This is a genomic window from Bifidobacterium sp. LH_558, assembly GCF_056356295.1.
Genome location: NZ_JBKETZ010000004.1, coordinates 1 through 115,343 on the forward strand (window position 1 = coordinate 1; position 115,343 = coordinate 115,343).

Annotated in this window: 81 protein-coding genes (1 of these 81 running past the window's edge); 50 read left to right on the plus strand and 31 right to left on the minus strand. The window is 58.2% G+C overall.

All coding sequences use genetic code 11. The annotated features are described in order from the left end of the window. The first annotated feature begins 314 nt into the window (after window positions 1–314). Window positions 315–1,895, plus strand: coding sequence for a sugar transferase (locus AC1AV0_RS06320; protein ID WP_476572240.1), 1,581 nt, complete (start codon window positions 315–317; stop codon window positions 1,893–1,895). A gap of 229 nt (window positions 1,896–2,124) precedes the next feature. On the opposite strand, the gene AC1AV0_RS06325 is transcribed toward AC1AV0_RS06320, so the two are convergent. Next, window positions 2,125–3,267, minus strand: a complete 1,143-nt coding sequence (locus AC1AV0_RS06325; RefSeq protein WP_476572242.1) for an ATP-binding protein — start codon at window positions 3,265–3,267, stop codon at window positions 2,125–2,127. 579 nt (window positions 3,268–3,846) lie between these two features. On the opposite strand from AC1AV0_RS06325, the gene AC1AV0_RS06330 reads away from it, so the two are divergent. After that, window positions 3,847–5,205, plus strand: coding sequence for an ATP-binding protein (locus AC1AV0_RS06330; RefSeq protein ID WP_476572245.1), 1,359 nt, complete (start codon window positions 3,847–3,849; stop codon window positions 5,203–5,205). A gap of 656 nt (window positions 5,206–5,861) precedes the next feature. Further along, entirely contained in the window at window positions 5,862–7,148 is a 1,287-nt protein-coding gene (locus AC1AV0_RS06335; protein WP_476572247.1) for an amidohydrolase family protein, read from the plus strand. 66 nt (window positions 7,149–7,214) lie between these two features. Here the strand turns inward: AC1AV0_RS06335 and AC1AV0_RS06340 are convergent, their stop codons facing one another. The 12 genes from AC1AV0_RS06340 to pssD all read right to left on the minus strand — a co-directional run bounded on the left by AC1AV0_RS06340 (window position 7,215) and on the right by pssD (window position 19,765). Further along, on the minus strand, window positions 7,215–8,198 hold the full coding sequence (locus AC1AV0_RS06340) for a glycosyltransferase family 2 protein (protein ID WP_476572249.1): 984 nt from the start codon (window positions 8,196–8,198) through the stop codon (window positions 7,215–7,217). A gap of 30 nt (window positions 8,199–8,228) precedes the next feature. Next, window positions 8,229–9,179 (minus strand): glycosyltransferase family 2 protein, encoded by a 951-nt coding sequence (locus tag AC1AV0_RS06345; RefSeq protein WP_476572251.1) that lies wholly within the window; start codon window positions 9,177–9,179, stop codon window positions 8,229–8,231. Between the two features lie 231 nt (window positions 9,180–9,410). Continuing rightward, entirely contained in the window at window positions 9,411–10,139 is a 729-nt protein-coding gene (locus AC1AV0_RS06350; protein WP_476572253.1) for a capsular polysaccharide synthesis protein, read from the minus strand. Between the two features lie 10 nt (window positions 10,140–10,149). Next, entirely contained in the window at window positions 10,150–11,583 is a 1,434-nt protein-coding gene (locus AC1AV0_RS06355; protein ID WP_476572255.1) for an oligosaccharide flippase family protein, read from the minus strand. Next, window positions 11,570–12,865 carry a hypothetical protein gene (locus tag AC1AV0_RS06360; protein WP_476572257.1) on the minus strand — a complete coding sequence of 432 codons (1,296 nt, stop codon included), beginning with the start codon at window positions 12,863–12,865 and terminating at the stop codon, window positions 11,570–11,572. The genes AC1AV0_RS06355 and AC1AV0_RS06360 overlap by 14 nt, the downstream gene beginning before the upstream one ends. A 4-nt stretch (window positions 12,866–12,869) precedes the next feature. Then, window positions 12,870–13,982, minus strand: coding sequence for a glycosyltransferase (locus tag AC1AV0_RS06365; RefSeq protein WP_476572259.1), 1,113 nt, complete (start codon window positions 13,980–13,982; stop codon window positions 12,870–12,872). Next, window positions 13,979–14,923: a glycosyltransferase gene (locus AC1AV0_RS06370; protein ID WP_476572262.1), complete on the minus strand. Its 945-nt coding sequence runs from the start codon at window positions 14,921–14,923 to the stop codon at window positions 13,979–13,981. The genes AC1AV0_RS06365 and AC1AV0_RS06370 overlap by 4 nt, the downstream gene beginning before the upstream one ends. A 36-nt stretch (window positions 14,924–14,959) precedes the next feature. Next, window positions 14,960–15,820 (minus strand): SDR family NAD(P)-dependent oxidoreductase, encoded by an 861-nt coding sequence (locus AC1AV0_RS06375; RefSeq protein WP_476572265.1) that lies wholly within the window; start codon window positions 15,818–15,820, stop codon window positions 14,960–14,962. Between the two features lie 5 nt (window positions 15,821–15,825). Further along, complete coding sequence (gene menD / locus AC1AV0_RS06380) at window positions 15,826–17,601, minus strand: 2-succinyl-5-enolpyruvyl-6-hydroxy-3-cyclohexene-1-carboxylic-acid synthase (protein WP_476572270.1); 1,776 nt, start codon at window positions 17,599–17,601, stop codon at window positions 15,826–15,828. Between the two features lies 1 nt (window position 17,602). Next, the gene (locus AC1AV0_RS06385; protein ID WP_476572273.1) at window positions 17,603–18,760 is read right to left on the minus strand and encodes a polysaccharide pyruvyl transferase family protein; all 1,158 of its coding nucleotides are present in this window, start codon (window positions 18,758–18,760) and stop codon (window positions 17,603–17,605) included. 27 nt (window positions 18,761–18,787) lie between these two features. Next, window positions 18,788–19,303 carry a glycosyltransferase gene (locus tag AC1AV0_RS06390; RefSeq protein ID WP_476572275.1) on the minus strand — a complete coding sequence of 172 codons (516 nt, stop codon included), beginning with the start codon at window positions 19,301–19,303 and terminating at the stop codon, window positions 18,788–18,790. Window positions 19,304–19,315: 12 nt separating this feature from the next. Further along, on the minus strand, window positions 19,316–19,765 hold the full coding sequence (gene pssD / locus AC1AV0_RS06395) for a PssD/Cps14F family polysaccharide biosynthesis glycosyltransferase (protein WP_476572277.1): 450 nt from the start codon (window positions 19,763–19,765) through the stop codon (window positions 19,316–19,318). A gap of 326 nt (window positions 19,766–20,091) precedes the next feature. On the opposite strand from pssD, the gene AC1AV0_RS06400 reads away from it, so the two are divergent. The 11 genes from AC1AV0_RS06400 to AC1AV0_RS06450 all read left to right on the plus strand — a co-directional run bounded on the left by AC1AV0_RS06400 (window position 20,092) and on the right by AC1AV0_RS06450 (window position 33,720). Further along, window positions 20,092–21,228: a glycosyltransferase family 4 protein gene (locus tag AC1AV0_RS06400; protein WP_476572279.1), complete on the plus strand. Its 1,137-nt coding sequence runs from the start codon at window positions 20,092–20,094 to the stop codon at window positions 21,226–21,228. Window positions 21,229–21,231: 3 nt separating this feature from the next. Then, complete coding sequence (locus tag AC1AV0_RS06405) at window positions 21,232–22,617, plus strand: glycosyltransferase (protein ID WP_476572281.1); 1,386 nt, start codon at window positions 21,232–21,234, stop codon at window positions 22,615–22,617. Further along, window positions 22,614–23,795, plus strand: coding sequence for a hypothetical protein (locus AC1AV0_RS06410; RefSeq protein ID WP_476572283.1), 1,182 nt, complete (start codon window positions 22,614–22,616; stop codon window positions 23,793–23,795). Before AC1AV0_RS06405 ends, AC1AV0_RS06410 begins: the two co-directional genes overlap by 4 nt. A 300-nt stretch (window positions 23,796–24,095) precedes the next feature. Further along, window positions 24,096–25,163: a glycosyltransferase family 2 protein gene (locus tag AC1AV0_RS06415; RefSeq protein ID WP_476572285.1), complete on the plus strand. Its 1,068-nt coding sequence runs from the start codon at window positions 24,096–24,098 to the stop codon at window positions 25,161–25,163. Between the two features lie 130 nt (window positions 25,164–25,293). Next, window positions 25,294–26,169: a glycosyltransferase family A protein gene (locus AC1AV0_RS06420; RefSeq protein WP_476572287.1), complete on the plus strand. Its 876-nt coding sequence runs from the start codon at window positions 25,294–25,296 to the stop codon at window positions 26,167–26,169. Window positions 26,170–26,311: 142 nt separating this feature from the next. Then, window positions 26,312–27,160, plus strand: a complete 849-nt coding sequence (locus AC1AV0_RS06425; RefSeq protein WP_476572289.1) for a beta-1,6-N-acetylglucosaminyltransferase — start codon at window positions 26,312–26,314, stop codon at window positions 27,158–27,160. Between the two features lie 110 nt (window positions 27,161–27,270). Further along, window positions 27,271–28,365: a polysaccharide pyruvyl transferase family protein gene (locus tag AC1AV0_RS06430; RefSeq protein ID WP_476572291.1), complete on the plus strand. Its 1,095-nt coding sequence runs from the start codon at window positions 27,271–27,273 to the stop codon at window positions 28,363–28,365. A gap of 3 nt (window positions 28,366–28,368) precedes the next feature. Beyond that, the gene (locus tag AC1AV0_RS06435) at window positions 28,369–29,886 is read left to right on the plus strand and encodes a lipopolysaccharide biosynthesis protein (RefSeq protein ID WP_476572293.1); all 1,518 of its coding nucleotides are present in this window, start codon (window positions 28,369–28,371) and stop codon (window positions 29,884–29,886) included. A gap of 13 nt (window positions 29,887–29,899) precedes the next feature. Beyond that, window positions 29,900–31,651, plus strand: coding sequence for a thiamine pyrophosphate-binding protein (locus AC1AV0_RS06440; protein ID WP_476572295.1), 1,752 nt, complete (start codon window positions 29,900–29,902; stop codon window positions 31,649–31,651). Window positions 31,652–31,687: 36 nt separating this feature from the next. Further along, window positions 31,688–32,743 (plus strand): NAD-dependent epimerase/dehydratase family protein, encoded by a 1,056-nt coding sequence (locus tag AC1AV0_RS06445; protein WP_476572297.1) that lies wholly within the window; start codon window positions 31,688–31,690, stop codon window positions 32,741–32,743. A 35-nt stretch (window positions 32,744–32,778) separates the two neighbouring features. After that, on the plus strand, window positions 32,779–33,720 hold the full coding sequence (locus AC1AV0_RS06450) for a capsular polysaccharide synthesis protein (protein WP_476572299.1): 942 nt from the start codon (window positions 32,779–32,781) through the stop codon (window positions 33,718–33,720). A 268-nt stretch (window positions 33,721–33,988) separates the two neighbouring features. Here the strand turns inward: AC1AV0_RS06450 and AC1AV0_RS06455 are convergent, their stop codons facing one another. Both AC1AV0_RS06455 and AC1AV0_RS06460 read right to left on the minus strand, forming a co-directional pair. Further along, window positions 33,989–34,810: a hypothetical protein gene (locus tag AC1AV0_RS06455; protein WP_476572301.1), complete on the minus strand. Its 822-nt coding sequence runs from the start codon at window positions 34,808–34,810 to the stop codon at window positions 33,989–33,991. An 88-nt stretch (window positions 34,811–34,898) separates the two neighbouring features. Beyond that, window positions 34,899–36,305, minus strand: coding sequence for a hypothetical protein (locus tag AC1AV0_RS06460; protein WP_476572303.1), 1,407 nt, complete (start codon window positions 36,303–36,305; stop codon window positions 34,899–34,901). Between the two features lie 462 nt (window positions 36,306–36,767). Between AC1AV0_RS06460 and AC1AV0_RS06465 the strand changes: the two genes are divergently transcribed. Both AC1AV0_RS06465 and AC1AV0_RS06470 read left to right on the plus strand, forming a co-directional pair. Then, complete coding sequence (locus AC1AV0_RS06465; protein WP_476572305.1) at window positions 36,768–38,207, plus strand: AAA family ATPase; 1,440 nt, start codon at window positions 36,768–36,770, stop codon at window positions 38,205–38,207. A 5-nt stretch (window positions 38,208–38,212) separates the two neighbouring features. After that, on the plus strand, window positions 38,213–38,911 hold the full coding sequence (locus AC1AV0_RS06470; RefSeq protein WP_476572306.1) for a hypothetical protein: 699 nt from the start codon (window positions 38,213–38,215) through the stop codon (window positions 38,909–38,911). 124 nt (window positions 38,912–39,035) lie between these two features. On the opposite strand, the gene AC1AV0_RS06475 is transcribed toward AC1AV0_RS06470, so the two are convergent. Then, window positions 39,036–40,145: an AAA family ATPase gene (locus AC1AV0_RS06475; protein WP_476572308.1), complete on the minus strand. Its 1,110-nt coding sequence runs from the start codon at window positions 40,143–40,145 to the stop codon at window positions 39,036–39,038. A gap of 461 nt (window positions 40,146–40,606) precedes the next feature. Between AC1AV0_RS06475 and AC1AV0_RS06480 the strand changes: the two genes are divergently transcribed. Together AC1AV0_RS06480 and AC1AV0_RS06485 are read left to right on the plus strand one after the other, a co-directional pair. Then, window positions 40,607–42,040, plus strand: coding sequence for a tyrosine-protein kinase domain-containing protein (locus AC1AV0_RS06480; RefSeq protein ID WP_476572583.1), 1,434 nt, complete (start codon window positions 40,607–40,609; stop codon window positions 42,038–42,040). Between the two features lie 44 nt (window positions 42,041–42,084). Next, window positions 42,085–42,348 (plus strand): hypothetical protein, encoded by a 264-nt coding sequence (locus tag AC1AV0_RS06485; RefSeq protein WP_476572310.1) that lies wholly within the window; start codon window positions 42,085–42,087, stop codon window positions 42,346–42,348. Window positions 42,349–42,353: 5 nt separating this feature from the next. Here the strand turns inward: AC1AV0_RS06485 and AC1AV0_RS06490 are convergent, their stop codons facing one another. After that, window positions 42,354–42,923 carry an arsenate reductase/protein-tyrosine-phosphatase family protein gene (locus AC1AV0_RS06490; RefSeq protein ID WP_476572311.1) on the minus strand — a complete coding sequence of 190 codons (570 nt, stop codon included), beginning with the start codon at window positions 42,921–42,923 and terminating at the stop codon, window positions 42,354–42,356. A 222-nt stretch (window positions 42,924–43,145) separates the two neighbouring features. On the opposite strand from AC1AV0_RS06490, the gene AC1AV0_RS06495 reads away from it, so the two are divergent. Further along, window positions 43,146–45,122 carry a DUF4012 domain-containing protein gene (locus tag AC1AV0_RS06495; RefSeq protein WP_476572315.1) on the plus strand — a complete coding sequence of 659 codons (1,977 nt, stop codon included), beginning with the start codon at window positions 43,146–43,148 and terminating at the stop codon, window positions 45,120–45,122. Between the two features lie 116 nt (window positions 45,123–45,238). Here the strand turns inward: AC1AV0_RS06495 and AC1AV0_RS06500 are convergent, their stop codons facing one another. The 5 genes from AC1AV0_RS06500 to trxA all read right to left on the minus strand — a co-directional run bounded on the left by AC1AV0_RS06500 (window position 45,239) and on the right by trxA (window position 48,448). Continuing rightward, window positions 45,239–45,769, minus strand: coding sequence for a hypothetical protein (locus AC1AV0_RS06500; protein ID WP_476572317.1), 531 nt, complete (start codon window positions 45,767–45,769; stop codon window positions 45,239–45,241). Window positions 45,770–46,100: 331 nt separating this feature from the next. Next, a complete protein-coding gene (locus AC1AV0_RS06505) occupies window positions 46,101–46,331 on the minus strand; it encodes a helix-turn-helix transcriptional regulator (RefSeq protein ID WP_476572319.1) in 231 nt (76 codons plus the stop codon). Further along, the gene (locus AC1AV0_RS06510; protein WP_476572321.1) at window positions 46,321–46,743 is read right to left on the minus strand and encodes a hypothetical protein; all 423 of its coding nucleotides are present in this window, start codon (window positions 46,741–46,743) and stop codon (window positions 46,321–46,323) included. The genes AC1AV0_RS06505 and AC1AV0_RS06510 overlap by 11 nt, the downstream gene beginning before the upstream one ends. Window positions 46,744–46,920: 177 nt before the next feature. Further along, window positions 46,921–47,931 (minus strand): aggregation-promoting factor C-terminal-like domain-containing protein, encoded by a 1,011-nt coding sequence (locus AC1AV0_RS06515; protein WP_476572323.1) that lies wholly within the window; start codon window positions 47,929–47,931, stop codon window positions 46,921–46,923. Between the two features lie 160 nt (window positions 47,932–48,091). Then, window positions 48,092–48,448, minus strand: coding sequence for a thioredoxin (gene trxA / locus AC1AV0_RS06520; protein ID WP_476572325.1), 357 nt, complete (start codon window positions 48,446–48,448; stop codon window positions 48,092–48,094). Window positions 48,449–48,562: 114 nt separating this feature from the next. Here trxA and AC1AV0_RS06525 point away from each other — a divergent pair, with 114 nt between their 5' ends. The 6 genes from AC1AV0_RS06525 (at window position 48,563) to AC1AV0_RS06550 (ending at window position 55,759) form a co-directional block, all read left to right on the plus strand. Beyond that, window positions 48,563–49,198: an NUDIX hydrolase family protein gene (locus tag AC1AV0_RS06525; RefSeq protein ID WP_476572327.1), complete on the plus strand. Its 636-nt coding sequence runs from the start codon at window positions 48,563–48,565 to the stop codon at window positions 49,196–49,198. Between the two features lie 16 nt (window positions 49,199–49,214). Beyond that, complete coding sequence (locus tag AC1AV0_RS06530; protein WP_476572330.1) at window positions 49,215–50,057, plus strand: alpha/beta fold hydrolase; 843 nt, start codon at window positions 49,215–49,217, stop codon at window positions 50,055–50,057. A gap of 30 nt (window positions 50,058–50,087) precedes the next feature. Beyond that, window positions 50,088–51,308, plus strand: a complete 1,221-nt coding sequence (gene nudC, locus AC1AV0_RS06535; protein ID WP_476572333.1) for an NAD(+) diphosphatase — start codon at window positions 50,088–50,090, stop codon at window positions 51,306–51,308. 109 nt (window positions 51,309–51,417) lie between these two features. After that, window positions 51,418–51,825: a glycine cleavage system protein GcvH gene (gene gcvH, locus AC1AV0_RS06540; protein WP_476572335.1), complete on the plus strand. Its 408-nt coding sequence runs from the start codon at window positions 51,418–51,420 to the stop codon at window positions 51,823–51,825. A gap of 45 nt (window positions 51,826–51,870) precedes the next feature. Then, window positions 51,871–53,094, plus strand: coding sequence for an App1 family protein (locus tag AC1AV0_RS06545; RefSeq protein ID WP_476572337.1), 1,224 nt, complete (start codon window positions 51,871–51,873; stop codon window positions 53,092–53,094). Window positions 53,095–53,182: 88 nt separating this feature from the next. Then, window positions 53,183–55,759, plus strand: coding sequence for a S9 family peptidase (locus tag AC1AV0_RS06550; protein WP_476572339.1), 2,577 nt, complete (start codon window positions 53,183–53,185; stop codon window positions 55,757–55,759). A gap of 36 nt (window positions 55,760–55,795) precedes the next feature. Here the strand turns inward: AC1AV0_RS06550 and AC1AV0_RS06555 are convergent, their stop codons facing one another. After that, the gene (locus AC1AV0_RS06555; protein ID WP_476572341.1) at window positions 55,796–58,147 is read right to left on the minus strand and encodes a beta-L-arabinopyranosidase; all 2,352 of its coding nucleotides are present in this window, start codon (window positions 58,145–58,147) and stop codon (window positions 55,796–55,798) included. A 211-nt stretch (window positions 58,148–58,358) separates the two neighbouring features. Between AC1AV0_RS06555 and AC1AV0_RS06560 the strand changes: the two genes are divergently transcribed. From AC1AV0_RS06560 to AC1AV0_RS06580, 5 genes are all read left to right on the plus strand, one after another. Then, window positions 58,359–59,393, plus strand: a complete 1,035-nt coding sequence (locus AC1AV0_RS06560; RefSeq protein WP_476572343.1) for a 3-isopropylmalate dehydrogenase — start codon at window positions 58,359–58,361, stop codon at window positions 59,391–59,393. 196 nt (window positions 59,394–59,589) lie between these two features. Continuing rightward, window positions 59,590–60,768, plus strand: coding sequence for a lipoate--protein ligase family protein (locus AC1AV0_RS06565; protein WP_476572345.1), 1,179 nt, complete (start codon window positions 59,590–59,592; stop codon window positions 60,766–60,768). 148 nt (window positions 60,769–60,916) lie between these two features. Continuing rightward, on the plus strand, window positions 60,917–61,636 hold the full coding sequence (locus tag AC1AV0_RS06570) for a Crp/Fnr family transcriptional regulator (RefSeq protein WP_476572347.1): 720 nt from the start codon (window positions 60,917–60,919) through the stop codon (window positions 61,634–61,636). Between the two features lie 153 nt (window positions 61,637–61,789). Next, window positions 61,790–64,069, plus strand: coding sequence for a transglycosylase domain-containing protein (locus AC1AV0_RS06575; RefSeq protein WP_476572349.1), 2,280 nt, complete (start codon window positions 61,790–61,792; stop codon window positions 64,067–64,069). A gap of 470 nt (window positions 64,070–64,539) precedes the next feature. After that, window positions 64,540–65,640, plus strand: a complete 1,101-nt coding sequence (locus AC1AV0_RS06580; protein ID WP_476572585.1) for an NADH:flavin oxidoreductase/NADH oxidase — start codon at window positions 64,540–64,542, stop codon at window positions 65,638–65,640. Between the two features lie 10 nt (window positions 65,641–65,650). On the opposite strand, the gene AC1AV0_RS06585 is transcribed toward AC1AV0_RS06580, so the two are convergent. After that, window positions 65,651–66,799, minus strand: coding sequence for a quinone-dependent dihydroorotate dehydrogenase (locus AC1AV0_RS06585; protein WP_476572351.1), 1,149 nt, complete (start codon window positions 66,797–66,799; stop codon window positions 65,651–65,653). A gap of 228 nt (window positions 66,800–67,027) precedes the next feature. Here AC1AV0_RS06585 and AC1AV0_RS06590 point away from each other — a divergent pair, with 228 nt between their 5' ends. From AC1AV0_RS06590 to galK, 3 genes are read left to right on the plus strand one after another with little or no spacing between them, the layout of a single operon-like run. Beyond that, window positions 67,028–67,831: a DeoR/GlpR family DNA-binding transcription regulator gene (locus AC1AV0_RS06590; RefSeq protein ID WP_072723585.1), complete on the plus strand. Its 804-nt coding sequence runs from the start codon at window positions 67,028–67,030 to the stop codon at window positions 67,829–67,831. 3 nt (window positions 67,832–67,834) lie between these two features. Next, window positions 67,835–69,085, plus strand: coding sequence for a galactose-1-phosphate uridylyltransferase (gene galT / locus AC1AV0_RS06595; protein ID WP_476572354.1), 1,251 nt, complete (start codon window positions 67,835–67,837; stop codon window positions 69,083–69,085). Window positions 69,086–69,102: 17 nt separating this feature from the next. After that, the gene (gene galK / locus AC1AV0_RS06600; protein WP_476572356.1) at window positions 69,103–70,353 is read left to right on the plus strand and encodes a galactokinase; all 1,251 of its coding nucleotides are present in this window, start codon (window positions 69,103–69,105) and stop codon (window positions 70,351–70,353) included. A gap of 226 nt (window positions 70,354–70,579) precedes the next feature. Here galK and AC1AV0_RS06605 read toward each other — a convergent pair whose 3' ends face one another. After that, window positions 70,580–71,203 carry a TetR/AcrR family transcriptional regulator gene (locus tag AC1AV0_RS06605; protein WP_476572358.1) on the minus strand — a complete coding sequence of 208 codons (624 nt, stop codon included), beginning with the start codon at window positions 71,201–71,203 and terminating at the stop codon, window positions 70,580–70,582. Window positions 71,204–71,527: 324 nt separating this feature from the next. Here AC1AV0_RS06605 and AC1AV0_RS06610 point away from each other — a divergent pair, with 324 nt between their 5' ends. The 11 genes from AC1AV0_RS06610 (at window position 71,528) to AC1AV0_RS06660 (ending at window position 84,423) form a co-directional block, all read left to right on the plus strand. Continuing rightward, window positions 71,528–72,781, plus strand: coding sequence for an MFS transporter (locus AC1AV0_RS06610; protein WP_476572360.1), 1,254 nt, complete (start codon window positions 71,528–71,530; stop codon window positions 72,779–72,781). Window positions 72,782–72,856: 75 nt separating this feature from the next. Continuing rightward, window positions 72,857–74,548, plus strand: a complete 1,692-nt coding sequence (locus AC1AV0_RS06615; RefSeq protein ID WP_476572362.1) for a CocE/NonD family hydrolase — start codon at window positions 72,857–72,859, stop codon at window positions 74,546–74,548. 21 nt (window positions 74,549–74,569) lie between these two features. Further along, window positions 74,570–75,523 carry an alpha/beta hydrolase gene (locus AC1AV0_RS06620; RefSeq protein WP_476572365.1) on the plus strand — a complete coding sequence of 318 codons (954 nt, stop codon included), beginning with the start codon at window positions 74,570–74,572 and terminating at the stop codon, window positions 75,521–75,523. A 255-nt stretch (window positions 75,524–75,778) separates the two neighbouring features. Then, a complete protein-coding gene (locus tag AC1AV0_RS06625; protein WP_476572367.1) occupies window positions 75,779–76,747 on the plus strand; it encodes a hypothetical protein in 969 nt (322 codons plus the stop codon). A 15-nt stretch (window positions 76,748–76,762) separates the two neighbouring features. After that, window positions 76,763–77,608 carry a PfkB family carbohydrate kinase gene (locus AC1AV0_RS06630; protein WP_476572369.1) on the plus strand — a complete coding sequence of 282 codons (846 nt, stop codon included), beginning with the start codon at window positions 76,763–76,765 and terminating at the stop codon, window positions 77,606–77,608. A 101-nt stretch (window positions 77,609–77,709) separates the two neighbouring features. Beyond that, window positions 77,710–78,420, plus strand: a complete 711-nt coding sequence (locus tag AC1AV0_RS06635) for a GntR family transcriptional regulator (protein ID WP_476572372.1) — start codon at window positions 77,710–77,712, stop codon at window positions 78,418–78,420. A gap of 93 nt (window positions 78,421–78,513) precedes the next feature. Next, on the plus strand, window positions 78,514–80,004 hold the full coding sequence (locus AC1AV0_RS06640) for an amidohydrolase family protein (protein ID WP_476572374.1): 1,491 nt from the start codon (window positions 78,514–78,516) through the stop codon (window positions 80,002–80,004). Between the two features lie 37 nt (window positions 80,005–80,041). Beyond that, a complete protein-coding gene (locus tag AC1AV0_RS06645) occupies window positions 80,042–81,484 on the plus strand; it encodes a YfcC family protein (RefSeq protein WP_476572376.1) in 1,443 nt (480 codons plus the stop codon). 327 nt (window positions 81,485–81,811) lie between these two features. Then, window positions 81,812–82,579, plus strand: a complete 768-nt coding sequence (locus tag AC1AV0_RS06650) for a potassium channel family protein (RefSeq protein ID WP_476572379.1) — start codon at window positions 81,812–81,814, stop codon at window positions 82,577–82,579. Window positions 82,580–82,679: 100 nt separating this feature from the next. Then, entirely contained in the window at window positions 82,680–82,952 is a 273-nt protein-coding gene (locus AC1AV0_RS06655; RefSeq protein ID WP_476572381.1) for an ACT domain-containing protein, read from the plus strand. A 106-nt stretch (window positions 82,953–83,058) separates the two neighbouring features. Then, window positions 83,059–84,423, plus strand: a complete 1,365-nt coding sequence (locus AC1AV0_RS06660; RefSeq protein ID WP_476572383.1) for a DUF711 family protein — start codon at window positions 83,059–83,061, stop codon at window positions 84,421–84,423. Window positions 84,424–84,692: 269 nt separating this feature from the next. Here AC1AV0_RS06660 and AC1AV0_RS06665 read toward each other — a convergent pair whose 3' ends face one another. Continuing rightward, entirely contained in the window at window positions 84,693–85,337 is a 645-nt protein-coding gene (locus tag AC1AV0_RS06665) for a tRNA (cytidine(34)-2'-O)-methyltransferase (RefSeq protein ID WP_072723600.1), read from the minus strand. Window positions 85,338–85,567: 230 nt separating this feature from the next. Here AC1AV0_RS06665 and AC1AV0_RS06670 point away from each other — a divergent pair, with 230 nt between their 5' ends. The 4 genes from AC1AV0_RS06670 (at window position 85,568) to AC1AV0_RS06685 (ending at window position 95,375) form a co-directional block, all read left to right on the plus strand. Further along, the gene (locus tag AC1AV0_RS06670; protein ID WP_476572386.1) at window positions 85,568–86,527 is read left to right on the plus strand and encodes an HhH-GPD family protein; all 960 of its coding nucleotides are present in this window, start codon (window positions 85,568–85,570) and stop codon (window positions 86,525–86,527) included. Window positions 86,528–86,765: 238 nt separating this feature from the next. Next, the gene (locus AC1AV0_RS06675) at window positions 86,766–87,494 is read left to right on the plus strand and encodes a hypothetical protein (RefSeq protein WP_476572587.1); all 729 of its coding nucleotides are present in this window, start codon (window positions 86,766–86,768) and stop codon (window positions 87,492–87,494) included. 245 nt (window positions 87,495–87,739) lie between these two features. Beyond that, window positions 87,740–91,270, plus strand: coding sequence for a DNA-directed RNA polymerase subunit beta (gene rpoB, locus AC1AV0_RS06680; protein WP_476572589.1), 3,531 nt, complete (start codon window positions 87,740–87,742; stop codon window positions 91,268–91,270). Between the two features lie 52 nt (window positions 91,271–91,322). Continuing rightward, window positions 91,323–95,375, plus strand: coding sequence for a DNA-directed RNA polymerase subunit beta' (locus AC1AV0_RS06685; protein WP_476572388.1), 4,053 nt, complete (start codon window positions 91,323–91,325; stop codon window positions 95,373–95,375). Here the strand turns inward: AC1AV0_RS06685 and AC1AV0_RS06690 are convergent. From AC1AV0_RS06690 to AC1AV0_RS06710, 5 genes are all read right to left on the minus strand, one after another. Then, on the minus strand, window positions 95,336–97,801 hold the full coding sequence (locus tag AC1AV0_RS06690; RefSeq protein WP_476572390.1) for a transglutaminase-like domain-containing protein: 2,466 nt from the start codon (window positions 97,799–97,801) through the stop codon (window positions 95,336–95,338). The genes AC1AV0_RS06685 and AC1AV0_RS06690 overlap by 40 nt on opposite strands. 191 nt (window positions 97,802–97,992) lie before the next feature. After that, window positions 97,993–99,330: a DUF58 domain-containing protein gene (locus AC1AV0_RS06695; protein WP_476572393.1), complete on the minus strand. Its 1,338-nt coding sequence runs from the start codon at window positions 99,328–99,330 to the stop codon at window positions 97,993–97,995. Then, window positions 99,327–100,664: an AAA family ATPase gene (locus AC1AV0_RS06700; RefSeq protein WP_476572395.1), complete on the minus strand. Its 1,338-nt coding sequence runs from the start codon at window positions 100,662–100,664 to the stop codon at window positions 99,327–99,329. The genes AC1AV0_RS06695 and AC1AV0_RS06700 overlap by 4 nt, the downstream gene beginning before the upstream one ends. Continuing rightward, window positions 100,622–106,603 carry an Ig-like domain-containing protein gene (locus AC1AV0_RS06705; RefSeq protein WP_476572396.1) on the minus strand — a complete coding sequence of 1,994 codons (5,982 nt, stop codon included), beginning with the start codon at window positions 106,601–106,603 and terminating at the stop codon, window positions 100,622–100,624. The genes AC1AV0_RS06700 and AC1AV0_RS06705 overlap by 43 nt, the downstream gene beginning before the upstream one ends. Next, window positions 106,600–107,979 carry a serine/threonine-protein kinase gene (locus AC1AV0_RS06710; RefSeq protein ID WP_476572398.1) on the minus strand — a complete coding sequence of 460 codons (1,380 nt, stop codon included), beginning with the start codon at window positions 107,977–107,979 and terminating at the stop codon, window positions 106,600–106,602. The genes AC1AV0_RS06705 and AC1AV0_RS06710 overlap by 4 nt, the downstream gene beginning before the upstream one ends. Before the next feature lie 196 nt (window positions 107,980–108,175). Between AC1AV0_RS06710 and AC1AV0_RS06715 the strand changes: the two genes are divergently transcribed. Both AC1AV0_RS06715 and AC1AV0_RS06720 read left to right on the plus strand, forming a co-directional pair. After that, window positions 108,176–112,324, plus strand: coding sequence for a PD-(D/E)XK nuclease family protein (locus AC1AV0_RS06715; protein WP_476572590.1), 4,149 nt, complete (start codon window positions 108,176–108,178; stop codon window positions 112,322–112,324). Beyond that, on the plus strand, window positions 112,321–115,343 hold the 5' portion of the coding sequence (locus AC1AV0_RS06720) for an ATP-dependent DNA helicase (RefSeq protein ID WP_476572400.1). It continues 979 nt past the right edge of the window; the window shows 3,023 of its 4,002 coding nt (coding positions 1–3,023); its start codon is at window positions 112,321–112,323; its stop codon lies off the right edge, out of view. The genes AC1AV0_RS06715 and AC1AV0_RS06720 overlap by 4 nt, the downstream gene beginning before the upstream one ends.

Genomic DNA, 115,343 nt, shown 5'->3' on the forward strand with positions numbered 1-115,343 from the left:
CATAAGGCAAGCATCCCCGCGAACGACGCGGGCCGCGCGGGATTTCGCGCTCATTATTTATGACGAACGGAATCCAATTTCGCGCTCAAACATTACGACGAACGTCGATCAGTGCGCAGGGGTACCCCCGTCGCGTATACTGTATAGCCGGCGGGACGTTCCCCACACGGGCGCGTCTTAGGTGTTTGAAGATGCCTTGAAAAGGGTTGCTTGAGAGGCGCTCCGGAATCGCATCTTGAAAGGAAACATGCGAGCGGTACTTGAGCGCGAACGCACGGGTGGGTGCGGAGATGAAGTGGAGGGACAGAAGGGCCATGGGTGTGAATGCTGGACGGGTGCGGACGTCTGCGGGCGGCCGCGCCGATTCTCCCCGTTTGGTTGAGCAATTGAATGATATTCGCCAGCAGCAGTTGTCCCATGTCTTGTATTGGCGTTTCTATGTGAATCTGGCGCTTTTGCTGGTCGATGCGGCCATGTTCATCATCGCCGGTGCCACCGCGCTGCTCGTGTTGGAGCACTCCTACTTCCTGGTGTCCAATCGGTTCGGCTTCCGCATGGGCATGACCTCGTATCTGTGCATCGCCGCGGTGCTGTATGTGTTCTGCCTGCGGCGAGCGGGCATCTATCACCGCCATGTGATGGGCGACGGCTACCAGATCAACACGCTGCTGTTCAAGGGGGCGGCGGAGTGTTGGGTGCTGCTGTGCGCTCTGAATTTCGTGTTGGGATTGAGTCTGCGGCTGAACGCATTGACCGGCATGATCGTCGCCGCATGGCTGTTGACCGCGCTCTGCCGCGCCGCCTCCCGTGTGTTCATCACCCGCGAGCGGCGCAAGCGCGAATATGCGTATGGCACCGTGGTGGTCGGCTCCCCTGAGGGCATCGGTCGTACGCTGAAATTCCTGGCCCGCCGCCAGCAGCTGAATTATCGTCCCTTGGCCGTGTGCCCGATTCGTTTCGACGAGGCGAAAGGTGTGGTCGAGCCTGAAACGAATCTCGAGTCGTTGAATGACGAGATGACGGCCAACTGGGGTTCCGCGCTCCCGGTGCTGGAATACGATGACCATCATCTGGCCGAGCGCGTGGTGGACATGCAGGCGCAAACGGTGATGATCTCCGACGTGTTCAAGCGTTATTCCGACAACTACAACATCTTCTCCGTGCGTATGGAATCGCTTGGCCTCGAGGTGGCGATGGTGGCTTCCGCCGCCGATACCAGCGGCCATGAGATCACGATTCGTTCAATCCAAGGCACCACGATCATCACGCAGCGCCTAGCCCAGTATTCGCCCGCGCATCGCATCATCAAGCGCACGTTCGACCTGGTGGTGAGCTCGTTGGCGATCGTCTGCTCGCTGATCGTCACCATACCTGTGGCGATCGCCATCAAGCTGACGGACGGCGGCCCTGTGTTCTACACGCAGACGCGCATCGGTCTGCGCGGCAAACCGTTCCAGATGATCAAGTTCCGTTCCATGGTGATTAACGCGGACGAGCTGAAGGCGAAGCTCGCCGAGGAGACCGGCCAGGAGAATCGTTTCATTTTCAAGATGAAGGACGATCCGCGCATCACCAAGGTGGGCAAATTCATCCGTCGTTTCTCGATCGACGAGCTGCCGCAGTTCCTCAATGCGTTCAAGGGCGATATGTCTGTGGTGGGGCCGCGCCCGCCGCTGCCCGAGGAATACGCCCGCTACAACCGCCTGTACGCCACCCGTATGCTCGTCAAGCCGGGTATCACCGGCCCGTGGCAGGTCTCCGGCCGATCCGACCTTTCCGCTGAGGAAAGCGAGTCGCTGGATGTGAGTTATGTGCAGAACTGGAGCGTGCTGGGCGACATCGTGCTCATGCTGCGCACGGTCGGCGCCGTTCTGAGGCATAAAGGCGCGTACTAAAAGGCAGACCGCAGCCGCTTCCAGTGTGATCGCCCGCGCCCAGTTTCGTAAAACGTTGCGTTTCACGTCCTAAAAAGGCTGTAAAACGTTACGAAAAACGTTGCAGAAAACGTTACGAAAAACGTTGCATGTGGTGTTTCAATGTTCATCAAGTCTCGCCCGAGGCTGACTACGATGATTCACTCGGTTGGTCTCAGCGCCCTGCGGTAGCCGGTGTCGAGACCAACCATCATGCCTGCGCGGAGCGTCGCAGAACCAGTGTGGCCGCATGCTGTTGCACCCACTCCCTGAGGTATGGGATGGTGAAATCGACATAGCCGTATGAGGTTGGGTATATGATGCCGGCCTGGATGAGCCGTTCGCGGTAGCGCCCGGCATACTGCAAGTCCCGGCCCATGCGCTTGGCTACGTCGCCGGTGCGTGAAGGCCCGTCGTCCTGCGCCATGGCAAGCAGATACGTGCGATCAACGTCGGACAGGTCCTCGACGGCGGGCTCATGCACGGTGCCGCCAAGACGGATGCGTGCGGATTCGATGCCGGAGCGAGCTGCTGCGAGATCGATATGATTGTCTTTGGCACGACGCCAGATGTTGTATCCGACCAGTTGGATCATGAACGGGTATCCATAGGTGGCGGCGGTTGCCGCGTCGAGTGCGTCCTGATCGATGGTGTAATCATGGGCACTTAGGATGCTGGCGAGGGAGTTTCTCACCAAATCAAGCGGAATATCTGTGAGATTGACCGGTGTGGCTCGCCGTAGGAACGTCGTGACTTCGTCATGCAGGAGAAACGAACTCATCCCCGGTAGTCCTGCAAAGGCGACGGCAATATTTCGGTCCTCGCGAATGAGATGCTGCACCGCTGTGGCCAACGAGCGTAACGCCTGTGGGTCGGCTCCTTGCGTTTCGTCCAGTGTGATGAGCAGACCTCGGTCGGGATGATGCTTAGCGATGCGTTCCAGACATTCGGTGAGGGTCCGTCGAATGGTCAATGGTAGGGTGGCCCTGTTAAATTCGACGCTGCCTAGATCAATACTGCCGATACCATCGACGCCGAGGCTTGGCAGGTCAATTGATTTAACAGTCTTGCGCTGTTGCGCCTCATCGAGGGCGAAGATAATCTGATTGACAAAACCTGGGGTGGCGGTCTCGTCAAGTACCTGCCAATTGTGAATGCGTGCTCGTTCACCTAGGGCATTGAGCAAAACGGTTTTGCCTGAGCCTCGGCTGCCGGTGATGCGCAACAGGCGGCTGGGGGAGCCGGGCCCGGAGATGAGCGATTCTTCGAATTCGTCAAGAACCTCTTCTCGTCCAAGCAGTTCCGGTGGATTCGCTCCTGCTGAGGGTCGGAACGGATTGATGGTGACGGACATTCCGTTGACCTCCTTTCTGGCTCGGATTGATTCAGTGCCTTGTGGTCATCTGTCGCTGCGAAGGGCATGAGTTTGTTGCCGTTGGCGCGTATGCTTTTTGCCTAATTCATATCTTTGTTTATCTTTTCATATCTTTGTTTATCTTTTCATATCTTTGTTTAAGTTTTTCTATCTTTTCATATCCCTGGCGCTACCCGATTACTGCCCTGCTTTCGCATCTCTACGGAAAGAGGTGTTTTTTGTGTTTTCCTATTCAAAGCGCGATATCGAAGGCAATCCAGATAGCGCCGGAAGGTTTGCGCACTTAGGTCATTGCCTGTCCGTGGCGCGATGGTCAGTTCGCTGTCTGTAGGCTGTCGTTGAGTCGGGACTTCTTCCTCTCGAAGGCTCAAATCAGAAAGTACGCAGGAGGCGGGGTGTCGACCGCAGTTGCTTCTAGTGTGATTGCTCACGTCCAGTTTTGTAAAACGTTGCGTTTCACGCCCTAAGAAAGCCGTAAAACGTTGCAGAAAACGTTACGAAAAACGTTGCATGTGATATGCTTCAAAGAAGGTATTTCGTTGCATAAGGAGGTGGAACATGTTGAATCGCAAGGCGTGGAAGCGTTTGGAGGATTGGAAACAAGCCGGTGCACGCAAGGCTCTGATGATTACTGGCGCGCGTCAAATCGGTAAAACCACGTTGGTCCGCATGTTCGCCGAGCAGCGGTACGAACGGTTCGCGGAGCTTAACTTTCTCGAAGGCGGCAACGACGCATCCTCTATATTCGACGGTGCCTTGGATGCCGATACCATCATCGCCAATCTCACCGCATATCTGAAGACGCCTCTGAAGCCGGGGCATACGCTGATACTGCTTGATGAGATTCAAGAATGCCCGCAGGCTCGCACCGCCATCAAATTCCTCGTCGAGGATGGCAGGTTCGACTATGTGGAGACGGGGTCATTGCTTGGCGTGAGAGCCAAACAAGTCCCGTCATATCCAGTGGGTTTTGAAGAGCAGATGCGCATGTATCCGTTGGATTTCGAGGAATTCTGTCTGGCCAACGGTGTGCAGCAATCCACCATCGATATGCTGCATGATTGTTTTGAGAACAAGAGGCCGGTTAGCGCTGCCGTGCATGACACGATGATGCGGCTGTTCCAAACCTATGTTGTTGTAGGGGGCATGCCGGAGGTGGTGCAGCGCTATGTGGACACGCATGATATTGCGCAGGTGATTGATCTACAGTCCGACCTGCTGGCGCTGTACCGTCTCGACATCGCCAAATACGCCGACTCCAAAGACAAAGCGAAGGCTCGTGAGATTTTTGATGCGATCCCTTCTCAGCTGGATGACAAGAACCGACGTTTTGTGCTTGCGGATTTGAGCAAAACCGCTCGTCAAAATCGTTATGCCAGCAGTTTTCTCTGGCTTGCGGATGCGGGTGTGGCTTTGCCTTGTTATAACGTCAATGCGCCGGTTCCGCCCTTGGAGAGCAGCGGCAACCACAGTCTGTTCAAGCTGTTCTTGAACGATACGGGGTTGTTGTGTGCGGATTCCATGGGCAACATCCAATACGATCTGCTTCAAGGGCGGCTGGAGGTCAATATGGGCTCGGTCGCGGAGAATGTGGTGGCGCAGGAGCTTCGCGCGCATGGATTCGACCTGCACTATTTCAATACCAATCGCCTGGGGGAAGTGGATTTCGTGGTGCAGGATGGCGCAACGGTAATTCCCATTGAGGTGAAATCGGGCAATGATTGGAAGAGGCATAAGGCGTTGGATAACATGCTGGCGGTTCCTGATTGGCGTTTGAGCGATGCCTATGTGCTCTGCAAGGGCAACATCGAACAGGATGGCGCGATCACGTATGTGCCGCTGTATATGAGTATGTTCATCAAGCCTCGCCCGAGGCCGACCACGATGATTCACTCGGTTGATCTCAGCGCCTTGTAGTAGCCGGTGCCGAAATCAACCGCCATACTTGGGTGGATTGTCGCAAGACCAGTGTGGCCGCATGCTGTTGCGGTAGTGCGCAAGCCTTCGGGCTCTGCCCGGTCTGATCGCTATCCCTACTTTCTTTCGTGCCCTCACGGACAAAGGCGATATTTTCGTGTATGGACAAGCCTCCTTTGACTTGTATTTTCGTGTATGGACAGGCCACTTTTGACTTGTATTTTCGTGTATGAACTGGTCTCTTTTAACTTGTATTTTCGTGTATGACCGACGTGTAGTCAGCTTGTATTTTCGTGTTTTTCTATTCAAAGCGCGATGTCGAAGACCGTCCAGATAACGCCCGAAGGTTTGTCGCTTGGGTCATCGCACGTCCGTAGCGCGATGATCGGTTCGCTGCCTTTGGGTTATCGTCGAGTCGGGACATGTCCTCTCTCGAAGGCTCAAATCAGAAAGCACGCAGAAAACCGGGCGTTATCGTGATTCCGCTCTCGTGAGCTTGCAGTCGTGCTGAATCTGTTGCTGCCCGAGCCCGGGCGGCAGGATGAGGCGGGGGAGTCGGATATGGTTGCTACTGCCGGTGTGAAGACGTTTTCATCGGCGGCGCCGGGCAGTGTGCCCATGCCTGTGGCTGGCGCCCTTGCTAAGGAGGCCTTGTGATGTTTGCCTATAAAGGTGATGTTCTGCGCACGCCCACTCCGGATCGCTTCGAAGTGTTCGAAGACGGGTACGTACTGGTCGATGACGAGGGCAAGGTCATCGATGTCGTCGGCTCCCTGCCGAAAGCGTATGCCGATGCCAATCCCACAATCGTGGACCGCAGCGGCTGCCTGATCATCCCCGGTTTCAACGACCTGCACGTCCACGCGCCGCAGTATCCGCTTGCCGGCCTTGGCTACGACTATGAGCTGCTTCCTTGGCTGGAGCGGTACACGTTCCCCGCCGAATCCAAGTACGCGGATTTGACGGTGGCCGACCACTGGTATCGCAGATTCATCAACGCGATGTGGCGTGCAGGTACATTGCGTTTCAGCGCTTTCGCCACGCTTCATAACGAATCCACGCTGCGGCTGATGGAGCTCTGCCAACAGTCCGGTTTGAAGCCTGTGGTCGGCAAGGTGAATATGGACCGCAACGCTCCCGACTGCCTTGTCGAAAGCACGCAGGCGAGTCTCGCCGGCACTGAGGAGCTGATCAGAAAATCGCGTGAGCTCACGCCGGATGTGGGTTTCATCGTCACACCGCGTTTCGTCCCCTCCACCACGGAGTCGCTGATGGAGGGACTGGGGGAGCTGGTGGAGCGGTATCGTCTGCCGGTGCAGTCCCACTTGGATGAGAACCGTGGCGAGATTGCGTGGGTGAGTGAGCTTCATCCGGATATTCCGTCGTATGCCGAGGTGTATGAGCGGTACGGTCTAATGCCGCAGGACCGCACGATTATGGCGCATTGCGTATGGCTGACGGACCGTGAACGCGATATGCTGCGGGAACGTGGGGTGTGGCTTGCGCATTGCGCGCAGTCCAATCTGGATCTGTCCAGCGGAATTATGCCGGTGCGCCGCAATCTGGACGCGGGGTTGAAGGTGTGCGTGGCGAGTGACGTGGCCGGCGGTCACGAGCCGGATATGAACCGGCATATCGTCATGTCGATCGAAGCGTCCAAAGCGAAGACCTTCGAGACCGGCTATGAGCGGGACAGGCCGTTGCGTTTGCCTGAAGCGTTCCATATGGCGACCAAGGTTCCGGGCTCGTTCTTCGGCAAGGTCGGATCGTTCGAACCTGGGTATGAGTTCGACGCGCTGGTGGTGCGCGAGGATGAGAGTCCGTTGGATCTCTCACCCCAGGAGCGTTTGGAACGCTTTATCTACGCCGGCGGTGATCGCGACATCAAGGAGCGCTACGTCAGTGGTTGCCTGATTCCTCAGCCGTTTGAGGATGAGCGATAGGGGTTGTGGGCGTTTTCTTGGAGATTGGATTCCTTGTTCAATCTCCAAGAAAACATCCGCTTCCCTTTATCGCAGTCGTTCAAGAGTGGTGTAGCAGCGGAGTAGCGCACGGAACAACGGTGCGCAACGCAAGAGCATGAGCGATTCGATTTTCTTGCGAAGAGGAAGATATCTCAAAAAAATCGAGGAATGCGAATAGCAGCTTGATTGTGCCATCTGAACATACGGCTCAAGTCGGGCAAGGTCATAGCTCCCTCGGATATATGCCTCGTACACATGGACCAAGTCAAACATCAGCTCTGAAAAAGCGATACAGGCTAAATGATCGTCATAGTGCCTTGCGATGAAATCAAATCGTTCTTGCGCTGCCAATATTTCGTCATAGAATCGTTTCTCATCTTTTCTGCTTTGAACGGACTGCTCGCGCCGACACCATGTATACATTTCTTGCGCTGTGAAAACGACGCGATTCGCTTTGGCGAAACATCGATAACTCGTGGCTGCGTCCTCGACAACGCGCCCTTCGGGAAACCTCAGGCCTTGGAATATCTCACTTCTGTATAAACGCGCCCAGACATTGGAGGACGTTCCTTCATTCTTCAGCAACAGTTCCATGGCTTGATAATTGTTAAGAACCGCCATATCCGGTCCGTTCTTAAAACAATGCGCGTCAGGGTGAGTACTTACAGTGGCATCGCAACAGACGATATCTGCATTGTTGATTAATGCGAGGCGGACAAGTTCGTTAATTGCCTCAGGGCTGTACTTGTCATCACTGTCGCAGAAGACGATATAGTCGCCGGCAGCCTTGTCAAGACCGAGGTTTCTTGCTGAGCTTGCACCACCGTTGTCTTTATGGAAGACTTTGATTCGAGGGTCTTTGTTCTGCCAGCTACTTGCCACAGATAAAGTATCGTCTGTGGACCCGTCGTCGACCAGGATAATTTCCATTTCACGGTATGACTGATTCATGAAACTCTGAAGCGGGATATGGAGGTAAGCCGCAGAGTTGTGCATGGGCACGATAATACTTACCAGAGGATTTGACATATTGGTTCTCTTCGCTTGTTTTAGTCTAAATCAGCGTAATGAATCAAGTCCGCGCAAGCTGTAGCGAAGAGCTCGCAGCCTGAAAGCAGGATTCTTGGCGTGCAATAAACAGCTTTTCCATGTGCTGTCACAGGCAGTTTTCATGGTCATGAATTCTTCGGCGAATTCGTTGCGCACGGCTGTTTCGGCGGTCAAATACTTCTGCATCATACCGGTATATGAGATGAATTCGAATACATCAAGAGGATACTCAAAGCCTTCGTCTTTAGTCCATTCGCGTACATATTGAACCTGCTTGAGTATCTCTAGATCCCTTGCCCTGAAACCCTGCCCGTGTTGGGTCAACGAATCTTGTCGAATGCGGTAATAATAGATTGGTTTGTCGGTGAAAGCCACGCCTCGTTTCGCGTTGTACAAAGCGCGATAGCTGAATACGCCATCGTCTCCGCATGACATGTCTTCTGGGTCCCAAACGTCCTTGAGCACTTCCTTGCGAAATAATTTACCCCACGGATATCCATATAGCGTGTGGAGGTTCAAGTGCTCTGTTACCGCTTGGTTGTGTGAATATCGCCCTTTGGAGAAGCGAAAACGTTTTTGCTGGATATTGCCGTCGCAATCAGTCCAATAGCCGCAATACGCAATATCGGTTTGCGAGTCCATGAGGAGAGTCAGGCTGTCCTGCAGTGCGCAAGGTGCTAGGTAATCATCGCTGTCCGCCAGCATAAGATAATCGCCTTGAGCTTCTCGTAGTCCGCGGTTACGAGCTTTGGCCACGCCCATGTTGGTGGGTTGTTCTAAGACATGAATCCTTTGATCTTCTTGGGCATAGCGCTGGCAGATCTCTATAGATGAATCAGTGGGTTTATCCGTAACTAGAAGTAACTCAAAATCAGAATATGTCTGGTTGGTTACACTCAATATGAACTGATCAAGATAAGAAGAGACATTATAGACAGGTGCAATAATAGAAATTGTCATTATTACCTCAGTTCATATGATTTTATTACAGTTGAATATTTCTTAAGAAGATATTTATTAACTAATTTGTCGCGTTGATATTCGCAAAATAAAGAAAAAGGTGTTGTGTGGCGATGTGATAAAAAAATAAATATGTTAAGCACTGGTATTCTAATTCCCCATTTCCTTACTCGTGTAATTTTAAAGTTGTTCTTTAAAGCAGAAAAAAATTTACTACAGTAATGAAATAAACTATTCAATTCCCTGTTCCTTTAGTAGATGTCCGTACAATGTAAGATTTCCGTGAATATATACAGGAAAATCCTGCTTGTAAGTCAACTTAAAACATCCGTCATTTCTTTCGAGCTTTTCTCGAGTGTCTGAGTTTAAAATCGATGCCATTCGTCGCTCAAAAAAATCTGCAGGAAATGTCATTCTCGGACATTTGTCAAATGCTTCATGAATGGATTTATTGGTGTTGTAACCCAGATACATAATGTTATCGGTGATTAGATATGCAATTAAATCATCCTCATGCATCCAGTAATCAATCCAAAAATCAGTCAACAGTCCAAAAAGCGAAAAGTTGCGCTGCCCCCCAATGAGTGACATAAGCCATCGATTAGTTATACGCTTTGATTCTGGTGCTTCCCTTGCAAACGTGAACAGCTCTTTCTCAAACCAATCTTGTTGCAAAGGTTTGTTGAAGTACATGGATGCGTCACTCCATATACCACCATGGTTACGAAGTAGCGAAAACCTCAACAGATCGGAATAGTGGGCTGCAGGGATAATGCCTTTGCGGTATTTATCGACAATCTTCCCCGGCCAATCGATGTAATCGTCCAAGTTTTTGTCAGTTATGGAAATAACCTGTGCCGAACATGCATCTGCTGCATGCAATAGGCTTGAATGGCACATTTGTATTATCTTTGGGGCTTTGTCGAAGCCTTGCCACCAGGCCGTATAAACGTTGTTCACTATCGACTCCTCATTTTGTCAGGCCAGCGATTACCCGCAATAACAGATGTCGTTTGGTTGCGACTTCGTAAATTGATACGGAAGAAACAAATGTCAAAATTCCAATACAGATTTCCGCCAGCACCTGGATTCCAGCGGCAAATGAAAACATGGAAGCAAACAGTCTGACGGTTAGCAGCATAAATGCGCCACAACACAGGTATGGCAATGTTCCCACCAGTGGTCTGATGATCGGCACCTCACCACGAATAAATAATGTCTGAGCGATGCTCATCACCGCCTCGGCACAAATGGTGGAAGTGACTGCGCCCATAGCTCCGAATCTTGGTACTAGGAGAACGCAGAATACCGTTAGTGAACCAAGTCCGATTAGGAAAGCGACCATGTACTGGTTATCCTTGCCAGTGGGCAATAGATACTGGTTGCGAATCACTTCGCCCACGGTCCAGAACGGAATGCTAATAGCGAAGCCAGTCATCAGTGGTGAGCAGGCGTCGAAGCCTTGTCCCCAGAACCAGGGTGCGAATTCCGGTGCGACAGCAGAGATGCCGAATGCGACGGCGTAGGACATGGCCATACATACTGTGAACGATTCGACGAACCTGCTCCGCACTTGCTGGTGTTTGCCTTCCGCATGTAATCTGGCAATGTTGGGACACATCACTGTTCCAAGTGAGGAAATGATGGTTTTAGGCAGTGTCGCTTTGGATGATAATTCCATGTATCCAACATCGGATTTGCTGAACAGTGAGCCGACCATGAGCTTGCCGATATTGTTGTAAACACCTTCCGCCACCACAGGCACCATCAGTTTAAACATGCCTCGATAATGTCTCAGGCAGTCCGAAACAGATGGTCTGACGAAGGAAACATAGCGTCGGCCATACCATAGAGCAATAGAACGTGCGACTAGGCTGGAGCAACACATGAATGCAACGTACAGCATGAGATCCGATGGGTGGCGGATAAAGAGCACAATTAGTATGAACGTGACAATTTTTACCGTTGTGTCCCGAGTCACTAGTGGTCTCATATTCTCCATGCCGACAAAGAGAAAAGCGTTATCAATCATGTTTCCAACGATTGATAGGCCTTGTATCACAAAAATCCATGGATGATTTCCATATAGCAAAGGTATGAGCGCGAAATATACTGTTGCTACAAGGATTCCATTTATTAAATGTGCGGTAAATATATCGGAAAATGTTTGGTTCAACAGGTTCTGATCCGATTTTGCTTTCGCGATTTCACGCATTCCATACCGATATGAGCCTAACTCAGCAACCATGACGAACAGAGCGACAATCGCATAACTGTATGAATAAACGCCTAAGCTATCTGCTCCCAGTCGGCGGGAAAGTAGGGGTGAAGTCACAAGAGGTAGCAGTAGCTCTAAAATCTTATATGCTGAGGCATAGAAAAAATTTTTCTTAATACTTGCCAATGTTCCTAACCTCTGAATTAAGCGTGTGACTATTTGTTTGTTGCCGTAGGCTTCGCGCTTGGGGATATGAGGAAAGCAGCAAGCAGTTTATCCACATCCATAGAGGTGCAATATCTAAATCTGGTACTGCAATGAACATACAAGCAAAAGCGCATAACACGGAAAGTCGAAGAGCAAAATTGACTATTCCGATTTTTGTTGCACCTCGACGAATAAATAATGGAATGCATATCGCTGCAATTAGTATAATCACAGCTGCCATGCCGACAATTCCTTGTTCTGCCAATACCGTCAAATGAAAAGAACTTGCACGTGATTGTTTATACCCAACGCCAAAGAATGGGGATGATTCAAACATGCGTAACGCAGCTGCGTTCCAACTGTTTCTCGCGTTAGCCGATCCGGATGTTCCTTTATTGAAGATTACTTCACCGAGGATGTCGCTGAAAAACCTGAACATGATGAGAGAAGTGATTGCGCCAATTGCAATTAGGGATACTTTCCGGTTTGTTCCTGGTGCGACAAGCACAAACAGCACGCCAATGATAGCCAATGATCCATACGCTGTTGATGAAAAAGTTAGAAGAATCTCTAGCAATATAACCGAAATCAACAGGTTTTTATGTCGAAAAGAACGCTGAGTGCAGAGGAAGAAATAGAATGCTCCAACGATGAAACAAGCATAATACGATGGTTCTTGATATGTTGATAGAATTCTGAAATAACCTGTCCGATAGTAATAAGTCACATCGCCATGGTCGTTATAAAGCAGCTCATTAACCAAGGTCAGATGGGGGACCAAACCTGACGTAATTGCTAATTGCAGTACTCCGACCGCAAGAAGGAATACTGTGATGTAGAGGACCATTTTGAAAACGAATTGGTTGTCCACAAGACTAGATACTGAGCTCATGGCCCACGCACATGCTATATAGGTGCAAAGCTGTAAGATACGCAGTTTGTAGGATAACGGCTGGTCTGCTACGGCATCTTCGTTGGTGTACAAGGAAAGGAAAACAGCAAGCAATACCACTATGGTGCCGATGCGGATGGTTCTCATCGCACGCCTAGGGCGCCATCTACCAAGTCGTAGGATGAGAACTCGTATTACGAACATGGCTGAGGTGATGATTTGCGGGCCGATACCGGTTCCAGCTAATGCAATGACGTTATTGCACTGAAAAACCGATCCCAGAATCGTCATAACTATCAAGGGCCGTATGTCTTTCAAGCAGAAGGCAAAGACGGCAATTGAAAGCCATATCATGCCGAATATTGTCATCGCTTTATAACTCCTGCCCGTTGTTGCCGTTTTCGGTCAACTGATACGCTTCCTCAAGAATTCGTCTGGTCTTTGAGATGTCGTATTCGCTGAAAGCATGTGCTTGAATACATCTCTCTGTTTGCGTCTTCAAAAGCTCGTCTACTTTGTTTGCCCATTCCAATGCGGATTGTGCCGGATCTTCGAATTGGCAATTCTCGGAGCACTTCACAGCCTCAGGAGCTTTCGAAGAAATCAACGCAGGCAAACCAGTAGCCTGAGCCTCGATAATGACCGTGCCGAAGCCTTCCCACAATGAAGGGAACACGAAGCAGTCCATAGCTTGCAGCCAACGTGGTATATCGTTGCGTATTCCGAGGAAGAAAACGCAACTGCTTAGCCCAAGGTTCTTCGCCTTGGCCTGGATGGCAGCGCGTTTCGCTCCAATGCCAATGAAGACAAGCGCGGCATCACGATTATGCTGGCTGCGATAGGTTTGAAATACATCCAGCACGAACGTCTGATTCTTCTGATTGTTGAAGTTGCCGATATGCCCCATCAACATTGTGTGATCTTGAATGCCCAGCTGGCTGCGGCATTCCGCTCGGGCTGCCTGATCGAATCGGTACAGGTTGAGATTTAACGCATTTGGCAGCACAGTGAAACCGTTTTGGCCGAACAGCCATTCCCCAGCCTGCTGCGAGCAGGCAAAGGCTTTAGTGTACGATGCTCGGAACAGCGGACCAAGGACCTTATGCAACTGCATGTGACCACTAAGCGAATTGTGACAATGGGCAATACGTATGGGAATCCGGCACATTGCACCGCATAAGAGTTCCAATGCCATTGTGGCGCTATTGCCGTGAACATGAAGCACATCGTAGACATTTCGGCGCATCAGGCGTCGGAGCTTGAACAGGTATGCTGTAGTCGCTGTTTTACGGTCTGGGAATTCGATCAGATTACAACCGATATCTCGGAATTGTTGCAGCATATTCTCGTCACGAACCCCAGTTATAACGATGTCTACACCAGTTTGAGGGAAGTCACTGATGACTTCCCTCAAGTAACTCAGCATATGTGTGGTGATACCACCAACGCCCATGCCAGCAGTGTTGATGATAAGAATTCGTGTCATACTGTTACCTCGCGAAGCGCCGGTTCTGGAGCGGACCACGCCTCAACTGGAGCTTTTAGCCCATCACGAGTTCCTCTGACGATGGCGCGGATTACTTGCCATTTATGCTGAGCACGGAGGATAGAAGGCAACGTGATATTGACTAAGAATCCAAGGTAGCCTTTGCAGTTGTAGCTGTCATAGCCAACGCTGCGATATCGTCGCAGTTTTCTGTTCGTGTATATGATATTGCGGTGCGTGTAGTACATCCGCATCGGGCTGACCTGTTTGCGATATGAGAACTTTGCTAAATTTGGCACATGCAGTAACCAGCTTGCCGTCAGCCAGAAATGCTGCTGTCTAGGTGATTTAGGTTCGATCACGCCAAATTCCTGATCAAGCACCCAATCATTAAGTCGAATCATCTGGTATCCGGCGGAATCCAGGCGAGCGCAAAACTCATTATCGACTAAATCGATGAATAGCCATTCGTCGAAGCCGCCGACTGACTGCCATGCGGCTATGGAAGTGCAGCTTGCCGAGGTGATCGCTCGTGTGACCTCTGTTTCGTCTTGCGTCTGATCGGCTTTCATGAAAGGGCGACGCCTATCCACAAATTGTGGGCATACCAAGGCAAGATGATTGTCGCCAGAGTCGATTCTTTTAGAAAAAGCTGCAACTAGGCCGTCTGGTATCAGCGAATCTTGATCCATGGTAAGCACCCAATCATGTCCGTCATTGAGGGCATGCCGCATCAATTCGTTTAAGGCTCGTCCCATCCCTACATTGCGGTGTTCCGTCATATACACTGCGTTCATGGGCAGTTCGACCTGAACAGGTTCGACGGAGTTGTCGAATATGTACAGCACAGGTACTTGTGCTGCGGTTAGTGCCAAGCACTTGCTAGTGCGCTCAAGATTGCTCGGGTTGTAAAGCACAACCCCTGCTACGATATCAGCCATATTGGTTACTTCTCTCGCTTTTTTGCCGAGCCCTGATTACTCAACGGCATCCCAGAAAGCTCTGAGATGATTCCCGCCATTGGTATGGATGACTTCACCGGAGATACATTGCGAAGCATCACTCAGCAGGAAACACGCAACTTCTGCCACCTCACTCGGTAGGAATACTCTGCCGGAGGCGCACTTGCGGCTCAAATTCCCATCGGAAACATCCGCGTATTCTTTCGTCATATCGGTAGCAGTCACACCTGGAGCGATGGCATTTACGCGAATACCTTGCTGATATACCCGGCGGCTCAGTGCTCTAGTCAGAGTGTTAATCGCAGCCTTAGTCATGCCGTAAGGAATGTCGTAGCATTGATCAGCGGATTCGGAAGAGATAAACAATAGCTGACCGTCGTTATCTTTGTGTGTCAGTTTGTATTCGAGGAAGGCTTGGGCTAAGAAATAAGCTGCTCTGAGGTTTGTATTGAACTGCTTGTCAAAACCGTCAATCGTGACATTGGAAAAAACGTTCTCGTGCAAAGACACACCGGCGTTGCTGACAAAACAATCGATTTGCCCTCCAAGCTCGCGGCTGCATTGCTCAATGAATCGCTTAGCATCAGTTACATCTGTCACGTCGAATACGGTGTACGAGCACTGTGAGCCGAGAGCTTTTGCGGACTGACGTAGTTTATCCTCGTTCCGTCCAGTGATGTGCACTCTAGCGCCCTCTGCGATAAACTTGCGAGCCATAGCCAGTCCGAGACCTGTTCCCCCGCCTGTAATGACGATGGTCTTCCCCGCAAGAGTTGATCCATAGGATATTTGTGCGATGTTGACGGTGACATTGGCTTCCGGCTGAGAAGCCAGTATGAATTTCGCCGCCTTTCGAATCAGCTGCTTCATCCCCATGTGAATCATCCAATCCCGAACGAGCGTGCGATTTTCTGAGCCTGCTCTTGTCCTATGGTTCGTTTGATGAGTTCTTTGCTATTTCTAATGAGTTCGGACTTGGCATCCCGAGGTCGGTTTAGATCAAAGAAGTCATAGATAACTTCGGAGTCATGGCGCATTTCGGTAAATACTTCAAGGAACACCGGACGTTCCGAATCGGTCCGCATGAATTCAGGAAGAACCTGGCGCAGCGACTCCTTATCATGCGCGGCAAGGTATACGAAGTTATTTGATCGAACCCAACCTTCAGCCTTGGTGTGGTGTCGTGCAGTGGTATGCAGATCGCTGGCTTCGTCCTTCCACATGTGATTGAAATAGAATTCCGATCCGCCCTCATTGTTAATCAACAGAATATGAACGTTTTTGCCAATATGGCGCAGCCTCGTAGCGTTCATATCGTAGAAAAAGGCTAAATCGCCTATCACCAAATAACTTTGCTTATCGGGTGAGGCTGCCGCCTGCCCGAGGAACGACGATAGGCATCCGTCGATTCCATGCGTGCCGATGTTTGCATAGACCTTGATGTCAGGATTTAGCTTAAAGAAGTTTGTGATGCGGATGCTGTCATTAATGCTTAGATGCAGTAATGATCCGCTGGGAATTTGCGTGACGACCTGCTCCACAGCGTAGGCGTGAGAGTAAGGGAAAACAGGCGGCTCAATAGTGTCGAGATATGCTCGCCATTGATTGTAGTAGTGTCGGTCGTTACCTGTTGTTCCACTGGTTACGTTAACGCATTGCTCAAAGAAATGCTCCGGCGTGCATTCAAAAATAGTGGTCAGACTCTTATACATATCGACCACGCGGCCGTCTTCTTGAATAGACCAGTGCTCAAACTGTCCAGCGAATTTGCGTAGCTGCTCCTTAATCCCAGACATTACGTTGCCTCCAAGGGAAATCACGATGTCCGGCAACAGCTCAGCGTCTTTCTTCTTTGTGGTGAAACGCGCGTCCATGCATACCGATGTATTGATACTTCCTTCGATATCCAGATTGGACATATGTTCAACTGCTATAGCGGCATTGAACCGCTCGAAGAATGCTTGTAGAGATTCACGCAGGCATTCCGATGGAACACTCTGTTGTCCGCATATGACTAGGATGCGCTTCGCTTGCTGTAGGCGTTGGATGTAAGGATCCCAGCTTGTCTGGCAGTCAGTTGCCTCGATTCGCTCGATCTTAGTTACTTCAGGCAACTTTTTCACATTGAAAGAGTTGTTATAAGACTTCATCGGAACATTAACGTGGACCGGACCTTTTCCGTGATGGTCCAGTTCCAAGAAAGCCTCATTCACCAGACGCTGACAGAAAATCTCATCGTCGTGATCATGGATGATGGGTAGATTTACCGACTTGCGCACATGACGATCAAACATGCCGACTTGGTCAATCATCTGATCTTCCCATTGTCCCAGCATTGCCGGATCACGGTCACTGGTCATCACAACCAGCGGCACGCCCTGGTAAAAGGCTTCAGCGACAGGTGGCCAATAGTTGCATGTCGCTGTTGAAGAAGTGCAAGAGATGACCACGGGCTCATTGAGCTCTTGGGCAAGTCCGAGCGCGAAATATCCAGCACTGCGTTCATCAACAACGGAATAACAGGTGAAAAAAGGGTCTTTCTCTATGGAATGTACAAACGGCACGTTTCTGCTGCCTGCAGACAGCACACAATGGCGGATTCCCCATTTTTTCATCAACGCAATAATGATTTGATAGGACTTCAGCTCCGTGTACATATTATTTTCCCTCTTTTGCGTTGAATGCTTCAGCATGACTTTTTTCACTCTCGCAGGCATCAGCTGGAATGCACGAACTGAGATACTCGAACGTGCGTTGACGCTGATCGGAGATGATGGCATCTGTAGCATCGAAGTTGGTAGGCTGCTCCAACAGCTGCTTGACGTTTGCGACGTCGTAGGTTGCACGCGAGGCCAAGTTGAGACGTCCCAACAAATCGGTCAGCTTTTCTTCGTTTCCGTAGCTGGTTCCCACGCTTTTGCGCACTAAGGTCGCGAATGGGCGATGCGTGATGACGGAGAAGATCGTGCCGTGGAACGTATCGGTGATGACGGCCTCTGCGTTCTTGAAATATGCCAGTACTTCGAATGGCGAACAGTCGATGAAACGGTCGGCGCAAGGTTGAGCTCCACCGATCGCATAGACTTTCAAGCCGCGTTGTTTTGCATACTCCGCAATCCATCGTCCTTCCGGCTCTGTGATGCGGTTGGAATAGGCATAGAGAATCAGATACTTCTCGTCGGTACGCAGAGCTGGGATACGGTCACACTTGCCCATGTAGTCGTAAGCCAATACTGGGTCGAGATGATATTCAGGCGTCGAGCCGGTCAGGGCATCCACGATTGCACCGGAATTGGCATCGCGTACGGACACGGCATCAATTGCGCGCAGGTAGCTGGCAATTTCGTCGGTTTTGCCGTATCGCTCCAACTTCTCCAATGTGGTGTTACCGAAAGACGCTGCGTAAGTGATAACACGCTTCGCTTGGCTGTTTGCACCGAATAGCTCTGGTGAGAATCCGACATTCGTGTTCTTCTGGATGCAGTTGAACACCTCGTCGCTGCCGATGACCAAACAGTCGAGTTGCGGATTGTAATTCGGCTGTTCGGGCACTCCAAGCAAAGGCATGTAGCGTTGCGCAAAGTTTTTCTTATGCCGAATGAACGCAAGCTTCTGCGATAGCGGCGCCTTCCCGCCTAAAGCGGCCAAGCCCTTCTTCACCACACGTGCCAGACGTCCGTCGCTTTCCGAAGCGTCTCGAATCACTGGCGAGCATACGTGGTAATCCACGAACTGCACGTCATGACCGAGTTCTTCCAGCATTGTCCGTAACGCGTACGCTTGCAGAAACGAACCGTAATTTGCGATTCTCTGCATTGACATAATTCCTATATTCGCCACAGGTTAGGCCTCCTTTGTGGGGATCAGATCCGTGACCAGAGATTCAAAATGCTGACAGAATTCGTTGTTGTGGGAGAGTCGTTCAGCTGACATGCCTGCCACCAGTCGGTCATAGTTTTGGATGGCGTTGGCGAGTTCGTTCTTGTCGCTGGCGATGATGATGTTGTCGAAGCGTTCGGCAACATCATGCGCAAAATCGACCTGATGGTCGTTGACGTGCTCGCCGTATTCCACTCGACGGGGTACGACAATCGGGATTTTGCCGATCTGCAACGGTGCAAGGAAGCTGGACGGGCCTCCATGGGTGATGACAATCCTTGCGTCGTGGAAGCGCTGCTGCATTTCCTGATACGGCAGCAGCTTCGACCACTCGCTGTGCTGGGGAGTGTAGGTGCTGAAACCGGTCTGGATAAATACCGGCTCATCCGACGCGATAACACCGTCACCTTTTAGCTCGTCTACGGCCTGAACCAGACGGTCAAAGGGTTGCTCATGAGTGCCAACTGTTACGAATATCATCTATCCCAACCTTCAGAAGATGCTGCCCAGACAAACCGATTTGGGATACACTCGCCTCATCTCTTCCCACTGCACCACGAAGCGATCCGTGACCGGGCTGACCAGTCGACCGGTCATCGTGGGCTTGTCGATGCGATCGAAGACCTCGACGTAGATAGTTTTCGCGCCAAAAAGTTTGCCAAGCCAGAAAAACGGGACGGCGACTGCAGCACCGGACGAAACGATAAGGTCAGGCTTTTCTTTGCGAAGCACCCGCCAAGCGACTCCGATATTGCGAATCAGGTTCTTCAAATTGCGGTTCGTCGGGTAATAGCAAGAGTAGACCTGCTCATCCTGCAGGAGGCTACGCGCGTCCTCCTTATTGAAGGTGACCCAGAAACGATCCTTGCTCTGCCAGAACGGCTTAAGCATGTAAAGATGCGTCAGATGACCGCCGCTGGAACCTACCAGGCACACCTTCACCGACTCAACTCATTTCCGGCGTGAAAGGAGTTAACGACATAGCGGCCGTTATCGGACGAAGAGAACTGTCTGGAGTATGCAAGACATCGGAGATGACGCCTTTTTGCTCGTTGATGACAATCATTACGTGTCTTGTGAAGACTTTCAAATCATCGAAGAGGGTATATCGACGCCGTACCCCCTTATGTCTATAGTTACCTGTAGTTTGTTGGAATGATTGGGATAATCATGGCTGAGGAAGGGTGGATTGTGAGCAGCTTGATACTGACCGATAACGGCCGTTATGTTACCGTGACATCGCCAGCCGCGTCTTCCTCGGAGATTCGATGAAGATCGCGTTCATTGGGCACAAGCGCATTCCTTCCCGCGAGGGCGGCATCGAGATTGTGGTGGATGAGCTGTCCACGCGTATGGCCGCGCGCGGTGAGCAAGTGGTTGCATACAACCGAAGAGGACATAATGTTGCCGGCGCACAGTACGACAATTCAGCCAATCGCGATGATGCTCCTTACGTATATAAAGGAGTGAAGGTCGTACCCGTCACCACCATTGATGCCAAAGGACTAGCCGCGCTGACTTCATCGTTCTTTGCCACCCTGAAGGCGATCAAAGCCCGCCCGGATGTGATTCACTATCATGCCGAGGGGCCCTGTGTGCCGTTGCGCCTGGCTCATTGGGCAGGCATCCGCACCGTGGCCACGATCCATGGTCTTGACTGGCAACGTGCCAAGTGGGGCAGGTTCGCGTCCTCCTATCTGAAGTTGGGTGAACGCACCGCCGCGAAGTACGCGGACGAAGTCATCGTGCTGAGCCGCAACGTACAGCGATATTTTAAGGATACGTATGGTCGTGATGTGCGATTCATCCCCAACGGCATCGAACGCCATCAGCCCGTACCAGCGAAGGAGATCTCCGAGCGCTATGGCTTGGGTAAAGACGACTACGTGTTGTTCCTAGGCCGCATTGTTCCGGAGAAGGGCGTGCACTACTTGGTCGAAGCGTTCAAACAACTCGACACCGACAAGAAGCTGGTCATCGCCGGGGGATCCTCGGATTCCGCCGACTACTATGAGCAGGTCAAAGCCGTAGCGGCCAAGGATCCTCGCATCGTTCTCACCGGTTTCATCGAAGGACGGATGCTGGAGGAGCTGTACAGCAACGCGTACCTCTATGTATTACCCAGCGATCTTGAAGGAATGCCGATGAGCTTGTTGGAGGCCATGAGCTACGGCAACGCATGCCTCACCTCGGATATCCCCGAATGCGTCGAAGTGGTGGATGGCCATGCGGTTACGTTCCGCCACGGCGATGTCGACGACTTGCGCGACCAGCTGGCAGCCCTGTTTGCGGATCCCGCCCGCATAAACGAGCTGAAGGCCAAAGCCGCGGATTACATCACCGACAAGTACGACTGGAGCCAAGTGGTGGAACAGACGCTCGCCTTGTATCGAGGTGAGGCGTAGCCGATGCGGATTCTTCTAGTAAATAAGTATTTCTACCGTAAAGGCGGAGCCGAGACATATTTCTTCGCATTGGCTGAAGGACTGCAAGCGCTTGGTCATGAAGTCGCGTTCTTCTCCATGCAGCATCCGAATAACGAGGCCAACTATTGGAGCAAGTACTTCGTTTCCGAAAAAGATTACGTGGGCAAGATTTCCGCGTTCCGACAGATTGAGGAAGCTACGACCCTTATCTATTCCTTTGAGGCCAGGCGGAAGTTTGAAGCGCTGTTGGAAGAATTCAAACCGGACGTGATTCATCTAAACAACGTGCACCGCCAGCTGACGTTGTCGATCCTGGACGCCCCGTATTTGAAACGACATCATGTGCCTGTGGTCTACACCGCGCACGATTACATCTTGCTCTGCCCCGCCTACACGATGGTGAACGGGCACGGCGAGGTGTGCGACTTGTGCTTGGATCGTCGGTTTAAGCATGCCTTGGACAATACCTGTGTCAAGGAGTCCAAAGCGAAAAGCGCTCTGGCCATGATGGAGGCCGAATTCCTCAAATGGCACAAGAGCTACGACAAGATTGATTTGATTATTGCCCCCTCCGAGTTCATGAAACGTAAACTCGAAGAAGGCGGGTACGCCGGCCGTGTCGTTGCCATGCAGAACTTCCTGACCACCAGTCAGATGGAAATGGCCCAGAAGGTGGCCAACACCCACAAGTTCGAGGACGAAGCAGCCGGACAACACCCCTACTTCCTGTTCTTCGGACGCCTCAGCAAGGGAAAAGGCATCCTCACACTCGTGCAGGCCTTCCTCAAAGCCGCAGGATTGCAGCCCGTTCCAGCGTCTTCTTCGTCATCTCGAGCGGAGCGAAGTGAAGTCGAGGGATCCCATCCCGTGCTCCCCTCCAACTGGAACCTGCACATCGTCGGCGACGGCTCCGAACGCCAGACCATCGAACAGATGATCAACTCCGCAGGTCCCGAAGCCCAATCCCGCATCAAACTCCTGGGCTATAAAACCGGCGAGGACCTCCAATACGAGGTCGGCAACGCCCGATTTTCCGTGCTTTGCTCAGAATGGCGTGAGAATATGCCTTATTCCGGGCTTGAGTCGTTGGCTGCCCAAACACCGGTAATCGGAGCGGATATCGGCGGAATCCCCGAGCTCGTGGAAGAAGACCGTACTGGATTTTCCTTCAAATCCGGCAGTGCCGACGATCTTGCCAGCAAAATTCACCAAAGCACACGCATCAACAAGACAAGATATAAAGCTATCCAGTGGCATTGCAATGAATATATTGATGAACACTGCCAGCAACAAATATATGTGGAGGCTTTAGAGAGACTCTATGCCGATACTCGAAGCAGAAGCTTAGAAAAGGACATTTTGTCATGACCCGACGAGGCAAACTTCATTCATTGGCTTTTTTTGGCACTGCCAACATCTTTGCGCAGTTAACCATCGTTTTCTTTGTCATTACTTTCGCGCTAAAGGCTTTCACAGACGGTATATTCGTCACCTTGAACATGAAGGGCGCCATTACTGATTCTAAATATCTCACTATGGGCGGAGTTATTTTCTTTGGAATCTGCTACATGGCAAGCCAGAAATCCTACATGACGTTTTGGCGGGAAACAAAACAGTTGCTGTTTGTATTTCTGACTTTTTTGATGTTGACTTGTGCGCTCATTCTTTACCGTGGAGAATTTGCAACATGGCAAATTCGAGACTTGCTGAATCTATTGACTCCAATCCTATTTGCCTATGTGTCATTGAATGTGATGAACTTCTCTCAGCTCCTGTCTGGGATGAAGGTAACACTTATCATGTCTTTCATCGGATATCTCATTCAACTTGCTCTTCGCGGTGTTTCATGGGCAGATGTGTGGCAGAGCAGCTTTACAGAGTCCACATCTCCTCTAGAATCGAATGATTTCGCGGCCCTTGCAATCGCACTGTGCTTCTTCTTCTGTTTCTATCGTTCATCACAGTTCTATACGATTCTTTCAGTTGTATTCGCTGTGGCAACGTTCAAACGTCTAGCAATCATCTTCGCTATCATCGCTTTTTTGTTACCAACGATTTGTAACATGAATAAGAAACTGCCGAAGTCCAGTGGTTTCGTTTTTAAATTACTTTTCTTTGCCCTAGCTATGACGTACTTTTATCTCTTAACAACAGCTGCGTCTACAATTGTGGTGTTCGGCAAAAATTTGAATGAGCTCACTATGGGACGAGCAAATTTTCTTCAAACACTTCTATCTAATGGATATCAATCATTCGGGTACGGCTCCGTCGAGGCGACACGTGGAGCAAGTATTGAGATGTGTCTTGTACGCATATCCTTGGAGCTATCCCCGTTGGCGACCTTTCTGTTTATCAATAACTACTGGAATCTGACTCGTAACAATAGATACTGCGCTTTGATAATGACATTTCATCTATTGAATCTCACCACTGCCGATTCCATCAGTTCAATGTTCGGTTGGGCAGTGACATACATCACGATTGGACTAATTAATATGGGACACCGGCAGGAGGAACATTTTGTTCGGATCGCTCGAAACGCATAATTCGATGAAAACCTTCGCTCTCAAACTCTTATAACCACCATAAACATAGAGAAGAAACTATGAGAATCTTCATCATCGCTTGCAGTGAAAGCAAATATGTTCCTGATGTCATTAATTCAAATCGTCTTCTAAAGATATGTTTCCGAGTTTATCACCGTCTCTTTGTCACAAAAACAACGAAACTGATCACTCTCGCATTACAGCAGAATCGAAATCTCAGTATGAAAAACGACAATAGCGGGCGATTGCTTCCTATCGCTTAATCTTAGCGACGATCTGTGATTCTTACGGAGGAAATATATGGCAACAAATCCTTTGGTGAGCATTATTATTCCGGTATATAACACCGAGGAATCCTACTTATGTGATTGTCTATCACCGTTCATAAAACACAGAGAACCTCGTATCGAGATTATTATTGTCGATGATGGATCTCGAACTGAGACCAATACTGTGCTACATAAGCTTACAGAAAAAAGTCCGAATACAATCCACATCATTCGACGTGACAATGGTGGACAAAACGCGGCACGCAATACCGGCATCGAAATGGCAGCCGGTGAATATATTGAGTTTCTTGACAGCGATGACTACATCGATTGGGACTCCCAGTTGAAAGTACTCGATGCTATTGAACAGGAGAAACCAGATATATTAGGCATCAATGTCATTCGCGTAACTTCCAATGGTACTGCAATAGGTAGATGGGAACTCACCGACAATGGACTTCCATTGCATTACATTGACAAGGCTGTATTGTTGTGTAATTGCTCTGCCCTTTGGCAACAGCTCATACGACGTGACTTGTTTTCAAAATCGTCAGCGCGCTTATCTCAAGGCATTTATATAGGGGAAGATCTCGCATCAATTGCGCCACTGATTATGCTTGTAGATCGGGTGGCAACAATGGGTGTGCCACTCTACTACTGCAGAATGCGATCAACAAGTATCACGCATGAAATAAAACCCGAAAGACTGATGGATATCGTCAAGGCGTTTCAATCAATACTGACATGGATGCAAAACAATGACGCAATGGCATATAGGCCCTATATCGAATATCTAGCCATCAAACACATACAATTTGCAGGAGTGGCTCGAGCAGTCGAATGGGAAGGGCCTTCAGCACCTTCTGCGCCATTACTCATTATGGAGATGAACAATATGTTCCCCAATTGGAGAAAGAACCAGATATTTCAAAATGACGCACGGATGCGCAAGATTAACTATCGCCTAGTTCTTTCTGGACATTATGCCTTATATGACTTTCTAAGACGAGCCAAACATCACAAGCAAAAACTATTTAGTAAAACAAAAACAGTGATCACTTCACGCTTATCGAAACCATCATCAACTCTAGATGATTGAAATAACAAAATATTCTTGCAGTCATAAAACATTTAAACTATATAGATATACTCTACAAAATAACATCTGTAATATATATCACATATATCAAAGAATTTGAGGAAAAATGTGCAGACCTATTGTATCTATTGTGACCGCAACGCACAACAGATCAGATTTACTGAAACGTCTTTACTCCTCCCTCTGCGAGCAAAGTAATAAAACTTTTGAGTGGATTGTGGTTAATGACGACAGTTCCGACAATACAATTGAAGTATTAAATTCATTTGATGATAGCATTTTCCCAATAATCAAAAGAACAATGTCACATGGAGGAAAGCATCGTGCTGTCAATAAAGGAGTTCAATATGCAAAGGGCTTTCTAACACTTATTGTTGATGATGATGACTGGCTCTTACCAAACGCTATTGAAATAATTCTTGAGTATCACCAAAAGTACAAAGATACAAAAAAAATCTGCGGATACTCATTTCTTCGACAATATCCAGATGGAGTTATTAATACAAACGAATTTTCTAAAGATGTAGTTATAACTTCTTATGTTCAAGCTCGAATTAATTCAAAGATAAGGAATGCTATCGGAGATCGAGCTGAAGTCTATTTCACTGATATCTTAAAAGACAACCCTTTCCCAGAATTCGACGGGGAGTACTTTTATTCTGAAGATGGATTATGGGTAAGGCTATCAGAAAAATATGACATGGTGCATATTCGTAAGCCAATATATTCAGGAGACTACCTCCAAGACGGGCTTACAAATAATGGAAGGAAAAGCAAACTTTCATCTCCTCAGGGGATGATAGACCGCACGAATGCTTTCCTCTCTTCTTCAGAGCATATTCGTCTATATGCAGTTCTTAAAATGACAATTCTTTGGCTAACCTATAATTTCTATCTAGAGAAAAAGGCTTTACCGTTAATTTTATCTTCAAAAAAGAAAACTCTGACTCTTTTTTGTATTCCTTTTGCAAAAATTCTTTTAAAAAAATGGAAAAGCGTATCTTAATGCGGCTCTAATACATTCCAGGTCTGCAGTTTTCTTATATTCTATAAATAAATCATTTAATCGCATTAACAATCATTTTAGTCTATACTGACGTCTACATCTTGATATAAAATTTTAAACTATGAAACATGCTTTTTGCATTATGGCTCACAATAACTGGAAACAGCTCTCCACATTAATCTCTTTATTGGATGATGAGCGAAATTCAATCATTCTTCATATTGACGCTAATGCTAGAAGTTTTAATTCATCGGCAATACAACTTCCGAAGAAGGCATCGATTCGAATGATTCCGCGCAGTCGTATCAGGTGGGGAAGTAGATCTCAGATTGACTGCGAAATCAGTTTACTTAAGGAAGCGCTATTAACTGAGAGTGACTATTACCATTTACTTTCTGGCGCAGATTTACCATTGCATAGTATGGATTATATAGATCTTTTTTTCTCGCAGCATTCCGGTTATGAATTTATACATTTCACAGAATGTAATGAGAGCATCACTCCTGAAACTCGTGAAAGAATTTCTTTTTACCATCCTTTTCAAAGCATACTAGGAAAACACAACTATGCTGCTGAAAAAATCCTTACATACATTCAGCGAAAGTGTAACATAGATCGTATAGGTGAGAATTTACCACTCGGCAAAGGGGCAAACTGGTGTAGCATTACAAAACCTTTTGTTGAATATTTAATTCTCCAGTGGTCTTCTTACACAAATCTATTTAATAGTTCCTCTTGTGGTGATGAAATTTTTCTACAAACAATTTTTATTAATTCACCATTTATAAAGAATCTCTTTCATCCTGAATCTGATGATGACTACAGTTCCATCATGCGTCTGATCGATTGGGAAAGAGGCACACCATATACATTTAGAAATACAGATTATATCGATTTGATACAATCACCTATGCTATTCGCAAGGAAATTCAATGAAGATGTCGATTCCCTTATCATTGAACAAATCGCTGAACATGTTCGTTCCGAGTGATGAACTCTGGATTAAGCAGATACCAATTTATACGAAATATATGCATAGGATAAAGCAAAATGGGAGCCTGCGGGCCTAAAATTATAAGGTGATAGAAAGGGTTGTCGTCGATGTCGAAGAATCAACAGAACTGGATAGGTATCATCACGCTCAATGATGATGACAATTATGGAAATCGGTTACAGAATTATGCGCTCACCCAACTTCTTGGAGGTCCTTCAATATGCACCACGATAAAATTTGATGTCAACAGATTGTCTTTATTGGAATACTACTTGCGTCCAATATTGGAATTTCTAAGGAAACTTATTTCAGAAAAGAAAAATGTGCTGAGATATCTTCAGCGACTGCGCCAAAATAAATTATTTACTAAAAGATTTGTTCCTAATGATGTGTTTGCCCTTACTGCTCGAAAAGGGCTTCGACGCAGAGAAGATATTAATCTGAGAAAAATAGTGTTAGGCTCTGATCAGGTTTGGAATTATCAATGGTTGACAAAGACCGATCTTGCCCTGCGGCTTGGTTCGTTTGTCACGGCTGATGTTCCGATCATTAGTTACGCCGCGAGTATCGGTGTCTCGGAGGTCGATGCCGATATCGAACCGATTTTTCAGAAGTATCTGCCTCGTCTGAGGGCGATTTCGGTGCGTGAGGATCGTGCCAGGGAGCTGGTCGGGGAGATGACGGGTCTCGAGGCGGTGGTGGTGTTGGATCCGACGTTGATGCTCGCTGCCGATAGCTGGCGTTCCATCACCCGCGGTTTTGTGCCCGATGATGATCGATACGTGCTCACGTACTTCCTGGGGAAGCCAAGCGCGGCGCAGGAGTACTCCATTCAGGAGTGCGCAAGGGCGTATGGGTGCAGGATACGGCGTATGCTTGACCCACGCGATCCGGAGACGTATGTGGCGGGTCCGCAGGATTTCGTGGAGCTGTTCTCCAAAGCGGAGTATGTGTTCACTGATTCCTACCACGCTTGCTGTTTCTCGATTCTGTTCCATAAGCAATTTACTGTATTCAATCGAGATGGCATGAAGGGCAGCATGAATTCGCGTATGGAGACCCTGTTCCGGCTGTTTGAACTTGACGCCACCATGATGGACGCTGGCCTTGCCCCAGAGATTGACTACGCGAACATCGACCGGCTGTTAGAACGCCATCGTACCGAGTCCTGGGCGTGGCTCGACAAGGCCATGGAGGCGTAGGCGATGGCTAGCCAGCGTAGGATCGGCGCGGTGATGGGGTATGGGAACATCGTCGTCAAGAATCTCGTCAACCTGTTGTACACGCCGTTGCTGCTCCATTTCGTGGGGCAGGGCGATTACGGCGTGTTCCAGATGTCGAATTCGTTCGTCTTCTCGCTGACCCTGCTGAGTTTCGGTTTCTCGGAAGCGTACGTGCGTTTCTATTCCCAGCGCAAAGCTCATGGCGGCGAGGAGGACATCCGCCGGCTCAACGGCATGTACCTGGTCCTGTATTCGGTGATCGTCGTGGTCTGTCTGCTGCTCGGTTCCCTGTTCGTGGCGAACGTGCAGAACCTGTTCTCCAGGGGGCTGACCCCGGACGAGATGGTTTTGGCGAAATCATTGATGTCCGTCATGGTGGTCAACGTCGCCGTCACGTTGTTCTCCACGGTGTTCGACGCGTTCCTGCTGGTGCACGAGCGGTTCTTCTTCCAACAGTCTCGCCAGATGCTCGCCACGGTCCTCACCCCGGTCCTCGCCGTGGTCCTGCTGAACCTCGGGATGGGGGCGGTCGGGGTCGCGTGCGCGCAGCTGGCCACGAATGTCGTGCTGCTCGCGCTCAACATCCGTTTCGCGGTGGGCAAGCTCGGCATGCGGTTCTCGCTGCGCCATCTCGATTTCGCGCTGCTCAGGGGATTGGCCGCGTTCAGTTTCTGGATCCTCCTCAACCAGGTGTGCGAGCTCGTCAACCAGCAGGTCCCGAACTTCCTGTTGGGGGCGTTGGCCAGCTCCGCCATGGTGGCGGTGTATTCGATCTCCGTCCAGATACGGTCGGTGTTCTATTCCCTGTCCGGGGTGATGTCGAACGTGTTCGTCCCCAAAATCAACCGCATGGTGGCCGCGACGGACGACAACCATGAGCTCACCCTTCTGATGACCCGCGTCGGACGCTACCAGATGATGTTGTTCTGCTTCGTCTACGGCGGGTTCGCGGTCGTCGGACGATACTTCGTCCACATATGGGCGGGGCCGCAGAACGACGCCGCGTACTATCTGGCGCTGGCCATGACGCTGCCCCTGGCCGTCCCCCTCACCCAGAACACGGGCATCGAGATCCAACGCGCGAAGAACCGCCACCAGGCCCGCAGCGTCGCGTACGTCTGCACCGCGGCCCTCAACGTCGCCCTCACCCTGGCGTTGATACCGCGGCTCGGCTATTGGGCGCCGGCGGTCGGCTACATCACCAGCGTGGTGCTGGGAACCGGTCTGTTCATGAACTGGTACTACCAGCGCCGCATCGGACTGGACATGGTCCACTTCTGGAAAAGCAACCTCCCCGTCGTCCTGTACACGGCGGCCGTGGTCCTCGTTTGCATGGTTGGAACGCGGTTTATCGCGGTGGACGGGATCGCGACGTTCCTCATGTGGGGCGTGTGCTATTCGCTGCTGTTCCTCGCCGCCACATGGCCGTTGGGGCTGCGCCGCGAGGAACGGGCAGCGATCATCCGAAGAATCCGCCATACGGCTCCCAATTCTCTCTAAACGAAAGGAAACGATGATGACATCCACCGGATACACGGACGAGGCGAACGTGCAGATCCTCGTGGCGCTCATGAAGCACCACGGGGTGCGCAGGATTGTGGCGAGCCCGGGAACGACGAACATCACGTTCGTCGCCTGCCTGCAGCGCGACCCGTATTTCACGGTCTTCTCCTCCGTGGACGAACGTTCCGCGGCCTACATGGCGTGCGGCATGGCCGCGGAAACTGGCGAGCCCGTCGCGTTGACCTGCACGGGCGCGACCGCGTCGCGCAACTACATGCCGGGACTGACCGAGGCGTACTACCGCAAGCTTCCCGTGCTGGCCGTGACCAGCTCCCAGCACCTCGGCCGCGCCGGCAACATGTCCCCGCAGATGCTCGACCGCACCAGCGAGCCGAACGACGTCTGCAGGACCAGTGTGCAATGCCCGTCCGTGCACAGCAACGACGACCGTTGGCTGTGCGAGGCCAACCTGAACCGCGCGCTGCTCGAGCTCACCCGCGACGGCGGCGGCCCCGTGCACGTCAACCTCGTGACCACGTACAGCGACAATTTCAGCGTCGCGCAACTGCCTGCGGTCCACTACGTCGACCGCGTCGAACACGGCGACGAACTTCCGACATTGGAGGGCAAGCGCACAGCCGTGTACGTGGGAGCCCACACGGTATGGAGCGAACGGCTCACCAGGGCGGTCGACGGTTTCTGCCGCGAACACGGAGCCGTGGTGATCGGCGACCATACCTCGAACTACACCGGCGATTATTGGGCCGAGGCCGTCTTGCTGCTCAACCAGACCAATTACATGCCCGCCTGCCGGATGGTGGACGTCATGATCCACATCGGCGAGATCTCCGGAGCCTACGCGAGCCCGAACGCCAAGGAGGTCTGGCGGGTCAGCCCGGACGGCAAACCCTGCGACGCGTTCAACAAACTGCGGTACGTCTTCGACATGGGGGAAGCCGAGTTCTTCGAGGCCTACGCGCCGCAGGCGGGCGGACCGGAGGCTCCCGCGAACCGTCTGCTCGACGAGTGGCGTTCCGAGGACGCGAAGCTCAGGTCGAAGATCCCCACCCTGCCGTTCTCCAACATCTGGTGCGCGCAACGGGCCGCGTCGAAGCTGCCGGCCGGATCCGTGCTGCATCTGGCGATCCTGAATTCGCTGCGCAGCTGGAACTTCTTCCCGGTGGACCCGTCCATCCGCTGCTATGCGAACACCGGAGGTTTCGGCATCGACGGCTGCATGTCCTCGCTCATCGGAGCCTCCCTCGCCTCGCCGGGCAAGCTTTTCTTCGGCGTGATCGGCGACCTCGCGTGCTTCTACGACCTGAACTCGCTCGGCAACCACCACGTCGGCGGGAACGTGCGCATCATGGTCATCAACAACGGCGTCGGCACAGAGTTCAAGAACTACAACCACAAGGCCGCCAGATTCGGACAGGAGGCCGACGCGTACATGGCGGCGCGTGGCCATTACGGCGACCGTTCCCACGAACTGCTCAAGCACTACGCGCAGGACCTCGGATTCGAATACCTCAGCGCGAGCAGCAAAAAGGAATACCACGACAACATCGACCGGTTCACCACCGCGGAGCGAACGGACAAGCCCATGCTCTTCGAGGTGTTCACCGACAGCCAGAACGAAAGCGACGCCCTGCGCATCATGTCCACGTTGGAGACCAACGCCGCGGGAATGGTCAAAGAGGCCGTCCGCGGCGTGCTCGGCGACAAGGGAATCAACACCATCAAGAAGATCCTCGGACGATAGACGACGGAAGAAAGAAGAACAGAAAGGAGAGCCTCCATGCGCGTACTGATCCTGGGCGGCACCGGCGCGATGGGCGTGCACGTCAGCGAACTCCTCACACGGATGGGACACCAGGTGACCGTGACCAGCCGCAGGCAACGGGCCTCGAACGACCCGAACCTCACGTACCGGACCGGCAACGCCAAGGACAAATCCTTTCTCAACGGTCTGCTCTCGACGCGTTGGGACGCGATCATCGACTTCATGATCTGGTCCACGCCCGAGTTCCGGGAACGGGCCGCCTCGTTCCTCAACGCCACCGGACAATACGTGTTCGTGTCCTCCTACCGCGTGTACGCCGACTCACCGGTGATCCGCGAGAACTCCCCACGCCTCCTCGATACGATCGACGACCCGGACTATCTGGCGACCGACGAATACGCGCTGGCCAAGGCCCGCTGCGAGGACATGCTGCTCGAAAGCGGCAGAACCAACTGGACCATCGTCCGTCCCGCCGTCACCTACGACGGGAGCGGACGATTCCAACTCGCCGTCCACGAATCCGACGCCTGGCTATGGCGCGCTCAACGTCGCATCCCGGTGCCCCTGCCCGACGAGATCCTCCGGAAACAAGCCACCATGACCTGGGGCGGCGACGTCGCCCGCATGATCGCCCTCCTCATCGGCAACGACCAGGCGATGGGCGAGGCGTTCACCGTCTCGACCGCGGAACACCAGACATGGCGGACGGTGGCCGACATCTACGCGCGAATCGTGCCGCTCGTGGTGAAGGACTGCCCGATGGCCGAATTCGAACAAGCGCACGGAGCGAAATACCAGATCCGCTACGACAGGATGTACGACCGGATCATAGACAACAGCAAAATCCTCACCGCCACCGGCCTGACACAGGAACAACTGACCGACACCCGAACCGGACTGCAGACGCAACTACACGCCTACCTGAACTCCCCCGACAGCCCCGCGCTTCCCGAAAGCCCTGGCCGCAACGGACGATTCGACCGACTCACCGGAGGCACCCCCTCACTGAAACACATCACCAAAACAGGAGCCAAACCCACCCTGAAATACCTCATCAGACGATTCCTCTAATCAACCCGCGTCAAAAGAAAGTTGATAAATACTTCATGAAGAAATACATCAATTATTTACATCACTTCGGCCCCACAATTACTTTCTTGCGTTTTCTATCTAAAAAAATACCAGCGTGCGGAAAATGGTATTCAAGGAAAGTTGAGGCTTTCTTGACGACACGTATTGCACCGTATGTGCAATACGATAAAGCGAATTCAACGGAAAACTCCACGATTCCTTCGGACGCCCCCATATGGATTATGTGGTGGCAAGGATTGGAGGAAGCTCCTGAAATTGTAAAGAAATGCTATCAATCCGTTCTTGACCACGCGGGAAATCGTCCTGTCCATTTATTAACAGAGAAGAATTTTGCCGATTTCGCTCCAAGATCTAAATCTTTTTTACGATATGTAGAAACCGGCGAAATCACGTTAACACATTTTTCTGATTTTCTACGTTTTGAATTATTGTATTTACACGGCGGCATTTGGCTTGACGCTACTCTATTTATGTCCGACAGTATCGACTCGATGTTAGAAGGAAAACGACTCTTTTCCATACGTCAAGGAATTCAGACATTCCGCGGAGGAGTATGGGATTCCCAATGGTCTCTTTTCTGGACGGCGTATTGCTGGGGCGGATGCGCAGGCGAACCCTTGTTCAAATGGATTATCGATATGTTTGATGAATATCATCGCAGAGTAGACATAATGATCGATTATCTCCTTGTTGACCGAGTCATCAACCTCGCGTACACAACCATAACCGATGCGCACAATGCCATTGAAGACATCCCCGACAACAACGGAGACGCTCTGTACATGCAGTCGATGCTGAACAAGCCCACAGCTGATTTCCGTCCATCAGATTCCACTTCTCTATATAAGTTGTCTTGGAAAGAGAAATACCAGCCAATATCAGACTCCGGCAAACCGACACTATATGCACTCCTAATGAAAGAACCATCTAGCCTGTACCACTCATCTCAAATCTAGCGAAATTGCTATGTCCTATCGCAGATAGGGCCGTGGACGTCGTCTCCGAGAGGATGTTCACGGCCCTATCTCGCACTAATCCCATCATGGTCCAATAAATGCCTTCTTGGAGATTGGATGGGAAATTAGAATTGTTCAGCCTGCAAGAAGGATAACGTCTGGATTCCTGCGCGCTTTCCGATTCGGTCTTGATGAGGAAGAGCGAGCCACAAGTGCACATCCTTTTGGATACTGCCGACACTTGCCAACAATTTAATTGTGACTGTAACTATGCGTTACGGCTTTTTTGGAGCGACAGAAGGAAACCGCAGACAACAAGGCTCATGGCCAGGATGGCGATTAGGAGATACGTGGTGTTGGCGATGTTGACGCCGGTGGCGGGCAGCGGCGTTGATGAGTCTTTTGGGGTGGTGGTGTTTTGTGTTGAAGTGGGGTCTGCGGAGGTTGGGGAATCCTGAGGATTTGTGGACGTCGCGGGATTCGATGGAGTTGGATTTGTGGGAGCAGTCGGCTCCGTTGGAATTGCTGGCTCGGTCGGTTCAGCGGGCTCGGTCGGATTTGTGGGGTCTACCGGATTTGGTGGCTCTACGGGGTTTGTGGGTTCAGATGGCTCGATGGGCTCAACGGGTTTGACCGGCTCGGCTGGTTCGGTCGGTTCGGTCGGTTCCGTCGGAGGTGGGGGAGTGGGCTGCCCGGCGTCGCCTCCGGGCGTGCATACGGAATCAGGTAATGCTGCGGTTGTTGTGCCGAGTTCAGCTATCGCAGATAGACTATCTCCCGCATACATGGTGATGGTGTAGGTGGTCCCGCATTCGGGAGTGAACGGTATGTCGAACGATGCTGTGGCGTCGATGCCGTCGCCGTATGGGCCCCATATTGCGTCGTCAATCATGGTCCAGATGTGCGGGAATCCACTTTCGATAAGCTCGTCAGGAATCGTGGCGGTAACGGATATCGCGGATTCGTTCACCGTTACGGCGAATGTCTCGTTGGGGGATTCGTTCGCTTGCGCGGGAACTGTGGCGACGCAACAGGCGAATACGGCTACGGTCGCGATCAATACGCGGGAAATACAGTGACGGATGTTCATGAGGGGCTCTGCTTTCGGATGACGCTGCGATGGTTTATGGAGGTGACGTCGTTGTCGTAACCATTCACACCATCATATCCAGGAAATCCTAAAGAATCGAACCGGTTGAAGGCCTGTCGCTTTCCCTATCGCATGCAGCGCCCCACACCAGCAATGGAATGGCGGCGAACGCATATCCCTCGAACTGAACGTATAGATACGCGACCAGCAGCAGCCAGCACACCGTCTGCTTGTTCCACGCATGGTGCCGTGTGATATGCCGGAGAACCAATGCCATGAGGCCGCACAAGCCAGCCAGACCGAATTCGGTGAGGAAGCTCGTGTAACCGCTCATGGTGAACATGGTGTCCGCGGTTTTCGCGGCATACCAATTAGCAGGGGCGGAGGAATTCATACCCCACGTGTCTAGTAATCCCACCGCACGGTTGGCGCCGGCATACGTGGCCTCGATGATGTTGCCCGCGCCATACCCACAAATCAGCGTCCACGGATGCTCCGTCAGTCCGCACAGCGGTCCCAGGCTCTGCCAGATGCGCGCGAAGAACGAGCCGTCACCCTCCGCGCCGTGATCGAGAATCGAACTCAAACGCGAATTGGCGAACACGCCAGCCACGGCGAACACGGCTGTTCCAGCCAGCGCGAGCAATCCTCGATGCCTGTGCGCGGCATCATGCCAGCGGACCTGCGCCACAATCACCACCACCATGGCGATCACCGTGTCCAGGATGATGCGCGTGCCCGCGCCCATCAGCATGCTGCCCGCGGCGAACACCACAATCAGATCGCGCAGACGCTTCGCCAACGCCGCATCACGAGGGCGGGTCAGCCAAAACAACGGCAGCAATATGCCGAACAGGTGCATGCCAATATAACTTGGCTCCGCAAACAGGAATTGCGGGCGGTCGCCGCCCCAAGGCGAATCCGCCGGCAGATAGTCGCGGGCCATCAACTGCTCGAAATAATCTACCACCGTGCTCACCTGCAGGCGCAGTGCCACCCATTGCAGCACGCCCACGGCGAACGCGAACCAATACGCGGCAAGAACCACGCGCACCATCCTGCGCCACGGCAAGCCCTTGCAGGTAACGGCGATATGCACAGCGGCCAGTGTGGCCACCGCGCCCAGCACGCCGGTCAGACTCATCACCATGGCCTTGCCGTGGAAGCCGAACGCCAGCCAACCCGGGATAGAAAGCGCGGCCAACGCCACCGGCATCATCATGAACGCGGCATTACGGCGGAACGTTTCGCGCAGATACTGCCAATTGCACAAGCAATACGCCGCGAACAGCCACGGGCTGATCGGAGTCCAAAACGGTTGATAGAAGCCGACGACCGTACCATCGACGGGCAGAAGCGCCAGCGCGACGAAGAACAGGATGTCGCTGTGGGTGGCGACAGGGTGAGGGGCGACGTGAGCGTGAGCGCGGTCGAGATGTGGTGTGGCGGCGCTGTCTGCGGCGGTAGTGGCGGTGGCGGAAGGTTGTGTGGTCACAAAACTCCTTGGCTCCGGATGAGTAGGGAAGCATATGGTTGCGCGCCCAAGCGTTCCTCTTCCCCCGTGGGCATCGCTTTCGTGGCGGTTGCGGCAGGTGCGCGAACGCATAACCCTGCCCCCTAAACAATACACCGGCGAACACACTGGCCGAACGTTAACGCTCGGCCAGTGTGTTCGCGTTTTACCGTGCTGGCGTGAAACCTCTGACGAGAGTGGCATAGAGCGGCCTCGCCCCCGGACGTCAAAAATTCCACGTTTGGAATAGGCGAAAATGACAAAAATTCCGTGTTTCAAACATGCTGAAATGTCAAAAATTCCAAGTTTTGGGAGTTGAGATCTTTTGGCTGTGGGTTTTATTGAGAGTGTGGATTGTTGTAAAAAGCGTTAGATTTTTACGAATTTGAAAATGTTTTATCTTGATTTCGTATAGAATGAAGTGGATATGGTGAAAGGAGTGCCATGATTCGTCTTCAGTCAATCACGCTGAATGGTTTCAAGAATGTTGGGCATGGCGAAATCGCGTTGTCGGCGTGGAAAAAGGGTGGTCTTGCTCCAGACGCCGATATCGTAGGCATTTATGGGCAGAATGGTTCCGGCAAAACCTCTGTGATCCAAGCGCTCGGCATAGTGAAACGTCTATGGAGTGGAAAAGGCATTCAGAAGGTCGCTGCAGACTGTGTATCGAAGGAAAGCGGTGAGGCTGAAATCATTGTCGAAGGCGTTCTCTTCGATGATGAAACGCAAGTTGCTGATATGCAGTTCATCTACACGGTGGCATTCTGTGATGGCGGCAAAGGGGCGATGCTGCTCGGCGAGGAGCTCGCATACAAGGATCTCTCCCAAAAAGACCCCATGCGTACCGTACTGTCGTATTCTTTGCGCGATGATACCTTGTGGGGGTATGAGCTGAAGCCGAAGCAGCTCTGGAAAGACGTTCTGTCGTTGGACGGCAATGCGAAAACCGGATTGGCTGTGGCTCAGCGTTTGGCGGTCGAAAAAAACAGTTCGTTGATGTTCTCAGAAGACTTCATGTCTTTAATGAAACAACTTAGCGATAAAGCCGGCTCAAAAGCGTCGGGTGCGGATGTCTCTGCAAGTGTGTTAGGCACCGTCTCCACGGTTTTATCGTTGGCGCAGCTCATTTTGGATATAGCGTTATTTGCTTTGACTGATCTGGCTGTCGTCGGCGTTTCGCAATACGCGGTTTCCATGTTGAACCGACTGCATATCGTGACGCATGAGGGCGAATGGGGCGGATTGGCGGACGCGTCGTTTATCGTAAATCTGGCCGAACCGGCCACCTTAAGCGAGAAGCAGCTTGGCGATCTGCGCAACACGGTCGAGAAAATGACCCCGGTGCTTTCCGCGCTTGTTCCTGGCCTCTCGTTGGGCGTCGTCCAACTTGGAAGCATGTTGGGCGAGGACGGGACGCCGGTCGAACGGGTCGAAATCACCTGCACTCGCGGCGAGACGACCGTGCCGCTGCGGTGTGAATCCGAAGGCATCAAGAAACTGGTTTCGATCCTCACCCTGCTCATTGATGTGTATTCCAAGCCTGGCGCATGCGTCGCCATCGACGAATTGGATTCCGGCGTATTTGAATTCCTTCTGGGGGAGATTCTGCAGGTGCTCCAAAATCACGGTCGAGGTCAGCTGATCTTCACCGCGCATAATCTGCGCCCCCTGGAGACTTTGAACAAGGGGTCGCTGGTGTTCACCACCACCAATCCGGAGCGGCGCTATATCAAATTCCGCGGCAGCCGAGAGAAAAGCAACCTACGTAGCCAATACCTGCGCGCGATCAACCTCGGCGGGCAGTCGGAAACCGTGTATGAGCCGACCAACATATTCGACATCGACAGCGCGTTCTACGATTCCGGCTTCCCCGAAGGCGAGTGATCTTCATGGCGAAACCGGCAACCAAGAAAGTCATTCTGTTCATAGTGGAAGGTCCCACGGAGGAAACCGCGCTCGGAAGTGTGTTCCAGCGACTATTCAACGACAACCTTGTAAAGTTCGATGTTGTGCATGGTGATGTGACGGTCATGCAAACCACTAAAGAGCCCCGCGAGCGGGTGCGTGAGTTGATTCTTGGCGAGCTGAAACGCGACCGTGGCTACCGGTGGAAAGACATCGCACAGATCGTGCAAATCTGCGACACGGACGGAGCCTTTATTCCGGATAACCTCGTGCTTGCGGGTGATTCGGACGCGATTGAATATCGTGAGGATTGCATTCTCACAAGCAAAACGGAAAGCATATGTTTGCGCAATCGCAGAAAGAGCGAAGCACTGCGCAAGCTATCGAGCCTTACATGCTTGACGTACCAACAGCATATGGTGCCGTATCAGATTTACTACTTCTCTCGGAACATGGAGCACGCCCTGCACAACCAATCCGGCACCCTCTCCAACTCGGAGAAGGTGAGGCTCGCCCAATCGTTCCGCAGACGGTTTGCCAACGATCTGCCCCACTTCAAGGCTTTTATGCGAAGTTCGGATGTCGCGGTGCCTGGCGATTACCAAAACACGTGGAACGCTCTGCGAGAAGGTGTCTCATCGCTACACAGGGGTTCGAACCTGCACTTGGCTATTCCCGAATAACGGTTTATGGGCTCTCGGACATGGACGATTCGGCATAAACTGCCGATTCCTCCACGTTGGGGAGTTGTTCGGCGTGGATGACTGCACAGCAACTGACGGTCCATCCGCCTTGAGAGACGTTGATTCAGGATAATGTGGACTGCGTCTTAAGGTATTCGCGCAGGTACGGGATGGCGAAGTCCACTTTGCCGCGTTCCGGTACGTTGATGATTTTCTCCTCGATCAGTTTGGCGCGGTACTGGTTGGCGTAATCCATGGTTTCATTCATGCGATTGGCCACCTCCGCGGTGGATGAGGGGCCGTCGTCCTCGGCCATGGCCTTGAGATAGTCGACGGCTCGTTCGGGGAGATTATCGATTACGGGCGCACATACCCCTTCCCCGAGTCGGGCTCTTGCCTGGGCGATGCCTTCTCGCGCGTCTTGCACAGTGATTTCGTTGGTGGTGTTCGTCTGGCGGCGTCGGCCCGCCCTCCACATGTGGTATCCGACGAGTTGGATCATGTACGGATATCCCTCCGTGGCCTGCGTGGCCTCATCCAACGCGGCGTCGTCGATGGCGACGTTTCTGCTGCGAATGGTGTGGGCGAACGATTCGCGTACGTCATCCAGAGGGACATCCCCGAGCTTTTTCAAGGACGCACGGCGCAGAAACGTGACCACCTTGGCGTTGAGCAGATCGGAGATGACCTGGGGTAGTCCGGCGAACACGAACGCGACGTTCGCATTCTCCCGGAACATATGTTGCGCGGCCGTCGCGATGGCGGTGATGTCGGAGGGATCGGCGTCTTGGATCTCGTCAATGGTGACCAGCAGTCCTCTGTTCTTGCCCAGTGTTTTCAGTCTGGCGTTCATGGCGTCGCGCAGCGTGGAGGGTCGCAATGCCGGTGCTATCGACACTTCACCAAGGCTTGCCCCCATGAGGGAGGGCTTGATTGTGGCGCCGGCGAAGATGCCGGGGTCCGGAGCGATCTGCGTGATTAGTCGGTCGCACAGTCCTTCGCTGGCCGTTTCGTCGACGACGTGCCAGTGCCTTTGCTCGGCAATCGTGCGCAGCTCGATCAGCATCACTGTTTTGCCGCTGCCGCGTGGTCCTGAAACCAGCATCAGCCGATCGGGTGCTCCGGGGCCGTCATCCAATCCCTCGGAGAAATCCTCGCATATCATGTCGCGGCCGATGAGCACGGGCGGCATGACGCCTGCCGTGGGTTTGAAAGGGTTGGCGGGGAACGTCATACGAGATCCTTTCGAGATGTGGATTCGAATCATTATAGAATAAATAGAATGAAATAGAAAATCTTTAGAAAATTTCTAGAGAATTATGGTGGTGTCGCTAAACGGTGTTATTTCATGGTTTTTGAGCGATATGCGGTGATTTATAGAATAAATAGAATGAATAGAAGAAGTTGAGAGCGGTATCTGTGTGCTTTGCTCCTTTCCCTGGTGTCTTAGAAGCTGGGATCCTTCGACTGCGCGCTGCGCGCTTCGCTCAGGATGACGGAGGGGAGGATTGTCGCGGTGTGTTCGGTGCGGGCGAGGAGGGGATGGGCGGTGTTTTGTGAAGAGATGCGGAAGAGGGGTGTGAACGAGACTGGCCGTACCCCCTAGCTGATAGTCTGTCAACCGTATTTTTGTCACATAGACGAACAGTAGGGGTTATGGTTCAAGAAGAGATGAAAGCGTCTGAGGAACAGGGTGTGACGCTTGCCGATTTGATGATGATGATCCGCAAACACGTCATTATGGTCATCGTGGTGTTTGTGGTGGTTGTGGCCGCGGTCGCCGCGTACACGTTCACCACGCCGAAGAAGTATTCCGCCACCGCCGAGCTGCTGGCCATGTCTGGCCAAGGTGCGGTCGGCGAGGCCAACGGCAACAGCGCGTCCCAGTACAGCGCGATCAGCTCGTACCTCAATTCGCAGATCGTGATCTATCCGCAGTTGGCGAAAACCGAAACCGTGCTGGACAGCGTCATCGACGACCTCAACCTTGATATGACGGTTGACGAGGTCGCGGCGCTTATCACGGTGAGCAATCCCTCGGACACGCTGATGGTAGACATCACGGCCGAAACCCCGGAACCCGAATTGTCCCAGCAGCTGGCGGATGCCGTGGCGGACAGCCTGAGCAAGCAGGTCTCCACCTCGATGGAAACCATGGACGAAGAGCGCAACCCCGTGCTGCTGTCGGTGGTGCAGCGCGCCCAGGTGCCGGAATCGGCGAGCTCTCCCAACGTCAAGCTGTATCTCGCCGCCGGTGTGGTGGCCGGTCTGATTCTGGGCGTGTGCTGCGCGATCGTGCGTGAGATGCTCAACACCAAGGTGGAAGAGCCCTCTGAAGTGCGTGCCGTCGTTGGCGCCTCCTCGCTCGGCACCGTGCCGCAAGACGAGCTGCTGGAAGGCAGCCGCCCGATGGTGGTCTCCCGTCCGGGCGGACCGCTCGCCGAGGAATTCCGCCGCATCCACACCAACCTGTCGTTCCTCTCCACCGACCGCGTGGACGAACATGGCCAGGTGCTGGTGTTCATCTCGTCGACGCCGTCCGAAGGCAAAACCACCGTCGCTGTCAACGTGGCCGCCGCATTGGCGGAGGACGGCGCAAAAGTGCTGCTCATCGACGCCGATCTGCGCCACCCCTCGGTGGCCAACCGCCTTGATATCGAAGGTCATGTGGGCCTCGCTCACGTGCTCTCCGGCCAGATGATGCCTAAAGACGTGGTGCAGAGCTACTGGAAGCCGAACTTCCATGTGCTCGCCGCCGGCAAGCGTCCGGCCAACCCCAGCATTCTGCTCAACTCCGAAACCATGGCCAAGCTGGTTTCGCAGGCGCGCACGCAGTATGACTACGTGATCATCGACACCGCTCCGCTGAGCGTTTCCAGCGACGGCGCCATGTTCGGCCGTTGGACCAACGGCGTGGTTCTGGTGACCGGCAAGAGCGTGTGCGAGAAGAAGGATCTGGCCGAAGCCTGCGTGACGCTCGAATCGGCCAACGTGCCGGTGCTTGGCTTCGTGTTCAACCTCGCGGACCCGAAGAAGAACAGCGGAGACTACTACTATTACTACGACGAGGACGGCGGCAACTCGCGCGGCAAAAGCGGGGCCCATCGCCGCAAGCGGGAGAATCAGTAGTCCCAAACGCAAAATCAACAATTCGATTCGGATGGCGTGAACGTATGAATACAATGCCGTGCGAACAATCCCAGTCGAGTGGCGACGTCGTCACCACCGACTGGGATATTCCCGTGATTGATTTCTCACAGGTGTCCGCGCCCGAGGACGGGCCGGATGGGGCACCTGCGAAGGGCGAAGACGCCCAGGATGCCCAGAGCGCCGAACGTGTGGCGCGCGGAACTCTACGCAAACGGCATATGGCCATCGTCGTTGCGGTCGCATGCGTGGTTATTGTGTGCTTGGCGGTTGCGGTATTGGTGCTCTGAACCGGTCATGCGGTCTCGTGTGAGTCCGCATAATGCTTGCGCATGCTGGTGAAGATTGTGCGCAGTGCGGCGTTGGTCTGCTCGGCGGCGAGCCGGAACTTGTCGAAGGACTGGCGGTGAGGATCAGCGATATTCTGGGCGGTCGGCAGCATCGGGCGAATCAATGTGGAGGCGCGGATTACTGATTGCAGACGTTCCTGGATGGTCATGCCTTCGACCAGATTATTCTTGGCGCAGTATTCGCACATATTCGCGAAATCCGTGATTAGGAATGTATAACGGTTGGCGTTCGGCGCCAATGTGACGATGTCGGCGCGCTGCTGCTTCTCGAAGCACAGAATCAGATCCGCGGATTCGGCCATCTGCCGGGTCAGCCTGCGGGAGCGGAAGTCGCTGGTGTCGATACCCACCGCGTTCATTAGATATTCGCTGGAGGGGTCGATGGGATGCGAGTCAAGTCCATGCGTGCCCGCGCTGGAGACCTGCATCGAGGTGCGCTCCAAGTAATGGCTGGTCAGCAGCTCGCCTATGGGAGACCGGCAGATATTGCCCGTGCAGACGAACATGATATGCATGAAATCCCCCTCATTGAATCGAACGACGACTGCGTCTCTGTCAGCACTATACCTCAAGAGTTTTTGTGAATGGTCTTTGGGTGTTTTGCAAGGGGGAGGCGAATATCAAGGATTCGGGGGCTGGGAACGGTATTGTGAAGTGGGGATAACCGGGATAATGACGCAAAGCACACGCCGCCGCCCCACGAGTGCGGAATTGCAGGCGTGGAAGGAGACGAATCCATGACGTTCAATAACGATGGTTACAATCTGTTCGACGGGTTGGCGGACGCCCCGATGGCGAGGATGGAGCCGCCGACGCCGCCATCGCCTCCCACATCGTCTGCGTCATCTGACCAATCTGCATCATCTGGGTCATCCGGGTCTTCCGGGTCTTCCGGGGCATCTCACCGCTCCGCAGACGATGAGCCGCTTAAGGAACACCTGTCGCGCCGCGCCGCCCAGCGTCGGCAGCGTAAACGCAAGCGCAAGCGCAACCGTCGTATCCTGATCGCCGTGGCCGCGGTGCTGGGTGTGCTGATCGCTCTCGGAGTGTGGTTCGGTGTGTCCGCGCTGAAGGCGAAGAGCGAGGTCGAACAGGCGGTGGGAGTTGTCTCGCAGATTCAAACCAGCGTGAGCGAAGGCGATATGGATCAGGCCGTCAGCGGACTGAACGATTTGGGCGAGCATATCGACGCGGCCTACCGGCAGACCAACAGCCCGATTTGGGTGCTTGCCTCCTGGATGCCGTATGTGGGTTCGGATATCGGCGCGGTAAGATCCGTGGTGGGCGCGCTGGAAACGGTGTCCACCGACGCGCTGCCGTCGCTCTCCGCTGCGTTGGACGGTTTTTCGTTGGATTCCATCAGCGTGCAGAACGGGCAGATACAGATCGGAGACCTGGCCAGTAGGGCTGAAGACCTGACGGCGGCCAGTGCGGTGATTAGCCAGGCCAACGACGAGTTGCAGGCAGTGGACGGATTGCGGATCGAGCAGCTGGCAAGCGCGGTGGATAACGCGCAAACCAAGTTCGATACGGTGTCGTCGCTGCTCGACACCGTATCGCGCGCGGCACAGCTGCTGCCGAAGATGCTGGGCATTGAGGACGGGCAGACGCGCAACTACCTGCTGATTTCGCAGAACAACGCCGAATTGCGCGCCACAGGCGGCATTCCCGGCTCATGGGGTGTGGTCACCGTGAGCAACGGCGTGATTTCCGTTTCGGAGTTCGACTCGGCACATCGGGTGTCAGAAACGCCGGTGGTGGAGCTGACGGCCGAAGAGAAGGTGCTGTATGGCGAACATCTTGCCGAATATCAGCAGGATATTAATTTCACGCCTGATTTCCCGCGTTCCGCGTATATCGGCACGGTGATGTGGAAACTGCTGAAGAACCAAGACGTTGACGGCGTGATCAGTGTGGACCCGGTGGCCTTGCAGCGTATGTTGGCGGTCACTGGGGGCATGACCCTGTCGGACGGCACGGTTTTAGATGGGCAGAACACTGTGCAGACCCTGTTGCGCGACAGCTATATGCGCTTCGATACGCAGTCGACGCAGGACGCGTTCTTCGCAATGGCGGCCCAAGAGGTGTTCGAGCATGTCACGCATACGTCGGGCAACAATACCGCGCTGATCAAGGCGCTCAGCGGTGCCGTCACCGATGGGCATATCCTGCTCTGGTCGGCCCATGAAGACGAACAGGAGATTCTCTCCGGCACCACCATCGCGGGCGAGCTGGAGACGGATGATGAAACTGATGCAGTTGCGGGCTTGTATTTCAATGATGGAACGATGGGCAAGATGGACTGGTATCTCCAGCGTGAGACCTCATTGGAATACGAGACGACATATCCTAATGGAGCAAAGCAGTATGTGCTGCATGTCAAACTGACCAACACCGCTGATCCGACCACTGCGGCGTCGATACCCGAGTTAGTGCGAGGGTATGACCGTGATGGCAACGCTCGTTCGGGAGAGATCGCTACCTCTGTGTATGCCTTTGCTCCGGTCAAGGGACGTTTGGTGAGTTGGGACTTTACAGGCAGCGGCGTGACCGAAGAGGGATTTCAGAACATCGGTGTGTTCGAAGGATTGACTTATGGTGCTGTGGACATCACGCTGCAACCGGGGGAGAGCTGCGAACTCACCATACGTTTGGCGACATCGGTGAACGCGGAAGGTGAAATGACGCTGCGAGAGACACCGACGCTGGAATGATTCGCTGAACGATGTTGAAAACCCTCCTGGTAGGAGGAGGGCGCGCGAAGAGATACGAAAAGGTCCTCGAGAATAATCTCGAGGACCTTTTTAAGAATTCCCTACTGAAGATGAATTCAGCGGGTGGCCTTCTTGCGCACGGCGAACAGAGCCATGCCGGCGGCGGCCATCAGGACCACAGCCACGGCGTACGGAGCCACAGCGGCACCGGTGTTGGCGGTGGTGTTGGTGTTGGTGTTAGCACCATTGCCGTTGGTGGTGTCGCCAGCGCCGGTGGACGGAACGGTGGCGGTGGCGGTGGCGACGACGTTGCCGGCGCTGTTCTTCATCGTCGCGGTGACGGCGGAGCCGGCCGGAGCGTTGGACTTGAACTTGTAGGTGGCGTGCAGGATGCCGGACTCAGGGGCCACCATGCTGTTGGACTGCTTGATGGCGGCGAGGGTGACGGACTCGACGTAGGTGTCCTCGTACTCAACGTAGTAGGACTCGCCCGGGGTCAGGTTGGCGAACTCGAACGACGCGGTGGTGCCGGTAACGGTCGTAGCGGAACCGTAGGCATTCTCGTCGGCCATGGCGGTGCTGGTGGCGAGGCCGAAACCGAAAACAGCGGCGATGGTGGCGAGGAGAGCCACGATCTTCTTCTTCATAGTTAGTTATCCTTTACCTCTCAGTTGTGGGCCGAAGCCCTTGCTGAGACTTGACTTGTGGAGTTCAGAGTATCCCCCATGCTCCGTGTACAGTGCTTCACTATACACCCCCGTAAGACACTGAAAACCTGAGGGAAATGGCGAAAAGCCGCCGCTGTGTGACAAGTTCGTCACTTGATGTGAGGGCATTCGCACACCCCCGAATGGAGGGCACGCGTCAAGTCCGCGAAATGTCAACAATGTTGACGAAATGTGACGAAGATTACGAAAAACATCCATCGACCCGTGCTTCGGCGTGTCGTTTTGAGGCGTCAGGCGTAACTCGCGCCGATCAGGCGGCTTTTCCCGACGCCGCTGGAGCGTCGTCCTCGTCGGCGAAACTGAACAGCTCTTCCACCGTGGTATCGAACACCTTCGCGATATCCATGGCCAGTCGCAGCGACGGGCAGTACAGGCCCTGCTCCAAACGCCCGATGGTCTCGCGGCGCACATTGACCAGATCCGCCAGATCGGACTGCTTCATATCCCGCTCAAGACGGTGCAGTTTCAGGCTAGTCCTCATCGTCTTCCCCCTTGGCCCACTGGTGCTCCAGCCACAGGTAACGCGCGTCGGAGAGCGCCAACACGGCCATGGCGAGCATGGGCAGTGTCATCGGTCGAATCTGGTGCATCCCCGGCTGCAGCAGCGCCAGCATGGTGTAGATGAAGCCCAACAGAATCAGCACGGCGATCATCGTGGTCAACGCGAACTGCATGGCATCGCTCTGATGCTTGTCGGAAAGCTCGTCGCGGCGCGGATCCTGCCGATTGAGCACCAGAATCACCAACACCTCGCCAGCGATCCACAGCACGGCGACGACGGCCGTGGCGATCACCCCCACAAGATTGTTCTGGAACAGCAGCAGCGAGGCGCAGCACACCGCTCCCACTATTTCGACGACCATGCGCAATGAGATATATCGATTGAAGGTCATCGTGAAGTCGCTCCTCTTCCATATCCACGGTACCGACGAACCGCCATTGAACCCATGCGGCCGCCTGGTGAAAATCCTATTGAAGAATCTAGCACCCTTGGCGAGATTTCGAGGGGATAGGACGAGGGAATACAGTAAAGCCCCGCACTCGGCGGGGCTTTACGGCAAGTTTCGCGATCAGTACCAGTGGTTGGCGAGCCAGAAGTTGTACGCGCCGGCAAGCGAGCCGTAGCGGCCGTTGCAGTAGCTGACGAACCACTTGAACTGCGTCTGGTAGTTGGTCTGCCAGTCCGCGCCGGCGGAGGCCATCTTGCTGCCCGGGAGCGCCTGGGCCAGGCCGTATGCGCCGGAGCTGGCGTTGGTGGCGGTCGGATTCCAGCCGGACTCGCGGGTGATGATGTACACGGCGGCGGAGAAGTCGCTTTCGCTGTATCCGTTGGAGATCAGGTAGTCATGCGCCCACTGCTGCATTTCGCTGGCCGGCACGGTGGTGCCGAGGCTGGCGCTCGAGCTGCTGGAGCTGGACGACGTGCTGCCGGTGCCGACCAGAATCACGCGGTCGACCGGCTCCTTCTTGACGTAGGAGGCGAACACATTGGAGGAGACGACCGTGTCTCCTGCCCGCGTGACCAGGCTGGTGGTCTCCATCACGCCCTCCTCGCCTTCGGATTCCACTTCCTCCACGCCCTTGGCGAGCTCGTCGGTCTCCTTATAGACGGTGTTGAACGCGATGGCGGTCTCCGAGGTTTCCAGTTCCGCGCCCACGCGCTCGATGGTGATGACGGTGGATTCGTCGACCTCGTCGGTCAGGGCGGGGGAGACGGTGTCGCCCGATTCAAGTGTGATATTGCCCGCGTCGAGCACGGACTTGACGTCGGTGAAGGCGTCCTTTTCGCCGAGGACGATGCGGGATTCGCCGTTGATCTTCACGGTCACGAAGGTGGTGTTCTTATCGGCACCCTTGAGGGATTCGCGCGACGTGCCACGGGAGACGGTGATGCCGGCCGTGTCGGTGGCGGAGAACTCGGTGATGGTCTGCGAGGCGACGAGCTCGTTGTGATAGAAAGCGTTCGTCACCACGCCGGCGGTGGCAAGCATTCCCACTGCGGCGAAGGATGCCGCGATCTTCATCCACTGGCGCTTGCTCAGGGACTTCAAGGTGGGGACGTTCTTGCGATGGCTGGCCATTACGCTCCTTGTTCGGCGGATGATGGTGTGCAGGCACACTTCTTCCAGTGTAAAACAGTGTGTGCATAATGTGAAATCCCGCCCACCCAAAAAGGGCAGACGGGAAGGGGACGTCATCCTGAGCGGAGGCGAAGCCGGAGTCGAAGGATCTCAGCCCGCTTTACTCGGCATCGGCCGCGTCGGCGGCCTGCGTCATATCAAGCGCCTTGGCCTGCTCGATCAGGTCGTCAAGCGCCTCGGCGGGCAGCGCGCCCGCCTGCTGGAAAATGATCTGCCCCTGCTTGGCGACCATCAGCGTGGGCACGGCCTGCACGCCGGCGGCCTGCGCAAGCTCCTGGTTGGCGTCGATATCGACCTTCGCGAAGAACACATCCGGATTCTTCTCGCTCGCGGCCTCGAACACCGGGCCAAACGCGCGGCACGGGCCGCACCAGGTGGCCCAGAAATCCACGAACACGATCTCATTGCCGTTGACGGTTTTCTCGAACTCAGCGGTGCTGATGGCATGAGTGGCCATAATCTGCTCCTTACCTCGGGTGTCGCCTTCAGCTTCCCATCACCACTCAACATTTACGCGGTCTTTACGCCGGGAGAATAGGCGAACGCGCGAACGCGCGCGATAATGGGAACCATGCCAGTCCTGAATGATGAGGTGCCCAGCGAGGGCGACTTCGACGCCGGCCGCCGCCGCGGCGAATTCGATTCAATCACGCCCGAGGATTTCATCCGCGGATCAGGCGGTTCAGGGCGCGGCAACCCGCCCGGATGGCTCGGCCGCGACGACATCGACCGCGCCCGGCGGCAACTGCCCATCGCCTACGTGGAAATCGTGCCGGTGCGCACCGACGACCTCGGCCGCATCAGCCAGGTCGGATCGCTGCTATGCGTATCGGACGACGGGAACATCGAACGCACACTGATCACCGGGCGAGTGCTGTTCCACGAAAGCCTGCGCGAGGCGATCGCGCGCAACGTGGCCAAAGACCTGGGCAGCATCGCCCTGCCGCTGCTGCCGGCGAACCTGCAGCCATTCACCGTGGCGGAATTCTTCCCCACACCGGGCCTGAGTGAATGCTACGATCCACGCCAGCACGCGATCGCCCTATGCTATGTGGTGCCCATCGCCGGCGACTGCAAACCGCAGGACGAGACGCTCGACGTGGAATGGGTCGACCCGCACAGCGACACGATGGAAACCTTCCTTGCGCAAATGGTCAACGGGCACGACCGAATCGTGCGCCAAGCGTTGGCCTGGGCGGGAATCTGACGGTAATTGGAGGAATATGCGCATCGCAAACCATATCTACCGCGGCGGTGAGGGACTGCCGCTCATCCTGCTGAACGCGTACCCGGTGGACCACCGCATGTGGGACGAATGCGCGGCCGAAATCGCGCGCATCGCCGACGCCGAAGGTCTGCCCTCATTCCCGATCTGGGCACCCGACATGCCCGGCTCGGGCGAATCCGGCGTGCCCACGGCGGAGGAATCCGGCCCGCAGGAGCCCAACGGATCCTATCCGCAAGCCCTGAACCGCGCGGGCGAGGCCTACGTGCGGCTGATGCGCGAAGGTGGATACGAGAAAGCCATCTGGGTGGGGCTGTCGATGGGCGGATACATGGCCACGAACCTGTACCGCATCCACCCCGAAGCGGTGGCCGGACTCGCGCTGTGCGACACCATGGCCGCGTCGGACGGCGTCGGCGGCGAAGGACGCCTCGCCACGGCCGACGCATGCGAACAAAGCGATTCGCTGGAGCCGGTGATGCATTTCGCGCAGCCTCAGCCGGGGGATTCCAGTGTGAAGCGCTCGCCGGCGTTCGTGGAGAAGATGACCGCGTGGATTGAGAGCCAGACGCCGGCCGGAGCCGCATGGCGGCAGCGCATGACCTACGGGCGTGCGGATTTGAGCGATGTGCCGGCGACGATCGACGTGCCGGTGGCCGTGGTGTCCGGCACGCTCGACCCCACCAGTAATCCGAGCGTGATGAAGCCGCTCGCCGAACGCATCGGCAGCAACGCCGTGTTCACGCAGATCGAGGATTGCGGCCATTTCAGCGCCGTCGAACATCCCGACGTGGTGGCCCGCGCCCTAGTAGACCTCGTCAAGCGCGTGCGGATGGCTTAACTTCGGTACAACGGAAAGAAGCGAACTTCTATGTTTTCTCCACTGGCACTTACTCAGGCGTTGCCGTTCCTGCCGCTTGCGCAGGGCGACATCGACTATCAGACCGAACGTCGCGGTGAGCCCGGACTGGTCGCCGCGCTGCTCGCCGACGCCTCGACCAAAGTGATCCTGACCCGCAACGGGCGGGTCGCCGTGCCGCGCGGCCAAGGCGAACTCGTGGACCGTGAAACCGTCAGCATGCGGCTGGCCACCCTGCCCGGCGCATACGTGCTCGCGGAACTCGACCGCTATCCGCAGGCCGTGGCCATGTTCCTTGGCGCCTACGGCGGCGTGCGGGACGAACACGTGCTGGCCGTCGACATCACCCGCGTGCCCGAAGCGGGCGCTGCTGTGGCTCCCGCCCGCGTGACCGTGGCCGGAGTCGAGGATTCCGGAACCGTCGACGGACAACTGGGAGCGGCCGGTGCGACCAGCGCGACCGGAACATCCGCCGCTGGGACTGCGGACGCGGCATTGCGGGCGGTGCCCGACGCGGCCGGACTCGGTGCGGACGACGCCTTCGACGAATCCGTGGGCGGCGCGCAGGAGGCGAACATCCCCAAGCCGACGCTGCTGCAGCAGGCCGTCACCAGATTCGACTGGGTCGACCTGCGCGGCTTCGCCCCGCACGCCACCGCACGGGAGGCGGGGCAGGCGACCAGCGCCATCACCCTGAGCATCTGGCACAGCCGTCAGCGGCATTGCCCCACCTGCGGGGCTCCAGTCGAAACGGCGATGAGCGGCTGGGCGCAGCGGTGCACGAACCAGGCGGACGGCAACCGCGTGCTGTTCCCCCGCGTCGAACCGGCGGTGATCACCGCGGTGGTCGACGGGCAGGACCGATTGCTGCTGCAGCACAACGCCGCATGGAAGGACGCGCGACTGTATTCGGTGTCCGCGGGATTCGTGGAGGCCGGCGAGAACCTGGAGCATGCCTGCCGGCGCGAAACCATGGAGGAAGTGGGCATCCGGCTGGGCGAGGTGCGGTATTTGGGATCGCAGCCGTGGCCGTACCCGGCCTCGCTGATGGTGGCGTTCAAAGCGCATGCGATCAACACCGACGTGCGGCCGGACGGTACCGAAACGATGAACGCGCGGTGGGTGACGCGCGACGAATACACCGCCGAACTGATTTCGGGGCGGATGGTCGCGCCGGGCAAGGCCACCATCGCCCGCTACATGATCGAGGAGTGGCTCGGACGCGAACTGTGAGATGCCTCGACTTCGGCTTCGCCTCCGCTCGGCATGACGAAAAAGAAGGACGTCATCCTGAGCGGAGTCGAAGGATCTCTCGACAGGGCGAGCTGATAGGCTGGGGAGCATGAGTGAACACAACGAAGAACAGCCGCTGAACCTCGACATCCCCAGCCATCTGGAATACTCCGACGATCACGTGTGGGTGGACCTCGCGGACGGCGAGCTCGCCACCGTGGGCATCACCGAATACGCCGCCGAACAATTCGGCGAACTCGTGTTTGTGGACCTGCCCGAGCCGGGCGGCCATGTGGACGCCGGCGACGAAATCGTCGAACTCGAATCCTCCAAAGCTGTGCAGCCGCTGATCAGCCCCATCTCCGGCACCGTCCGTTACGTCAACCGCGACGTGGCCGACGACCCCTCCGTGATCAACGGCGACCCCTACGGCGAAGGCTGGATTCTCAAAATCGAACTCGATGACGATGAGCCCGAACTGCTGAACGCCGAGCAATACGCGAAAGTGGTCCGCTGAGACAAGCCACACGCCGATTCAGGCGCATGGCTTATATTGGGGAACATGAATAGTCCACGCAAGGAAGCAGCTTCATCCGCCACGGCGGCCGACGAAATGGCCACCGTGCCCATTCCTGCGCGCACCACGGTCACCAACTTCGACACGGCCTCCAGAAGGGAACGCATCGAGGGCAAGCCGCCGCTGGTGCAACTCACCCGCCGCGCGATCATCGGCGGATTTGGCGTCTGGTCGCGCTTGTCGACCGCGGTGGTCCGCAAGCTCGGATGGTATCCGCGCATCGAACCCTACGTGGGCTATGGCACCGACAAATACTCGCGCCTCATCTGCCGCACTGTCTACGGGCCGGAGCACTCGCGGGAGGGCGTGCTCAAGCGCGGCATCCGCGGCATGCTGGCCATCGCCGCGCCCCACACGCATGTGCGCATCAGCATCGACGGCGTGCCGTTGAACACCGTGCAGATCGGCGCGTCCGAAGTGCACGACAAGCCGGACCGCAAGCAGACGACCAGTTCGGAATACGCGGTCTCCGACACGGCCGGCTACCTTGACCTGCTGGCCGAACACGAGCTGCCGGTCGGCGTGCATCGCGTCTCCTACCGCACCAGCCGACGTAAGCCGGTGGGCGCGCACCTGTACACGATCCCCTCCAGTGCGAAAGTCGGCATCATCTCCGACGTGGACGACACGATCATGATCACGCAGGCGCCTGTGTTCTGGAAGGCCGCGTGGAATCTGCTGTTCCTGAATCCGAAGAAAAAAGCGCCCGTGCCGGGCATGAACGTGCTGTTCAACAAGCTCGCGGACCTGTTCCCGGACGCGCCGTTCTTCTACCTGTCGACCTCGCCGTGGAATGTGGAGAGCTCCATCCGGCATTTCGTCAAGGACCACGGCTATCCGCCGGGGCCGCTGCTGCTGCGCGACCTGGATCCGCGGCCCAAAACCTTCGTGCCGTCGGGCGTGCAGCACAAGCTGGAATTCGCCGAACAGCTCATGGCCGACTTCCCCGACATGAAGTTCATTCTCGTGGGCGACGACGGGCAGAAGGACCCCACCACGTACGCGACGATCGCCAAGCGGTATCCGGGGCGTGTGCTCGCCATCGCGATCCGCCAGCTTTCGCCCAAGGAGTCGCTCGGATTCGCGCCGATGACCGGCATCACCACCACGCAGCCCATGCCGGTGACCGACGTGCCGGTGTTCACGGGAACCACGGGCTCGAACCTGCTGAAAACCATGCTGCCGTATCTGAAAACGCATATGGTCTGATTCCCTCTGGTTTTCAGCCTGAACCAGTTGATGGAATTCGCCATGCGCGGCGCGCGGAAAATGCGGGGGAACCCATATAATCGCGCGTATGAGTGACGAGACGGTGGTGGCGATGGCCTTTGACGAAACGTGTGTGCGGCCGCCTGTGGCGCGGCGCGCGCCTGAGGCGCGTGAATTCCACGGCGACGTGTTCAACGACGACTACGCGTGGATGCGCCACAAGGATGCGCCCGAAGTGCGCGAATACGTGGACGCGCAGAACCGGTACTGCGAGGCGCGCATGGCGCATCTGGCCGGATTGCGCGGCACGCTGTTCGAGGAATTGAAGTCGCATGTCGAGGAGACCGACATGTCCGTGCCCACGCGCGTGAACGACTACTGGTATTTCACGCGCACGCAGGAGGGGCGGCAGTACGGCATCCAATGCCGCATGCCGATTCGCGGCGCGGACGACTGGGATCCGCCGCAGGTGGACCCCAAGGGCGAACCCGGGTCGATGCCCGGCGAGCAGATCGTGTTCGACACCAATCTCGAGGCTCAAGGCCATGACTTCTTCCGCTTGGGCGGTATGGATTTGAGCCGCGATGGCCGCTGGCTGCTGTACGGCGTGGATGTGACCGGCGACGAACGCTACGATTTTCGCATCCGTGATTTGGCGGCCGCGGTGGGGGAAAGCGGCGAAAATGGCGACGGAGGCGAAGGCAGTGATGGCAACGACGGAGCCGAAGAAAGCGCCGCGCATGTGGAACTACCGGAGGTGTTCGCCGGCATCGGCGGAGCCTGCCTGACGCCCGACGGACGATACGTGTTCTGGGTGGAACTCGACGACGCATGGCGGCCGTGCGCGGTGTGGCGGCATAAGGTCGGCACACCGGTCGAGAGCGACGTGTGTGTGTACCGCGAGGCCGATGAACGGTTCTGGGCCGGCGTGGGCATCAGCTTCGACGAACGCAACGTGGTGATCGGCACCGGTTCGAAAACCACCACCGAAGTGCTGATGCTGCCCGTCGATACGCCGGAAGGCGAATTCCGCGCGTTTATTCCGCGCGAAACCGACGTGGAATACGACGTGAGCTTCGCCTGCTTCGAAGGGGCGGGCGAGAACGGTTCGGACATTCCGCTGGCCGTGGTCTATCACAATGCGAAGAATCCGAATTTCGAAATCGACGTGATCGACATGCGCGAACACGAGCCGCCCTACCGTTTGGGCGAGGGCGTGTGCGTGGCGGCCGGCTCGCCATACGGCTGCGAACGTGGCGACGACGTGGAGCCGGGCGTTTCGGCGCGGCCGATCGCCACACCGTATTTCAATCCCGCGAACCCGCCCATCCTGCAAGGCATGCACGGCCTGGGCATCGAGGGAATCGCGATCCACCAGCATTTCGTCACCCTGAGCTATCGGGCCGACGGACTGCCGCGCGTGGCGATGATGACCAAGCAAGACGCCGCCGAGGATTTTCTGGCCGGCCGTGCGTGGCGGTTCCGCGAGCTCACGCCGCCCGCATTGGAAAACGACTGGGATGTGGACGAGCACGACGATTCCGTGTTCGCTGAGGTGTACGGAACGCAAGTCGAACCGCTGATCGCCGACGACACCGCCGGTCCGCACCGCAGGCCGGCCGTGCAGAGTGCCGAGCTTGACAGCCTCTCCGCGTTCGACGGCGCTTCGGCCGACGAGATGCCGGGCGAAACCCGACGCCTGTATTCGATCGGCGCGGGCGGCAACCCCTCATACGAGGCGCCGCGCATGCGCTATTCCTTCTCCAGCTACACGCGCCCCGGCGAACTGCGCGAAATCGACCCGGTCACCGGGCGGGACGTGCTGCTCAAACGCGCGCAGGTGCTGGGCGACTTCGACGCGCGCGACTATATGGAACGCCGCGTGTGGATCACCGCGCGCGACGGCGAACGCGTGCCCGTGTCGTTGGTGTGGCGTCGCGACCTGCCCGTGCAGGACGCGCCCATGTTCATCACCAGCTATGGCGCGTACGAAATCAGCTCGGATCCGGGCTTCTCGGTGTCTCGTCTGAGCATGCTCGACCGCGGCGTGCTGTACGCCGTGCCGCATATCCGCGGCGGCGGCGAGATGGGCCGCGCCTGGTACGAGCAGGGGCGACGGATGAACAAACGGCATTCCTTCGAGGATTTCGTCGACGCGACCATCGCCCTGCAGGACGCGCGGCTGGCGGATAAGCGCCGGACCGTGGCGAACGGCGGGTCTGCGGGCGGCCTGCTGATGGGCGCGGTCGCGAACCTCGCACCCGACCGTTTCGCCGGTATCGAAGCGGACGTGCCGTTTGTGGATGCGCTGACCTCGATCCTCGATCCGTCGCTGCCGCTGACCGTAACCGAATGGGACGAGTGGGGCGACCCGCTGCACGACCCCGAGGTGTACCGGTATATGAAGTCGTACACGCCGTACGAGAACCTTCCCGAAGGCGGCGCGTTCCCGAAGATCTTCATCACCACGTCGATGAACGATACGCGCGTGCTCGTGGTGGAGCCGCTCAAATGGCTGGCCGCCATGCATGAGCGCGGATTCGACGCCGTGGCGAAAATCGAGGTGGAGGCCGGGCATGGCGGCATCTCCGGGCGCTACAAGCAGTGGGAGGAAGTCTCCTACGAAAACGCGTGGTGCCTGAGTGTGATGGGCATCACGCGCTAAGGATGCCCATCACGCCCGGTCCGCACTATGCTCGCACTATCGGGTGATCCGGAAGATACGCGCCGACGGGACGTCGGTGGTGCCGGCGGTAAGCGTGACCATGCCGTCATCTCCACGGGTGACGGACCATGGTTTCGCGCCTGGCGCATGCTCGGGAGCGGAGGGATTGGGGAATACCTGCTCCAATTTGGCGTGGGCCGGCAGCGCGAAGGAACATGACGCGTCACCGGACCGCCGCCACACCGTCAGATAGCCGTCATCCTCCGAATCCGCAGCGGGGCGAAGGCCTGAGACCAGCCAATCGTCATTGAAATCAGGCAACCCCGCGGGCCACCACGGAACCAGGGATTGCTGCGACTTCAACACCGTGCGGTGCAACGCGATGGCGTCCCGCACCAGGGCGAGGCGGGTATCGTCCATGCGGTTGAGGAATCCGGCGAGATACAGGCGGCCAAGTATGCCGGCGGCCAACGTGAGAATCGCCGTCTCATCATCCATCTCCTGCTGGGCGTAACCCCAGTTGCCCTGCTGCTCGGGCAGAATCGTCAGACCGGCGCCCGCGGCGATCGCCGCGTACACCAGAGGATCGCACTGGTCGGATGTCGACTGCATGTCGAGACGGGACAGCTGGGCGTAATCGGCGCGCATGGCACCGGATGCGCAGTTCTCGATCATCACCTCGGGATGGCGTCGGCGAAGATCATCCAACCAATCCAGATAGGCGCGGCAGTGGTCCAGCAATCCACCTCCCGCGGATGTGGCGTTCTGCTCGGTGCCGACGCCCGGTATGGTGTTGTAATCGAATTTGAAGAACACCACGCCGAATTCGTCGATCAGCCGTTCCACGGTCCGCGTCACGTGATCGCGGGCGGCGGGGGAGCGGAAGTCGAGCAGATAGCGCCCGGAATCGCTCACTCGCACCCCATGACGCATGAAGAACGCCTCATCAGGAAGAGTTCGTGCCAGCGGCGAGCCGATGCCGACCACCTCCGGCTCGAGCCACAGACCCAAGCCCATGCCGTGCGCGCGAATCGTTTCGGCCAGACCGGCCAAGCCCATGTCGCCGAAGCGGTTGTTTGACGCCTGCCATTCGCCCACCATATTCCACCAGCCACCGTCGCTGCTGTCGTACCAGCCGGCGTCGATGCAGAACACGTCGGCACCGACCTTCGCCGCGCCGTCGATAAGCGGCAGCTCTTTGTCGAGACGGGGATCGCCGAACAAGGTGTTCATGTAATCGTTATAGACGACCGTATGCTGCATGTGCGCGAATTCGTCTGGCCTTCCGAGCTCAATTGCCTTCGCGCGGCGCAGCGCCCTTCTTTGGAAGGTCATCTCGGCGTTGGCCTGCTGCCAGTCTCCGGCCGCTATGGCGAACGATACCGGCACCGTCTCGAAGGGATGTTCCGGGTCGATGGTGGCCCACCACTGGTGGTCGCGGTATTCGGGGCCGAATGCGGCCACGCGAAGTCCGGGGAAGTTCTCGCCGATCTCCCACTCCCAGGCGCCGTTGTGCTCGATTTGCCACATCACGGAGCATGACGGACTTTGATCGGGCCTCGCGAGTTCGAGAATGCCGTCCGGCTGCGATGTTCCGGTGCTCCATGTGGAGGTGGAACGCCGTGCGAACACGGAGCTTGAGACGCCGGGGTTGATGGCGAAGCTGCGGTCGCGCAGGGTGGTGTTACGCAAAGGCGCGGCGTGCCAGTCGTTTTCCACGGCCCAAGCGGAGTCTCCCCACAATATGGTCGCGTGCTCAGCGTCGCTGTCGTTGGCGTCCGTCGGCAAGGTGAGATTGCATGAGGACACCGCTTCCACGATGAACGGAGCGTCGGCCGAGAGGCGGGTGTAGGTTCGTGCCGCGGAGATGCCGGGATAGGCTTCGAACACCGAGGTCACGGTGAGGGTCGGTGCGCATTGCGCCGGGGATGGGGCGTGATCGGTGCGCTTTGTGGGTTCGTCGTCGAACGTTCTCCCGTGCGCTTGCAGCGCGTCAAAGGATGCCGTTTGTGTGATCTCCAGCCGGTATGGGGTCATATCGTCCTGCTGCTGCGGCTGTTGCGGCGTCGCCGCGCAGGCGTGGGCGAAGCGCAGCTGCCGTCCGGCCAAGGTTTCGGCCAGATCCAGACGGTTGTCGTTGGAGCCGGTGATGGGGGCTGAGATCTCCACGATCGGTTTGGCGTCGCGTTGCGCGATTCCATCCGGCGACGTCGGCGGCATGCCTTGGCCCGACATGCCGATCATGCTGACGGGGCGATCGGCCGCCGCCTCGAAGGTTAGCGAGATAACGCCGTTGCCCCAGATGAAACGGCCTTGGGCATCCGGAACGATGTGATGGACATCGGATGAGGGGGATGGGGAGACAGGAGGTGTTGAGAACGCAGGCAAGGTCTTCTCCTTACTTTGGGGTGATGTTATCGAATGGTAGTCGATTGGCGTGCGAGTGGTGAGATGGGATAACGGGAATGCCGGGATTCTGCCGCCGATGTACGAATAGCGTCGATTCGATCGGATGCCGGTGCGAGACGCGGTGGGATGCCTGTCCATTAGACGGAATGCGGCGAGCTTGGATAAGGCGCGCGAGTGTAGGTTATCCTGCATGGCAAAGACATACAAGATCGCCGTGATCCCCGGCGACGGCATTGGCAAGGAAGTCACCCCGTGGGCCCAGCAGGCGCTGGAAAAGGCCGCACAGGGCGAGGCTGAGTTCACCTACGAGCATTTCGATCTTGGCGCGGAACGCTATCTGCGTGACGGCGCGATCCTTCCCGAAGACGAGGAGGAGCGCATCAAGGCCAACGACGCGATTCTGCTGGGCGCGGTCGGCGACCCGCGCATCAAGGCCGGCATTCTGGAGCGCGGCCTGCTGCTCAAGCTGCGCTTCGACCTGGACCAGTTCGTGAACCTGCGCCCCTCCAAGCTGTATAAGGGCGTCACCTCGCCGCTCGCCAACCCGGGCGATATCGACTTCGTGGTGGTGCGTGAGGGCACCGAAGGCCTGTACTGTGGCGCGGGCGGAGCGGTCCGCCGCGACACCCCCAACGAGGTGGCCACCGAGGTGTCCATCAACACGGCATACGGCGTGGAGCGCGTGGTGCGCTACGCCTTCCAGCTGGCCATGAAGCGTAAGAAGCATGTGACCCTCGTGCACAAGAAGAACGTGCTCGTCAACGCGGGCGACATGTGGCAGCGCCTGGTCGAGAAGGTCGCCGCCGAATATCCGGAAGTCACGCACGACTACCAGCACATCGACGCGGCCACGATCTTCCTCGTCTCCGATCCGAGCCGTTTCGACGTGATCCTCACCGACAACCTCTTCGGCGACATTCTCACCGATGAGGCCGGTGCCGTGGTGGGCGGCGTGGGCTACTCCGCCTCCGGCTGCATCAACGCGACCAACGAGTTCCCGTCCATGTTTGAGCCGATTCACGGATCCGCGCCCGACATCGCCGGCCAGAACAAGGCCAACCCGACCGCCGCGATTCTCTCCGCCGCGATGCTGCTGCGCCACCTCGGATTCGACGAGGCCGCCGCGAAGATCGACGCAGCCGTGGAAGCGGATATCGAGGAGCTGGGCTCCACGCAGCGTTCCACCGACGAGGTGGGCCGCGACATCCTCGCCCGCATCGCGTAGCGACAAACTGAATGTTAAGCGCTGGGCGTTTGAACGTTGAACGTTGGCATTGGGGCGTAAGACGTTGAGCATCAGAAGTTGAACGCCGGATGCGACCAAAGAACGGCCGCCATCCCAAGAATCGGGATGGCGGCCGTTCTCGTTGCTATGCTGGTGTGCCATGGTTGGTACGACATCTGAACTCGGTGGGGAAACAATGCGCACGCGGCGAGGAGAGTGCAAAACCCTCGGCGGCAAACTCGTCGCCGTCAGTGTTGCCGTTGATGATGCGGGGCGTGTAGCGGACTGCCATATCGACGGCGATTTCTTTATCGAAGGAACGAATGAGGCAAGCGACGCGTTATTGCGCGGCATCGAACAGGCGTTGCTCTCCGGCGAGTCAGTGTCCGAGGCGGTCGCGCGCCACAGCGAGGCTCGACTTGTGGGCACCGACGCCCAAGCCATCGAAACCGCATTCGCCCGCGCGACGAACCACTTGGAATGTGGCGAGGGAACCGATAATGCCCACGCCGCGGGCGTTCATGTCGAGAGTGGACATGAAGTGAATGCGAGCGGCGCGGAAGCGGACGATGCGCGGGCACGATGGGAGGCATTGACGCGTGAACTCGTGGTGACGCATGACCATCCGCGCTCGCCAGCGGAACAGATGGCGCTCGACGAACAGTGGGCGCGCGAGGTCGCGGCCGGCGCAAGGCCTGCGACGTTGCGGTTCTGGGAATGGGCCGAGCCTTGTGTGGTGATCGGCCGATTCCAATCCGAGGGCAACGAGGTCAACCTCGATGTGGCGCGGGACTTGGGGTTCTCGGTGGTGCGGCGCTGCACTGGCGGCGGCGCCATGTTCATCGAACCGGGCAACACCATCACCTATTCGCTGTATGCTCCTTTGTGGTTCGTCGAAGGAATCGACATCGAGGAATCCTATCGTCTCTGCGACCGTTGGCTGGTTGAGGCCTTGCACAAATTGGGCGTCGACGTGCGGTTCAGCGGCTTGAACGACATCGCCTCGCAGACGGGCAAAATCGGCGGTGCCGCGCAGAGGCGTTTCCCGCAGCCGCGCATGGGCGGCGATGTTTTCAAGAAGGCGGAAACCCCGCACAGGGATACCGCCGCCGGCACGGGCAGGAAGCTCAGCGATATGGGGTCGAATGCTGTGGGCGCGGTGCTGCATCATGTGACGCTCTCCTACGATATCGACGCGCAAAAGATGGCCCGCGTGCTCAACACCAGTCGCGAGAAGATGCGCGACAAGGCCGTGAAATCGGCCGTGAAACGGGTCGACCCGCTCAAACGCCAGACCGGATTCACCCGCGAGGAGCTCGTGAATTACCTCATTAGCGAGTTTGGTGTGTCCGGCTTCGAAGCCGGCCTCATGTAAAACGATTGATTCTCGAGTTTGGTGTGGATTTTTGAGGCTTTGCCGGCAAACGGACACACCAAACTTAAAATCGTCCTTCGCAGAGGCCTCGCGATACAATGGGCGGACGGTCTACGCTGACTGAATCACTATGAACAAGGACGGTGCAATGAGCATGGAGAAGCCAAACGCGACTCCTGAGGAGGAGAATCTGCTGCTGCATACCGCATTGTTCAAGCAGGTTTCTCCCGAAGAAGCCGAAGAACTGATTCCACACCTGAAAACCGCCGTGTACGACAAAGGCGGTTACATTTTCTTCGAAGGCGACACCGACCACCGCATGTATTTGCTGGAGGAAGGCCGTGTGAAGCTGATCCGCCAAGCGAACGACGAGCGCATTCAGCTGCTGTCCATTCACGCGCCCGGCGAGGTGTTGGGGGAGATTCCGGTGTTCGACCCCAGCGGCGGCCCGCGCACCGCCTCCGCGATCGCGATGAACTTTGGCACGCGCGTCGCCTATCTGGAACGTGAGGCGCTGTTCGCTTGGCTGGATGAGCATCCGCGTGTGGCGGTGGATATGTTGCAGGTGCTGGCCGGACGCATGCGTTCCAACAATGAGCGCATCTGCGATCTGGTGTTCATGGATGTGCCGGCGCGATTGGCGAAGACGCTGCTCAACCTCGCCTCGCGTTTCGGTGAGCCGGTCGAGGCGGGTCTTAAGGTGCCGCACGATCTGACCCAGGAGGAGATGGCGCAGCTGGTCGGCTCGTCGCGCGAGACGGTGAACAAGGCGTTGATGGATTTCGCCAACCGCGGTTGGATCGCCCGCGACGGACGTTCGATCATCATCTACCAGCCCGGTATGCTGATTCGCCGTTCCCGACGATAGTCGGTCGGCGATGCCCCTTTTGGGATCATAGGCATCGTGCTCTTTGGTGATATTTCAGGGTTTTTCCCAGTGTTTTTTAGGAGAGTGCGGTTCTTGTGACGATTCGTCACGATAGTGAATACGGGGCGGACTTGGTAGAGCGCCACCTTTAGAATGAGCAGCATGCCCAAAGAGAAGTCTGTAACAGTTCATCGTGCGCTCGTACTCATGCTGACCTACGTCGTGCTCGCCGTGTCCGGCGGCGTGGTGGCCAGTTTGCTGTTCATGCCTGCCGTGTTCGGCGCCAACACCGTGGCCAAGGCCGTCGTGCCGTCGCTGCAGGTGGAGGGCGTGGACTTCGACGTGACCAGCTTGCCGCAGAAGTCGGTGATGTACGCGAGCGACGGCACCACCGAAATCGCGCAGTTCTACAGCCAGAACCGCATCGTCGTGCCGCTGAAGGACATCTCCAAGCCGATGCAGCAGGCCATGGTGGCGCGTGAGGACCGCCGCTTCTGGCAGCATTCCGGCGTGGATGTGCAGGGCGTGCTGCGCGCGTTCGTGCAGACCTATCTGATTAGAGGCGACCAGCAGGGCGGCTCGTCGCTCACCCAGCAGTACGTCAAGAACGTGCTGCTTATGCAGGCGATCGAAGATAATGATCCGATCGCGCAGTACCATGCTTCGGAAAGTACCGTCGCGCGTAAGATCCGCGAGATGCTTATCGCCGTGCAGATGGAGAAGACCTACTCCAAGGCGGAGATTCTGCAGGGCTATCTCAACATCGCCCAGTTCGGCGTGAACCTGTACGGCGTGGAGACCGCCGCGGAACGCTACTTCAATACGACGGCCGCCGAACTCAATGTCGTGCAGGCCGCCACCATCGCGTCCATCACCCAGAACCCGAGCAGCTACGATCCCTCGATCGAGGAGAACCAGGCCGAATGCGAGACGCAGCGCAACATCGTGCTGTCTCTGATGCTGCAGGAGGGCTACATCTCGCAGGAGGAGTACGACGAGGCGGTGAACACCCCGCTGGTCGACACGCTTAACATCCAAGAGGTGAAGGTGGGCTGCCAGGATGCCGGCGACTACGCCTTCTTCTGCGATTATGTGGTGCACAAAATCGAGAACTCCGAGGAATTCGGCGAAACCGCCGAGGAACGCGAGAAGCTGCTCAACGAGGGCGGCCTGACGATCGTGACCACGCTGGACGTCGACGCGAACAGCCTGCTGATGGAAGAGGCTCGCAACACGATTCCCGCGGATGACGCCAGTGGCATGGAAATCGTCATGGCTTCGGTCAAACCCGGCACCGGAGAAGTATTGGGCTTCGGCATCAACAAAACATACGACGCCACATCGGAGGCCGCGTCGGATCCGACCAAAACCTCCATCAACTATGCGGTGGATATGGTCGACGGCGGTGGAACGGGCTTCCCGATCGGATCCTCGTGGAAGCCGGTCAATCTGATCGCATGGATGGAGGCAGGGCGCTCGATCAACGAGAACCTGCAGACCACCACACGATACGCGCAATCGGAATTCGACTGCGACGGCTATAGCGGAGGCCCGACGATATGGTCGGTGCAGAACGCGTTGGGCTCCGGAACCACGAATCCGGAAAGTCCATTCCTGGGTCTGGTGCGCTCGCACAACACCACACAGGCTTCGATGGGCGCGATCATCGGCCTGTGCGCTGTGGCCAACACCGCCACCGAGCTGGGCTACCACGACGCCTACACGGGGGCGACGCTGCAGGAGAGCACCTCGTTCACGCCGTCGATGCTTATCGGAACGGTGAACGTCTCGCCGCTGACCATGGCCAGCATCTTCGCCGTGTACGCCTCCAACGGCGTGCAGTGCAACCCGATCGCCTTGACCAAGGTGACCGACAAGAACGGCAACGACATCGACGTGCCCTCCGCCAACTGCCATCAGGCGGTCGATCCGGAGATCATCCAGACGCTGGCATACACCCTCAACCAGGGCGTGATCAGATCGGATGGCGCGGGCGGCTCGGCCCAGTTGGACAACGGGCGCAAAACCTTCGCGAAAACCGGTACGAACGGCAACACCTACGTGACGACGGGCGGCTTCATCCCCAACGAGATCGCCACCTTCGTACTCGTCGGCGACGCGCAGGGCTCGACCGCGATCGAGAACATCACCATCAACGGCGCGTACAACTCGTACTGGGACGGCTCCACCATCGCGGCCCCCGCATGGCGCCGATTCATGAACGCCTATGCGGAACGCAAGCAGTTGGCCATCGACAACGACTACGGACAACCGTCGTCGAAGTACACGGCGACCAGCAGCACGGTGACCTCCATCCAGGGCACCACGCTGTCCAGTACGACCAACCGCAGCAACAGCAGCAATAGCAACAGCAACAGCAACAATTCGACGACCAACTCGACCGGCGGCAACACCAGCCAGCAGAACAACTGACGCCGACGGTTCCGCCTGAATTGGGCATGTATTCGACGGGCGTTCACCGACAGCGGTGAACGCCCGTCTACAATATGTGGGTAGGGCGTCAGTGTTGAGTCGACGCCATCGAAATGGAGGGCGCGATGACGCAGAACGACCAGCTTCACGAGAATTTCGATTTCCGGGGATTCGACGTGCCTGAACTCGAGGCGGTGACACTGGCCGCTCAGGAGGCGGGCGCGAAGGCCGCGAAACATGCGAAGGCTGCGAAGTCCTCGAAGGCTGCGAAGGCTGCAAACGGTGGGGAAGGCGCCCAGAGCGGGAAGAACGGAAAGAATGGAAAGGCTAAGAAGGGGATCAAAGTGAAGAAGACGAAAGCGAAGTCGGTGAAATCGGCGGATCTGGACGCGAAGGACGCAAAAGTCGCGAAAACCGCGAAGCATGCGAAGGCTTCGCAGTCTGAAACGCGAGACGGTGCGCAAGACGGGCTGCGGGGGAGCGCCGCGGGCGTCAAACTATTCGAGCCGCTGACCCTGCGCGGCGTGACCATGCGCAACCGCGTGTGGCTGCCGCCGATGGACATGTATTCGGCGTTCGCGCGCGACGGCAAGCCCACGCCGTTCCACTATCAGCATTACGTTTCCCGCGCGATGGGCGGATTCGGCATGATCATTGTCGAAACGACCGCCGTCGCGCCCGAAGGCCGTATCTCCCCATGTGATGTGGGCCTGTGGGAGGACGGGCAGATCGAGGCGTGGCGTTGGATCGTCGACGGCATCAAGGCCGCGGGCGCGGTGCCCGCCATCCAGCTCAACCACGCCGGACGCAAAGCCTCCACCGGCTGTTTCGCCGTGGGGTACGACGGCGAAAGCGTACCCTTCGAGGCGGGCGGATGGCCTACTGTCGCGCCTTCGCCCATCCCGTTCGGCTCGTTGGCCAAGCTGCGCGCGTTGGGTGTGGATGAGATTCACGGCATCGTGTCTGCGTTCGCCTATGCGGCTGGACGTGCGGTGGCCGCCGGCTTCCAGGCGATTGAACTGCATGCCGCGCACGGCTATCTGATCTCGCAGTTCCTCGATCCGCTGTGCAACGAGCGCGACGACGAATACGGCGGCGACCTGAACGGTCGCGCGCGCTTCTTGCTGGAGATCGTGGATGCGGTGCGCGCCACGATTCCGCAGGACATCCCGCTGCTGGTGCGCATCTCCGCCACCGATTGGGCGGCCGGCGGCTGGGATCTGGACCAGACGATCGCGGTGAGCACCATGCTTAAGGAGCACGGCGTGGACTTGGTCGATGTCTCCACCGGCGGCATCATCGACGGTGTGACGATTCCCGTGAAGCCGAACTATCAGGTGCCGTTCTCCGCGCAGGTGCGCGCGAAGGCCGACGTTCCGGTGACCGCGGTGGGACTGATCACCAAGGCGAAGCAGGCGGAGAAGATTCTGCGCGCCGGCGACGCGGACGCCATTGAAATCGGCCGCGCCGCGCTGCGCGACCCCTACTGGCCGTTGCGCGCCGCCGACAAGCTCGGCGTGCGCGCCTCCGACATGCCGTACCCGCCGCAATACCTGCGCGGCGCATACTGACCCTCAGGACCTACAGGTCTGCGCCGACGGCTTCGCTGACGTGCTCGAAGCCGTCGCGCTTGAGCAGCTCGGCCAGGCCGCGCTTGAGCACGGTGATCTGCTGCGGGCCGCGGTACATCAGCGCGCTGATGAACATCACCAGGTCCGCGCCCGCGCGAATCTTGGCATAGGCCTGTTCGGGGGTGAAGACGCCGCCGATGCCGGCGATGGCGAAACGGTCGCCGTACTCGCGGCGCACCTGGCTGATCAGCTCGTTGCTGGCGCGGTAGGTGGGGCCGCCGGACAGTCCGCCCTCCCAATCGTGGGGGATGGCGAGGCCGGTGCGGTCCTTCTGCAGATTCGCGATGGACAGACCCTGCACATTATGTTCGGCGAGCACGTCGAGCAGTTCCTTGAGCTCGGGCCATGGCTTGTTGAGCGGAAGCTTGACCAGCGTGGGCTGCGGGCGGTCGATCTGGTCGAGCGCGGCGAACAGCTGGTCGAGGTTCTCGGGGCTTGCGGTGAAGGGTTCGCCCGCCTTGGTGTTGGGACAGGAGACGTTGACCTCGACCATGGCGGTGCGGCCCGCGGCGCGGCGCATGGAGATGCAGTAGTCCTCGATGCCTTCGGCGAGGTCGCCGGTGAGCGCGTCGTTGGTGCGGGCGATGGAGACGGAGATCTGCATGGAGTTCGCCTTGGTCCACGCCTGTTCGGCGCGTTCGATCACCGTGTCGGAGCCGATGTTGGCGAGTCCGACATGCACCATCATCGAATCGTATTCGGGCAGGCGGTGGAACCACGGCTTGGCGTTGCCGGGGCAGACGCGAGAGGTGGTGGAGCCGACCGTCTCGAAGCCGAAACCGGCGTTGTCGAGCAGCACCGGCATCTCGCAGTTCTTGTCGAGGCCGGCGGACAGGCCGAAGGGGTTGGCGAAGTCCACGCCCATCACCGTGGTCTCGAGCACGGGATCGGTGTAGTTGAGCATCTGGCGCTCGAGCCACATCAGCGGGATGATGTTTTTGGTCAGGCGGCAGAAGGCGATCATGCGGTCGTGCGCCTCATCCGGCGGCACGTTGAACACGAAGTTCGGTTTGATGATGTGCTTGTAGCCGAAGGTGAACAGGTCGGTGGTGGCTTTATTGACGGCGTCGTGCCAAAAGCTTTCGGAAACGTAACTCATGGGGTCCATTGTGTCACGATTGGCGTCGTTTGACCATGATGATTTGCAACGATTTAGCCATAGGGGGTGTTTGCTCTCGGCAGGATTGGCTTGTTCTCAAGGTTTGCTGATTTAAGGTGGCTAAATCGTTGCAAGTGGGATAGTGGGATGTGCGAAAGGTGACGCAAATTCTATAAGAAACGCTCATCTGGGTTTGAAATATGAGCTTTTATGTGCGATAATGTTCGTATGATTTCGTCACAGCGTCAGCACCTCATTTTGAGCAGGCTGCGCACGCGTGGTGCCGTGCGCATTACGGCGTTGTCGAAGGAGTTGGGTGTGTCAGCGATGACCATCCGCCGCGACATCGCCGAACTTTCCGACAAAGGCCTGCTTAAGCGCGTCCACGGCGGTGCCGTGACCACCAGCACCCTGCTGAGCGAGCCGTTGTTCTCGGTCAAGTCGCAGATGGACATCGGTCTGAAAGACGCCATCGCCCAAGAGGCCGTGAAATATGTGGCCCCCGGCGACGTGATCGCCATCGGCGGCGGCACCACGGCCTACGTATTCGCCCAGCACCTGCTCGAATCACAGCAGGCCAGCGGCATCACCATCCTCACCAACTCGATTCCCGTGGCCGAGCTGGTGCAGGCGCTCGAATCGAAGGATGTCGAGGTGATCGTCACCGGAGGCGTGATCACGCGCTCCAACTCGCTGGTGGGTCCCATCGCCGACAAGGTGGTCGCGTCCCTGCGCGTCAACACCGTGTTCCTCGGCACGCATTCGGTTTCCATCCCGCGCGGCTTCCTGATGCCGAACTCGCTGGAAGCCGCCACGGACATGGCGATGATGGACATCGCCGACCGCACGATCATCCTGACCGACCATACGAAGTGGAGCTGCACCTCGCTATCGCTGTTCGCGCGCTTCGATCAGGTGGACACGGTGATCACCGACGACGGACTCGACCCCGATTCCGCCGCCAAAACCAAGGATTTGGTGAAAGAACTCGTTCTGGCCCATCAGAGCGAACCCGAAGAGGAAAGTGAGTGACCAATGGCGCAATTCGCGAACTACACCCCAGGGGCGTATGCGAAGGAGCATATCCGCATCACACCGACGACACTGGCCGACGGACGTGACTTTTTCTATCTGGACGACGATCCCGCATACGTCTCCGGCGAGAAGACCCGCGAACTGAACGATCCGCGCGAGCTGGCGTACCGGTTCTCCAACCAGCTGAATGCGGCGGGTGAGGAAGTGCCCTACGCGGCCCCTGAAATGCGCCGCGACCCGCTGACCGGCGACTGGATCCCGATGGCGACCGCTCGTATGAACCGCCCCATCACCGCCGGCCCTGGCGCCACCGCCACCGGCAATCCGCTGGCCGCGCGCAAGCCCGGCGATCCGTACCAGGACGGCGAAGTGCCCGACACCGACTACAACGTCGTGGTGTTCGAGAACCGCTTCCCCTCCATGTGCAAGGTGCCCGGCCGCTCCGAAGCCGTGGAATACGTCAACGGCAGCCCGCTGTGGGAGAAGAAGCTCGCCGCCGGCCGCTGCGAGGTCATCTGCTTCGATCCGAACGAAACCGGTCTGCCCGCCGACCTGCCTGTGAGCCGTCTGCGCACCGTCGTGGAGGCGTGGGCCTTCCGCACCGCCGAAATCTCCAAGATGGACGGCATCGAACAGATCTTCCCGTTCGAAAACCACGGCCAGGAGATCGGCGTCTCGCTCGCCCACCCGCACGGCCAGGTGTACTGCTACCCGTTCATCGCCCCCAAGATGGAAACCGAGCTCAAGCACACCGAAGCCTACTTTGAGAAGACCGGCGGCAACCTGCTTAAAGACATTATGAACGCCGAAATTGAGGCGGAGGAGCGCATCGTGATGCGCAACCACTCGTGGATCGCCTACGTGCCGGCCGCCGCCCGCTGGCCCCTCGAGGTGCATGTGGCCCCCGTGCGCGACGTGCTCACGCTCGACGAGCTCAACGATCAGGAACGCTGGGATCTGGCGCAGATGTACTCCACGCTGCTCAAGCGCGGCAACGCGTTCTTCGACACGGGCGACGGACTGGGCATGGACCTGCCGTACATCGCCGCATGGCACCAGGCGCCGGTTCGCGACGCGCGCCGCGAGCATTACCGCCTGAACCTGCAGTTCTTCTCGTTCCGCCGCGCCGCCAACAAGATCAAGTATCTCGCCGGATCCGAATCCGGCATGGCCGCCTGGATCTCCGACACCACCCCCGAACTCATCGCCCAGCGTTTCCACGAGTTGGGTGCCATCGACATCGCCGACTGAACCCACAAGGAAACATCATGACTGCTGTTGAATTCATTGCGCCGCTTTCGCATGACGAAGGCGTGAAAATCGCCACCGACCTGTTCGTGCAGACCTACGGCAAGCAGCCCGCCGGCGTGTGGGCCGCGCCGGGCCGTGTGAACCTAATCGGCGAGCACACCGACTACAACGCGGGCCTGTGCCTGCCGATCGCGTTGCCGCACCGCACCTTCATCGCCCTCGCGCCGCGCGAGGACACCATGGTGCACGTCGTCTCCGACGTGAAGCCTGACCAGGTCGCCGAGGCCGATCTCGACGGACTTTCCGCCGGCGAGGTCGAAGGCTGGGCCGCCTACCCGGTGGGTGTGGCGTGGGCGCTGCGCGAGGCCGGATTCGATACGGTGCAGGGCTTCGACGCGGCCTTCGCCTCCTGCGTGCCGCTGGGCTCCGGCCTGAGCTCGTCCGCCGCCATGACCTGCTCCACCGCGCTGGCCCTGGATGAGGTATACGGCCTGGGCTACGGCTCGTCCGACGCGGGCCGTGTGACCCTGATCAACGCCGCCATCAAGTCGGAGAACGAGATGGCCGGCGCCTCCACCGGCGGCCTCGACCAGTCCGCCTCCATGCGATGCACGCCGGGTCACGCGCTGCTGCTCGACTGCCGTCCGGAGCTGACCGCGCTGGAGAACGTCTCCCAGCAGGTCTTCGATCTGGACGCACATGGATTGGAGCTGCTCGTGGTCGACACTCAGGCGCCGCACCAGCTCAACGACGGCCAGTACGCGCAGCGCCGCGCCACTTGCGAGGAGGCCGCGCGCATCCTCGGCGTGGCCAACCTGCGCGTCACCGCCGACGGCATCGCCAAGGCCGACGACCAGTTCCAGGCGCTTAAGGAGACTCTGGACGCGCTGGACGATGAGACCATGAAGAAGCGCGTGCGTCACGTGGTCACCGAAATCGAGCGTGTGCATTCCTTCGTGCGCGCCTTCGCACAGGGCGACATCGAAGCGTCCGGACGCCTGTTCAACGCCTCGCACGATTCGCTCGCAGCGGATTACGAGGTGACGGTGCCCGAACTCGACATCGCCGTGGACGTGGCCCGGGCTAACGGCGCGTACGGTGCGCGCATGACCGGCGGCGGCTTCGGCGGCTCCATCATCGCGCTCGTGGATAAGGGCCGCTCGCAGGAAGTCGCGCAGAAGATCGCCGACGAATTCGAACGCCAAGGCTTCCACGCACCGCGTGCACTTGCTGCAGTGGCTGCGGCGAGTGCGTCTCGCGAAGCGTGACGCATGCGGCGCAAGGACAGTCCAGTGGACTGTCCGGCCACTGCGGCCTGAGGGCGGACGGTAGTTCGCCCGAGGGTAGGTTTGGGCCGGCCGTAGGCCGTCCTTAATTGCCGCGTATGCAGCGCCGAGTGTGTGACGCCGTATGGCCTTAAAAGAGGGCTTCTTCTTTCGAGAATGATCTGGAAAGAAGAAGCCCTTATGTTTTTGAGTGCGGCTCAGAATGGGCTTAGCGGTAGCCTTCCCAATGGGGGAGTGGGAACAGGATGTTCTCGTATTGCGCCCAAGTGTCGAGCAGATCGATATTGGGTTCTCCGAGCCAGCGGGATTGCAGTCCCTCCATCGCCGATCCCACCGCCATGGAGAGCAGCGCTATCGATTGCGGCGTGGAGAACTCAGGAGGCAGCTTCCAGGGGAGGTTCCCGACCTCTTCGCGCAGTCGTTCGCCTCGTTTGGCGAAGTAGTCATGGGCCGGATGTTTGGGATCCAGCGCTTCGGCGCGCAGCACGATGTAGAGCTGCGTGAGCATGGGGTTGCGTAGGCTCTCCTGCGCGATGATGCGATACCATTCCGGCATGAGCGCCGGGGATTGTTCCAGCTCTTCTTTGGACAGCGCGAGCTTGGCATCCAGATATTGTTTTCCTGTATTGCCTTCGCCGTGCTCATCGTATTCCTCGAGGATGAGTGAGAGCAGTCCGTTCTTGTTTTTGACATATTTGAGGATTCCCGCCTGGCTGAGACCGGCGCGGTCCGCGACCTCTTGAATGGTCATGCCGTAGAAGCCACGTTCCGATAAGACCTCCATCGCTGCCTGTGCGATGTCTTTGATTCGTTGAGAGCTTTGTTTGCGCATGGTGATTCTCCTCGTGTGCCTCTGTCTTCATCAATATAGTCGCTGCGCATGGTCACGAATGACGGCGGTTGAGGGTGGATGCCCTGCGTGGCCGCGACACGCGTTGACAAGATCGTCGCTTGGTATTATCGTATCTCTCGAGGTAAGTAAGTATTTACTTACTAATGAAAAAACGCCAGCGGGACTGACTGTATGGATGCAGTCAATCGCCGATGGCCGCAATGCGACACCGGGCGAAGTCGTTCGGTGGCTCCGGGGCGGGCAAGCTCGCCAGCCCGGCTCACACCCAATGCGGAGAATCCGCAAATGAACATGGAGGTTCATATGTCGTCACAACAGAAGACCAACTGGCGCCCTTGGCTGGTATTCGCCGGGTGCTGCGTGTTGTCGCTCGTTGGTTTTGGCTTGATCGTCAACACTGCGGGTCTGTATTACACCCCGCTATGCGAGGAGCTGGGCATCTCCCGGGCGCAGATCGCGCTGGCCTCGTCGATTATGGCCATCGCCGCCATGCCTACGATGCTGTTGGCCGGTGGCATCATGAAGCGAATCGACTCGCGTGTATTGATCTCCGGCTGCATCATCGTGGTCTCGCTGCTGTTTTTCCTCCAGTCCTTTTTCACGCAACTGTGGCAGTTCTACGTGTCATTCGCGCTGATGGGCATCGCATATGTCATTCCGATCTCCTTGGCTCCCAGTGTGTTGCTCACCAACTGGTTCGAGGACAAACTCGGTTTGGCGATGGGTGTGGCCCTGGGTATCAGCGGCATCGGCGGTATGGTCTTCAACCCCATCGTCTCCGCGTGGATTACCAATCTTGGTTGGCGTTCGTCGTACCGCATCACCGCTTTGGTGTTGGCGGTGTGCATCCTCCCCTTTGCGATTCTTGCATTCAAATTCCGTCCCGATGCGAGCAAAAACGAATATGCCTATGGTCATGTGGCCAGCGCCGAGGAACAGCAAGGCGTGCAGACCGAGCTGACCGGTATGAGCATCAAGGAAGCGTTCAAGACCAAATCGTTTGCGCTGCTGGTTGTGGTATCCGTGCTTCTGCAGGTGGTGGCCGCCATGGTGCAGCATGTGTCCGGTCATGAGGTGGCGCAAGGGCTGACGTTGGAGCAGGGTTCGCTGGTGGTGTCCGGCATCATGCTCGGCGCTGCGGTTGGCAAAGCGACGATCGGCATGCTGCTCGATCGCATGAAAACGGAGGTTGTGATTCTTCTCTACGCTGCGATCGGTCTCATCGGTTGGGGCTTGATGGCGGTGTCCGGAGCCGTGACACCCGCCACCATCGCCGGATTCCTCGCGGGACTCGGCCAGGGTGTGGTGTTGGTCGCTTTGCCGTGGATGATTCGCCAGTTCTTTGGACAGAAGGATTACGCCACGATTCTGAGCGTGGTCTCCGTGTTCGGCTCCGTGGCGTCGGCCATCGCCGGCACCGCGCATGGTGCCGTGTACGACCTGACGGGCAGCTATCTGCCGTCGCTGGTGGGCAACGTCGCGTTCTACGTGATTGCGGCAGTCGCGGCAATCATGGCCTTTAAGCTGCGCCCCGGTAAGGACGCGCGCACCCGATGAGAGCGCTGGAGCGGGTCGTCGCTTCGCTGGGCCCCCGCTCCCAGTCGATGAAGATACCGTCACAAGGAGCCGAAAATGAGCGATGCTGATGAATTCCTGAACAACTATCTGGCGAACATCCGCCGTCAATATGAAAACTCCGCCTATGCCCCCGTATACGAGACCGTACGCAAACGCACCGAATCCGTGCCATGCCGCGATGGTGTGATGCTGACGACCGACATCTATACGCCCGCGGAACCGGGGCCGTACCCCACAATCGTGGTACGGTGCCCATATCCCCAGCAGGTGCCGCTGTGGGAGCTGCATGGCGAGGAGCTGGCGAAACGAGGCTATGCGATGGTGTGCGAATGGTGCCGCGGCACCCACACCTCCGGTGGTGAATGGGAGCCGAACGTCAACGAACGCAACGATGGCGCGGACCTGCTCGCATGGCTCGAAGAGCAGGACTGGGTCGATGTGGTCGGTCTGTGGGGTACTTCGTACCTGTCTCTGACATGTTGGGTCGTGGCCGACATCACCACGCCCAAGGTGGCGTCGATTTGCGCGAACCACTACGGCACCGACCGTTTCGCCTCCGCGTATCAGAAGGGGGCGTTCCGCTGCGACGTGCTGACCGCGTGGGCCATGCAAAATGCCGGGCATCCGGTGGATGCCGACTATCTCCAATCAGCGCTCCACCGCCCTCAGCTGCGTGTGGATGAGGACATGTGGGGAGGGCGATTGGATTGGTATCGCGATTGGATTAGTCATCCCGAGGGGGACGATCCCTACTGGGATGAAGGATTCTGGGGATTGCTCAAGCGTATTCCCGCAAACGTTACGGTGCCCATGTTCATTCAAGAAGGATGGTTCGACCATCATCTCGGCAGCGCGCTCACCGGCTACCAGAGCCTCAACCCGCGCGTCAAGGAACACTCTTGGCTGCGTATCGGGTGCTGGAACCACTACTTCATCAATCCCATAGAGGGGCTGGAACCGCGCAACCTCGACGCCACCGAAGTGCCGGCCGCGCTGGAATGGTTCAATCTGACGCTCAAGAATCGTCTGGTTCCGGAGCGGAAAGTGGAATACTACGAAATCGGCGACGACTCGTGGCATACCGTGGATCAGTGGCCGCTCAGCGATGATGCCACCAGTGAAATCCGGTTGTACCTGGCTTCCGGCTGCGACGAGGGCGGATTGGTTGCCGAACCGCCAGCGAAGGATGCTGCGACCTATGATTACGATCCCAACGATCCGGTGCGCACCAGAGGTGGAGAGGCGCTGCTGACCACGATGAACGAAATCGGGGCGCGCATCCAGCCGCAGCCGGGGTATCGTGACGACGTGGTGAGTTTTGTGTCGCGTCCACTCGACGAGGATCTGCATATCCAAGGATCGATTCGAGTGGAACTGTACGTGTCAAGCTCCGCCGAGGACACCGCGTTCACAGCCAAGCTGATGTGCGTGGATCCCAACGGTACGACGCGCAACTATCGCAGCTCCATCACCACCCTCGCCTTGGATGCTGCTGACTCGCCTGCCTACACGCCTGGTGAGGTGCGGCGGGTGAGTGTCGACATGTGGGATATCTGCTGGAAGGTGCCCGCTGGCTCGAGCATTCGGTGCGACATCTCATCGTCCGACTTCCCCCAGTACTCTGTGCATACGAACACCGCAGGCTTGTGGAGCGCGCAACGTGAGGCGGTAACGGCGCGTCAAACCATCCATATGGGGGCGGATACCCCGTCGGCGGTCGTGCTGCCAATCAAAACCACCAAGTAAATATTGAGAAAGTAGCGAGAAATGGTCGATCAGGAAGTATTGAATCTGTTCGCGAGCAACGTCGCCGCCATGACGAAAGGCGATGCTCCTCATCTGGCGGTACAGGTGCTGCCGGATGGCGTGGAACGAATCAAAGATCTCCCCTATATGCCGGAGCGGGAAGGTGAAGTCTCCGACGAAACGAGGGGTGCCCACCTGCTGGACATCTACAAGCCCGCGGATGCGCCGGCTGACGTTCCGCTGCCGGTGATTGTGGACTTCCATGGCGGCGGCTTGTACTACGGCAACAAGGAGAACAACGAATGCCGTGACATGCTGCTGGCGGCGCGGGGATTTGCCGTAGTGAACGCTAACTATAGGCTGGTTCCATCGGTGAGCTTTCCCTCGCAGCTGAAGGATGCGATGGCGGTGCTTGACTGGATCGCGGCGCATGGGGCCGAATATGGGCTTGATGTGAACCGGGTGAGCGTTACGGGTGACTCGGCCGGCGGGGCGCTGGCACTGTACCTGTGCGCGGCCAACGCCTCCGCGCAGTTGGCGGGGGCTCTGGGCGTGGCGCCTTCCCCCATCACGGTGCGCGCGCTCGCGGTCACCTCGGGCATGTTCCGCCTATCCGGCGGAGTGCACGCCACTGCGCTGTCCTACTATGGGCAGGGTTATTTCCAGACACCCGGCGACCATGTGATGATGACCCCCTATCTGAACCTGGACAAGCTGGTGGTGGATGCGGGCGAGGGACTGCCTCCGGTGTACATGGTCACCAGTGTCGAGGATTTCATCGCCGATAACAGCTACGAGCTGGCGCGTATTCTCCATAGCCGGCACCGCAACCATGCGATGAAGGTGTGGGCGCGAGGCGACGGACGGGCTCTCGGACATGTGTTCAATATCGTCCAGGCGGGCGATCCGGATGCGAGCGAGGCGCATGAGGCCATCGCGGACATCGCGGATTTCTGCAAGGCATATTGTGCGTAGTTCCGTGATTTAGGAGAGTTTGCTGACCCTCCGTCACGTCTCAGCACGTCACGCGAAGCGTGACGAAATCTAGGTCTTCTTGGTCTAAGCCCCTTCCGGTTGGGAGGGGCTTTCTTTGATTGTGATATTGCATTTCTTGTGCACCGGCATACGTCGCATTTCGTATTGAGACACGCCGATTATGTTAAGTCGTTATATGACGTTATATTATTTATATGACGTTATGTTACGTCATATAAAACGAAGGAGTTTAAAATGAATGCAGCTGAAATCGCCAAGCAGATCGTAGAGCGCAATGGTGGCACGGTAAGCGACATTTTCTTCGTCGCTTGCGGCGGATCTCTTGTCGATATGTACGTTTCCGATTATTTCGTACGCACCGAATCCAAGCATGTGGGCTCGGCTTGGATGACCGCCAATGAATTCGTCCATGCGACTCCGGCCAAACTTTCCAAGACGTCTGTGGTGGTGTTGTGCTCTCACAGCGGGAGCACTCCGGAAACCGTCAAAGCTGGTGAAGTGGCTCAGAAAGCCGGTGCGCAGACTGTTGGCCTGACTTACAATGCCGAAGCCGATCTGCTGAAGGTTTCTGATTACAAGGTGCTGTATGAATGGGGTGATGAGCAGTGCGTGGACAACAATCCGATGGCCATCATCCTGGACCTAACCATCAGCATTATCAATGAGATCGAGGGCTATGAGCATTACGATGGTTTCCGCAAGGGTATGGAAACCATTAACACCATCGTGGCCAATGCGGAGCGACAGGTTGAACCGCGAGCCAAAGTGTTCGCGGAAAAGTATCAGGATGAGCCGTTGTTCTATGTGCTTGCCTCTGGCGCGTCCTATGGTCACGCATACGGCTTCTCCATTTGCTCGCTGATGGAGATGCAATGGCAGGATGCTGCCCCCATCCATTCCGGCGAATTCTTCCATGGTCCCTTCGAAGTGACTGATGCGCAAACGCCGTTCATCCTGATCAAGGGACTTGGGCGCACTCGCGAACTGGACGAACGCGCCCAGACTTTCCTTGCGAAGTATGCCTCCAAAGTCGAAATTGTTGATGCCAAGGAACTTGGTCTTGACATGATTGATAATCCGGTTTCCGAATATTTCAACCCGGTTCTGTTCTACAGCGTGCTGTGCAAGTATCGCTACGCGCTGTCCGTCGTGCATAATCATGATCTTGATGTGCGACGCTATATGGGCAAGGTCGAGTACTAAGTTAGGTGTGGCATTATGAATAACAGTATTTCTCTCGACAAGAAGGTCTTGGGCCTAGGAGATCAGGTTGTTGATCAGTATGTCAACCTTAATGTCATGTATCCTGGCGGTAACGCGCTGAATTTTGCGGCGTTCGCTCGGCAGCTGGGCTATTCCTCAGCCTTTATGGGTGTGTTTGGTTCCGATCGTAACGCGCAGCATGTCAAAGACAGCATCGACCACATGCAAATCGATCGCAGCCGTTGCCAAGAGCATGAAGGCGCCAACGGTTGCGCCAAGGTCAATATCGTGGATGGTGACCGCGTCTTCATTGGTAGCAATGAGGGTGGTGTGGCTGGTGAGTGCCCGATTGCTTTGCAGCCGGGAGACCTTGAATACATTGGTGGTTTTGACTTGATCCATATGGGAATCTGGGGACATGCTAATCATGTTCTCCCTGCGGTGAGCAAGCTTGGTGTGCCTATTTCCTACGATTTCTCCGACGAATTCGAACCTGAGAACATTGATCAGGCTCTGGGATATGTACAGTACGGTTTCTTCTCTTTGAGCGGCATGATGACGGGGCAAATCAAAGTGCTGTTGCGTGCGCTGTTCCGTGAGGGGACGACCAAGCTGCTTTCCGCTACTCGCGGTGCCGAATCAACGATTATGTATGATGGCGAGCGCTTCTATGAACTTGAACCGAAATTCATCGAAGCGGTCGACACCATGGCGGCGGGAGACGCATTCCTTACCGCATTCCTGTTATCCCATGTGCTGGAGAACAAGAGTGTCGAGGAGAGCATGCGAGACGGACAATCTTTTGCGGGCCAAGCGGTTCAGCTCAAAGGATCATTCGGGTTCGAGACTCCCATCGAATAACGGACAGGTGCCGTGGAACGGCATATACGCGAATTGCTGTTGCCGATGGTTACAATACAAGCATATTGTCCATCTAACGGCAAGGAAGCGAGGCTGTCCAAATGCTGCAAGAAGATGCCAGTGTGCCTATGTATATGCAGATCAAGGCATCACTGCAGATGGATATCTCATCAGGCGTATATGCCGTTGACGACAAGATTCCTACAGAAACCGAGTTGTGCAATCGATATGGTGTCTCCCGCATCACTGTGCGTAGAGCCGTGGCTGAGCTGGTTGAGGAGGGTTACCTCATCAAACGGCAGGGAAAGGGCACTTTTGTACGATTGCATCGCATTGATCGCAAAATCGAATATGTCATGGGTTTTACCGACAGCGTGGAGCGTGCGGGAGGAGTCGCCTCAAGCGAAGTGCTGGTGAGACAAATCACGCAAGCGTCGGATGACGTAGCTCGGCGACTTGGAATTCCATCTCACTCTGATGTGTTGTACATCAAGCGAGTGCGTAAAGCTGATGGCATTCCGGTGATGATGGAGAACAATTATTTTGATCCCGCTAGGTTTGAATTCCTTATGGAGGAAGATCTCAGCGGATCGCTATACCACATGCTCACTGCGCGCGGTATTCGTCCGGTTAACCCGAAGACGACGCTGCTTAGCATGAAGCTCGCCGATTTTGAATTGGCGCGTGAAATGCGTGTTGCTGTCGGTACCCCGTTCTTCGCCATCGACACATTGATTTGCGATCAGGATGATCGGCCGGTCCATGTTGGACGTCAATACTGCCTTGGAGAGGCATACACTTTCAGTCTGTAGTGGTTTGATTGCCTGATTGGCAGGCATCGGCTGCCGGGGACGATGCCTCATCCTGGGACACAGAACACTAGTGTCAAAGGACAATCAGCAATCATGAGAACTATAATCAGGTCCCGTCATATCTTTGACGGGACGGGAACTCAGCCATTTCTTGGATATCTGGAGATTCGCGGCCCATTCATCACCCGTGTTGAACACGGCTGGGACTACAACATCGGTGAGCATGACAGACTTGTCAAATACGACGATCAGTTCGTCATGCCCGGTTTGCATGACAACCATGTGTTCTTCTCCGGATGGATGGCGGCTCATGCCGGACTTGATCTGAGCCAGACAAGTACACCGCAAGAAGCACTTGACCTAATTGGTGCATGGTTACAGAACCATCCGGGGGAATCCGTGTATGCCCATGGCTGGAGCCATGCTGCGTGGGGTGACGCTCCCGGCCGGGATTTATTGGACCATGCGACCGGAATCCCATCTCATGTCCCAGTTGTCGCCATCGATGCCGATCGCACGCGATATTGGATGAACACCGCGGCTGTGGAACGATACGGGTTTGTCGAAGATCAGCTATCCGCTGAGTCGCGTGTGCGTCTTATCCACGAAATGACTCATAATGCCTCTTTGGTGCGTACCATGTGGAGACGTTTTGAAGAACTGTTACTTTCGCGCGGCGTGGTTTCCATCAAAGACATCGTGTTTGACAATTGCGACGTGCACGAGGCGATTAGTGAACGTCTCTTGGATACAAGCATGGTGATTGAAGCGGTGCGAGGACCCTTCGACAAACCGCTGATTGGCCGTTACCTCAAACGTTCGTTTGGGCCACGAGTGCGCTTCGGCGGCGTGAAAATCATGGTGGATGGCGTGGTCGCGGACAAGACTGGCGATATCAATGGTCGATATGTAGGCTCAAGTGTTACCCCGACCATCGATTACGATGCGATTGAGTCGGATGTGGCCTATTTGTCTGAGCGAGGGGTATCGTGCTGTCTTACCGCCGAAGGCGATCGCGCCATCGAGCGTTGCGCTGCGTTGCTGGCTCGGCATGCCAGTCCCAAAGTGCATCATTCAATCAGCGACATGGAGATGGTGTCCGATTGTGCTGCCCGCATCATGGGCGATGCTGGAATCACCGCTGAACCATATCCGCAGATTTTGGGACTTAACCCTTCATATGACGAGGCGTACATGCCCAATGTGATTGAGGGGGAGAGCGGTGCTTCGTTCTTCCAATACACCAATTTGGTTCGCCATCGAGTCAACGTGACCTGCGGTACCGATTGTCCGCTGTTCGTCACTAGTTTGCCGGAATCGATATTGCGTGCGTCGAATCGGGCCTTCGATGATTCAGGTCGTCGTTGGTTCCCTGAATATGCGATGCCCAAAACCGTGCTTTTGGAAGCTTGGACTCACACTGGAGGTCCTGTCGAACAGGATCAAAGGCGTCAGCTCAAACGTGGTAATCCCGCCACCTACGTTGTGTTCGATCGTGATCTGATCGCGGCGGATGACAACGAACTAAAGCAGGCCCATGTGGTTGAAACCGTCATTGACGGCCGTACCGCGTACTCGGCTTGAGCACCATTCCTTTTTTAATCTCAATGAGGAGAACATTATGACTATTCTTGATCGTATAAAGAAGATTGGCTTCCCTCACAGCTATGCATTGCTGTTCGCGCTGATCATCGTCTGCGCCGTGCTCACCTGGGTGGTGCCCAGTGGGCAATTCGAGACCACAGCCGAAATGGTTAATGGTTCCGAGCGCACGGTTATCGTACCTGGCACATTCCAAGAAATCGCGAAAACATCCGGGGACGGTGATTTGCGGCAAGGGCTGACCGCGGTGCTGGAAGCGCCGGGCAACGGCATCGCCGCGGCGGTTGACGTGATTGCCTTCGTGCTGATTCTCGGCGGTGCGTTCGGCATCATACTCAAAACCGGTGCAATAGACCGTGGGCTTAAGGCGCTTGCTGACTTCCTTGGAGCCAAGGGCATTCTGGTTATTCCGTTGATGATGATTCTCATCTCCGCCGGTGGCTCCACCTATGGTATGAGCGAAGAGCTTATTCCCTTGTTCATCATCTTCATCACGTTCATGCTGACCATGGGCTTCGACTCGATGACCGCCGTACTGACGCTTTTTGTAGCCAGTCAGATTGGATACATCGCCTCCACCATCAACCCATTTAATGTGCTGATCGCGCAGGGGGTGGCTGACGTGCACGGCAATCCGCTGCTGTGGCTGCGTCTTGTCTATTGGGTGATTCTCACCGGAATTGGCATAGCGTTTGTAATGCGTTATGCGCTTAAGGTGCGCAGAAATCCTGAATCTTCCGTCGTGTACGATACAGATCTGAAGCTGAAGGCCCGGCTGCTCGGAGAGGTTTCCCAAGGCGGCTCTTCTTCTGAGGGAACTGAACGGTTCTCCCTTCGGGACAAGATCATCATTGCGTTGTTTATCATCGGATTGGGCGTAATGGTATGGGGCATCGTCACCCAGGGTTGGTATATGACGGAAATTGGTGCGCTGTTCCTGGCAATTGGCCTGGTTATCGGATTCGTGGCGCGTTTTTCCATTAACGAGATGTGCGAAGCCTTCGTATCCGGTTGCGCTGACTTCGTTTATGCTGCGTTTATCATCGGTCTAGCCCGTGCCATTCTGGTCATTCTGGAAAATGGCATGATCATTGACACCGTTCTCAACGCCTTGGCAGGGCTGTTGGGAGACCTGCCAAAGGCATTGTTCACCACCATTTTGCTGGTCGTGCAGTCGCTGCTCACCCTGTTCGTACCGTCGTCGTCCGGCTCTGCAGCTCTGACGATGCCGGTGATGGGACCGCTCGCCGATTTGGTGAATGTCAATCGTGACGTGATTGTACTGAGCAACCAGTTCGGCAATGGATTGATGAACATCATCAACCCGACGGGAGGCGTTCTGCTCGCCGGTCTGTCCGTGGCGGGAATCAGCTTTGGCAAGTGGCTGAAAGTTGGTCTGAAAATCTTCGCCATCCTGTTTGTGGTGTGCGCGGTGCTGCTGTGGATAGCCACGCTTGTGTAAACGATTGATGAGTGATGAGCATCGGAGCGGACGTGATTCCAAGTGGATTGCGTCCGCTCCGGCGTTGTTGGCGAGGGTAATCATACGAAGCAGTGTTGTCCCTAACTGTATTTCCATTGACGGCGCGAGGAGAGCTTCGCATAAATCGCTGAATTTGATTGTTATTGTCGTGCTGAGTGAAACTGAGGCCTTATGCGCGAATTGGAATTCCTTGACGTGCTTCGCTACTCAGAATGGCGGTCAGAGTGTACCGTAAAACGTTGGCCTAGGGCAGTGACCGCATATGAACGCATTGGCATAGTACAACACGCTAGTACAGTGGAGAGCATGAGGTTTGTGCAATGGGTCCGGAAAGTGCCGAAGATTCTGCATGATATGCCGATGGCGCAGTGGGACAAGGGCAACCGGTGGGCGTTGCTCGGCTCGGCGGTCGTGTTTCTCGCGCTGTATGCGATCGAAGTGATCTGCCAGCCGCCCGCGGCGATAGCGTTGACCATCGAAATCCTGCTCGACATGCTGTGGGTGTTCTACGCGGTGGATTACGCGCTGACCATGTATGTGGCCGAACACAGCTGGAAGTGGATGAGCAAGCATATTCTCGGTCTGCTGATTCTGGTCGCACCGCTGATTCCCGGCCTGCGTTTCGTGCGCGTGGTGGCGGCGCTGTACGCGCTGCACCGCGGCTCGCTCACCTGGGTGCGCGGCCATATCAACATCTACATCGCCTGTGCGGGCGCGCTGCTGCTCTCCACCGGCGCGCTGCTCGTGCTCGAGGCGGAGCGCGGCGTGCCCGGCGCGTCGATCGACAACTATACGGACGCGCTGTGGTGGGCGTTCGTCTCCGTGACCACCATCGGATACGGCGAATACTATCCGGTGACGGCGGAAGGCAAACTCATCACGGTGGCGGTGGTGATCGCCGGCGTCGCCCTGATCGGTGTGATCACCGGTGCCTGCGCGGCCTGGGTGATTAAGGAGATCAGCTTGAACGGCGACAAAACCGCGCCCGTCACCACCGCGCAGGCTGACAAAATCGAACGCAAACTCGAGATGCTGTCCGACCGCGTGGTCGAGCTGCACAAGCGGATGCGATGATGGTCTTGTTCCGCATGCCGATGTGAGATGCCGCGCCGCGGCGGCGACCCCGACCCCTATACTGAATGCGTCCACACATAATTCGATAAGGGAACCCACCATGAACAAGGCAATCATCACCGTGGTCGGCCAAGACACGGTCGGCATCATCGCGCGCGTCTGCACCTACCTGTCCGAGCGCAAGATCAACGTGCTCGACATCTCGCAGACCATCATCGACGGCTTCTTCAACATGATGATGATTGTCGACGTGACCGAAGCCGACGAGGAATTCGGCGCCATCGTCGACGAGCTCGACCAGCTGGGCGAGCAGATCGGCGTGCGCATCCGTTGCCAGCGCGAAGAGATCTTCACGAAGATGCACCGTATCTGATCGATCGTCATCGTCATGCGTAAGAGTGAGATTCTTCGATTCGCTTCGCTCACTCAGAATGACGATTAAGTAAACGCCCAGAATGACAGGGATATAAGGAAACACCATGCTGAATATCATGGAGGTCCACGAGACCAACCAGATGATCGAGCAGGAGAAGCTCGACGTGCGCACCATCACCATGGGCATCAGCCTGCTCGACTGCGCGGCCAACACCGTGGACGAGGTGTGCGACAACATCTACCGCAAAATCACCACCTACGCGCGCGACCTCGTCTCCACCGGACAGGCCATCGAACGCGACTACGGCATTCCGATCGTGAACAAGCGCATCACCGTCACCCCCATCTCGCTGGTCGGCGCGAGCTCGTGCAAGACCTCCGAGGACTTCGTGAAGATTGCGCACGCGCTTGACCGCGCGGCCAAAGAGGTCGGCGTCGATCTGATCGGCGGCTACTCCGCGCTCGTCTCCAAGTCGATGACCCCGGCCGAGGAGCTGCTGATCCGCTCGCTGCCGCAGGCGCTGAGCGAAACCGATATCGTCTGCTCGTCCGTGAACGTCGGATCCACCAAAACCGGCATCGACATGAACGCGGTGGAACTGCTTGGCCATATCGTCAAAGACATCGCCAAGCGCACCGCCGACAACGATTCCTACGGCTGCGTGAAGTTCGTGGCCTTCTGCAACGTGCCCGACGACAACCCGTTCATGGCCGGCGGCTTCCATGGCGTGACCGAAGGCGACGCCGTGATCAACGTCGGCGTCTCCGGCCCCGGCGTGGTCTCCCGCGCGCTCGACGCGGCCAAGGGCAAGGATTTCGAATTCCTGTGCGAGACGATCAAGCGCACCGCGTTCAAGATCACGCGCGTGGGACAGCTGGTCGCGCAGGAGGCGTCGCGTCGCCTTGGCATTCCGTTCGGCATCATCGACCTTTCGCTCGCGCCGACTCCGGCCGTGGGCGACTCGGTGGGCGAGGTGCTTGAGAAGATCGGTCTGGAGCAGGTCGGCGCGCCCGGCACCACCGCGGCGCTCGCCATGCTCAACGACCAGGTCAAGAAGGGCGGCATTATGGCGTCCTCGTATGTCGGCGGCTTGTCTGGCGCGTTCATTCCGGTCTCCGAAGACAAGAACATGATCGACGCGGCCGGCGCCGGATGCCTCACGCTTGAGAAGCTGGAGGCCATGACCTGCGTGTGCTCGGTCGGTCTCGATATGATCGCGATTCCGGGCGACACCACCGCTTCGACCATCTCCGGCATCATCGCCGACGAGGCGGCCATCGGCATGGTGAACCAGAAGACCACCGCCGTGCGCATCATTCCGGTCGAAGGCAAGGGTGTGGGCGAGATGGCGAACTTCGGCGGCCTGATGGGCTATGCGCCGATCATGCCGGTGAACCAGACGAGCTGCGAGGCCTTCGTGACCCGTGGCGGCCGCATCCCCGCCCCGATCCACAGCTTCAAGAACTGACACGTCATTCGTCATCCCGAGCGGAAGGCGTTTGATATGTCCTTCGTCATCCCGAGCGAAGCCCGTAGGGCGCAGTCGAGGGATCTCTAACCTTGCGAGATCCCTCGACTGCGCTCGGGATGACGAAGAAAAGGAAGCCATTGCGAGTTTGGTGTGTCCGAACCCGCCACTAGGCAGTGTGTCTAAAAACAAAAACCGCGGAATTCCGCGGTTTTTGTTTTTGGTCTTCGGCTAATCCGGCGATCCGGACACACCAAACTCGATTTCGACTACTTTCCGCCCGCAAAATTCAGCTGACGCCATGCCTCGTAGATGGCGATCGAGGCGCAATTCGTGAGATTCAGGGAACGCAGGCTCGGCCGCATGGGCAGACGCACCTGTTCGGCCACATGCGGACCAGCCATGATATCCATCGGATCGGGAATATCTCCCGGCTCCGGGCCGAACAGCAGAATATCGGTTGGGCGGTATTCCACTTCGGTGTACAGCTTGGTGGCATGGGCGGTGAACGCGATGATGCGCGAATTCGGCATCGACTCGACCAGATTGTCGAAATTCGGATGCAACACCACATGCGCCATATCGTGATAGTCGAGACCGGCCCGGCGCAGTTTGGTGTCACGCAGATTGAATCCCAACGGCTCCACCAGATGCAGAATCGTTCCGGTCACCGCGCACAGGCGGATCGCGGAACCGGTATTGCCGGGGATGCGCGGCGAGTAGTAGCACAGATGCGGCGTCACGGTTTCGGTCGCCGCGGCCTTCTCTGCCGTCAGCATCGCATCGACCACGGAGATCGGATTGCCGTGCGCGTCGGTCACCAGCTCGTCCGGACCGTAATTCGATTTGCGGTAGCCGTATTCGAACATCTTGCCGACTTGGGATTCCTCGGGGCGTTTCATATCGTTCGTCATAGCTGCTAAGAATATGAATGATGAACGACACTGCGTATGGGATTTCTCGACTACGGGCTGTGCCCTCCGCTCGAAATGACGAGGAGGGGTGGGCTGTGCCCTCCGCTCGAAATGACGAGGAGACGCGAGTTGCGTCTTCTGTTCGGAATGATGAAGAGGAGCGGTCTGCTGTTTCTGTCCAAGATGGCGAGGGCGGGCAGGTTGCGACCGTTGCCCGGAATGACGAGGAGATGCCGACAGCCGTAGCCACCGCGCCGCGAGTGGCGAAGCGACTGGCGGCATGGTGGGAGACGAATGCGCGCGACCTGCCATGGCGGTTCGGGCGCGCGACGCCGTGGGGCGTGCTTGTCTCCGAAGTGATGAGCCAGCAGACGCAGATGAGCCGTGTCGTGCCATACTGGCAAGCGTGGATGGAGCAATGGCCGGACGCGAGCGCGCTCGCCGGCGCGTCGACGGCCGAGGTCATCACCATGTGGGGCAGGCTGGGATATCCGCGCCGCGCGTTGCGGTTGCAGGAGTGTGCGCAAGTGGTGTCCGAACGCTACGGCGACGAACTGCCGCAAACCTATGAGCAGCTGGTCGCGCTGCCCGGCATCGGCGACTATACGGCCAGCGCGGTGATGAGTTTCGCATTCGGCAAGCGAATCGCGGTGATCGACACGAATATCCGTCGTGTGCTTAGCCGCGTGTTCCTCGGCAAGGAGTCGATGGGCGGGGCTGCCAGCGCCGAAGAGCGCGCGCTCGCCAATACCGTGCTTCCTCAAGACGTTCCCGCTTCGGTGACGTGGAATCAGGCAGTGATGGAATTGGGCGCGGTGGTGTGCGTGGCGAAGAAGCCGCTGTGCGAGCGTTGCCCGATTTCGGGGGAGTGTCTATTCTTCAAGGCCGGTCTGCCGGGACTGGGGGAGAAGCGCACGCGTCCGCGGCAGCGTTTCCAAGGCACCGATCGTCAGGTGCGCGGCATTGTGTTGAATGCGTTGCGAGGCCTGCCTGCGCTGCAAACGCCGTCGCAGTCGCGGATGACGACCGCCGTCTCGAAAATCCATGACGCCATGCCACCCTCACTGCCACGTGAACAGGTGGAATCGCTGTGGAAGGACCATGTGCAGCTTGACTCCTGCATCGCCTCACTGGACGAAGACGGCCTGATCGAAATCCTCCCCGACGGCTCGCTGCGTTTGCCGCAGTAGCGAAGGCGAGTTGTGAAAAGAACATAGGGATGCCGTGTCTCGGATGAGGATGCGGCGAGGAGGGCATACACTCGTGGGTATGCCTCAGACCAGAAATCCACGTTCCGCGGGGAACGGCCGTGCCAGCAGTGCCGGCCGCGCCTCGGATACCCGTCGTGGGGTCGGGGCTGGATCGAAGAGGTCCTCGAACGCCGGTGCCTCGTCCAAACGAGCCGCTTTGACCGGGCAGTCGCGTCGGATGGGAACGCCGCAAGGGGCCGCCGCGCGCGCTTCCTCGAATACCGCGGCAAAGAAGTCGGGCATCGCGGCTCGGCTGGGATTGGGCGGAAAATCAACGAAGAAGCCGCGCAAGCCGCTCAGCGCGAAGGCTCGAAAGAAGAGGGCGATGTATCGCCGTCGCCGCATCGTGGTCGCGGTGGCATTGACGTTGGTGATCGCGGTGGTGGTGTTCTGCTGTTACAGCCTGACCCGCGGCGTGAACGCCATAGGAACTCTTATCGACCATGACAATATCTACGCGATTTCGCGCGATGCGGTGCCTGAAGTCAAGAAATCCAGCGGTACCAAGGATTGCACGGAGCAGAACGTGAGCCTGCAGCTCACCGTGCAGTCGCAATCCGTCGCGGTTGGCGGCACATTGGATTTCTCCGCATCGATTGTGCATGAAGGGTCGGGCAGCTGCCTGGTCGACGGTTCGGATTCCAACCGCGTGCTCACCATCACCTCCGGCGAGGAGACCATCTGGAAGTCGGATGTGTGCGTGGCCGACCCGCGCATGCTGCTGATGGCCAAGGGCGACAAGGATATTCAAACGATTACGTGGAATACGAACGCGAACGCCACGCTCACCGAATGCACGGATGAGGCGGATTGGCCCAAGGTGAACGCCGGCACCTATGTGGCGCGGCTCAGCCTCAAAGACGTTCCCGAAGTGACCAGCGACCAAGTCGTATTCACCGTGCAGTGATGCCGTCGTGCGACGGGCGGGAATGTCCGCGTATACAGGTAGTCTTGTGACTTTGCATGAGGTGTGTCATATTGCGGGCATGCCGACCAGGGTGATAAACCCCACCAACGACGATGAGCGCCCGCACAGGCATATGGTGGCCGTGCCGGCGTCTCTCCCCGGGAAAACGACGGAATTCCGCCGAAAGACTAGCGAGCGATAAGGAACGTCCATTGGCTGCCACTGAAGCTACGACGAACACCACCATGTACGCGCGCGCCGATAGCCGCGAAATCGAACTGCATAAGGCTTCGGACCGTGTGAACTTCGGTTCCATCAAGGAACCCATCGATGTGCCCTACCTGCTGGGCGTGCAGACCGACAGCTTTGATTGGCTGATCGGCGCCGACCGCTGGAAGAAGCGCGTCGAGGAAGACATCGAAAACGGCACCAACACCGTGCCGCACATCTCCGGCCTCGACGAGGTCTTCCAGGAGATCTCCCCAATCGAGAACTTCGCCCAGACCATGAGCCTGACGTTCTCCGACCCGTACTTCGAGGAGCCCCGCCACACCGTGCAGGAGTGCAAGGAGAAGGACTACACCTACTCCGCCCCGCTGTACGTGAACGCCGAATTCGAGAACGGCGACACCGGCGAGATCAAGTCCCAGACCGTGTTCATGGGCGACTTCCCGCTGCAGACCCCGCACGGCACCTTCATCATCGGTGGCACCGAGCGTGTGATCGTCTCGCAGCTCGTGCGTTCCCCGGGCGTGTACTTCGACCGCCAGCAGGACCGCACCTCCGACAAGGAAGTCTTCGGCGCGAAGATCATCCCGAGCCGCGGTGCTTGGCTCGAGTTCGAGGTGGACAAGAAGGACCAGCCGCAGGTGCGCGTGGACCGCAAGCGTAAGCAGTCCGCCATCGTGTTCCTCATGGCCATCGGCATGAGCAAGTCTGAGATCGCCGCCGCGTTCAAGGACTACCCGCTGGTGCTCGACGCGCTGGAGAAGGAGACCCTGGAGACCCAGGAAGAGGCCCTGGTCGATCTGTACCGCAAGATCCGCCCGGCCGACACCCCCACTCCGGAGGCCGGCAAGAACTTGCTCGACTCCTTCTACTTCAACACCAAGCGCTACGATCTGGCCCGCGTCGGCCGCTACAAGATCAACCGCAAGCTTGGTCTGGAAACCGACTACAACGATCGCTCCCTGCATCAGGAAGACATCATCGCCACCATCAAGTACCTGGTGACGCTGCATGACGGCAAGAACGCCTTCCCGGGCAAGCGCGACGGCCAGGATGTGGACCTGCGCGTGGACGTGGACGATATCGACCACTTCGGCAACCGCCGCATCCGCCAGGTCGGCGAGCTGATCCAGAACCAGCTGCGCACCGGCCTGAGCCGTATGGAGCGCGTCGTGCGCGAACGCATGACCACTCAGGACGCCGAGGCCATCACCCCGCAGTCCCTGATCAACATCCGCCCGGTGAACGCCACCATCAAGGAGTTCTTCGGCACCTCCCAGCTGAGCCAGTTCATGGATCAGAACAACCCGCTCTCCGGCGTGACCAACAAGCGTCGTCTGAGCGCCCTGGGCCCCGGCGGTCTGAGCCGCGACCGCGCCTCCATGGAGGTGCGCGACGTGCACCCGTCCCACTTCGGCCGTATGTGCCCGATCGAAAGCCCGGAAGGCCCGAACATCGGTCTGATCGGCTCGTTGGCCACCTTCGGCCGCGTGAACCCGTTCGGCTTCATCGAAACTCCGTACCGTAAGGTTGTGGACGGCCGCGTGACCGACGAGGTCGAGTACATGACCGCCGACCGCGATCTCGATCACGTGATCGCCCAGGCCAACCAGGAGCTCGACGCGGACGGCAACTTCGTCAAGGCCGAAGCCCTCGCCCGAGTCGGCGAAGAGGAAGCGGTCGACGTTCCGGTCTCCCAGGTTGACTACATGGACGTCTCCCCGCGCCAGATGGTCTCCCTCGGTGCCTCCCTGATCCCGTTCCTGGAGCACGACGAGGGCCACCGAGCGCTGATGGGTACCAACATGCAGCGTCAGGCCGTGCCGCTGATCGAATCCGAGCGCCCGCTGGTGGGCACCGGCTCCGAATGGCGCGCCGCCAACGACTCCGGCGACGTGATCAAGGCCGAGAAGGACGGCGTGGTGACCTACGTCTCCGCCGACATCATCCGCACGATGAACGACGACGGCACTCAGTCCAGCTACAAGCTGGCCAAGTTCCAGCGTTCCAACCAGACCACCTGCTACAACCAGCGCCCGATCATCAAGGACGGCGAGCGCGTCGAGGCCGGCACCGTGTTGGCCGACGGCCCCGCCATCGAAAAGGGCGAGCTGGCTCTGGGTAAGAACCTGCTCATCGCGTTCATGCCGTGGAACGGCTACAACTACGAGGACGCCATCATCATCTCGCAGCGCATCGTCCAGGACGACACGCTCAGCTCCATCCACATCGAGGAGTATGAGATCGACGCCCGCGAAACCAAGCTGGGTGCCGAAGAGATCACCCGCGACCTGCCGAACGTCGGTGAGGACGCGGTGGCCAACCTCGACGAGCGCGGCATCATCCGCATCGGCGCCGAGGTCGAGGCCGGCGACATCCTTGTCGGTAAGGTCACCCCGAAGGGCGAGACCGAGCTGACCCCGGAGGAGCGCCTGCTGCGCGCCATCTTCGGCGAGAAGTCCCGCGAGGTGCGTGACACCTCCCTGCGTGTGCCCCACGGCGAGACCGGCACCGTCATCGGCGTCAAGGAGATCACCCGCGAGGATGCCGAGGACGACGGCGACGAGCTGCCCAACGGCGTCAACCAGATGATCCGCGTGTACATCGCCCAGCACCGTAAGATCACGGTGGGCGACAAGCTCTCCGGCCGCCACGGCAACAAGGGCTGCATCTCGCGCATCCTGCCCGAGGAGGACATGCCGTTCCTCGCGGACGGCACCCCGGTCGACATCATGCTCAACCCGCTTGGCGTGCCTTCGCGAATGAACCTCGGCCAGGTGCTCGAACTGCACCTCGGCTGGATCGCGCACTCCGGCTGGGACATCTCCCTCGACCCGAATATGGAAGCCGAGTGGAAGAAGCTCATCCCCGCCGGCGCCGAGAAGGCCGAACCGGGCACCCCGGTGGCCACCCCGGTGTTCGACGGCGTGCGTCCGGAAGCCCTCGAAGGACTGCTGTCCACCACGCTGCCCAACCGCGACGGCGACCGTCTGGTCGGCCCCGACGGCAAGGCGACGCTGTTCGACGGCCGCACCGGCGAGCCCTTCGGCAAGCCGATCTCCGTGGGCTACATGTACATGCTGAAGCTGCACCACCTCGTGGACGACAAGATCCACGCCCGCTCCACCGGCCCGTACTCGATGATCACCCAGCAGCCGCTGGGCGGTAAGGCGCAGTTCGGCGGCCAGCGCTTCGGCGAGATGGAGGTGTGGGCCCTCGAGGCCTACGGCGCCGCGTACACGCTGCACGAGATGATGACCACCAAGTCCGATGACGTCGACGGCCGCGTGCGCGTCTACGGCGCCATCGTGAAGGGCGACAACCTGCCGCCGGCAGGCATTCCCGAGTCCTTCAAGGTGCTTTTGAAGGAAATGCAGTCCCTGTCCCTGAACGTCGAGGTGCTCAACGCGGAAGGCGTGGCCATCGACATGAAGGACGAGGACGACGATCCCGTCTCATCCTCCGACGACCTGGGCTTCAACATCGGCGCTCGCCCCGACGCGTCCGCCAAGGAAGACCAGATCATCGACGAGCCCGAATATCAGTGATCTGAACTGATCTGAACTTGTATCCGAATTTACGAAAGACAGGACAACACAAGTGCTGGATGTCAACGCTTTTGACAAACTGAGGATTGGTCTCGCCACCGCCGACGATATTCGCGGTTGGAGCCACGGCGAGGTCAAGAAGCCTGAAACCATCAACTACCGTACCCTGAAGCCCGAGAAGGACGGTCTGTTCGGCGAACAGATCTTCGGTCCGACCCGCGACTGGGAGTGCGCCTGCGGCAAGTATAAGCGCGTGCGCTTCAAGGGCATCGTGTGCGAGCGATGCGGCGTCGAGGTGACCAAGAGCCGCGTGCGCCGCGAGCGCATGGGCCATATCGAACTGGCCGCCCCGGTGACGCATATCTGGTTCTTCAAGGGTGTGCCGTCGCGTCTGGGCTACCTGCTCAACGTGACCCCGAAGGATCTGGAGCGCGTGATCTACTTCGCCTCCTACATGGTCACCGAGGTCAACGACGAGCAGCGCCACACGGATCTGCCCGGCCTGCAGGACGAGTTCGACACCGAAATCAAGCAGCTGGAACGCCGTCGCGACAACGAGATCGAAGAGCGCGCCAAGAAGGTTGAGGCCGATCTGGCCGAGCTCGAGGCCACCGGCGAAGGCAAGGGCCCCGCCCGCGCCAAGCTGCGCAACGGCGCCGAGCGCGAGATGGCCGCCATCCGCCAGCGTTTCAACGACCAGATCTCCCGTCTGGACGCCGTGTTCGACAAGTTCAAGAAGCTTGTTCCCGGCGACATGATCGACGATGTGGATCTGTGGCGTGAGATGCAGGACCGCTATGGCGATTACTTCGACGGCTGCATGGGCGCCGAGGCGATCAAGAAGCGTCTGCAGTCCCTCGACCTGGAGACCATCTCCAAGGAGCTGAAGGAAGAGATCAAGGACGCCTCCGAGCAGCGCAAGACCAAGGCCCTGAAGCGCCTCAAGGTCGTCAACGCCTTCCTGACCACCGGCAACAAGCCGGAGGCCATGGTGCTCGACGTGATCCCGGTCATCCCGCCGGACCTGCGCCCCATGGTGCAGCTCGACGGTGGCCGCTTCGCGACCTCCGATCTGAACGACCTCTACCGTCGTGTGATCAACCGTAACAACCGTCTGAAGCGCCTCATCGAGCTCGGTGCCCCGGAGATCATGCTCAACAATGAGAAGCGCATGCTCCAGGAAGCCGTCGACTCGCTGTTCGACAACGGCCGCCGCGGCCGTCCGGTCACCGGCGCCTCGAACCGCCCGCTCAAGTCCCTGTCCGACATGCTCAAGGGCAAGCAGGGCCGCTTCCGTCAGAACCTGCTCGGTAAGCGCGTGGACTACTCCGGCCGTTCCGTGATCGTGGTGGGCCCGTCCCTGCGCATGCACCAGTGCGGTCTGCCCAAGCCGATGGCGCTCGAGCTGTTCAAGCCCTTCGTCATCAAGCGTCTGGTGGACCTCAACTACGCGCAGAACATGAAGAGCGCCAAGCGTCTGGTCGACCGCGGCGACTCCGAGGTGTGGGGCGTGCTCGAAGAGGTCATCGCCGAGCATCCCGTGCTGCTCAACCGTGCGCCTACGCTGCACCGTCTGGGCATCCAGGCCTTCGAGCCGATCCTGGTCGAAGGCAAGGCCATCCACCTGCCGCCGCTCGCCTGCGCCGCCTTCAACGCCGACTTCGACGGCGATCAGATGGCAGTGCATCTGCCGCTGAGCGCCGAAGCCCAGGCTGAGGCCCGCTCGCTGATGATGTCGTCCGACAACATCCTGAAGCCCGCCGACGGCCACACCGTGACCATGCCTTCGCAGGATATGATCCTCGGTCTGTTCTACCTGTCCACCGTGGTGGAGGGTGCCAAGGGCCAGGGCCGCGTGTTCTCCTCGCTGGACGAGGCCGAAATGGCGCTCGACCTGCACGAGATCGACATGCAGGCCAAGGTGCTGATCCGCCTGCCGCAGGACTTCACCCTGCCCACCGATTGGGAGCCGGGCGAGGTGCAGGTCGTCGACCCGCAGCCGGGCAGCGCCGAGGTCGTCAAGGAAGAGCGCTTCCACGACGGCACCGTGCTGTTCGCCACCTCCTTCGGCCGCATCCTGTTCAACGAGACCCTGCCGACGGACTACCCGTTCGTCAACGACCAGGTCGCCAAGGGCCGTCTGTCGAACATCGTCGACGACATCGCCATGCGTTACTCCACCCAGCAGGTGGCCGCCACGCTGGACGCCCTGAAGGATCTCGGCTTCACCCGCGCTCCGTGGTCCGGCGTGACCATGTCGTTCTCCGACATCGCCACCCCGCCGGAAGGCGACGCGATCATCGCCGACTACGAGCAGCAGGCCGCCAAGGTCAACGACCAGTTCGACATGGGTCTGCTCACCGCGGAGGATCGCCGTGAGGAGCTCATCAGCCTGTGGACCGAGTGCACCGACAAGGTGGCCGAGGCCATGCGCGACAACTTCCATGACGCCAACAACGTGAACATCATGGTGCAGTCGGGTGCGCGAGGCAACTGGATGCAGATCCGCCAGATCGCGGGTATGCGAGGCCTCGTGGCCAACCCGAAGGGCGAGATCATCCCCCGTCCGGTCAAGTCCAACTACCGCGAAGGCCTGTCCGTGCTGGAGTACTTCATCTCGCAGCACGGCGCCCGTAAGGGTCTGGCTGATACCGCACTGCGTACCGCGGAGTCGGGTTACCTGACCCGTCGTCTGGTCGACGTCTCCCAGGACGTGATCGTGCGCGAAGAGGACTGCGGCACCAAGGCCGGCCTCATGCTGCGCGTGGCCGATCGCGACGCCGAAGGCAACCTGACGCTGGTCAAGGCCGCCGACGGTGGCCCGTACTCCCGTCTGCTTGCGGCCGACGTGATCGACCCGGCCGACGGTGAGACCGTGCTGTTCAAGCGTGACGACTCCCTGTCGATGGACGCGCTCAACACGCTGGTCGAGCATGGCATCGAAGAGGTCAAGTGCCGCTCCGTGCTCACCTGCGAATCCAAGCGTGGTGTGTGCTCCAAGTGCTACGGCTGGTCGCTGGCCACCAACAAGCTGGTCGACGTCGGCGAAACCGTCGGTATCGTCGCCGCCCAGTCCATCGGCGAGCCTGGTACCCAGCTGACGCTGCGTTCCTTCCACTCCGGTGGTGTCGCCTCGGCCTCCGATATCACGCAGGGTCTTCCCCGTGTCACCGAGTTGTTCGAAGCCCGCACCCCGAAGGGTGAGGCGCCCATCACCGAGTTCGCCGGCACCATCAAGGTCACCGAGAACGACCGCGGTCGTCAGATCGTCCTCACTCCGGACGCCGACTCCGGCGCTCCGACCGAGGAGGGCGTGATCAAGCCGATCACGTATCAGGTGTCCCGCCGCGTGCCGATGCTCGTCAAGGACGGCGAACACGTCAAGACCGGTACCCAGCTGGTCGAAGGCTCCGTCGATCCGAAGAAGATCCTCACGATCCTCGGCAAGCGCGCCGCTCAGGTGAACATCGTGGAGGAAGTGCACAACGTGTACCGCTCCCAGGGCGTGGATATCCACGACAAGCACATCGAGGTCATCGTGCATCAGATGACCCGCCGCGTCACCATCATCGACTCCGGCGACACCGATCTGCTGCCCGGCGAGCTGGTGGACAACGCCCGCTTCCGCTCCACCAACATGGCGACCGTGAAGAACGGCGGCAAGCCCGCCGTCGGCCGTCCGGCGCTGATGGGTATCACCAAGGCCTCGCTGGCCACCGATTCGTGGCTGTCGGCCGCCTCCTTCCAGGAGACGACCCGCGTGCTCACCGAAGCCGCCCTGAGCCAGAAAGTCGACGACCTCAAGGGCCTCAAGGAGAACGTCATCATCGGTAAGCTCATCCCGGCCGGTACGGGTCTTGCCCGCTACCGCAATGCCGTGGTCGAGCCCGACAAGGCGATCCGCGACACCATCTACCCGAACTTCGGTCTGGGTGGCGATATGGAAGCCGGCGCTGACTTCTCCGATGCCGATCTGAGCGATGTGGACTTCTCCAACATCGACTTCGGCGATCTGAAGCTCGGCGACGACTTCAACCCGGACGACTTCCTCAACGACGCCGGCGGTCAGGTTGACCTCGGCGGCGATCTGGGCGACGTTCTGTAAGCGAAGCGTCTAACGCGCTGATCACAAGGCCTCGGCACTCCCTCGGGATGCCGGGGCCTTGCCCGTATCTGCGAGGAAACACGCATGGAGCCGTTCCTCGACCGGGGTCTTCGCAGCATAAGACGCGCCTTCCATCGGTCGGCTCGGGGGAGCGCGCGCAACATAATCGCGTAGAGGCGATTAACGTGCCGCCAATACTGGCATGCTTGCCCGGTGCGAATCGATTGACCGGAGAATGCGGCGAAATCAGCCGCATAACCCAACGCACGCACGCTTTGCGCCATGCCTTCGCTTAGAGGCGTGCGATTGACGATATCGGCCGCCTGATGGCGTCGGGTATTGCGCAACGGTACGCCGCCACTCGTGGCGAGATCGCACAGCATGTTCCAGCCTGCGAGAATGCGTTGCTGCGGTGTGCCACGGCAACGTGCCAGCATACGCCGAGCGGCATTGAAGGCGAGGATGCTGCAGATCGCGATGATGGTGAACCACAATGGGCTGCCAATTATGGCGATGCGGATGGCGATACGTGCGAACTCTTCCCAGAATGGATTGTCTTCGTTTCTCTCGGCGTCGGTGCCGGTAATCGAACTGTGCGGCCGAACCTGCGGCGTATCCCGTAGCGGGTCGGTGAGCGGCACCGGCGGCTGACGCACCAAAGTTTGTGGATCGGGAGGCGCGAGTGTCTGATCCTCGTTGGGGGTTTTCGCCTCGTCGGGTGTGGGATGGAACGCCACCCAACCCAATCCGGATAGGTTGATCTCCACCCAAGCGGTGATATCGTCGCCGGTGAATGAGACGGCGGAACCATGGTCGCTTGTGGAATCGTCTTCTGATCTCAATCCGAGTACCACGCGACTGGGCAGTCCGATTGTTCTGGCCATAAGCGCCATGGCGGAGGCGTATTGTTCGTCATCGCCCACCATGGCATCGCCGGACAACAGGCTGGCGATACGGTAATTGCCGTGGCCGGCAAGCGAGGGATAGTCGCCTTCGAGTCCATGTGAGAACCAGCCGGACTCTTTAAGCGTGGCGGCCAACGCTCGAGCCGCTTCGCCGTCGCTGGCCCGGCCGCCTGCGATAGCCGAGGCGAGTTCGTCGGCAGCGTCGGGAATATCCAACGCCTGCGGTTGGTCTATATGTGTGGCGGTCGCCCGATTGATGGCCTCATCGCTGGGGACGGCGGGAAGCACGCCGGTTTCGGTATAGGTCATACCTTCGGTTGTGCCGTGGGAGAGTATGCCGGAATCAGTGTCGACGTTGTAGAAGAATGCGCGAAAATCTTCATCATCGGAGAAATCGACGGCGGTGGCGGCTCCGGCCAATGGCAGCCAAACATCGGCGAAACCAGAGCCGATGGTGAATGTGGCGGTGAAAGGCTCACCTGACTGATCGTTATGGATACGAGCCCCCACGCGGCGATAGCGTGACGAACCGTCGTGCCGAGCATATTCGTGGGATTGCATGGAACTGCCGTGTTCCACGGACTCGTTGTATTCTTCTGACTCGTTGTATTCTCCTGATTCGTCGTGTTCCCTGGTATTGCTGTGCTCCTTGGCCTCGCTGTATTCTTTGGCTCCGCTGTATTCCGTGTCTTCGGCGAGATTCCATACGGTGCCGTCGAAATGATCCATCACCGCAAGCCGTATCGGAGTGCCTTCGGGCAATCCTTCGACGGTGAGCAGCGTCTCATCGTGATGATCCTTGATATAGGAGCGAAAACCGCTTAACGGACTGGCATAGGCAATCGGGGCCAACGGGGGATTGTATGCGTCGCGCAGAATGAGGCGATGCTGTGCCAGCATAAGCGGGCAGGATCCCGCGACTGCAACGGCGACGACCAGCATGGCTGCCGCTGTTCGCCATCGCCTCCACTCGAGCAGCCGCCATCTCCACGACAGCCAGATAATCAGTATGATTCCAATCAGAATTCCGCAACTCGCACGATGCCAGCCCGAATCGGTGCCGAGCCATGCGCAAACCGCCACCGCCAAGCCAATTGGTAACGCGGATAGCGTATTGATCCAGGCGTGCTCGGCGATAGCGAACACGCCAGTTAGCAGCGTGAACCACAAGCCGATCGTCCATACGGCCATCAGCGAGCCATCGGCGGTTCCAATCGGCGGCTCAACGGCGATGAGATATTTGAATGATCCGAACGTCGCCTCCCATCCCAAGGCCAAGGTGCGCCATGTGGGCAGTATATGCGCCACCGTGGTGTGGTTCACGGCGATAATCGGGCCAAGCACATATTGGGCGGTCGCCAGCAGCACCAACTGCCACCAGAGCCTCCAAGCCGGCCGCGTGCCGACCCACGCGATCGCCGCGCCTGCGACTACGGAGGGAATGGTCGCCAACGCCCATTGCGAGAGGCTGCCGTAGACGTCGATGAGATTGGCCACGGCGAGCAGCATGACTGTGATCACGCATGCCAAAGCGATAGCTCGACTCTGCTGCAACGCCCGACCGCGGGCGGTATTCGCGCGCAAAACATCCGTGCTTATAGCGCTGGCACGTATAACGTCGGCGATGTGAACTGTGCCGTCGCCTTCCGCGCGTGCCCTGCCGTGTCGATCGCTGCGGGTGCGGATGGCGTTGTCGGAGGACGTGACGGTGATCATATGATCACCTCCGCGAATGTTGGTAAATCCTGCAAGGCTCCGACTGTGACGATGGTGAATCCGTTGAGATCCCGCACATCGCCGGATTCGCCGAGTGCGGCTCTCACCACCACGCGTCGGGCGGAGCGAGGCAACGTCAGAGCGGCATGTGCTATGAGGTCGAAGTCCGTGCGGGAACCGGTGATAAGCGCATACCGTGAGGCATGAGGCGTATGGCGTATGGTCTCACCCATGAGATTCGCGACATCAGCGGTGACACGGTGTAGGGGAATCCTTGCTCCGACGGCGCTATCGGCGTTGGTGGTGGCGTGGCGTGGGTGAGTCTCCGTATCGGCTTTGTTGGCTCTGTCGGTGTTGACGGTGTCATCGATGCGGGAGGGTTTGCTGACGTCAAGGCATATAGCGCTGGACGAGTCGAGTAACGTCATGGCATCGCATGGCATGAGATGCGTGGCGCCGGCATGCGCGGCGATTGTTCTTCCCTGCTCGAGACAGGCGACGCCGATGGAAGCGTAGATGGAGACGGCCAACTCGAACTCTTCCGGCGAAGCGTAATGGTGGCAGTTCACGTCAAGCGTCAATGAGGTGTCTGACCGGCACGTCTCTTCATATTGGCGGATCATCAGCCGTCCGCTTTTCGCGCTGCTCAGCCAATGCGCATGGCGTATGTCATCGCCGAACTCGTATGGACGCAGTCCGTGGAGGTCAAGATCGTCGGCGACGATCCGACCGTTCGTCATCCCCTCGAAATCGTGGGAGACTCCGGTTCTCGGCAATACCAGACGCACGGTGGCGGGATGGACGAACACGTTGGCTTGCCCGGCTAATGGTCGTTCTCGGCGCACGAAACCGAAAGGATCGCCCTGACAGATAAGCGGCGGGCCGATTTGCAATACGGTGCGAGCTTCGGCGACATGACGCATCTCCAAGGAGGCGGACTTGCCCGGTGCCAACCTTGGAATCGCGAACCGTGTGCGCGTACCGCTGATAGGGAGATCCACAAACGGTTCGGGAATGCGGAATTGGCTCGCGCCGCGCTCGCTGACCTCCATATGCACACTGAATGCATCGCCCGCTTTGACGCGCCGATTGGACACCCGCATCGAAGCGTCGTATCGCATTCCGCCAAGCGACGACAGTAAAGCGACCGTCATCAGGGTCGAAACGAATAATCCGAACGTCAACGATTCATACCATCCGCAATACGGGAAGACCATCAGGCATATCACCGCGCATGCGGATACTGCCCATCCCAAAGGAGAGATGATGCGTGCGGCAGTTGCCAGCCGCCGTAGTCTGCCAAACGGATGTTCGGCGGATGACAAGCCGTTCATGATGAGTCCTTTCGCCGACGCGACGGACGCTCGTCGGATCGCTCTCCGCCATGCGGTACGGGAACGTTTTCGAGAATCCGCGCGATACACTCGTCCGTGCTCACACCCTCATATGCGGCTTGGCTGGTGAGCCGTATGCGGTGGGCAAGGACGGCCTGCGCCAGATCGCCAACATCGTTCGGAATCACATAGGCACGCCCTTCCGTGGCGGCTGAAATGCGCGTGCAACGGGCCAACGCCAATATGGCCCGCATGGAGGCGCCGCCGGCGATGCTCTCGTCGTGTCGGGTCGCCTCGACCAATCGCACGATATATTCGCCGATTTCCTGGTCGATATGCACCATGGCCGCGATTCGGCGCATGCGAAGAATATCGTCCGTGGAACATACGGGTCGGATAGTGCGTGCACGGTCGATGACGTCGATCTGCTGAAGCACTGTCACCGACATGGCATGGTCAGGGTGCGTGATGGGAATGCGCATCAGAAAACGGTCGAGCTGCGCCTCAGGCAGCGGATAGGTGCCGGCCTGCTCGTTGGGATTCTGCGTGGCGATCACCATAAACGGTTGGGGAACCTCATAGGAGACGCCGTCCACGGTGACTTTCCCCTCCTCCATCACCTCCAACAGTGCGGATTGGGTTTTCGCGCTGGCACGGTTGATTTCGTCGGCCAGCACGATGGAGGCGAACACCGGGCCTTGACGGAAGGTGAATTCGGCTCGCTTCTGGTCGTAGAATGTCACGCCGACCACATCGGAAGGCAATAGGTCAGGTGTGAATTGGATGCGTTTGAACGATGCCGCGATGGAATACGCCACGCTGCGCGCCATCTGTGTTTTGCCGGTGCCCGGATCGCCTTCGATCAGGGCATGGCCTCCGGCCAGCAGCGCGATGACGCATTGCGTGACCGGCGTGGTCTGGCCGAGCACCACTGTGGAGATGTTCTCCACCAATGCTCGGAAACGTTGCCGAAACCAGTCGATTTGCGGCGGCGGTGCCGTGACGATTCCCGACAAGGCTGCCGGCATGATGGTATGCCGTGTGGCGTCATCGTGAACCGGTTGCCGCGAATCCGGTCTTGCAGAGAGCAGCGTCTGGTCAGTGAGCGGTGTCTGGTCGGGCAGTCGTGTGGCGTCGTCAACCGCGCCAGATGCGGAATCCCATCCATGAACGGAGTCCGAGGCTTGGCTGGAATCCAAAGCATACGCGGAGTATGTCTTCCGTTTGGACGGTCGTGTGGCATCGATAAGTACCGTTTCGTCGGTGAGAAGTGTGTTGCTCAAGCTGGTCATCATCGTCTCCTTGCTGAAACGGGGAACGTACGGACGGCGCATACCGAACGAGTTGCGGTACGCCGCGGTATGACGCCGCTGGCTTGTCCGCACAGCATTGGTTCGGCGGAGCTGAGCATGATCGTCCAAATGAGGGATTCATCGGACACGTCGGCCAAATCCACGGTGACGGCGGAGGAAAGCATGCCGAACGAATCCGTCGAGGCGACGGTCTCTCCGCCCTGCATCACCGTGATGACGGCGGTGACCGGCTGGCCCCACGTGTTCGCCATAGCGTTCGGTCGGAACACGAGTCGGTTGCTATCGCTCCACGTCGGCTGATAGTCGGTATGGAATACGGGTGCGACCTTCCACACGTCAGTGTTGGACGCGGTCACTGCCTCGCTGGATTGTCCGCGGAATAGCTGTTTGACCTCCACGGAACCGCAACTGGTCCATTCGCTGATGGCAAACCGATCGCCGGTGATCGCCACACCATTGCGGGTGATTGCCATGCCGTCGTTATGGGTTGGGTCCGAACTGCGGACCGACACGACGCAGATGCCATCGTCACGGATGATGCGCACCTCGCTTGGCGGCAACGGCGTATATATGGGCGTGACCATAACGGATGAGGCAGGGGAGTCGACTCCCGAACGTTTGGGAACCACCGTGACCGTGGCGGTGAGCTGACGCCCGAAATCCGACGGGTCAATGCGCAGGCTCGCCGAAAGCGTCGTGCACGGTGTGGAGGTGGACGTCTCGCCCACGGTGAACCGCAGCGCCTCGCAACCGGCATTACGCATGTCGGGCAACGCCTGCAGTACTACCGTGACCGAATCACTGTTGCGTTCATCCTGCGTGGCCGACACCAAGCCATCGATGCTATCGGGAGTTCCCCATATCACGCTGGGAGCGGACGGGGCTGAGGTGGGACTTTCCCCGATGGCGTTCACGGCCGTCACCGTTGCCGTGGCGGTGACACCGTCACTGATGTGTTCGCCATCGATGGCGAAGGTGTGCGAAAGGCCGGTGGTTTGCTGGGTGAGGGAATATCCATTGCTGAACGTGAGCGTCACCGTGTATCCGTTGACTGCGGTGAACTCGCCTTTCGGCGCGGCCCAACGCACCTTCGCCCGCAGATGCTCCGTAGCGACGGTGACGTCGGTGGGTGGGGAAGGAGTCGTATCCGGCGCGGCGGTGGCGGCAAGGGATTCCTCGGACCAGCCGACCGCGTTATGCGCGGCGACGGTGAAGGCATACTGCCGTCCGTTGATCAGCCCGTCGACCACGCAACGGGTGGCCGTGCCGCAGGAGCGCTCGCCGATGCCGCCGCCCGACCATGACACGCGATATTCGTCGATGGCCTCGCCATTGGCCGGGCCAGGAGTCCAGTGCAACGTCACCCGACTGTTTTCGGCGGTCCCTGCCACTGGTGACAGCAACGGCGCTTCAGGCCTGTCGACAACGGCGACGGTGATGCTGGCGGTGACTTCGCGTTCCCGCGCGTCGGTGCCGTCCCTCACGGTGGCGATCACGGTGGTGGAGGATGCGCCGGTATCCGAAGCGGCATGGATGTCGATTATGCCGGATTTTCCACATTCGACATCGATTTTCGTATCCTCGGTGCCTTCGCAAGACACCACTCGCAAAGCGGTGCCGGGGAAGGGATTGTACGCCTCGGACAGCAGATCCACCGATACGCTCGAACCCGCGCGAACCTTCACGGCGGCGTTGCCGACGCGGGCCAGAGGCTTGGTGGAGGCCACCACGCGTGCGGTCATGCCGGCGTGCACGGTGCCGCGATCATAGGAGATGGTAATGGGAATGGCGACCGTGATGCCGGGTTTGGTGGCCGCGGCGGCGCTGACACGCAGCAAACCGGAGTCGGTGACGGTGGCGTCGACTCGTTCGTCGGATGAACCCGCGCCGGAATAGGAATATCGTCGCGTGGTGTTTGTGGCATCGCCTGGCGTATGCGTCAGCGCGGTCAGGTCGATGACGGTCGCGTCCGCTCCGGCCTCCACCTCGATGGTCGCCGATGAGAACGTCGGTGCGGGAACGTTTCGGCCGACCACCGTGATGGGCAGCGTGATCACGGATGAATTGATGATTGTGGCCTCCGAATCCTGTCTGCCGTCCACCGCGGTGAAGCTGATGGAGGCGGGACCTGAGTACTCCTGGAGCGCGGTGAACCGCAAGGTCTCGTCATCCACCATCAGGTTGCCGTCGGCGGCCTTGGTCGCGCTGATGGAACCGGCACCGGATATGTACGGCCGTTTGCCCGCGCCCACCCGCACATAGTCGGCGATGGCGATGGTGATGGATTCGCCGGCGTTCACCGTCAACGGCGGTGCTTTGGGGCGCAGTGTCGGCGGAAACACGCCGTAGGCCGGCACGTGGATGAATGCCGTGGAGGTGATGCCGTACGTCGTGTTCGTCACCGTATACGGCACGGCGCGCGCCTCATCGGTTAAATCCACGCTGATCGTCGTGGAACCCTCGCCGCCGACGAGACGCGCGTGGTCGCGTGCGGAGGCGTGCACCTCCACCCGCAGATCGTCGATGGGACCGGAGGGATTGGCTATCCAGTCGGACACGTCCACATCCACGGACCGCTTGTCGATGGTGGCGGACGAGGACACCCGATAATCGTAGATGGTGGGCGCTTCGATGGCGGCGTCCGGATCGATGGTCACGCGCAACGTTCCGGTGCAGCGCAATCCGGCCTTGCTGACAACCGTATAGGAGATGTAGGCGGTGCCCGGCTGCGACGGTGTGGTGAAGGCGATCATATCGCCGTCCACCCGAGCGCCATCGATGCCTTGCGCATCCAATCGTGCATCGAGGCTGAGTTCGGTGTCGTCATCGGCGATGTCGTTATGCATTACCGGCACCGCGGCCGAGGTGTTCGGGCGTAAGACAACCTCGTCGTCACGCGCCATTACGCCTGAGGCATGCGAGCCGTTTGAGCCATTCGAAGAATTCGCGTCGGGGAACACGCCCACACGTATCCGCGCCTGCGCCCGTTGCCCGGTCCAATCCTCCACCGCATACGTGAAGTCGTCCGTTCCCTGCGAGTCGGCATACGCCTCGTACATCATAAAGTCGGAGCCGACCTCGATAACACGTCCGAGTTTGGGCGCGATATTGCCCAATCCCAGCAGTTGCACGTCATCGCCATCCACGTCGATGCCGGTCAAATCGATGGGAATGCGCACGCACCGCCCGGCGACCGCCTGCGCCTCGATGGCACGTGGCATGGGAGCGGCTTTGGCGTCGGCATCGCGGGCATGCACGGCGACGGTGATGGTGGCCGATGCCGTATTCCCCGAAGCGCCTACCACGGTGTAGACGATGTTGTAGATGCCGGGTTCGTTGGAGGCCTGATAGCGCACGGTGTTGCCGGATACGAACGCCAGGCCGCGGAATGCAGCTTTGTCGACATGCAAATCATCGCGCACGTATAGGTCGGCACCGTCTGCGGAAGTGACATGGTCGAGCACATCCACAGTGACGATGCCTCCCGCGCGCACGCGCACAGCGATATCATCCGCTTTCGGAGCATGGCTAGCGGCCGACCATGCGGGCGGATGTGCCACGATGGTGCCGGTGGCGGTGCCGGCCGCGTTGACCGCCGTATATGAGATCGACACCGGTGCCGTCGGCGCTTGACGTGCGGTGAGATACACGCGCCGATGCCCCACCACAGCGGCGGTGACACCGGAGTCCTCATCAGTGTGGACCTCGGTGATCGCCAGTACGCCGCCTAACGGATCGGTGTCGTTGGCAAGTGGTTCCACAATGGCGGTGAGAGCGGAATCCAGTAGTGTCACATCATTGACCACCACAGGTTCGGCATGTTCAGCGGTGGCTGGATTCACATCCACTCGCACCAGCCCAATGGCAGGAATCGAACCCTGCTCGATGGTGTAGGAGACATAGTGGATGCCGGATTGCGAAGCGTGGAACGTGATGCTCATATCATCGGCGTCGGCAGTAATCCGAACACCGTTTCCATCGCCGACCGCATCCGCTTGTGTGAGCCGTGCCGGCTGCAAGGACGTGCCGTGCACATACACGCCCAACTCGATGATGGTGTCGGTGTTCGGCACGGTCTGCCGCACCACCGGGTCGATAACCGCGGCAAGGGTGTTCGCCGGTTTGACCGAGAAATACACGATGCCCGTGCCGGTGCTCTGCCCGTCGGATACGGTGACCTGAACGCCCACGCGCCCGGACGAGAGCGATCCGGCGTCGAACACCAGTTGCCCGTCCGCGCGGGTGGACACCGCCACCTGGTCGGTATGCTGTGCCGCCGCGGATATCAGCGTCATCGGATCGCCGTCGGGATCGGTGAAGCTGGACAACGCGTCGGTCGTATATGTGGCGCCTTGTTCCACATCGAAATGCGGTGGCATATCGGATTGCACGGGCGCATGATTGTCTTCGCCGGTGAGCGTGAGAACCACCGTGGCGCTGGCGGTCCGGCCTCGGCCGTCGGAGATGTCGTAGCGGAACTGGGTGCTGCCGACGGTCGCATCGGCGGCATCGACCTGCAAATATCGTCCGTCGTAAACGGCATGCACGGACACATCCGTGTTATCGGGCATGCCCACGGCGGTGATGCGCAGCACGGAACAGTCGCCGTGCTCGTCATTGCGCAACACGTCGATGATCCGCGAGCCTCCGGCCCTCACTCCAAATTTGTCATCCACCGCGGCGAAGCGTTCGGATTGTGCGGAGCATGTGGTGCTGAACTCGCGATGGGTGCTGGCGGCATCGGTATGACCTCGTTCGTGCTCGGCCTCTTCCGCCTGCACTGCATCCCATTGGATGGTGATGGCGGCGGTGCTCCCATCCGTATTCCATACCGTGCCGTCCGTCACGTCATTGAGCACCACCAGTCGATGATTGGTCCGAAACGCCAACTCGCTGCCTGTATGCACCGATTCCAGCGTGAGAAGGTCTGTGGAATCATAGTCGGCGTCGGGCGCGCACCATCGCAGGTAATTGTTGGCGTTCTGACTCCATGCCGCATACACGCAGCCGGCCACTGCGGCCGGTCGTGCGGCGGCGGCCCTTCCTCCGGTTGTGAACACCAGGGGAGTGGCAGCGGATGAGCTGAGGTCGATGATTGCCAAGCCGCGCTCGCTGGCGGCCGCCACCCATCCGCGTTGCTTCCCATCGGTGGGAGGGGATTGCAAGGTGAACGTATCGACGTCGTCGAGGGCGACGCTGCCATGTGGGAACACCACAGTGTCTCCTGTGGCGATCACCGGCACATCCTCGATGACGGTGAAATCGTCGGCGTGGGTGAACCGGCTGTCGGTGAGTGATTCGAGTTGTTCGGCCTCGCCACCGGTGGCAGGATTCCATCGCAGGACCACGCCATCCTTCGGCCGGTATCCATACACATCCCCATCGGCATTGACGGCGATTTTGCCGCCGGAACCGAGCCTCATGCACGGAGGATCGCTGCTGGGGGCAAACGTGTCGAATCTGGCGGTTGTCTCGGCCCATACATCACCGGTCGCGCTGTTGAGGACGGCGATGGTCTCGCCGCCGATGGCGGCGGTGGAGGCGCCTGAAGCGCTCACGATGGCATCCATGCTCACGGTGGAGGCGGTGATTGACATGAGCTGGCCAGGCTCGGCCAATACGGTGGCCCCGTCATGTTGGATGACGTCGAATCGCGCGGCGGAGGCAACCACGCCGGCATCCGCCTCCCGGTTGCGCACATTGAAACGTGCCGCCTTGCCCTGCGCCAGCGAAGAGACCCACACGGTACCGTCGTCAAGCTGGACATGCTGTCTGGTCACCGAACTGATGAGGATGGACCCCGCCATAAGGGCGATCATCGCCAGTAGCATGACTACGGGCAGCGCCCAACGATTGGAAGCGATGGAGGCAAGGCGCCGACGTGCGTCATCTACACGCAGGCGGACATGACTCGTGCCGTCGGCGCGGGCCGTTGGAATACGATGTCGCCGTGTCATCATGTCACCTCCTTTTGAATCACGCCGTTGCGCATCGTGTGGATGGCTGGGCTGGTTGTGACGGTTTCGGTGATGGCTTCGTCCGGCACCTGTCGTCGATATCCGCCGTCGCCGTGGGGAATTTCGAATCGGCTTCCGGACGGAACGGGCACGGCATCCACGCAGGAAGCTGCAATGCAAGCGAGTATCACCACGATGACCATCGACGCGGTCGCTGTGCCGGCGATGACGGCGATGGTTTTCGCCCGGCCTCGCGAATGTGCCGGGCATGTTGAAGCCGTCGTCGTCGGGTGGGGCGAATCCGGATGTGACGGGCCTGGCATGCTGCGTCCATCGCGCCTGCGTAACCCGTCGCACTCATCAAGCCCGCAAAACCTGCTGCGCTCATCAAGTCCGCACAACACGTCGTGCTCATCAATCTCGCGAAATCCGTCGTGTCCGCCAAGGCCGTCGAATCCGTCAGGCCCGCGAAACCCGACCAATCCACGCCGTTGAAAATCATCCGGATATCGGGGTGTGTTCTCCACCTCCACCGGAGTGGGCGGAAATCCGTTGGCGCACTGCGCCCGCTGCAACGCGCGGGCGAATTCCAGCGCGGAGTAATGCCGCTCGCCGGGATTCTTATCAAGTGCCACGCGCAGGGCTCGCTCCACATCCGCGGGAACATCGCTGCGTCCGATACCAGGCAACGGCTCCCCAAGTATCGCCGCGATCAGCTCGGTTTCGGAGCGGGGCCGGTATCCATGCTCGTAGGGGGAGGCTCCCACAAGCGCCGCATACATCGTGGCAGCCAACGAATAGATATCCGACGCCTCATTGCCAGTGCTGATTCCCCGTAGCACCTCCGGCGCGGCCCATGGCGGCGAATGCCCGGCCGGACGGTCGGCGTAGACGTCGCAGGAAACGCCGAAATCGCCCAACATCGGCAGTCCCCGTGTGTCGATCAACACATTGCTGGGTTTGATGTCGTGGTGGATGATGCCGCAGCGGTGGGCGACATACAAGCCACTTGCCAAGTGGATGCCCACATCCACCACGCTGACGCATGGCATCGGCCCGCGGAACAGCAGATCGGCGAGAGTGCCCTGCTCGGCGTAGTCGACGACGATGTACTCGAGGCCGTCGTCGGTGCGTCCGGAATCGAAAATGGGAAGGATATACGGGTGGTGGGGCAGTCGCGCCATCACCGCGGCCTCATGCCGGATCGCGTCCGCGGCACGCGGTCCGGCGGCAGGATCGCTGACCTTCACCGCCACACGGCGGCTGGGTTCATGCTGGGCGTAAAGCAGCACCACGGCGGTTGATCCCGAGCCCAGTACTCGGATGAAATCGTAGCCAGGTAGCCGCGGTGGAGACGGGAACGGTGGTGCGTTGATCATGATGCCCTCCTCGTTGCGGGTTCATTGGTCCAGTCATTGTCGCCACGCAATCGGACAGAAATTCATATGGTGTGTAAGGGGTAACGCGCGTGGAAGATGAAACTATTCGCTTGCCGATACGGACGTTTAGTCTGGAGGCATGAACACGAACACGAATGCGAACAAGAGCCGGGCGAATCACGCCGACGTGGCCGGGATGGGGCCGGGCGAGGCGATGCTGCTGGTCTCGCCGCCGCGCGCCGGCAAAACCGAATACGCGTTCGCCTCGCTGCTGCAAGGCTTGGAAGCGTTCGGCATGCAAGGGGCCGTGATGGCGGTGTCCGGCCGCACCGCCGCGGACCGACTGTCCAATCGTGTGATTCGCCATATGGGCGCATCCACCCAGGTGCGTCCCGTCACCACATTGGCCGCCATCGCGTTTCGTGTGATCTCCGCCGCCCGAGCCCGGGCAGGATTGAGCGCGCCGCGTCTGCTCAACGGTGCCGAGCAGGATGCCCTGCTGCGTCAGGTCGTCGCCGTGCATTTGGGCCATGCCGCCGCGGGCGACGACTGCCCCACATGCGCGCTGTTGCGTGGCTATTTCGCGCAGCGGACATGGTCCACGCTGATTACTGAAGCATCAGCCGCGCAGACGGACGCACCCGCAGGCCAGCAATCGTCAGCGCAGGGCACCGACGCGCAGGTGCCTGTGGCTGACGGATCACCCACTGTGGAGGTGTTCGCTCGTGGGGTGTCGGGCGCGTTCATCGCACAGCTTCGCGACATGCTTGCCCGCATGGATGAGCTTGGCGTCACGGCGCAGCATGAGGCAGATTTGCTGGCCCGATTGGGCGAGGGGCAGACCCGTCTGGCCGAACAGTGGCGGTTGGCGTTCGCCTTGCGTGCCGAATACATCGCGATGCTTAGCGAGACATACGCGCATGATTACCGGCTCGACGCCTCCTATCTGCTGGTCGCCGGCGCCAATGCGATTCCCCAGCTCACCCGTGGCGACGCTCTGCCCGAACTGCTGGTCGTCGACGACTTTCAAGACACCACGCTCGCCGGCCTGCGCTTTCTTGAAGCGCTACATGAGGCGGGCGTGCGTCTGTTGCTGGTCGGCAACCCGGATGAGGCCGTGCAGACTTTCCGCGGGTCCTACCCTGAATACCTGTTCCGCAGGGCGCAGGAGGGGGTCATCCATGCGAGGCTGTGCGATGCTACGGTCATAGCCGCGGCGGGTGACGCCAAGTCCGGCGATGTGAATCCTGTCGGTGACGCTGATTCAATCGGACACGCTGACTCAGCCGATACTGCGCCCGTCATCGAGGGCTGCGATGTGTCGCGGCCTGCCGAACCGCGGTATCTCGATGTGGTCGCCTCGCGTATCTCTCTGTCGATTCCTTCCGAAGAGCATGACCCGCTGCCGATCGCGCTGCGTCCGGGCAAGCTGACCCATGCCACCGCACGCGACGCGACTGCGCGTGATGCCGCCGCGCGTGATGCCACGACGCTTGAAGACGGCAGTCTGGACACCGCGTTGTACCGTTCCCCGCGTGAGGAACTCGACGACGTGGTGTGGCGTATCAAGCGCGTGCGGCTCGACGAGAAGGCCGCGTGGAACGATATGGCCGTCGTCGCCCACGACAACAGCACGGTGCGTCGCTTCGGCGAGCGACTGCGCCGCGAAGGCGTGCCGGTGCGCTATTCGTCGGTCGCCCGCGCGCTGAAGGACGAACCCTTTGTGCAGGGCCTGTTCGCGCTGATCGAACTCGCCGATTTGCGCCGCAACGGTGTGGAACACAATCGCATGGGACTGGCCCAAACCGCGGCATTCGTGCGTTCGCGCGTCGCCACGATTCTTAACAGTCCGCTGATCACTGCGGCCGGCGGCCGTCCGGCACGGCTTGCACCCATCGAATCAGCGATCGGAGCGCTGGAATCGTTAAGCGGCATCGTATCCGACGACGACGCGACGATTGCCCAACTGATCGCCGCATGGCAGCGGCTCCGCTCCCACGTCGAAACCGCCCGCAAAGAAGACGCGGATGAAGCGACGGCATCCGGCACCCTCACCGTGGATGACTCCTTGGTGGACGAGTTGGCCGCCCGCGGCGACGACCTCGCCTTCGGTGCGGACGCCATTCACGTGATGTTGGCGTTCGACAATGAGCTCGCTCCCGCCGAACCTGCGATGAGCGCCATCCTCTCGGTGTTGGGCAGCGACGCGCAGGCCAAGGCGTTCACGCACCTATGGCAGCTTGTCGCAACGATCACGCGGGGCATGGGCACGTTGACCACGGCAAGCCCGTCGCATCGCCCGGAACCCCAGTATGTACTCGCCCTCGCTTGGGATGCCACCGGCGTGGCCAAATCCTGGCAGAACCTCGCCCTGACCAACACGCCGGAAGGGCGCGCCGCCAACGACCGGCTGGATGCGGCCATGCGGCTGTTCCAGTTTGCCGAAGGCAGTTCGATGGATATCACCGGATTCATCGGAGCGATGCGCGCGCAGCGGATTGAGGCCGATTCACTCGCCCATGTCGGCCCGGTGGAGGACGCCGTGACCCTGACCACGCCAGCCGGCGCGGCGGGGCAACGGTTCCGCTACGTGTGGCTGCCGTCCGTACAGCAGGATGTGTGGCCGAATCTCGCCGAACGCAACACCATGTTCGGCGGCGAGGACCTGGTCGAACTGGTTCTGCGCGGCCGCCTCGCCGACGTGGAACAGGGCGGGCGCGATCCGCGGCTGGTTTCGGTGCTGTCCAGCGAAAAGAAGAGCCTGCTGGTCGCCCTCACCCGTGCCGACGAGCGCGCGACGGTCAGCGCGGTGTGGAACGACGATTCCAGTCCGTCGGATTTCCTGTTCGGCTATATGCCCGAACGGTTCACGCGCCGCCGTTCGGACGCGCGGTACGTTGAGGCGCGCGATCACGGTGATTTCGCCGGACTCGACGCCAGCGCGCGAGGGCTGGTCACCGCCGCGCGCATCATGCTCGCCACCAGCGAACCCGGAAGCGACGCGGCCAAAGACGCCGTCGACACGCTCGCGTTGCTCGCCGAGCATGGGGTGGATATCGCTGATCCGGCGCAATGGCCGTTCGTCGCCGCGTCGACTGAGGGCGATGTTGAGGATGGCGCTGAGGTTGATAGCTCGGCGGGCGAGACGGACGATTCCGCGACGGTTGTGCTGTCGCCTTCGTCGGTGGATCGACTGTGGGCATGCCCGGTATGTTGGCTGTTGGAAAACCGTTTCGCCGGCCCGCGCCCAGGCTCGGCGGCCACAGGATTCGGCTCGCTGATCCACGCCGTCGCTCAGCAGGGGAGCGAAGAGGGCCTCGACCTGTCCGACCTGACCGAGGATGATATTCAGCGCCGTCTCACCGAAATCTACGAGTCGATGCGGCCCGATCCCGACGCCGTCGCGGATGTGAAGGAGCGGTACAACCTCATCAAAAAGGACAAGGCCGCGCCCACCGCGTTGGCGGCCATCGCCCACTATTTCGCGCAAGGCGGCAGCGACGACTACCTCGCCGCCAATGCCGGCAACTTCGCCATCGGACGTTTGACGCGGGCGGATTGCGAATGGAAATTCGCCGCGTGCTTCGATCTTGACGATATTCTCGCCGCATACAATGCCGTTCCCGGAATGCAACCGGTGACCCGTGGCGAACTCAGCGTGCTGATGGGTGAGCTGGTAGGCGGCTGGCCCGAGGGCATGCGCGAGGATCTGACCATACGGCTCAGCGGACGCATCGACCGTATGGAAACGCGCACGCTGGCCGACGGCAGTGAGAACATCCGCCTCATCGACTACAAAACCGGCGGCAAACACACCGGATTGGAGCTATTCAACGACCTGCAGCTGGTGTGTTACCAGCTGGGGCTCGTGTTCCCCGAAGGTGGACGCCGTGGAGCCGACGTGTTGGCGTGCATGCCCGCCATCGGGCAAAGCGCGCTGTTCGACGTCGAACACAGCGATGCCCCCGCGAAATACTATGCGCCGGAAAGCATGTTCCAGCCAGCATTGTTCGCGAACGGATCGTTGAACGCCGAAGCGTTCGCCGTGAGGAACCGTTGCTCGGACCCTATAAAAACCTGCTACGACATGCCTGTTCCGAGCGCCGACCACAAGCCACAAGGTGTGCGCGACGAAGTATGGGCGCAGTTCGCGGCTTTGGCCGGCACACAGACGTTGTGGGCGTTGACGATGATTTCGCGCGTGGTGTATGCGGCCGCGGCAAGCCGCTCCACCACGCTCACCGCCCATCCGCAGCAACAGCATCTGAGGTTTTGCCGGATGAAGCAGGTATGCCCCGCATGCGCGGGACAGGTCGACACCATATTCGAAACGAGGCAGGCATGAGCGGATTCACTCCCAGCGCAGAACAGCGCAGCATCATCGAAGCCCCCGCCAACGCGGATGTGCTCGTCGTCGCCGGCGCGGGCAGCGGCAAAACCTTCACCATGACCCAACGCATCATCGCGTTGATCCGCCAAGGAGTCGCGCCGGAACGCATCCTCGGCCTGACCTTCACGCGCAAGGCCGCGGGCGAGCTGTTGGAACGCGTATCGGAGGCGGTGTCGGGGGAGGGCTCGCCTTCGACGGGTGTTGAAGGGGCAACGGGCGCGGAGAAGACAATGAGCATGGAGACCGCGGATGGTTCCGCCGACGGTTCCGCCGACCGCGCGTTTTTGAAGCCCGCGATTTTCACCTACGACGCCTTCTTCCAAACCATCGTGCGCCAATACGGTCTTCTGGTCGGTTTCGACCAGAACACGCAACCGCTGAGCCAAGCCGGTCGTCAGCAGTTGGCCAGCGACGTCATCGACGCGCATATGAACGAGATCTTCGATCAGGATCTGGGCGGGTTCTCCAGTCTGACGAACAACGTGCTCGCGCTTTCCGACGCCATCGCCAGCGCCATGATCGGCGCGGGATGCACGAATTTCAACGATGCCGTGGCCCGCGTGCGCGCATGGGACGAGGAATTCGTCGCATGCCTCGACCGCGCGATTGGCGACGACCCCATCGCGCCCAAAGAACCCAAGCTCGGACGCAAGCTCAAGAAGTACTCGCAGGACGAGTGGCAGGCCATCCGCGACGACTATATCCGCGCCAGATCGGTGTATTCATGCGACCAGCTGCGGCAGTCCACACGCAAACGCGAGATTCTGCTCACTCTGGTGCAGGCCTACGCGAATGCCAAACACGAGCGGAATATGGCGGAATTCTCCGACTTCACCATCGCCGCCTACCAGCTCATCGAACGGTTCCCCTCCATCGCCGAACGCTGCCGTCGCCGCTACAGCCATGTGCTGCTGGACGAATATCAGGACACCTCCACCACGCAGGCCGCGCTGCTCGCCGCGTTGTTCCACGTCGACGAGAACAATCGCTGCGCCGTCAACGCCGTGGGCGATCCCTTCCAATCCATCTACGCGTGGCGAGGTGCCAGTCCGGGCGCTTTCCGCATGTTCCAAAGCGCATTCGGCATGCCGTCCGATGCCAAGCCGTATCCCCTAAGCGTCACGCGACGCAATCCCCGCGTGGTGTTGGAGGCCGCCAACAATCTCACCATGCCGCTGAGAGACGTGCCCGCGCGGGCGAGCAGTTCGCTGATGCGTGAGGTGGACGTCGCCCCGCTCGATCCGCTGGACACCGCCGCGCAAGGCACGCTCGGCGTACTCGGCTTCAGAACGCGCGGCCAGGAAATCGACGCCGTGGTGCGCTTCTGCGCGGCCGCCGTCGCCCGATACCGTTCCACAGCGGACACGCCCGATGCCACGCCGGTGGCGGTGCTGTTCCGTTCGAAAACCATGATGCCGGATTACCAGGAGGCGTTGGAAAAGGCCGGATTGCGTGCCTTCGCGGTGGGATACTCCGCTTTTCTGGACCGCCCAGAGGTGCGTGATGTGCTCGCCATCCTGCACGCGGTGGCCGACCATACCAGCGTGGAGCCGGTGATGCGATTGCTGGCCACGCCGCGCTTCAATGTGTGCGCGAAGGATTTGGAGGCGTTGGCGCGGCTTGCGGAAAACGCCAATATGGAGCAACGATTCCGCGCGCTCGTGCAGGCCGGTCTCGCCGCCGAAGACACTCCTCGCCGCCAATGGGCCGAGGTGGTGCGCGAATATCGCGACCAAGTCGCCAACGCGGTGTTTCTGGTCGACATATTGGTCGGCAGCGACGTGCGGGCGTTGATGGAACACGCCGGAACGATCAGCCGGCAAGGCATGGAATCGATCGCCCGCGCCGCACGGGTGCTGGAACAGGTGCAGCGCACCGTCGGCCGCCCGCTTCCGGATATGATTCGCACGGCGGTGGAGGCGTCCGCATTGGATATCGACACCGTGGTCGCCGGAGCGCTGAATCATAACGAGCACATGGCCGACCCGACGTTGGCTCGCATCCCCATGGACACGATCGTCGATCTGGTGGACACCTACACGCGGGAGATCGCCGTCGACCAGACGCCGACGCTGCGCGGATTCATGGCATGGATCGATCAGCTCGATTCCGTGGAGGACGAGGCCGTGGCGCTGCCGGCCGGCCCCGTCGACGTGGAATTGATGAGCGTGCACCAGTCCAAAGGATTGGAATGGAACGCCGTGGCGGTGGTCGGCCTGTCCGCGGGCGCGTTCCCCAGCAACCAAGGCGACCATCTGAACGTTTCGCTCGACGAACGGTATGCGGGCGGTATGGAGCACGGCCGATGGGTGGCGCCCCAATACCAGGAGACGGCCAGAACATGGCTGACCAGCCCCACCGCGGTGCCGGTGCCGGTGCGTGCCGACGCCGGTATTCTTCCGCGCTTCCCCCACGACCTGCCCGCCGACGCCGACCCCCTCGAAGGTCTGCGCGCGCTGGAGGATGCCGAGATCATCGATGACGAAGTGTACGGATCCATCCGAGGCATCGGCGACGGCATCGACGACGTCGATCCGCATGGATGGTATCTGACCCAAGAGGAGGAATACGGCCGACGTCTGCACGCCGACGAACGGCGGTTGGCCTATGTGGCGTTGACCCGCGCCCGTGAGGACGCCCTGCTGACCTACTCCCAAACCGCCAGTACGAGCCGCGACCCCAATGCCGCCGGCGACAAGAAAGGCAACGAACCCTCCAATTTCTGGCAGGAGGTCCACGATTCCATGCACCCGGGCCATGATGTGCGCTGGGCGGAGGAATTCACGGCGGACCCCGACGAAAGCCAGCGGGAGTCGCCGGCTCCCCAAGGATTCTTCGTGGGGGAGCGCGCCAAGGAATACGGCGAGGCCGTGGTGGGCGAGGCGTGGCGCACGCCGTTGGAGGCTGAGGATGAATCCGCCTCACTGGCGTGGCCTGCCGATCTGAGCGCAACGACGATGGAACGGTTGACCCG

What these genes read in the sequence shown, in the direction of transcription:
- AC1AV0_RS06700 (WP_476572395.1), bottom strand. Translation starts at nt 100,664, where the DNA reads ATGCGCCGTCCGTACGTTCCCCGTTTCAGCAAGGAGACGATGATGACC.
- AC1AV0_RS06650 (WP_476572379.1), top strand. Translation starts at nt 81,812, where the DNA reads ATGAGGTTTGTGCAATGGGTCCGGAAAGTGCCGAAGATTCTGCATGAT.
- AC1AV0_RS06490 (WP_476572311.1), bottom strand. Translation starts at nt 42,923, where the DNA reads ATGCATATCATGTTCGTCTGCACGGGCAATATCTGCCGGTCTCCCATA.
- AC1AV0_RS06445 (WP_476572297.1), top strand. Translation starts at nt 31,688, where the DNA reads ATGCGCGTACTGATCCTGGGCGGCACCGGCGCGATGGGCGTGCACGTC.
- AC1AV0_RS06400 (WP_476572279.1), top strand. Translation starts at nt 20,092, where the DNA reads ATGAAGATCGCGTTCATTGGGCACAAGCGCATTCCTTCCCGCGAGGGC.
- AC1AV0_RS06465 (WP_476572305.1), top strand. Translation starts at nt 36,768, where the DNA reads ATGATTCGTCTTCAGTCAATCACGCTGAATGGTTTCAAGAATGTTGGG.
- AC1AV0_RS06320 (WP_476572240.1), top strand. Translation starts at nt 315, where the DNA reads ATGGGTGTGAATGCTGGACGGGTGCGGACGTCTGCGGGCGGCCGCGCC.
- AC1AV0_RS06670 (WP_476572386.1), top strand. Translation starts at nt 85,568, where the DNA reads ATGCCGACAGCCGTAGCCACCGCGCCGCGAGTGGCGAAGCGACTGGCG.
- AC1AV0_RS06375 (WP_476572265.1), bottom strand. Translation starts at nt 15,820, where the DNA reads ATGGGGATGAAGCAGCTGATTCGAAAGGCGGCGAAATTCATACTGGCT.
- AC1AV0_RS06330 (WP_476572245.1), top strand. Translation starts at nt 3,847, where the DNA reads ATGTTGAATCGCAAGGCGTGGAAGCGTTTGGAGGATTGGAAACAAGCC.
- AC1AV0_RS06715 (WP_476572590.1), top strand. Translation starts at nt 108,176, where the DNA reads ATGGGGCCGGGCGAGGCGATGCTGCTGGTCTCGCCGCCGCGCGCCGGC.
- nudC (WP_476572333.1), top strand. Translation starts at nt 50,088, where the DNA reads ATGTTTTCTCCACTGGCACTTACTCAGGCGTTGCCGTTCCTGCCGCTT.
- AC1AV0_RS06605 (WP_476572358.1), bottom strand. Translation starts at nt 71,203, where the DNA reads ATGCGCAAACAAAGCTCTCAACGAATCAAAGACATCGCACAGGCAGCG.
- AC1AV0_RS06365 (WP_476572259.1), bottom strand. Translation starts at nt 13,982, where the DNA reads ATGACACGAATTCTTATCATCAACACTGCTGGCATGGGCGTTGGTGGT.
- AC1AV0_RS06450 (WP_476572299.1), top strand. Translation starts at nt 32,779, where the DNA reads ATGAAGAAATACATCAATTATTTACATCACTTCGGCCCCACAATTACT.
- AC1AV0_RS06640 (WP_476572374.1), top strand. Translation starts at nt 78,514, where the DNA reads ATGAGAACTATAATCAGGTCCCGTCATATCTTTGACGGGACGGGAACT.
- AC1AV0_RS06345 (WP_476572251.1), bottom strand. Translation starts at nt 9,179, where the DNA reads ATGACAATTTCTATTATTGCACCTGTCTATAATGTCTCTTCTTATCTT.
- AC1AV0_RS06630 (WP_476572369.1), top strand. Translation starts at nt 76,763, where the DNA reads ATGAATAACAGTATTTCTCTCGACAAGAAGGTCTTGGGCCTAGGAGAT.
- AC1AV0_RS06565 (WP_476572345.1), top strand. Translation starts at nt 59,590, where the DNA reads ATGCGCACGCGGCGAGGAGAGTGCAAAACCCTCGGCGGCAAACTCGTC.
- AC1AV0_RS06390 (WP_476572275.1), bottom strand. Translation starts at nt 19,303, where the DNA reads ATGATATTCGTAACAGTTGGCACTCATGAGCAACCCTTTGACCGTCTG.
- AC1AV0_RS06675 (WP_476572587.1), top strand. Translation starts at nt 86,766, where the DNA reads ATGGGAACGCCGCAAGGGGCCGCCGCGCGCGCTTCCTCGAATACCGCG.
- trxA (WP_476572325.1), bottom strand. Translation starts at nt 48,448, where the DNA reads ATGGCCACTCATGCCATCAGCACCGCTGAGTTCGAGAAAACCGTCAAC.
- AC1AV0_RS06645 (WP_476572376.1), top strand. Translation starts at nt 80,042, where the DNA reads ATGACTATTCTTGATCGTATAAAGAAGATTGGCTTCCCTCACAGCTAT.
- AC1AV0_RS06415 (WP_476572285.1), top strand. Translation starts at nt 24,096, where the DNA reads ATGGCAACAAATCCTTTGGTGAGCATTATTATTCCGGTATATAACACC.
- AC1AV0_RS06710 (WP_476572398.1), bottom strand. Translation starts at nt 107,979, where the DNA reads ATGATCAACGCACCACCGTTCCCGTCTCCACCGCGGCTACCTGGCTAC.
- AC1AV0_RS06660 (WP_476572383.1), top strand. Translation starts at nt 83,059, where the DNA reads ATGCTGAATATCATGGAGGTCCACGAGACCAACCAGATGATCGAGCAG.
- AC1AV0_RS06550 (WP_476572339.1), top strand. Translation starts at nt 53,183, where the DNA reads ATGAGTGACGAGACGGTGGTGGCGATGGCCTTTGACGAAACGTGTGTG.
- AC1AV0_RS06485 (WP_476572310.1), top strand. Translation starts at nt 42,085, where the DNA reads ATGAATACAATGCCGTGCGAACAATCCCAGTCGAGTGGCGACGTCGTC.
- AC1AV0_RS06335 (WP_476572247.1), top strand. Translation starts at nt 5,862, where the DNA reads ATGTTTGCCTATAAAGGTGATGTTCTGCGCACGCCCACTCCGGATCGC.
- AC1AV0_RS06620 (WP_476572365.1), top strand. Translation starts at nt 74,570, where the DNA reads ATGGTCGATCAGGAAGTATTGAATCTGTTCGCGAGCAACGTCGCCGCC.
- AC1AV0_RS06525 (WP_476572327.1), top strand. Translation starts at nt 48,563, where the DNA reads ATGCCAGTCCTGAATGATGAGGTGCCCAGCGAGGGCGACTTCGACGCC.
- AC1AV0_RS06470 (WP_476572306.1), top strand. Translation starts at nt 38,213, where the DNA reads ATGGCGAAACCGGCAACCAAGAAAGTCATTCTGTTCATAGTGGAAGGT.
- AC1AV0_RS06610 (WP_476572360.1), top strand. Translation starts at nt 71,528, where the DNA reads ATGTCGTCACAACAGAAGACCAACTGGCGCCCTTGGCTGGTATTCGCC.
- AC1AV0_RS06545 (WP_476572337.1), top strand. Translation starts at nt 51,871, where the DNA reads ATGAATAGTCCACGCAAGGAAGCAGCTTCATCCGCCACGGCGGCCGAC.
- menD (WP_476572270.1), bottom strand. Translation starts at nt 17,601, where the DNA reads ATGTACACGGAGCTGAAGTCCTATCAAATCATTATTGCGTTGATGAAA.
- AC1AV0_RS06590 (WP_072723585.1), top strand. Translation starts at nt 67,028, where the DNA reads ATGATTTCGTCACAGCGTCAGCACCTCATTTTGAGCAGGCTGCGCACG.
- AC1AV0_RS06500 (WP_476572317.1), bottom strand. Translation starts at nt 45,769, where the DNA reads ATGAAGAAGAAGATCGTGGCTCTCCTCGCCACCATCGCCGCTGTTTTC.
- AC1AV0_RS06405 (WP_476572281.1), top strand. Translation starts at nt 21,232, where the DNA reads ATGCGGATTCTTCTAGTAAATAAGTATTTCTACCGTAAAGGCGGAGCC.
- AC1AV0_RS06695 (WP_476572393.1), bottom strand. Translation starts at nt 99,330, where the DNA reads ATGAACGGCTTGTCATCCGCCGAACATCCGTTTGGCAGACTACGGCGG.
- galT (WP_476572354.1), top strand. Translation starts at nt 67,835, where the DNA reads ATGGCGCAATTCGCGAACTACACCCCAGGGGCGTATGCGAAGGAGCAT.
- AC1AV0_RS06575 (WP_476572349.1), top strand. Translation starts at nt 61,790, where the DNA reads ATGAGCAGCATGCCCAAAGAGAAGTCTGTAACAGTTCATCGTGCGCTC.
- gcvH (WP_476572335.1), top strand. Translation starts at nt 51,418, where the DNA reads ATGAGTGAACACAACGAAGAACAGCCGCTGAACCTCGACATCCCCAGC.
- AC1AV0_RS06475 (WP_476572308.1), bottom strand. Translation starts at nt 40,145, where the DNA reads ATGACGTTCCCCGCCAACCCTTTCAAACCCACGGCAGGCGTCATGCCG.
- AC1AV0_RS06625 (WP_476572367.1), top strand. Translation starts at nt 75,779, where the DNA reads ATGAATGCAGCTGAAATCGCCAAGCAGATCGTAGAGCGCAATGGTGGC.
- AC1AV0_RS06655 (WP_476572381.1), top strand. Translation starts at nt 82,680, where the DNA reads ATGAACAAGGCAATCATCACCGTGGTCGGCCAAGACACGGTCGGCATC.
- AC1AV0_RS06435 (WP_476572293.1), top strand. Translation starts at nt 28,369, where the DNA reads ATGGCTAGCCAGCGTAGGATCGGCGCGGTGATGGGGTATGGGAACATC.
- AC1AV0_RS06505 (WP_476572319.1), bottom strand. Translation starts at nt 46,331, where the DNA reads ATGAGGACTAGCCTGAAACTGCACCGTCTTGAGCGGGATATGAAGCAG.
- AC1AV0_RS06385 (WP_476572273.1), bottom strand. Translation starts at nt 18,760, where the DNA reads ATGCAGAGAATCGCAAATTACGGTTCGTTTCTGCAAGCGTACGCGTTA.
- galK (WP_476572356.1), top strand. Translation starts at nt 69,103, where the DNA reads ATGACTGCTGTTGAATTCATTGCGCCGCTTTCGCATGACGAAGGCGTG.
- rpoB (WP_476572589.1), top strand. Translation starts at nt 87,740, where the DNA reads ATGTACGCGCGCGCCGATAGCCGCGAAATCGAACTGCATAAGGCTTCG.
- AC1AV0_RS06325 (WP_476572242.1), bottom strand. Translation starts at nt 3,267, where the DNA reads ATGTCCGTCACCATCAATCCGTTCCGACCCTCAGCAGGAGCGAATCCA.
- AC1AV0_RS06585 (WP_476572351.1), bottom strand. Translation starts at nt 66,799, where the DNA reads ATGAGTTACGTTTCCGAAAGCTTTTGGCACGACGCCGTCAATAAAGCC.
- AC1AV0_RS06510 (WP_476572321.1), bottom strand. Translation starts at nt 46,743, where the DNA reads ATGACCTTCAATCGATATATCTCATTGCGCATGGTCGTCGAAATAGTG.
- AC1AV0_RS06410 (WP_476572283.1), top strand. Translation starts at nt 22,614, where the DNA reads ATGACCCGACGAGGCAAACTTCATTCATTGGCTTTTTTTGGCACTGCC.
- AC1AV0_RS06560 (WP_476572343.1), top strand. Translation starts at nt 58,359, where the DNA reads ATGGCAAAGACATACAAGATCGCCGTGATCCCCGGCGACGGCATTGGC.
- AC1AV0_RS06530 (WP_476572330.1), top strand. Translation starts at nt 49,215, where the DNA reads ATGCGCATCGCAAACCATATCTACCGCGGCGGTGAGGGACTGCCGCTC.
- AC1AV0_RS06425 (WP_476572289.1), top strand. Translation starts at nt 26,312, where the DNA reads ATGGCTCACAATAACTGGAAACAGCTCTCCACATTAATCTCTTTATTG.
- AC1AV0_RS06570 (WP_476572347.1), top strand. Translation starts at nt 60,917, where the DNA reads ATGAGCATGGAGAAGCCAAACGCGACTCCTGAGGAGGAGAATCTGCTG.
- AC1AV0_RS06455 (WP_476572301.1), bottom strand. Translation starts at nt 34,810, where the DNA reads ATGAACATCCGTCACTGTATTTCCCGCGTATTGATCGCGACCGTAGCC.
- AC1AV0_RS06515 (WP_476572323.1), bottom strand. Translation starts at nt 47,931, where the DNA reads ATGGCCAGCCATCGCAAGAACGTCCCCACCTTGAAGTCCCTGAGCAAG.
- AC1AV0_RS06370 (WP_476572262.1), bottom strand. Translation starts at nt 14,923, where the DNA reads ATGGCTGATATCGTAGCAGGGGTTGTGCTTTACAACCCGAGCAATCTT.
- AC1AV0_RS06665 (WP_072723600.1), bottom strand. Translation starts at nt 85,337, where the DNA reads ATGACGAACGATATGAAACGCCCCGAGGAATCCCAAGTCGGCAAGATG.
- AC1AV0_RS06360 (WP_476572257.1), bottom strand. Translation starts at nt 12,865, where the DNA reads ATGACAATATTCGGCATGATATGGCTTTCAATTGCCGTCTTTGCCTTC.
- AC1AV0_RS06705 (WP_476572396.1), bottom strand. Translation starts at nt 106,603, where the DNA reads ATGATGACACGGCGACATCGTATTCCAACGGCCCGCGCCGACGGCACG.
- AC1AV0_RS06635 (WP_476572372.1), top strand. Translation starts at nt 77,710, where the DNA reads ATGCTGCAAGAAGATGCCAGTGTGCCTATGTATATGCAGATCAAGGCA.
- AC1AV0_RS06615 (WP_476572362.1), top strand. Translation starts at nt 72,857, where the DNA reads ATGAGCGATGCTGATGAATTCCTGAACAACTATCTGGCGAACATCCGC.
- AC1AV0_RS06440 (WP_476572295.1), top strand. Translation starts at nt 29,900, where the DNA reads ATGATGACATCCACCGGATACACGGACGAGGCGAACGTGCAGATCCTC.
- AC1AV0_RS06430 (WP_476572291.1), top strand. Translation starts at nt 27,271, where the DNA reads ATGTCGAAGAATCAACAGAACTGGATAGGTATCATCACGCTCAATGAT.
- AC1AV0_RS06340 (WP_476572249.1), bottom strand. Translation starts at nt 8,198, where the DNA reads ATGTCAAATCCTCTGGTAAGTATTATCGTGCCCATGCACAACTCTGCG.
- AC1AV0_RS06495 (WP_476572315.1), top strand. Translation starts at nt 43,146, where the DNA reads ATGACGTTCAATAACGATGGTTACAATCTGTTCGACGGGTTGGCGGAC.